Raw genomic sequence first — 115,343 nt, 5'->3', positions numbered from 1 at the left:
GGTACGAAGGCGTACCAGCCTTCGTACGCAGCAGGCGCAGGTCAGCGGCGAACTCCACGAGCGGCGAACCATCACGGACAAGCGTTTGTTCAACACGCGGCACGATCGACCATCCCCCGAGCAGTGCGACGCTGTTGTCAGCGTCATGGTGTCAGGCAGCCTGCCTCCCGGCGCCTGACAACCGCAACCGCATAGACAACCTTGCGTGGATGTCACGTCGGTGCCCGTCCACATTCGCCATGACGTTCTTGTTTCGAAAATGGGAGAACGGTTTTGACTGTTTCGCGATCGCGTTCGATCACCCGGTTCACGAGCCGTGTGGCGCTGGCCGCCGCCCTGGGGGCGGCCGCGCTTGTCAGCGGCCCCAGCATGGCTTCCGCAGCCGACGTCCAGCCCCTGTACTGGTCGAACAAGTGCGACGCCGGGAGGGCCTGCGTCTCCAAGGTGTCCGGTGACACCTGGAACATCGAGAAATGCGGGGTGAGTGGCCTCAACGACTATTTCGGCTGGGCCAAGTCACACGGAAACCCTTTCACGATCTACTTCGAGAACGGCAGCGTCGTCCATCTCTGGGCCTGGGACAACAAGTCGTTCCCGAACAACACTCGGGCAAGACAAGTGAACGTGGAGTGCTGAGGTTGACGACGTCGACACCAGCGCTGGTGTGATGGGGTGAACGCGCAGGTGTCCCGGACCGCGTAGTCCGGGACACCTGTCGGATGACGACCGGTGTGCGACGGGGACTCATTGCCTGCTTCGCTGAACCGCACCGGTGTGGATGTGTTCGAGCGCGTCGAGCATCACTGTGCGGGCGTGCCAGTCCAGCCAGGTGGCCACTTCGGTCGCGGCGTGCTCGAGCCGGGCGCACTGCAGTCTGGACGGCGCGAAGCCGCGTTCGGCGTGGTACGTGGTCAGCACCCCGAAGAATTTTCGCTCGTCGGACAGCAACGGGGTGCTTTGCGTCGCTTGGATGCCCGCGTCCAGCAGCGCGCATCGGATGTCGTCGGCGAGTCCGGGCGCCGCGGTCACATCGGGGACGACGGCCACGGCGGCCTTCTCCTCAGCGGTCGCCGGGTTCTCCGAACTGGCCAGGCGGTCGGCAAGGGCAGGCGACACGTTCAGGGTCAGTTCCAGGCGCAGTGCGTCATCGAGGCCGTCCGCCAACCGCACCGATGCCGCTGACGCCTGCATGTAACACGTGGCCGCTTCAAGCAACGAGTTCAGCACCGCACTGCGGTTGCCCCTGTGCTGTGGTTGCTGCGCGACGAACGACAACGACGGCGCGGGTCTTCTGGCACGGCCAGGGAACCAGACCTGTCCGTGCGGCGGATGCGCTTCGAGCAGCGCTCTGGCCAATGTGTACAACCGGATGTTGTGCCGCTGCGCGCTTTCCCGCAGCAGGCCGAACGTGGCCGCCGAATCGGGCAGCCGGTAGCGTTCCTGGACCACGCCCAAGGCTCTGGCCACCACCGGTCTGGTTCGCAACGCCTCACGCAGACCGTAGATCTCCTCCTGCAACCCGGTCGTGTCCACGGCTTCGGGCGGCTCGGCCGTCACCTCGCCGGGGCTTTCGCTGGCGGCGATCGCCAGTGGCAGGCTCTGGAAGAGCCGCAGGTCCTCGGCCGCGTGTGCCGCGCCAAGGACCCTGCGCACCTTGGGGCTCGACACGACGGTGAACAGGCGACGTCCCTGCGAGGTCAGCCGGGCGGTGTGTTCGACCAGGGTCCGGACGCCGCGCGCGCCGAGGACGTCGACCCTGGACAGGTCCACCACGACGTGCCGCGCCTCAGCCGGGAGCCGGGTCCTGAGGTAGTGGTCGAACGTCCGGCTGGTGTCCGTGTCGATGTCGCCGACGATCCGGACGACCAGCACGTCATCCGGGCACCATTCGGTCATCACTCGTAGCGATCCGGGGGAACGGGACATGGTTGACTGGCCTTCGCGGACCATGACGGCTCCTTGGCATCACATACTGACAAGGCCACGCTGCTGGACCTGAGACAATGCACACCATAAACCCGCGCCCGGCACCTCGCTACGCGAACCGGTTCCCGGGTAGACCGGTCGTCGTCCCGCATTTCGGAGCGGTCACCACGGCGGCCGGGAGCCGTGGCTCCCGGCCGCCGTGCCGATCACCTCAGCCGGTAGGCGTTGGTGATCGTCTGCGTCACCGCGTTACCCGCAGTGTCCTGCGCGGACAGCCGCAACGAGACGAACGGCGACTGGCCGAACAACGGCGCCCACACGAACGCGCGCCACTTCGCACCGTCCTTGAACACGACCTGGTTGTGCCAGGTGCGGCCACTGTCGAACGACGCGGACACAGTGACCCGCCGGACGTCACCGCTGATCCCGGCCGGGCGTTCGACCTCGATCGGGACCTCGGTCGGCAGCACCCGCCACGCGTCGTTGTCCTTGCCGAGGTTCGGCTTGGCCCGCAAAGCGATCAGCGGCAGGGTGGCCGTTTCGTCCACATGCGACGAGCGGAACCGCCACGACGTGCTGACCTCCTTGGACAGTTGCGCGGTGGAGTCCTCCTGCCGCTTGGCCTCCACGGTCAACGTGTAGTCGCCTTGCTCGGCGGGGACGCCGAAGGTGACCGGGCCGCCGTCCGGGAAGTGGTAGTGCGGCACCCTCGGAACGGAGCCGATCTCCTTGCCGTCACGCTCCAACCGGGTCCGCCCTGCCGCGGCCGCGTAGCTCGGGCCGTCGCCGTTCGACGCGAACATCGGGAGGATGACGCTGAGCTCGTCACCCTTGCGGACGGTCTGGGTCACGTACTTCAGCGACGGGCCCGCGACCGCGCGGTTCCAGTCCTCCCGGTACTGCCTGCCCGGCTGGTAACGCGCGGACGGCCGGTACTCGTTGATCTCGGCGTAGTTGCCGTTGCTGCTGCTACCGCCCACAAGCAGCTTCTTGAACCACACGAGATCGCCCGCGCTGTAGAACTCCTCCCGTGTCGCGGGGACCTGGGTGGCCGAGGTGAACCACCAGGTGTCGTTCACGTTCGTCTCGTTGGCATACGGCGAGGGCAACGTGTGCAGCTTGGCCCACTGTTTGTCGCCGCTGCTCGAGTACGTGGCATTGACCTTCGCCAGTTCGTGGTCACGCACCCGGTACTTGGACACGTCCGGCACCCGGCCCTTGTTCGGGAACCGCAGGTTGTACACGTACGGGCTGTTCTCCGTCCTGCCGTCCTTGTCCTGCTTGCCCATCTGGGTGATCAGCAGGAACGAGAAGTCCGGCACGTCCGTGGTGGTCTCCTTGACGTACGCGTAGGTGTCGTCGTTGAAGATCCGCGTCTGCCACCAGCCATGGGCCACTGATCCACCGCTGGTGACCTGTTCGGTGAAGTCGATCATGTCGCCGCTCGACCGCGCGTCGGGGCGGTCGGTGCGGACGGTCACGGGTTTGGCGCCGCGTGCGTCCAGCGAGACCTCGGTGTCCTTGTCCACAGCCACTCCCGGCGCGGCGACCAGCGACGGGTTGGTGAACTCCCCGTTGCGCACCTCGTCGATCTGCGTCATGAACATGTACCGGCCCTCCGGCAGCCGGATGACGCCACCGCCCTCGGTGATGCGGTAGCTCTCGCCGAGGCCGCTTTGAAGGTTGGTGACGAACAGCACGCCGGTCGCACCCTTGCCGTCGGGACCGTTGCCCTCACGCCCGGTCAGCTTGACGTTCACGTCGTACTGCCTGCGTTGCAGGTCGGCGCCGACCAGCGTGCGCACCGAGACTCCGTTCGCGGACGTGGCCACCAGCGTGCCGCCGTAACCCTCACGCGGCCGCTGGCCCTGGTCGAGCGTGGCCGTGACGGACGCACTGCCGCCCGCGGGCACGGTGACCTTGGACTTGTCGAGGGTGACCAGGCCGTCGGCCGCGGGTTTGCCCAGCGCATCCCGCATGTCCAGCTTCAGGTCGAGGTCGACCGGTGCCGACCCGGAGTTGCGGTACACCAGCTCGCGGGTGACCGGCTTGGATGCCGAGTCCCACGGCAAGGTGCCGAACGCGACTGTGCTGACGTTCGCGTCGACCGGCTGCGTGCTCACCCTCGCCACGTCGACGCGGCCCGCGCCCTGCTGGAACGGGGTCAGTCCGTCCGTCGGCTTCGCGGTGCCGGTGAGCGCGGCCTTCAACCGGTCGCCCGGCCAGTCCGGGTGCTGCTGGGCCAGCAGTGCCGCCGAGCCCGCGACGTGCGGCGTCGCCATCGAGGTGCCCGACATGGTCTGGTAGTGGTCGTCGACGGGGTTGTTCGCGGGGACACCGGCCGCCCGCGCGGCGACGATGCCGACACCGGGCGCGGTGATCTCCGGCTTGACGGCGTTGTCGTAGTTGCGTGGTCCGCGGCTGGAGAAGTACGCCAGTTTGTCGGTGCGGTCGACCGCACCCACAGTCAGCGCCGCGTCCGCGCTACCCGGGCTGCCGACGGTGTACGCACCGGCCTCGCCTTCGTTGCCCGCGGCGATCACGAACAGCACGCCTTTGTCCGCGCTGAGCCGGTTGACCGCTTCCTCGCCTGGGTCGACATCGGGGGTGTCCCCGCCGCCGAGGCTGAGGTTCACGACCTTCGCACCCTGCTCGACGGCCCATTCCATGCCGCTGACGATGCTGGAGAGGCTGCCGCTGCCGTCGGCGCTGAGCACCCTGCCCACCAGCAGCTGGGCATCCGGTGCCACGCCCTTGTACTTCCCACCGGACGCCGCACCGGACCCGAGGATGGTCGACGCGACGTGTGTGCCGTGACCGTGGCCGTCGACCGGGTCGTCGCCGCCGGTGAAGTCCTTGGCAGCGGCCACCTTGCCCGCGACGTCGGGGTGGGTGGCGTCGATGCCGGTGTCCAGCACCGCGACTTTGACGCCCTTGCCGGTGAACCCGTTCTGCCACGCCGTCGGCGCGCCGATCTGCGGCACGCTCTGGTCGAGGTTCGCGCGGACCTTGGCGTCCAGCCAGATCCGGCGCACGCCGCCCTGCGCGGCACGCGCCCCGGCCCCCTGTCCAACCACAGTGGACCAGAACTCGCCTGCTTTGTCCTTGTGCTCGACCACAGCGGTCGCGCCGATGCTGCGCAGTTCCCGGACCGGTGTGGTCGCGGGCAGCGCGGCGGCGGCGAACCGCGGGTCGCGCTGGACGATCAACGGCAGCGTCGGACGCGAGTCGTCGAAGCCGTCGGCGAGCAACTTGTCCACACGGAACAGTCGCTTGTCCAGCACTCCACTCAGGACGAGCGGAAGCGCGTCCGCGGGGTAGACCGACCAGCCGGACTTCTCGCGGATGCGGTGGAACCCTACCCGCTCGCGGCCCACGCCCGGCGTGATCGAAATGGCAGGAAGTTGTCCAGGTCGCTCGAGGGCGGCGACCTGGTCACCGGTGATCAGCGTGACGGTGCGGGACTGACCGGTCGGGTCATTGCCCACGTCACCGCCGGAATTCGTGGATGCTGGTGCCGCGGCGGCGGACTGTGCGGTCGCGACCCCGACCACGGTCACCATGAACAGACTGACAAGGCCACGTGCTCTTCGACGCACGGGTGTACCTCCAGATGTGCGAAGTCGGGAAAACGGGTGACAACGTTGTCAACAGAGGGCCTCGTAACACCTCTGAATGAAATGGTTCAGCTGAATTCGTTCGGAGAAATCCGAACGCTTCTTCCCGACCAACGCGACAGTAATGCACGGCTGACCAGGAGTAATCGACCGAGCGGACGAAGATCACGCAGCCGTTCGGTCTAGCGGACAACGCCAACGGCCCGCCAGGAGGTACACCTCCTGACGGGCCAGGCCCGGGCTTTCCGGATTGCGGGCTCGTCAGAACCGCACGGGGAACGACCTCGTGGCACCGCGGTAGTCGAGGACGCGGCTCTTCAGCATCCCCATCTGGTGGTTCTTGCCCGCCGTGATGGTCACGGTCGCGTCCTTCAGGTCACCCGGCACTTCCCAGTACAGATCACCGCCGATGAACTGGTGCTCGTGGTCGATGTCGCCGTCCCGCAGGCTGTCCGCGTCGAACCGCTCGGCCGGAATGCTCTTGCCGTCCGCGGTGGTGACCACGAAGCTCTTGGGGTCCAGCACGGTCCGCCAGGTGTTGCCGCCGGAAACCTTGGTGTCCAGTGTGAGGAAAGCTCGGTCCACTGCCGACGGGAGCAACATCTCGCGGTCCGGTTTCTCGATCGCGTAGCTGAGCCGGGCCTTGCTGACGTCGACGATGGTGGGATAGTCCCCGTCGAAATCCAACCGGCCCGATTCGTCGTACAGCGCGAACGGGAACGACAAGCGCTCGACGACATTCGTGGTGACGGAGGTGCTCCCGCTCTCGCTCTTCGCGTCGGGCCGGTAGAGCACAGCGGGAGCCGGGCCGACCAGTTCACCACTGACCAGCGACACCTGCTGCTTCAACGCACCGGTGCTGAGCTCGAGTGAGACGTCCTTGGCGCCCTTCGGAACCGACATCGCGAACGTGTTCTCGCCCCTGTCCAGCGCGTCTGGGTCGAACACCGTGCGCGACCCGTCAGCCAGCACGGCCACCGCACCGCAGACGGACGAACGCTCTGATGCCGGCTGTTCGGTGGAGCAGAACTTTCCGTCCAGGCTGACCTGCGCGACGATCAACCTCTGCCCCGGCGCCGCCTGGTTGTCCCCGTTGTCGGTGCTGACGAGCTGAGGAGCCGCCGTACCCAGCAACTGCAGTCGGCTGCCGAGTCCGGCCACAACGGTCTTCGAGTCCTTGAGGGCGGGGATGGTCGATGACAGTTTGATGATCTGGTTGGCCCGCATGGCAGGCGCGGTGATCGACTCCGTTGGCGTTGGCCCCGGTGTTTCACCGCATCCGGAGACGACGATCCCCATCGTCGTCAGGAAAGCCGCCACAAGCACGTGGCGACGCGGAAACCGCTGGTCCATCTGTGTTGTTCCCCCTTGAAACACACCACCGACGAGCATGATGCGGTCCACGGTAGGGCCGATCGCGGACCCCGGTGACGGGCGTTCACCCCACAAATGTGCGCCTGCCTTAGTTTCCCGGAATCGCCGGACGTGCGCGGCGGTTGTACGAGATCACCGAGACACTGGGAGACTCGATGTCATTCGCTGCTCTGCCCCGAGTCGCCTCATGGCGGCATCTGGCGGCCCGTGAGGGGTTCGAAGTCGCGTTCTTCACCGAGGAAGACCGTGGGTGCCGGGTCGAAGGAACCACCACGGCCACCGAGGACGGCGAGTCCTGGATCGTGGACTACGTCATCCACCTGGACGAGTCGTGGTCGACCAGGTGGGCGCGGGTCACCTGCCGCAGCGGCGGTGCCACCCTCGCCACGCGGATCGAGGCGGACGGCGACGGTCACTGGCTACACCGCACCGGCGTTCGACTTCAGCTGCCGCCTCGTCTACGACAAGCACGGCCTCGTCGTCGACTATCCCGGTATCGCCTCACGTGTCCGGTGAACGAGTGAGCGCTCGCTGACCGGCGTCGTACTCGGTCAACGCGACGCCGACCGCGGCGGCGACGGTCATCTCGAAGATCTCGTCCTGCGTGTGACCGGCCGCGGCGAGGGTTTCCATGTCGGCGTCGGTGACGCGGTAGGACGATGCACGGACCTTCAAGGTGTAGGACGACCACGGCTCGGTGAGCGAATCGCCCGTCGCCGCGGCCTTCCGGTCGGCCGGATCCGTGTGGCCCGGACCGTCGAGCACGGCGTGGCGGAGGTTCTCGACCAGGTCACCGCGGTCGACGGTCCGGGCGCCGCCTGCCAGCAGGAACCCGGGGAACCGGTAGCCGAACCGGTGCAGCGCACGAGTTCCGCTGTGCAGTTGACCTTCGCGCAGTTCGTAGCCGAAGGCGTTGGCCAGGCGGTTGACGACGTTCCACACCACCCGGACACGCAGCGCTTCCATGATCGCCCGGTCCGGCACGCCCCGACCGCGCAGACGACCGGGATCCGCGGCGCCGTCGGAGAGAGCGTCGAGGAAGTCCAGTACGGCGGTGAGTTCCGGTCGTGCGGATGCGGTGTCGTCCGGATCGATCTCGCCGGCGGCGGCGATCCGGGTCAGCTCGGCGTGCGTGTCGGCGCAGAACGGGCAGCGGTGGCGTTGGGCGGTGCGCATCGCCAGGTACTCGCGTTCGCCCGCCGTCCAGTACGACTCGCCGCGCATCGCGGTGGCGCTGAGGTCCAGCAGCGTCCGGGTGAGGAAGTCCGGCCGGTACACCAGCATCTTCACGATGTCCGGCGAGTCCACACGGGACATCTTCGATGTCGCGCCGAGGAAGAGCCGGGCGCGCAGCCGGTGGCCATTGTCGAGAATAGACAGTCTCATGTGGTCACCGCGCCGGGCTGTTGTCGACGCCGGGTACGTGGGCGACCGGCCGGACCTCGATCGAACCCGCCTCGGCCATCGGGCACAACGCGGCCAGTTCGAGCGCTTCGTCGAGATCACGGCACTCGAGGACGTAGTAGCCGCCGAGGTGCTCGTGGGTTTCCGTGAACGGGCCGTCCGTGACCAACGCTCGGCCGTCACGGACGCTGACCGTGGTGGCGGTGCTCTCGCCGGGCAACGGGTCTCCCGCCACCAGCGCGCCTCGGCGGCGCAGTTCGTCCGCGAACGCGTTCACCCTGGTCAGCGCGTCGGCGAAACCGGGGTCGTCGGGCGCGGGCCGGTCGCAGTTGTAGATCAGCAGCAGGTAGTGCACGTGTCCTCCAAGCTCAGGTCACGACAAGGACGGCCGGATCCCGCCGATCTCGACAGCGCTGACGATCAATTCGGCGGCACGGTCGATGTCCTCCTCGACGCTCCAGCGACCCAGCGACAACCGCAACGCGGCGAGGCTGCGGTCAGTGTCGAGCCCCATCGCCGTGAGCACTGATGACGGCTCGTGGGTGCCACTATGGCAGGCCGATCCGGTGGACGCGCAGATGCCAGGTTGGGCGGCGAGCAGCGCGTGCCCGAGGGTGCCGTCGATGCTGATGTTGAGGGTGTTCGGCAGCCGGGCGTCTGCCGGGCCGTTGAGCGTGACCCGGCCGGGCAGGGTCTGCCTCAGACGGTCGTGCAGCCGGTCACGCAGCCGACGGATTCGGTCCTGCCCGCCACCGTCCAGGTCGGCAGCGGCCAACTCGGCAGCGGCCCCCAGCGCGACGGCCATGGCGACAGGCTCAGTCCCGGCGCGCAGTCCACGTTCCTGCCCGCCGCCGTAGACCAGCGGTTCGAGCTGGACACCGGCACGCACATACAGCGCGGCGATCCCCTTGGGCGCGTACATCTTGTGCCCGACCACAGTCAGCAGGTCGACGCCGAGCTCAGTGACGTCCACCGGGATCTTGCCGACGGCTTGGGCGGCGTCGCAATGGAACAACACACCGCGGTCGCGGGCGATGCGGGCCAGCTCGCCGACGGGTTGCAACGCGCCGGTTTCGTTGTTCGCCAGCATGACCGAGACCAGCACAGTCCGGTCAGTCAGCGCCGCGGCGAGATCCGCCGGGTCGACCACACCATCCAGGCCCACCGGCAGATACGTGACCTCCGCGTGGTGCCAGCGCCGCAGGGCCTCGCAAGCCTGGAGGACGGCTGGGTGTTCGGCGCGTTGCGTGATCACGTGCGGCCGATCGGTTCCGCAGGCCAGGACCACGCCCCGAAGCGCGAGGTTGTCGGCCTCGGACCCGGATCCGGTGAACACGATCTCCTCGGCCGACGCACCGATCAGGGCAGCGACCTGCGCGCGGGCACAGTCCAAGGCGGCACGTGGTTGTGTGCCGTAGTGGTGAACGCTGGAGGGATTGCCGAATCCGTCACGGAGAAACGGCAGCATCGCGTCCACGACCGCCGGGTCGACGGGCGTGGTGGCGTTGTAGTCGAGGTAGATCGGCCCCTCGGCCATGCTTCCCTTCCTCAGAGCGCAGACTTCAACACGCAAGCTGGCCTGAACGCTGAATGCAGAACTTAGTGCAGGTCGATGCCCAACAGTGCACTGACCACCTCGCGCAGCTGATGAGGGGGCAGGCTGTCGTCGAACTTCTCCCGAGTAAGCCCATCGTCAACGGCCGCCTCGCTCAACAACATGGCGATCTCCAGCAATGTCGCCTCGTCGGCAGTGCCTGGCTGGAACGCCGAAATCAGCGGCTTCAGCGTTCCCGGATCGAGGTGGACCGCGTCGCGAACCACCTGGTTCAGCAACAACCGCTGGACATGCCGACCTGCCACGGCGGCAGACCCGTACAGAATCGAGCGCCGATCCCGGTTTCCGTTCGAGGTCATGGGGTCGAGGAGGAGTTCCAACAAAGCCCCGGCACCTGAAATCAGCATCTCCGGGTGTGGGAGAACCGTGGTGTCGCCATAGATCCGCCAGTAGGGCAACAACGCGTACAGATGTTCCCGCGCGTCCTGCGAATTCTGCACAAACGCGGACTTCCGCAACGAACGCCCTACGGCGGACTCGCTCGGCATCCGCACATCGTCGAAGATCACTCTGTCCGGCGCGATCGGAAGACCGTCCGGAGGCCACGGAAGCGACTCGTACACGCTCACCGGTTCACCATCTTCGACCCGGACCTGAAGCACTGCCGGATCGGTTGTGAAACTCCAGGCCACGCGGAGCACCTGCCAGAGGCGTACCCGGTCTTCGACATCGAGTTGGCTTTGCCAGAGCATCGCTTGCGCCCGCCATCGCGCGGCGACTGGTTCGCCCACGAGCTCCGCTGCGTCCACCGGGCCGTCGGACAACATGATCGCGAAACACACGAGGTTCGCCGTGTACGTGGCCACCCGTGCGGCGATCGGCGTACGGCGCGGCTCGTAACCCGAAGTCGACCAGGTTGGATGCGGGTAGCCCGCGTCCGGCAGCAGTTCGATCACCAACTGGCGGCACCGTTGGCGTTGCCGCAGGTCGAGCCGGTTCAGCAGACCGTGGCAGAAGTCCCAGAGCGGTGAACGGCGAGCGACAGTGATGAACGATGTGATCGCGTAGAAGAAGCCCACGTCGAAAACGGCGCCTGGTGGACGTCGGCGGTCGCGGTCCTCGGCCAGTTCCACCAGGGCAGCCACGATCTGGCGGGCCGCGAGGAATTCGCCGAAGGTCGCGTGCAGGAACTCGAAACTCCGTTCCTGGACGTCGGTGTCCCGGATGGCCTTGGACTCATGGATGAAGAAGAAGCGGCCGACGAGCAACTGCCCTGGCGTCAGCGCTCGCCGGAACGAGTCGGGCTGGCTGATCACGAGGTCGTCGGGCGCAAGCAGGTGCTTGATGTCGCCGTTCAGGTCTGCTTCCACGATCACGTCGGCACCACGGTTGAGAATGGCGATGGCCACGGCCGACAGCCGCCGCCACTCCGCCTCGATGTTTTGCGCTCGCTGTTCGGGGCCGTCCCGCTCGCCGCTCTTGGCGACCTCGCGGGCGATGAAGTCGGCGAACAGTTGCTCGTAGAGGTCGACTCTGCCAAGCGTGCCCGCTGTGTTCTGCAAAGCGTTGTCGCCTGCGTCGTAGAGGGCCAGCAACAGCAGCAAGAGGGGCTGGGTGGCCAATTCCATGCACTGAAACGCGGTCTCGCCCGGCAACGGCCGCAATCCGCGCTGGCGCAGGCTGTGCTCGTTGGCGGCGTTCCAGACGTCGAGCCACTCGTCGACCTGCTCTTCGGCGAACGGCTCCAGCCGGACGACCACAGTTGCCTGCGGACAACGCGCACGGTCAGCCACGACAGTCCGGCTCGTCACCATCACCGCGACCGGGCGACCGAGGTCGGCTTCCCGCTGCTGGAAGTCACTCAACGACTCCAGGTAGTCCGCCCGGTTGACGCCGGTCGCCTGCAGCAGCTCGTCGAAGCCGTCCATGATGATCACCGGCAGCGCCGGGCTGGCGCTCCTGACGAGGTCCGGCCATGTCACGGTCTCGCCAAGCACCTGGTACAGGGCCTGCTCGATTTGTTGCTGCACGGACGCGTCCGCCCGCACCTTGCGTAGCTCGACCCGGACCGGGAGGAACTGGTTCTGGGGAAGTTCGGCCGACAGGACCTCGGTCAGCAGCGACTTCCCGGAGCCGGGCTGTCCCAGCACCATGATCGGCTGTTCGACCGCCGCCGGGCTGGTGAGGTGCCCGAGCAGGAACCCGGGCACGTCCGGCACGGACGCCCTGTCCTCCCACCACGTCTCGGCTGCCGGATGATCGGCCGGTCCGGCCACGGCGACAAGACCGGTCGGCCTGATGTACGCGGTGCGCAGCGTGGGCAACGTGACGTGCCTGGGAGCGTCGGTCGTGCTGAGAATGGGCCGGTTCAGGCGGTTCTGGTACATCTCCCCCAGACCGTCCCGAACACCATCGGCCGTGACGTGGCGGGCGCGGGCCAGTTCGGCTCTCAGCGACGCGATCGCGTCGGCCAGGGCGGCGCGAGTGGCCTGGCCGTCCACCAATCCGTTCCACACGCCGAACTCCGGCGCCTGAACGGCCAGGGCCCGGTAGTTCTCCGCGTAACGGCGTACTGCGAGTTCGGGAACCTGCCCCGCCAGTCCCCAGATACCTTCCCTGGCGTCCGGATGTTCGAAGGCCCGCAGACCGTAGAGAAATCGGTGCAACCGATCGCCCACGGCGTCGTAATGGTCTCTGAGCGCCACCAGCGTGCTTTCGAACGGCTGGTGCGGCGTGGGCATCGGTGGCGATGTCTCCACCAGTGACGCCACCATCTCGGCGTAGCTCCGGGCAGGTGCTCCTCCGGTCGCCAACGCGACCTGTTCTTCCCTGGTGAGTTCGGCACGGGACAGGTCGACGCCGGGGCGATCGGCCACGACCTCGTCCAGCGCTTGGTAGAACGACGTCACGACGATGACCGCGTGCGCCGCGACCAGCCGTTGTGTCCGGTCGAAGCGGTTCAGTTCTTGGGTTCTCTCGCGGATTCCCCTGATCGCCGAACTGCCCCACATCGCTATTTCGTTGCGCAAAGCAAAGAAATCCACGTCTCCGACGGTCGCCACGGCTGTCGCGGCCACCGCTCCACCAGCCAGCTTGTTGATCCTGCCCACGGCGTTCGAGTCCCCGCCGAGCAGACGGACAGCGTCGATGAACGTCAGTCTCCGCTTTGCCACTCCAGGAAACATACTCGACCCGCTCAGGCCGTGTAGCCGCCCGCCACCCGGGTAGCCGGAAAGTATGGCTGACACGATCGTCGCTGGTTACGACGGTTCCACCGCCGCCGAGCGTGCCGTCATGTGGGCGGCTCGTGAAGCTGTTGCACAGGGACTGTCGCTCGCGCTTGTCGAGGGGGTGAGTGTCCCGGCGCTGCCGGAGGCGGCAGCGACACCGGCTGGCTGCACGTGGTGGTCGGCATAGACGGGTCGGACACCAGTTCCGCGGCCATCGACTTCGCGTTCGAGTTCGCCGACCGCCACGGGCATGACCTTGTTGCCGTGCACGCCTGGTCCGATCTGCCGCTGGACGCGCTGGCGCCGGTGCGGACGTGGGACTATGCCTGGCAGGACATCCATGACAGGGGTGCGCAGCTGTTCGCCGAGCACGTGGCCGGGCATCGGGGCAAGCACCCCGATGTCGTTGTCCGCCAAGTGATCTCGCCGGACCGCCCCGCGCATGCCCTGATCGAACACGCGCAGGACGCCGCCCTCCTTGTCGTCGGCAGCCATGGCCGGGGAGCGGTGAAACGGGCGCTGCTGGGCTCGGTCAGCCACAGCGTCGCCTACCACGCGCCTTGTCCCGTGGCGATCGTGCGTCCTCACGAGTGAGCCGTCAGCGACAGCTCCCAGAATTCCGCGTAGCGACCGCCTTGGCGCACCAGTTCGTCGTGGGTGCCCTGTTCCACGATGCGGCCACCGTCGAGGAAGACGACTTGGTCGGCACGTTGGACCGTATGCAACCGGTGCGCCACCATCACCACCGTACGGCCCGCCATCAGCCGTTCGATTCCATCGTGGACAGCTGCTTCGTTCACCGGGTCCAGTGCGGAGGTCACTTCGTCCAGCAGCACGATCGGCGCGTTCTTCAGCAGCGCTCGCGCGATGGACACCCGTTGGCGTTCGCCGCCGGACAGCAGCGCGCCGCCCTCGCCGACGTTCGTCGCCCACCCGTCGGGCAGGCGCGAGATCACCTCGTCGAGCCGCGCGGCGGCTGCCGCCGCCCGTACTTCGGCATCGGTGGCGTCCGGGCGGCCGAGGCGCACGTTCTCCTCGACGGTGCCGTCGAACAGGTAGACATCTTGGAAGACAACGGCGATTCGTTCCATCAGTACTTCGGTGCCTATTGAACGGACGTCCGCTCCGCCCACGCGAACGGAGCCCTCGTCTACGTCGTAGAACCGCGCGATGAGTTCCAACAATGTGCTCTTGCCTGAACCCGACGGCCCGACCACGGCCAGCCGCTGTCCATTGGGGACGGTCAACGACACGTCGTCGGTCACCGTGCGGTCGCCGTGCCGGAACGTGACGGCTTCGAACTCCACACCGTGTCCCCCGGGCAGGACGGGATCGGGCGCTTCCGGCAACGGCCGCGTGTGCAGCACCTCGTCCAGCCTCGCCAGTTCGGCTTGGGCACCGCGTAGTTTGCCGCCGATGTCCGCCAGGGACAGCAAAGGATCGGCGCACCGGGCCGCGAGGACGAGGATCGTCAGCACCTCGGCCACGCCGATGCCGCCGTTGAGCGCGAGATATCCGCCCAATGCCAACACAACGGTGAACATCGCCTGCACGGTGATCGTCAAGCCCACGACACCGGGTAGCGCCGACAGCACCGTGCGACGAGACGCGCGCTGGACGTCGCGCAACGAGTCGTCCAGCAACTGGAAACGTTCCGCCGTGCGGCCACCGGCTCGCAGCACGGGTTGCGCCTGGAGGTATTCGATCACGCGGTTGGTGGCGTCGTGGTCGCGTTCCGCCCGTTCCGTGTCCGTCGCGGCGATGGCACGACCGGTCCAGCGTTGGATAGCCGCCACGATCGGCACGGCCACCACCGCGGCCAGCCCCAACTGCCAGTTGAAGACGAGCAGGACGGCGATGATCGTCAACGGTGTCACGCTCGCGGATATGAACGGCGACAACAGGTGCGCGAGCACGCTCATCGCCCGCATGACGCCGCTGCTGGCCAGCACGGACACCTCGCCGACGCGGGCCGCGCTGTACCAGCCCATGGGCAGCCGGGCCAGGTGGTCACCGAGCCGGTGGTACATCCCGCTCAGCAAGGTGATTCCGACGCGGAAGCCGGACAGATCGCTGCGGTAGCGCAGAATCCCGTAGACCGCGAACACCGCTCCGAAGGCGACGAGCCACGGGACGGCGTCCGCCGGGTCACTCCCGAACAACGCACCCAGGATGGGCACCAGGAACGCGTACGACAACCCCTCGGCCACGGCGGTCGTGGTCATCAGCGCCACGGTGCGCCGAACCGGCTTGGCGTACTCGTTTCCCAGCACGCGTAACAGCATTCGAATCATCAGGTCCCGTTCCCTCCCCGCTGGGATCGCCAGAACTCGGCGAACTTGCCGTTGCGCGCCACCAGGTCACCGGGTGCGCCGTGTTCGGCGACCACTCCGTCCTCGAGCATCACGACGGTGTCGGCGTCGGCGACCGTTTCCATCCGGTGGGCGATCAGCAGGATCGTCCGATCGCCCTTGAGCGTCGCGAGTGCCCGGCGCACCGCCCGTTCGGTGTGCGGGTCGGCGAAGGCGGTCGCTTCGTCGAGTACCAGGACGGGTGTGTCGGCGAGCAGCGCACGGGCGATCGCGATCCGTTGCGCCTCCCCGCCCGACAGCTTGACGTCCTCGCCGATCACCGTGTCGTAGCCACGTGGCAGTTCCAGGATCCGGTCGTGGATGTCGGCCAGCCGAGCGGCACGGACCACATCGTCGGGCGAGGCGTCCGGCACTGCCAGCGCGATATTGTCCGTGACCGACGCACGCAGCAGCCGGACGTCCTGGAACACGAACGACACCAGCTCGTACAGCTGCCGGCTGCCGAGTTCGCGCAGGTCGGCGCCGCCGATGGCGACCGAGCCACTTGTCGGGTCGAAGAACCGGGGCAGCAGCTGGACGAGCGTGGACTTGCCGCTGCCCGACGGGCCGACGACCGCTGTGACCGTGCCCGGTTCCAGCACCAGGTCGATCCCACGCAGCACCTCGCGATCGGTTTCGTAGCCGAACCGGACGTCACGCAGTTCCACCCGGTGCCCTTGGGCTGTGCCCGGGCACGTGGGCTGCGGGAGTGGATCGACCGCGAGCACGTCCTTGATCCGGCCGACCGCGCGCCGGGCGGTCTGCATCTCGTCGAAGCCGTGGCCGAGCGCGGCGACGGGAGCGGTCAGGCCGAGGCCCAGCAGCAGGAACGGCAGCAGGTCGGCGGGAGCCATACCGCCTGACGTGACCAGTGCCGTACCGCCGATCAGCACGACCAGCAGCACGAACGGCGGCGACAGCGCCAGCTGCATCCCGGCGGCGATGCCCGACAGCCCACGCACCCAGCGCAGGAACGTCGTGACGAACTCGTCCACGGCCGTGCGGAATCTGCCGTGCGCGCGGCCTGCCCCGCCGAACGCCTTGACCACCGCGATGCCCTGGACGAACTCGACCACGGAGTTGGCGATCCGTGCCATGCCCGCGTCGAAGTCCTCCTGTTCACGCAGCCTGGCCGGAGTCATCATCAGCGGCACCAGTGCGACGGCAAGCACCACGGGGATGAGGGTGATCAGCGTGAGCCGCCAGTCGATGGTGAACAGGTACACCATCGACACCAGCGGCACCACGAACGCGGCGACCAGCTCGCCGGGCGTGTGAGCGATGAACGGGTGCACAGCGCTCACGTCCTCGCCGACGACCTTCGCCAGCTCGCCCGTCCGGCGCCGGGAGAACCACCCGATCGGCGCACGTCCCAACCGCGCGGCCAACTGCCTGCGCAACGACAGCTGCACCCGGTTGTCGAGCAGGTGCCCGATCCCGGACGACGCGGCCGTGGCGACGAGCCGGACGAACAGCCCCGCCGCGCCGAGGATCACGACAGTCCACACGTGGTCGTGATCGGCCGGACCGGGCGACAACAGCGTGCGCCCCAATTCGACCACCGCGAGCATCGGCGCCAACCCCGAGATGGCGCCGATGACCTGCAGGACGACGACAGCGGCGAACCCGCCAAGGTACGGGCGCAGCAGCCCGGTCACGGCTGCGCCAGCGCGCGGCGCAGAACGTCGCCGAGTTCGGCGAGTTGACGCTGGGACACCTCGGCGGACAGGATCGCCTGGGAACCGTGGAACGTCCCGGCCCACTGGTGCAGCTCGACCGCGACGCCCGCCTGCAACAGGCGCAACGCGTAGGTGATGTCGTCGTCGCGGTTCGGGCAGAACTCCGCGGCGGTGATGTGCGCGGGCGGCAGGTCGGACAGGTCGGTGGCCCGTGCCGGTGCGGCGTAGGCGGTAGGGGTCGCGCCCCCGAGGTAGTGCTGCCACGCCTGGGCGACCTTGCCGGTGGTGAGCCACGGCGTGTCGGTGAACTTCCGCGCCGACCAGGTTTGCTGACGGTCGTCGAGCCCCGCCTGGCTGAGCAGTTGGAAGCAGATCCGCGGGCCGTCCTCGTCACGGGCGCGCAGCGCGATTCCCGCGGCGATCCCGGCACCGGCGCTGTGCCCGCCGACCGCGATCCGGCTCGGGTCGATGTGCAGCTCGGCGGCGTTCTCCGCCGCCCAGACCAGTGTGGCGTACGCGTCGTCGAACGCGGCGGGGAACGGGTTCTCCGGTGCCAGGCGGTAGCCGACCGAGATCACCACCGCGCCGGACATGTCGGCGAGCCGGCCCGCCCACGGGTGCTCGGTGTCCACGTCACCCATCACCCACCCGCCGCCGTGCAACCAGATGATGGCGCCCTGCGCGTCGTGCGGGCGGTAGATGCGGACCGGCACCTCGGGATCGGCGGGCACCATGCGGTCCTCGACCACCATGTTCGACGTGTCCGGTGGCGGTATCGCGGCGGCCAGTTTGGCGAAGTTCTCGCGTTCGGCGACCGGGTCGGCCAGGTCGGCGCGCGGAAGCAGGCTGAGGAACGCTTCGAGTTCGGGATCCATGCCGACAATCCTGGATCCGCGGCGCGCCCGGTTCATCCGCCAGCCGTCGCGTGATCCATGCCGATAGTGCGCCGATCGTCGCTACGCTGCTGACATGGAGGTTCTGGTCGAACGGCTGTCGCATCTGGATTCGCTCGCCGCGGGCGCGATGCGGGTCGTGATGTTCTACGACACCCTGATGCGCAGGCGGGTGGACCTGGCCGCGCTGGCCAGGGCCTCGGCCGGTCTGGCCGAGTGCGTCGCGGGCATCCGGCTGCACGGCAGTGGACGCGTGATCCGCGTCAGCCCCGACGGCCGCCCGGTGTCCGGCCCGGAGTCGCCCGCGTCCGCCGCCGTGCCGATCGTCCTCGACGACGAGGAGATCGGCACGGTGTGGCTTGAGCGGCCAGGCGAGCCGACGCCGCTCGACGACCTGGTGCTGGACCGGCTGTCCATCGCAGCGGCCGCGGTCGTCGAACGCTACGGACCGGCCAGCACCACCATGGCCGACCCCGCACTGATCGAACTGGTGATCAGCTCGAGCAGCGACGAGGCGGCCCGCGCCCGCGCGCTGCGGCTGCTGGGATTCGGCGCCGACCTGCCGATCCGTGTGGTCGCTGTGCGCTCGGACCGTCCACTCGACCAGGTCGGCGGCCTGATCTGCCCGGCGCATCCGGTGAAAGCGGCGCCACTGGCCGACGTGGGCGTCGTGCTGGCCACCAAGGTGGACACGGCCCTGTTCCCCGCCGGAGTCCAGGCGGGCATCGGCTCCGTCGGTTGCCCCGAACGCTCGTGGCGGCAGGCCCGGACCGCACTTCGCTTCGCGACCGAGCGCCAGCCTGTCGTGCACCACGACAGCTTGGGGGCGCTTGCGTTGCTCGCCCAGATCCCCCAGGACGCCGCACGCGACAACACCGACGTCGCCGCCATCGCCCAACTGGCCGCCAACCCCGACGACATGGACACTTTGGACGCGTACTGCGCGTCCGGGTCGTTGCGGCGCGCGGCCGACGTCCTGCACCGGCACCACAGCAGCATCGCCCGCAGGCTTGAGCACATCGGCAAGGCGCTCGGCATCGACCTGACCGAACCGACCGGCCTGATCCGGGCACGGCTGGCCCTCACCACATGGCGGCTCATCGCCGACTGACCTCAGGTGAGCTACTTGTTGCCATGTCTTCGCCTTCGGTGCCGCGTGTGCTCGTGCTGTTCGATGTCGATCACACGTTGATCGAGACGCGGGGCGTGGGGCGTGAGATGTACGAGCGGGTGTTTCCTGTGGTGACCGGTGTTTCGTTTCGGGAGCTTGCCGCAGTGTCGGGTCGGACCGAATTGGATATCCTTCGGGAAACGTTGGAGCTGCACGGGATTGCCCCGACCAATCCGGCAGTGGGTGAGTTGGCGGCGGCGTTGGTGCAGGGCTACGAGGCCGCACGCGGTGAGTTGGCCGAGCGGGGCAGGGTGCTGCCTGGTGCGCGGGAGACGCTGGCGATGGTGGCGGCGAACGACGGCATCTACCAGGGCGTGTTGACTGGAAACCTTCGTGGTGTCGCGCGGACGAAACTTGAGGTCTTCGAACTGGACGGGTATCTCGATCTTGAGGCCAGTGCGTACGGGGACGATAACCCGCGACGGTCTGAGTTGGTGGCCATCGCGCAGCGACGTGCGACGGAGCGGACCGGTGTCGTGTTCGGCAATCAGCGCACGGTCTTGATCGGTGATACGCCCAAGGATGTCGAGGCTGCGCTGACGGCCGGCGTTCGGGTGATCGGTGTGGCGAGCGGGAAGAGCAGCATGGACGAGTTGCGGACCGCTGGAGCAACCCAGGTCTTGGCCGACCTTGCCGAACCGGCTGACGTCGTCCGCGCCATCACGGAGGCATAGCGGCAGCAAGGCCGAACGCTGGGACAACCCGAGCTGACAGCTCGGTTACTTGTCCGTAGCCGACTTGGCGTCAGGTGGGTACAGGCGTACGGCCTGTTCGCCAGTTGCGTGAATTCACCGTTATCGACCGAAGACTTGAACGTCGCCGGGCAAATTCCGCACAAGATCGGCCAATTGCCCGGCGACCGCACCAAGGTGCACCGGGACAGAACAGATCACCCAGCAAATGCCTGCTGACCAGGCAGATGCGCGTGTATGTGCTCCCGGTGGGAATCGGACTTACAACACCGACGTGCGGAACGTGGTCAGCACGGCGGCGTGATCCGACGACCAGGCGTTGCCCCGGTGGTGGGGGACGGCCGTCGGCTTGCCCTCCACCACGGTCTTCGACTCCGTCACGCCGATCAGCCCGGCGTAGTAGACGAAGTCGATGCGGTCCTGCGGCTCCGGCTCGCCCTTGTGCGAGTCGTGGCCGTAGCCGCCGGTGAAGATCGGGTAGATCGGCGACCAGGTGGTGCCGGGCGTGGTCACCGGGTTGCGGTTCGCCACGCGGAACGAGTCCCGCAGTCCGGCCTGGGTGGGCAGGACCGACGTCGGCCACGGCACTGTGTCGTAGCCGCAGCGACGGGTGCCGGGCGTCCAGTCCAGGTGCGAGGGGGCGTTGAAGTCACCGGTCAGCAACACCGGTGTGCGCCACGCCGCCGCCAGGTCCGGGCGCATCTCCTGCAGGACTGCCTTGATCTGGGGCGTACGGCCGGAGCGTTCTTCGTTGGCCAGCAACTGCTCCTGGGTCATCTTGCCGAAGCACGCGTCGTACGGGCCGTACGGGTTGTAGCCGAGGTGCACGTTCCACACCACGACTTCCTGGCGGTCGTCGAGACGCACCCGCACACGGGTCGCCACCGACAGCGGACCGGTGCCCGGCTCCTTGCGTTCGACGATCGGGTACCGGCTGATCACACCGATGTCGGTGCCCGCCTGGTGGTAGTCCCAGCCCAGGGCCTCGGCCAGCTCACGCGTGGACGCCGCCGACGTCTCCTGCAGACCGACGACGTCCACATCGGACGCCAGCAGGGTGCGCAGCTGCTTCTCCCTGCCGCCGTCGACCTGGCTGCCGCCGTGCCACAGGTTGAAGCTCATCGTCTTGAGCTCCGGCACCAGCGGCAGGCCCGGCGCCCGGACTTCGACGCTGATCGTGGCGGTGCTCGTCTCACCCCGCGTGTTGCGGGCCTCGACACGCACGCGGGACGGCCTCAGCACGTCGGTCAGCCGAGGCGTACCGGTCACGGCGCCGTCCGCGGACACCTGGACCCACTGCGGTCCGGCGGTCTTGCGGAAGGTGACGCCGTCGGTGTCGCCGCGCACGACGCCCCGGACGGTCGCCTGGTACGGCGTGAAGGCGCGCGCGTTGCGCAGGTCGAACGTGTCGGTGACGAAGTGCAGCGGCGCGTTGCTGGCGATCCGGAGCTTCACCGGCGCCGCGAGCCACTGGTAACCGTCCTGAGCCAGCGCGTAGACGATGTAGTTGCCCGGCTCAAGGCCGTCGGTCGGCAACGTCGCCGTGCCGCTGGCCGCGGTGACGTAGGTCCATTTCGTCGACGGCCCGACGTACTTCTCCTCCGCCGGGCCGTTGCCGGGGTCGGAGTAGAGGCCGAGCCAGTTCTTCGCGTGCGGCCGGGGCGTGCTGTAGGTCGCCGTGATCGGCTCCCCGACACGCAGTGCGGTCGACGCCAGTGCCAGCGTGCCGTCCGGTGCCGCCGTGGCTGGCGTGGTGATGCCTAACAGGACAAGTGCCGCTACCAGCACTGATATGAGCCAACGCATGCCGCGCAGCCTCAGGTGTGGTGATGACCGGATCGTGTACGGATCATGGCGCGCAGGTGGCATCCGGCCGACCACTCGGCCGTGAACCACGCCCAGGACTGTGCCGGGCTGGAACGCAGCTCCTTGAGCTGGGCGACGATCTCGTCCGCTGCTTCCTTCCAGTCCACCTCGGCGAGCAGGCCGTGGTCGGCGTAGCCGCCGCAGATGTGCTCCCGGGTGGTCAGTCAGCGTCACGGCTGGTCGAACCACTCCAGCGCGATGCGGGCGATCTCGGCCGGTTGGTCGAGCTGCATGAAGTGCCCGGCGTCCGGCACGACCTGGACCGACGAGCCTGGCGCGAGGCCGTTCTCGGCGCCCGCGAAGAACTCGGGCGGAATGCACCCGTCGTTTTCGCCCGCGAGCACGAGCAACGGAACCGTCGCAGGCGCTTCGGTTTTGGCGGCCAGTGCGGCCAGGTCCGGGTCGTGCAACGCCGTGTCGAAGTTGCCGCGGTAGATCCTCAGCGCGTTGCGGATCACCTGGGGGTCGCTGTAGAGCTTGTGCACGTTCGCCCGGTGTTCTCCGATGTCCAGACCGGGCGACCACGTGGCCCACAGGTAGTCGATCAGCGCCCGGTCGGCTTCGAGGATGCCCTCGGCCAGCCCCGGCAACTGGAACAGCCACATGTAGAACAACCGTTGCTGCTGCGCGGGATCACGGAGGATCGCGGGTACGGTCTTCGGCGGTGGCACGGCCATGGTCACCGCGCGCCGCACCCGCTCTGGCCAGACGGCCGCCAGCCGACCCACCACACCCGCGCCGATGTCGTGGCCGATCATGTCGACACCGCTGTCCGGTGACAACGCCGCAGCCACCGCGGCCCCGTCTGCGGCGAGCGTAATGCTGTCGGTATACGGCATCTGGTCGACGGTCGCCGGATGATGTCCGCGCAGGAACGGCGCGACCACTCGCCGCCCGGCGGCGACAAGGTGCTCGGCGAGCGGTCCGAATGTGGCCGGATGGTCGGGGAACCCGTGCCAGCACACGACAACAGGACCGTCACCGGCGGTGAGCGCGGGGAAGTCGAGGCGGTCGGTGCTGATCACGATCTCGTCGAAGTCCACTCCCCCAACTTAGCCGCGACGACGTGACGGTGGGGGCGGAAAGCCGCCAGCCATGAGCTTCGGAAGTTGGTGGACTTGGCCGGACCCGTTGATCGACACCCCGCCGAGGAGCCATGTCAGCACCCACCATGCCCGTCACGAGTTCTGGTTGGCTGGCGGTCGTTTCCGTGACCGTCGGCATCTTCGCCATCGTCACGACCGAGATCCTGCCCATCGGCCTGCTCACGTCCATCGGTGCCAACCTTTCCATTTCGAACGGGACCGCCGGACTGATGATGACCATGCCCGGACTGCTCGCCGCTGTGGCGTCACCGGTGGTCACGGTCGTCACCGCGCGCGTCGACCGTAGGCAGATGCTGCGGACGTTCATGCTGGTGCTGACAGTGGCCAACGTCATCGCCGCGGCCGCGCCGGGATACTGGGCCGTTCTGCTCTCCCGTGTCCTGGTGGGTGTGACCATCGGCGGATTCTGGTCGATCGCGGCCGGTCTGGCCGACCGGTTCGTCCCGCCGGGCTCGACCGCACGGGCGACCGCGGTGATCTTCGCCGCGGTGCCGCTCGGGTCCGTCCTGGGTGTCCCGGCGGGGACGTTCATCGGCGACATCGCCGGGTGGCGAACGGCTTTCGTCGTGATGGCGGCGTTGTCCGGCGCGGTGCTCGTGGCGATCACCATCGTGGTCCCCCGGTTGCCCGCCGAGCAGGCCACGCGAATCAGTGTGCTGCGTGACCTGGTGCGTCAGCGGAGCACGCGGGCCGCTCTGCTGGTGACGTTTCTGATCGTGCTGGCGCACTTCGGCACCTACACCTATGTCACGCCCTTTCTGGAGCAGGTGACGCACGTGTCGTCGGGAACTGTCACCGTGATCCTGCTGGTCTACGGCGCGGCGGGCATTGTCGGCAATTTCCTCGCCGGGACGCGCGTCGTCCGGTACCCGCGCGCGACGTTCGGGGTCAGCGCCGCCCTGTTGGGGGCGGCCACCGCGCTCCTCCCGGTCGTGGGGACGACACCAGTCGGGGCCGTCGCGCTGCTGGTCGTGTGGGGTTTGGCGTACGGCGCCGTGCCCGTGTGCTCGCAGACGTGGTTCGTGCGGTCCGCGCCGGGCACGCCGGAGGCGGCGTCGGTGCTGTTCACCTCGTCCTTCCAGGCCACGATCGGTTTCGGTGCCCTGATCGGCGGTGCGGTGGTGGACCGGAGCTCACCCTCGACGGTGATGCTGCTCGGCGGCCTGACGGCGCTGCTGGTCGTGGCGGTGTGCGTACGGCTAGGCCGCGGGACGACATGATGGTATGAATAGAACACGTTCTAGTTCTACGTCGGATTCGAGGTGCGTCGATGAGCGTCCCGACAGTCACCGACCTCCTCATGGCCCGCGCCGGCGACGAGCACACCGGCCTGCGGTTCGAGGACGAGACGCACTCATGGGCCGAGCACATCCGGATCTCGGCGCGGTACGCCGCCGCCCTGCGAACGGCGCTGAACTGGGACATACCGCCCCATGTGGGCATTCTGGCCGACAATGTGCCCGCTTTCTCGTTCCTGCTGGGCGGATGTGCGCTGTCCGGCGCTGTCCTGGTCGGACTGAACCCCACCCGGCGGGGCGAAGCGCTCGCCCGGGACATCCGGCTCGCGGACTGCCAACTCGTCCTCGCCGAGCGGAAACACCTGCCCCTGCTGGAAGGATCGGACCTCGGCGTGGCAGCCGTCCACGAGCTGGAGTCGTGGCGGATACCGCAAGAGGCACCACTGGAACCCGTTCCAGTCACGGCCGCCGATCTGCTGATGCTGATCTTCACGTCCGGCACCAGCGGCGACCCGAAAGCCGTCCGGTGCACGCACGGCAAGGTCGCGTTCCCCGGGCGGATGCTCGCCGAACGCTTCCGCCTGTCCGCGTCGGACACGGTCTACGTCTCGATGCCCATGTTCCACTCCAACGCCATCATGGCCGGGTGGGCCGTCGGCCTCGCGGCGGGCGCGAACATCGCGCTGCGCCGCAGGTTCTCCGCGTCCGGTTTCCTCCCCGACGTCCGGAAGTACGGTGTCACCTACGCCAACTACGTCGGCAAACCACTGTCCTACGTGGTGGCCACGCCACCACGTCCCGACGACGCGGACAACCCGCTACGCCTGGTGTACGGCAATGAGGGCGCCGGCGCGGATCTGATCGCGTTCCAGAAACGGTTCGGCTGCGCGGTCGTCGACGCGTTCGGGTCCACCGAAGGCGGAGTCGGCTTCGCCCGCACCGCGGACACCCCACCCCACTCGCTGGGCAAACCGGCCGACGACGTGGCGATCCTGCACCCGGAGACCGGCCACCCGTGCCCACCGGCCGAGTACGACGCCGACGGCCGCCTGGCCAACGCCGCCGAAGCCGTCGGCGAACTGGTCAACACGGCGGGCGCGGGCTGGTTCGCCGGGTACTACCGCGACCCCGAGGCCGACGCGCACCGGCTGCGCGACGGCCGGTACCACACCGGTGACCTGGCGTACACCGACAAGGACGGGTTCGTCTACTTCGCCGGGCGACTCGGCGACTGGCTCCGCGTCGACGGCGAGAACCTCGGCACCGCACCGATCGAACGGATCCTCCTGCGACACCCGGCGATCGCCGAAACCGCCGTCTACGCCGTGCCCGACCCGGTCACCGGGGACCAGGTGATGGCCGCGATCGTCACCCGCGGCACACCGCTCGACCCCGCCGAGTTCGGGCGTTTCCTGGCCGACCAGCCCGACCTGGGTCCCAAACAGGTGCCCAGGTACGTGCGCGTCGTGGCGGAACTGCCGCGGACGTCGACGTTCAAGGTCGTCAAGCGGCGCCTGGCGGCCGAGGGCATCGACTGCGACGACCCGGTCTGGGCGCGGTCCGGACAGGCCATCGGTTACGCCCTCATGCCCCGGAACAACGTTTGAGCAGAGCAGCGTAGATGGTCCCGCCCATCCAGAGTTTCCGTTGCTCGATCCGCAGTCCGACCTGCCCGCACACCCGCGCGAGGGTGTCGATGTCGACGACGAGCCAGGGAAACCAGGGGCCGACCTGCTCACCGAGCCGGAATCGCATCCGCCAGTCCCCGGGGTAGCGTCGCGTCGTCCACCCGCTCCCGTCGTCCAGCCCGGAAAGCCTGCGCCAATCGGCGCTGGTGAACACGATCGTGCCATCGGGTCCCAGCCAACCTGCCATGCGAGACAGAAATGCCGGAAGCGCCTCCACAGTGCCGCATATTCCGCCGGTCCCGCCAAGCGCGAGCACCACGTCCACATCAGCCGGTGGGACGTACTGGTTGACGTCCGCATGGACGACTTCCACGCCTGCCAGCGCGGCGAGCGCCACCGCGGCAGCGGACGTGTCGATTCCGTGTCCACGAACCCCGCGTTCCGCGAGGATCTCGAGATGACGGCCCGTGCTGCACCCGATGTCGAGGACGTATCCCTCTCGCACCCAGTCAAGGGCGTCGATGTCCGGCGGTGCCACGGCTCCGGGCTCGCGTCGCCACCACCCGACCGGTTGCGCGTTCGGCGGCAGGTCGGAGTGCTCGAGTTCCATGTAGAGGGTGCTCGCCGGATCCCCAAGCGCTTTGTCGAACAGGCTGGCGTCGCCCATCACAGGTTCTCCTCGGTGTCGATGACGAGTCGCGTCGCGGCCGGGTTGTACCGGGCGAGCAGGTACAGGAAGCGAGCCGCCGCGACCAGCCCGTCGGGCTCGATGCCCCGGTCCAGTGCCGCGAGGGCGAGCTCATCGCCGTCGACAGCCCAGGCGCTGGCGAACTGCTCACCAATCCGCTGTGGTGACAACGTTTCGAGGTCCCGGCCCGGGTGCCGCGCGAAGGTCAGTTCGTTCATGGTCCAGGCCGTCTCGACGACCCGACGGGCCCGTGCCCACGCCGGCGTTCCGCGCAAGGTGTCCATGGCCAGCTCATCCCCCATGGTGCCTGGGGTTGTGCGGAAGCTACGGACGAGGAACACAGCGAGCTGCTCGTCGAGGGTGAGTGTGCCGTGTTCCGCCGCCGTGAGCCATTGGCTGAGAAATCCCAGCCGGGACGGATCCGCGGGCAACTTGTAGAAGCCGCAGTGCTCGCCGTGGAGAACCGCCGCGGTCAATGGATTGTCGGCTGTCACGACACCACATCGCGTGGCGCATTCGCGCGCGATGGCGGCGAGGACCATGCCACGGTGGAAGTGGGGGTAATCCGCCGCGAAAAGCTGGAGCGCGCGCAGGATTCCCAGATCCGGCACGTGTGAGGAGTCATTCCCGGTGCCCAGAGCGCCCAGCTGCCACGCGTGCAGGAACGTCGTCCGGTTGACGGACAACGTGGGCCGCGTGGCCGGGGGCGCGTCGGCTGACCGCAGCTGCTCGAGCAACAACAAGGCATCATCCCGCTTGAGATCGACCCGGTGGTCTCGGCAGTGATCGCGCAGTGCCCGCAGGATCGACGGATCGAGCCCCATCTCGGCACCGATCGTGCACAGTGCGTCATAGGTGCGGAGTCCGAACGGTCTCGCGGCCATCGCGTCGATCAAGCCGGCTGCCGCTGCGGCTTCGCAGACACCGTCACGCACAGCACCGTCGAGGGTGGCTCGCATGGAGACGAGCGGTTCGGACAGTGGCCGGTAGTCCTCATCTTTCGTGCTGTGCAGCAGGGCTACCTCGTCATCGGCTGTCAGGGCGCCGCAACGGTAGTCGGCGTAGATCCGGCCGATGCCTTCCATACCGAAGACGTCCAGCTCCGCGGCGCGCAGCGCACCCATACTGGCCGCACCCAGCACCCGCACCCCCTGCTCCAGCAGGAACAGGATCTCCTTGTGCCGGACGGCCCCCACCTGGTGGAAGAAGCCGTCCACGATTCCGACCACATCACCGGCCGCCAGGGGAAGGCGAAGCAGGTCCCCCGCCGCGACCGGCGGCAGAACCACGACATCGGAGCCGCTCGCTTGCCTGGTGGCGTCCACCAGGCTGGGGCCGACGAACAAGTACCGGGCGACCACGCGATTCCCTTCCCTGGTCAGTGACGGACGTCGAAGACGGCGCCGGGGCACACGACGTGAGCAACGGGAATACCGATCTCAGGCCGGGTGAGATCGACATACAGGGGCGGGTGGCCCGTCACCCCGTGGATCACCCGTGCGACGTGTGTCAGCTCCGAGTCGGTGTCCAGCAGCCGCAGGAAATCGATGGAGTCGAAGGGCACCCGCGCACGGCCATCCCGCCGAGGCCCGATCCGCGATGAGCGACGCGTACCGTCGGACGTGGCCTGCCGGTAGACCGACTTGCCGATGTCGTCCCGTGCGCCCGCGATCGCCGTGGCTCGAGACTGCGCCGCTTCGGTGAGCGCGCGGGAGAGCGCGACCGCGCTGTCGAGGTGGGTTCCGCTCCCGGTGAACGCCCTGGGGAAGGCTTCACTCCAGATCTGTGCGGTGAACGTCGGAACCGGGAAGGCGCTGTGCGCGAAGGCGACTTCGACTTCGACACCGGCGGCCCGGAAGCGTTCCAGCAGCAACGCCGGTCCCGCGTCGACGATGCTCTCCAGCGCGACCGGCTGCAGCTGTGAGCCGTGCGCCGCCCTGGTCATCGTGTCCCGCTCGATGACTTCGTACATCCCGTGCAGCAACGCCTCGGCAAGGGTGTTCCCACTGGCCAGCCCGTTGCTGGTGGCTCGGAACAACGGCGGGTCCCAGCGCGGCGTGACACGGGCGTCCAGCCGGAGCAGTTCCATGGGCAGGAAGGATTCCCCCACGCCGTCGACACGCTGCGCACGCCGCCACCGCAGGCGGGTGTCCGGTGTGAGGCGGTGTCGCGGTGCCAGCACCAGATCCTCGACGGCGTAGCCGACGACCGGCTCCATCCGCTCGGCCGAGACCTCACTGGCGGCGACCGGCAGCGGATGCTCGGCGTGCCACAGCTCCACCGACTCCATCGCCGCGGACACCCGGGCCAATGCCGGGGTCAACCCCTTGCCCTGGGAGACGGACAAGGTCAACGCGTTGGGACGCACCGCCTGGAAGACCGGGATACCGATGTCGTCGAGCCAGGTCACGTCCGCGACCCGGGTGATTCCCATCCGGGACAGGCGTGGCCTGATCCATTCCCAGGTGGCCTCGGGCGCCCTGGTCCGGTGGGTGCCGTCCAGCACGACCTTGGTCGTGACCGCCGCGGCCATCTGCACCATTTCCTTTCCCCGTACCGCCGGTCAGGGGGCCACCGCGAACGGGGCCACCCGACCGGCCCGGACCAGCGGATCCGGTCTCAGTCCCCGCTCAACTCATCCGGTGGGACACCGTCGAAGTTCGTGACGAAGAACCACGAACTGGGCGCGGTCGCACGCTCCACACCGAACTCGCAGTCGAGATCCAGTTCGGCCTCCGACGGAACAACCAGCGTGCCCACAGTCACAGGCGACTCCTTTCGGTTCAGGACTTCCGTGTCGATTCGCACCGGCACCGCACCCAACTATCAGCGAGCCGCGTGGCGAGTTCACTGACAATGAGGCAATCCCGCAACCTTGTTGCCCGAAAGGTCAATCGTGAGTGTTCGGACGGGGTCAGCCGAGGGTTTTCGGGCGGCGTGACCGCTCGTCGAAGTCCCGTTTGCGCTGCGGGTAACCGGTCCGGAAGACCTCGTAGACGGGAATCCCGCGCTGGTTGCCGAACCGGATCGTGCCTTCCAGGCTGCCGATCTTGCGCCGTGTCCACTCGCCGTCGCCCGCGATGAGCATGACCGTGGCGACGATGGTGGCTGTGCCCGGTTCGTAGTAGGCCTCGACGCCGGAGCGTTGCAGCGCCCACTGTTCCAGGTATTCGAGGTCCTCGTCGCGGGCGCGCTGCACGGGCGCCGCCACGGCGTGGAACGGCCGCCTTCGCCCGCGTGACCGCCGGAACGACCTGATCACCACGAACACGACCACGGCGCCGATGACCAGGACCAGCACCAGTTCGACGCTCCAGATGTTCGCTTCCGGCGAGGTGGTCGCGGCGGTGGCATCAAGCCAGTTGTGCACGGTGGTGACGTTGGTGGCGAGGCCCTTCTGCGCGGAGCTGTCGCCGGTCGTCCCCGACCCGCTGAGGGTGCCGACCAGCTGCCACTGACCGTTGTCCTGGACGATGATCGGGCCGCCGGAGTCACCCTTGGCCGCCCGCTGCCTCGGGTCCTGCTCCGGCCACGTCAGCAGTTCGTTGCCGGAGGCCATGCTCGCGGGCGCGGCCAGGCGCAGAGGCAGCTGTTTGAGCGTCGTGGCGACCGCGCAGTCCTTCGCCTCGCACACCTGGCCCCAGCCGACCAGCATCGCCTCCTGCCCGCTGCGCGGCATCATCCGCGCCGCGACCTGGATCGGCGTCTTGTCCGACGCCCGGTCGAGCTCGACCAGGCCGATGTCGAGCCCTGGCGGTCCCTTGACCAGCCGGGAGGCGCCGCGGGCCTGCCCCTCGTACCGCACGGTCGAGCCGATGTACAGGCGGAAGTCGTCCGCCGGGCGCAGCGGGTTGTCCAGCCCTGGGTCGCTTTCGGCCTGGTCGGGCCGGTCGGTGACGATGCAGTGCCCGGCGGTCAGCACCCAGCGGGGCGAGATCAGGGCGCCGCTGCACGCCCCGCGGGAGTGCTCGACCACCACCGCCCACGGGTACTCCTGGGAGACCTCCTGGCCACCGACGATCGCCGACGCCGTCGCGGGGAAGATCCCGCTGACCGCGAGCACCGAAACGAGAACGGCCAGAGCACTCCTACCGACTGAACCCCACACGCCCGTCCCCCGCTCGAACCACGACATCCTCACCATGCCAGAGCGGGAAAACACCGACAAGCGCGGGGCGCGCGGATCAGCCGGGTGGCGGTCCGACGTACCGCGCCGACGGCCGGATGATCTTGCCGCCGCGGGCCTGTTCCAGCACGTTGGCGCACCAGCCGACCACCCGGCTGACCGCGAACGTCGGCGTGAACATGGTGCGCGGGATGCCGCACAGCTCCATCACCACGCCTGCGTAGAACTCGACGTTGGTGTGCAGTTCACGGCCCGGTTTCAGCTCGGCCAGGATCTCCACGACCCGCCGTTCGACCGTCGAGGCGAAGTCGATCAGGTCACCGCCCAGCCCGACGGCGATCTCCCTGAGCATCCGCGCCCGGGGGTCCTCGGTGCGGTACACCGCGTGCCCGAAGCCCATGATCTTCGCACCGGCCAGCACCTGCGCCCGGATCCAGTCGTCGATCCGGTCCGGCGTGCCGATCTCGTCGAGCGTGGCCAGCGCGCGATCCGGTGCGCCGCCGTGCAACGGCCCGGAGAACGTGCCGATCGCCGCGGCGATCGCGGACACCACGTCCGCCCCAGAGGACGCCACCACTCGCGCGGTGAACGTGGACGCGTTGAACCCGTGGTCGATGGTCGAGACCAGATACGGTTCCACCGCAGCGACGGCGGCGGGAGCGGGTTCGTCACCGCTGACCATGTGCAGCCAGTTCGCCGCCGCGGACAGGTCCGCACGCGGTTCGACCGGGTCCAGCCCGGCACGAAGACGGTGCAACGCCGCGAGAATCGTCGGCGTCACCGCACACACCATGAGCGCGTCCGCGCGGTGCCGCGCGGTGTCGACGTCGTACATCGCGGGCAGGCCGCGCTGTGCGCCCAGCAACGACAACGCGGTTCGCAAGCCTGCCAACGGGTTGAACCGCTCTCCCGCCGACGCGATGGCGGGCAGCACGGAGCGCAGTTCGTCCGGCAACGCCCGCAACGCCGCCACCTCGGCGGTGAACCGGGCGAGTTCGCCCTCGTCCGGCAACCGCCCTTCCACGAACAGGAACCAGACCTCCTCGAACGTCCTCGTGGTGGCCAGGTCGATCGCGGAGTACTGGCGGTAGTGGTAGAAGCCCTCCCTGCCGCGCACGTCACCGATCTCGGTGTCCGTCACCACCACATCGCGCAGGCCCGGCGGTGCCTCGATGACTGTCATCGCAACCTCCCTCTTCCCCCGTCACTCTCGGCGCGCCAATCAACTATTGTCAATGTTGATCCAGTCAATGTTCATCGGAAAGGCCCAGGTCATGACGGACGCGAGTGACGAGCGTTACCTGAACACGGCCGAGGTGGCCCGCCAGTTGGGCGTGAAGCCGGAAACCGTGTACGCCTACGTCAGCCGCGGCCAGCTGGCCAGCACCCGGACACCGGGCCGCAGGGGCAGTGTGTTCCGCCAGGAGGACGTGAACCGCCTCGCCGCACGCGGCCGGGGAGACCGCCCGGCGGGCCAGTCGACAAGCATCCGCACCGACCTGACCCTGTTGGAGAACAACGAGCTGTACTACCGGGGCCACCGCGTGACCGACCTCGCCCCCACGGTGGCGGCGGAATCGGTGGCGGGACTGCTGTGGACCGGCGAACTCGCCGAACAGCCGTTCCCGGCGCCCCCGGACATGGTGCGGCTGGCCAAGTCGTCGATCGGGGTGCTCCCGTCGTCCGCCCGGCTGACCGACCAGCTCCGGGTCGCGGTGGCGACGCTCGGGTGCGCGGACCCGATGCGGTTCGACTTGTCGACCTCCGCGATCGTGACAGCCGCGCGAACGTTGATCGGCACCCTGGTCGACGCGGTCGGCTCAGCGGACGGCGACAGCCTCGCCGAGCGGTTGTGGCCAGCCCTGAGCGCGACCGAGCCCAACCCGACGTTGTTGAACGCAGCACTGGTCCTGTTGGCGGACCACGATCTCGCGGTGTCCACAGTGGCCGCAAGAGTGGCCGCGAGCGCCCATGCGCACCTGTACGCGGTGATCTCCGCCGGTCTCGGCGCGGTCGACGGCCACTACCACGGAGCCGCCAGCAGCCTGGCCCACCGATTCCTGGCCGACGCGATGACCGATCCCGTTGCGGCGCTGTCCGAACGCCTGCGCACCGGCGGCAGCGTGCCCGGCTTCGGCCACCGCTTCTACGAGAACCGCGATCCCCGAGCCGACCTGCTGCTGGACATGCTGCGCGCAGTTCCCGCTGCCGACCGAGTAATGTCCACAGTGGACACAGTCGCGTCGGAGCTGCGCCGCCGCGATTTTCCCAACGTGGACTTGGCTTTGGCCGCCATGATGCACGCGTACGACATGCGCCCCGACGCGGGCGAAGCCGTCTTCGCGATCGCCAGGATGATCGGCTGGACAGCACACGCGGTGGAGGAATACCACGAACCAGGCCTACGCCTGCGAATGACCGGGGTGTACACCGGAATCCGCCCGTCATGATGTAACGTCGCGCGCCGTGACCTGGTTAGCCGACACACGAACCTCGTACGACACGGTCGCGGAGGACTACGCCGCCCTTGTGCGTGGCGCCATCACCAACGAACAGTACCTGCGCACAGCACTGGGTATGTTCGCCGAGAACGTGAAAGCCGCCGGTGGCGGGCTGGTGGCCGACATCGGCTGCGGGCCAGGTGAGGTCACCGCGTACCTCAACGAACTCGGGGTGGACGCGTTCGGCATCGACCTCTCCCCCGGCATGATCGACGTGGCGCGTCTGGCCCATCCCTCCCTGCGGTTCGAGGTGGGCTCGATGACCGACCTCGACCTGCCGGACGCCTCGGTCACCGGGGTGCTCGCGTGGCAGTCGCTGATCCACGTCCCGGACGACGAGATCCAGGTGGTGCTCAAGCACTTCCACCGCGTCCTGCGACCGGGTGGGCCTGTGCAGCTGCTGTTCCACGTCGGCGAGTCGACGCGGCTGAAGACCGAAGGCTACGGCGGCCACCCGATGAAGGTGCACGTCCACCGCCGCCAGCCGGACCAGGTGTGCGACTGGCTGCGTGACAGCGGCTTCGAGGTGGAGGCGTACACGATGCTCGACCCGGGCGAGAAACCACAGGCGTTCGTGTTCGCCCGCCGTGAGAACTGAGGTTCTGACGTCCGCGGCGGTGGAAGTACTCCTTCGGCTTCGGCCACAGCCGTCCCGCCAGGACTCGAACCTGGGCCACCCGCGCTTCAAACGGGTGCTCTGCCAACTGAGCTACAGGACGTGGTCAGGCACCGGCTCGGTGCCTGGCGCGCGCTCACGACGGGACTCGAACCCGCGATCGTCTCCTCGACAGGGAGCTGCCCTAGCCACTGGGCCACGTGAGCATCGGTTGTTCTTCAGCGCACCGGTGGAGGGACTCGAACCCCCTGACAAACGGCTTTGGAGGCCATTCCGCTTCCCCAGCTCACCGATTAGTTCAAGAAATGCACAACACAAAAAGAAAGCCGCCCTTGCCGGTTACCCGACGGGCGGCTCCTGCCATGACGTTGGCAACATCATGGAGAGACCGCGCAGGTCAGATGCCAAAAGAAGAGATCATCGCGATCGTCGGCAACGATCGCGGCGACTGCGAACCCCGTTGCCTTCATGACCGCTCCTTCTCCGTTTTGGACAGGTCAATCCTCACGCAGTCGACCGCCCGCGTCAAACATATTTCAATGCCCTCGTCCGCCGCACCGGAACGGAGCCGTGACCAGCGGAAGCACGGGACTGTCGGTGGGGGCCGGTAGCGTCTTGCCCTGTGAACGCCGGGGACAGGATTCAGGAACTCGCAGACCGGGTGACGGTGCTGCGTGACGCGTACTACCGGGGCTCGCCGTTGGTGGCGGACGCCGAGTACGACGCGATCGAGGACGAGCTGCGGACGCTGGTCGACGCCAACCCCGAGTTGGCGCCCGACCCGAACCCGCTGGAGCAGGTGGGCGCCCCGTCGGTGCTGCACGCGCCGATCCGGCATTCGCGGCCGATGCTGTCGTTGGAGAAGGCCACGAAGCCCGAGCAGGTCGTGGCGTTCTTCGACCGCTTCCCCGGCCAGCCGGTCGTGGTCATGCCGAAGCTGGACGGCCTGTCGCTGGCGTTGGTCTACGAGGACGGCCGGTTGAGCCGTGCGATCACTCGTGGCGACGGCACCACGGGCGACGACGTGACCATCCTGACCAAGGCGTTGGTCGACGGTGTGCCGTCGCGCATTCCCGCGCCGGGGAGGGTGGAGGTGCGTGGCGAGGCGGTGATGCTGCGGTCCACGTTCGCCGCGTACAACACCGCGCACCCGGACAAGCCGTTGATCAACCCGCGCAATGCCGCCGCGGGCACGCTGCGCGCGAAGGACCCGGCCACGGTCGCCGAGCGCCGTCTGCAGTTCTTCGGTTTCGACCTGGAGACGTCGGCGGACGGTGCCGCGGCGGACCTCGCCGAGGGACTGACCACGCTCGGGTTCACCGGGGCCGACATGCGCCACTGCCCGGATGCGGCCGCGGCGCAGGAGACGATCGAAGCCATCGAGCAGCAACGCAACGAGCTCGACTACGACCTGGACGGCGCCGTGCTGCGGTTGGCCGACCGCAGGGCGTTCGCGGCGGCCGGGACGAGATCGAATTCGCCTCGCGGCGCGTTGGCGTACAAGTTCGCCGCCGAGGAGAAGACCACGATCCTGTCCGACGTGTTGTGGGACGTGGGCAAGACGGGCAAGATCGCCCCGGTCGCCCACCTGGAGCCGGTGTTCGTCGGCGGCACGACCGTCACCCGCGCCACGCTGGCCAACCAGGAGGTCATCCGCGCCCGCGGCATCAAGATCGGTGACACCGTGCTTGTGCGCCGCGCGGGTGACGTGATCCCGTTCGTGGCCGGTGTGCTCGACGAGTCGAAACGGACCGGTGCCGAGCGCGACATCGTGCCGCCCGCTGTCTGCCCGTCGTGCGAGCAGCCGCTGACCGAGCAGGGCAACAGCCGGGAGCTGTTCTGCACCAACGTTTCCTGTCCCGCGCAGACCGTGCGGCGGCTGATCCACTGGGCGTCGCGGGCCGCGGCGGACATCGAGGCCATCGGTCCGATGTGGATCGAACGGCTCGCCGAGGCGGGGCACCTGGAGAACCCGTCGGACTTCTACCGCCTGACCAAGGAGACGCTGCTGGAGTTCGACCGCATCGGGGAGGTCTCGGCCACCCGCATGATCGAGTCGATCGACGCCAGCCGGGACGTGGGCCTGCGCCGCGCGGTGATCGGCCTGGCCATCCCGATGGCCTCCGAGGGCACGGCGACGCGGCTGTGCCGAGCGGGTTTCGGGTCGCTGGAAGAGGTCGCGGACGCCGGGGAGGAACGACTCGTCGCCGTGGAGGACATCGGGCCCAAGGTCGCCGCGTCGCTGACCGCGCACCTCACCCGCCTGCGGCCGGAGCTCGAGCGGCTGCGGGAGAACGGCGTCTCGCTGGACGTGCGTGAAGAGGACCTCCCGCCGGTCGTCGCGTCCGACGCGCCGCTGGCAGGCAAGACGGTCGTGATCACCGGAACGATCAGCGACCCGCGCACAGGCGAGAAGGTCCCCCGTCCCACTTTCCAGCGCCTGTGCGAGAAAGCGGGCGCCACCGCCGCGTCGTCGGTATCGGCCAACACCGACATGCTCATCACCGGCGCGGACGTCGGCGCAAGCAAGATCGCCAAGGCCGAGAAGCTCGAGGTGGCGGTCGTCGACCAGGGCGAGATCTGGCAGCAACTGATCGCGGCGGGCGTCACGTAGACACCTTGGCTCTCCCGCTTCGATCGTCGGCTATCGACCGTCGGCGTCGAGTCGGCTCAATGCGGTGCTCAGGAATGCGTCTCGGCGTTGCCCGAGAATGCCGGCGTCGAGATCTGTTCGGCCCTGGTCGTGGAGCGCCGGAACGCAGAACGCCATGTCGGCCAGGGTGCGGGACGCCGCCACGACGTCCCAGTACGCGACCTGGCCCGGCCGTCGGCCGGTAGCCCGTTGCCAGCCCTCCAGCACCTGCTCGGCGGCGGGTAGACCAAACATCAAGACCGCGTCGAAGCGCGCCCCGCCGAGGTCGATTCCGGGCGATCCGGCGCCGGCGCTGTCCCAATCGACAATGCCTGTGCAGCGGTCGCCGGACCACAGGGTGTTCCCGTACCACAGGTCACCGTGCACGAAGACCGTCGGACCGCCGGGCACGGGAAGCCGCTTCAGACGTTCCTCAGCAGCGGCCAGCAGCGCAGTGGTGCCCTTCTCCCGGCGTCGGGCCGCGAAGTCCACATCCGCCATCGGACTGGTCCGCAGCGGCAGAGCATTCCGAGGCGCCAGCGGGACCGACTGCAGTGCCGCCGCCGCGGCCCCCAAGCCCCGCAGCCGCCCGATGGAGGCGACCGATGGGATCCGGCTGTTGCCAGGCAGGACCGTGGTCAGCACTGCCAGAGCGCCTGCTGCGGCACCGTCGAGATCTGTGGCGATCAGCCGGGCCGCAGGCAACTGATGGTGGTCACCGGCAACTCGCAGTGCCGCCACCTCGGTGCCGAACCGCCGGCGATGCTCGGGATCAGCGGGGTCCCCGAGTCGCAGCACGGCCGCCTCGACCCGGTCGGCCGGTTCGAATCTCAACAACCACGGATTGGCTCCCTCTCGCAATCCTGTGACCGCGGCTACTCGGACGCCGCCTCCCACCGCGTCGGTCGCCCAGCGCAGGGCCTGCTCGGCCGGCTCTGGCATCGCAATCACACCCCTGTGTCGCGCCGGGATACCGAGGACCACGATGCCACGAGTACCACCCACAACGCCGCAAGCCGGGCCGTGAGATCGGCAGGCGGCCCGTCGAAGACCATGCGGAGGCCCAGTGCCGGGTCAGCCAGGTCGCGCGCACATCGGCCGAGCCGGCTTCGGCGGATCGCGTTGGCAGGGCCTCAGGTCCGCTACCTGTTCATGCGAGCGTGCATGTGAATGCTGTCGGCCAGGACAAGGACGGAGAACGTGCCTGAGACCGGCCAACCGGAGCGGTCCTGGCCTCCTCTGGTGTCCGTGACCGCTTGAGGTTTGGCGAGCTTGTCCTGCTCGGCCTCGCGGTACCCGTCAATGGCCCGGATTCGCTGGCGTTTCAGGTAATTCAGCATGTGGAGCAGAGTGCCGGGCCGACCGTGTGGGAACCTTCCGTAGACCTTGTGACGGCCGTTGGGGTGGGATTCATGGTGAATTTCCGGCTGCTGGGCGAGTTCGCGGTGGAGGCCGACGGCCGACCGGTGGATGTTGGGCCCTCCCGGCAGCGGGCTGTTCTGGTTGTGCTGGTGCTGGAGGTCAACCGGACGGTGTCGCCGGATCTGTTGGCCGACCGGGTGTGGGGTGAGCACCAGCCTCGCCGCCCCAAGGACGCGATCTACAGCTACCTGTCCCGGCTGCGAACCGCATTGTCCGATGTGGACGGTGTGGCGATTCGCCGGAGCGGCGGCGGGTACCTGCTCGCGGCCGATCCGATGACCGTGGACGTGTACCGGTTCCGCCACCTGGTGCGGCAGGCCGGCACGGCCGAGGACGACCGCGACGCGCTGGCGTTGCTCGACGAGGCAGTCGGGCTGTGGTGGGGCCGTCCGCTGGCTGGGCTGGATCTGGCGTGGCTCAGCGCGCTGCGTGCCGAGCTGGATCGCGAGCGGCTCGCCGCTGAGCTGGACCGCAACGACATCCGGCTGCGCGCAGGCCGGCACGCGCAGGTGGTCGCTGAGCTACCAGCCGCGGAGGCAGAGCGCAACGAGCGCCTGGCTGGACAGCTCATGCTGGCGCTGTACCGTTGCGGCCGTCCGGCCGACGCGCTGCGGCACTACGAACGGGTACGGTCCCGGCTCGCCGAGGAACTGGGCGTCGACCCGGGCCCGCAGCTACGGCACCTGCATCAGCAGATCCTGACCTCGGACCCAGAACTCGCCGCCGACGAGCCGACGAGCCGTCCGGCCGAGCCGACCGTTCCCAGGCAGCTCCCGACGGTGCCGGCCTCGTTCAGCGGCCGGGTCGCCGAGCTTGCCGCCCTGGACGGCCTGCTGGCCTCGAGCGGCTCGCCGATCTACGCGGTCGTCGGTGCGGGCGGCATGGGCAAGACCTGGCTGGCTCTGCGCTGGGCACACGACAACGCGGACCGGTTCCCCGACGGGCAGCTCTACGTCCACCTGCGCGGGTTCGACCCCCACGCGGCACCGGTGCCGCCGGCCACCGCGGTGCGCGGGTTCCTCGACGCGCTCGGGGTGCCGCCGGCCGCGATCCCGGCCGACTTCGATCCGCAGGCCGCGCTGTATCGCAGCCTCACCGCGCACCGCCGGATGCTGATCGTCCTCGACGACGCCCGCGACACCGCGCAGGTGACCCCGCTGCTGCCCGGCGGCGGATCATGCGCCGTGCTGATCACCAGCCGCAGCCAGCTCCCCTCGCTGGTCTCCGGCCACGGCGCCCGCTCCCTGCCCCTGCGCCTGCTCACCGAGGACGACGCGCGGGACCTGCTGCGATCGCGACTCGGCACGCGGCAGGTCGACGCCGAACCCGGGGCCGTACTGGAGATCGTGCGGGCCTGCGCCGGTCTGCCACTCGCGCTGGGCATCGTGGTCGCCCGCGCCGCGACCCAACTGGACCTGCCACTGACGGCCCTGGCGGCCGAACTGCGCGACAGCGAGGCCCGGTTGGATGCCCTCGACTCCGGCGAGCTACCGGCCAACCTGCGCGTTGTGTTCTCCACCTCCTACACGGCGCTGGACCCCGCCACCGCGCGCGCCTTCCGCCTGCTCGGCCTCGCACCCGGCCCGGACATCGACATCCCGGCGGCGGCCAACCTGCTCGAGGCACCCATCGCCGCAACCCAGGCGCTGCTGCGCCGGCTCACGACCACACACCTGCTCCAGGCACACCGGCCCGGCTGGTACCGCTTGCACGACCTCGTCCGGCTGTACGCCGGTGAGCTGACGCGCGCCACTGATGATCGGGCCGCGTTGACCCGCCTGTTCGACTACTACGTCTACGCGGCGTCCGTGGTCATGGACTGTTTCACGCCCCAGGAGCGCTACCGCCGACCCGCCGTCGGCGCGCCGGTACCGCACGCGCCGACGCTCAACGACCGGCCGGCTCGGGACTGGCTGGATGCCCAACGCCCGATGCTGCTGGCCGTCGCCGCATACGCCGCCACGCACGGCTGGCCCGACCACACCCGTCGGTTGTCGTCCATCCTGTTCCGCTACCTCGACGTCGATGCGCACTACCACGACGCGCTCGCCCTGCACACCAGCGCGGTCACCGTCACCGCACCCGATCCGCTGGCCCACGGCCATGCGCTCTACTTGCGCGGCCATACCCTCGCCCGGCTCGGCCGCGACGCCGAGGCGCACGACCACCACGAGCGCGCTCTGCGCAGCGCCCGCACCCATCATGACCACGTGCTGGAGATCCACGCGGCGACCGGTGTGGCCTACGCCCTGGACCGACAAGGAGACCAAGATGGGGCGATCCAGCACTTCGAGTACGCGCTGGCCCTCGCCCGCCGGAGCGGCCACAACTACAGCACGGCCGTCGTGCTGAACAATTTCGGAGAATGTCACCGGGACCGTGGCCGCCACGCTGCCGCCGTCGACTGCCTGCGGCAGAGCCTGGCGATCGCGCACGACCTCCACGACGCGGGCCTGATCGCGCACGTGCTGTACGGCCTCGGCCAGGTGTACGGCAGCCTCGAGCAGCACGACACCGCCGTCGACCACCTCCACCGCGCGCTCAAACTCACGCACAGCGGCCACAACCGCACGCTCGCGACACAGATCCACACCGAACTCGGCAGATCCGCCCTGGCCACACACGCCCCCAGCCGGGCGCTCAGCCACTTCCGCGACGCGCTGACCATCGCCCGCGAGATCGGCGCCCAGCTCCAACAAGCCCACGCCCACCACGGCCTCGCCCAGGCCCACCAGCACGTCGACCAACCCATCCAGGCCCGCCAGCACCTCGAGCAAGCCCTCACCCTCTACACCGAACTCAACGCCCCCGAAGCCGCCGCCATCCGCCAACACCTGACCGCCGACACCTGACCACGACTCCAGACGGCGCTGAAAACAATGAGGCTCGCGCTCTGTGGCATGAGCGGACGTTGGCGTCCGGACGGGTGTTGGGCTGGTTGCCGTGGCACCTGGGGGCTGTTGTCCCCCGTGAGAGCTACACGGGTTGTTGTTCCCAGCGGGATTCCATGGCTGGCCTGGCCTCCTAATCTCTGCGTCACACAAAGAGATCACCGCAGAGAGGACGAGGCAATGGTTCTGTCGAAGGAAGTCGGGCGGCTGCGCAGGTATCGGTTACCCGTGCTGCTGGTCACGTTCACCATCGTGATGCTGGCGAACGCGGTGATCATGCAGCTGGTGTCGCCGGTTGTGCTGCTCGCCCTGCCGTTGGGGATTGGCTGCGTCATCGCTGTTGTGGCCGGTTATCGCAAGCTGTCGCAGGTCGTGGAGCAGCGGGCGGATATCCCCGAACTCGCCGCGGTGCGGGTGTGGTCCCAGCTGCGGCGTGGGGCGTTGCTCGGGTCCGGGCTGTTCGTCCTGCTGATCCTGCTGATCGGGATGTTCGGCGGCTGGCAGGACATGTCGTGGGGCTCGGTCTGGGGCTGCCTCGGCACTGCCGGGTTGACGGCGAGCATCGCGGTCACCGAAGAGGTGCTGTTCCGCGGCGTGCTGTTCCGGATCATGGAGGAACGCACCGGAACGGTGATCGCGCTGATCCTGTCGTCACTGATCTTCGGTCTGACGCACTCGATCAACGCCGACGCGACGCTGTGGGGCGTGCTGTCGATCGCCCTGACGGGCGGGGTCCTGACGACCGCCGCCTATGTCGCGACCCGTTCGCTGTGGCTGTCGATCGGCCTGCACTTCGCCTGGAACTTCACCCAGGCCGGCGTCTTCGGCGTCGCGATCTCCGGCTCGGCCGAGGCGTCGCACGGGCTGCTGCGGACCACGCTGTCTGGTCCGGCCGTGCTGACCGGTGGCATCTTCGGACCCGAGGCGAGCCTGATCGCGCTGCTGGTCTGCGTTGTGCCCACCGTTGTCCTGCTGCGCCGCGCCGCCCGCACCGGGCAGATCCAGCGCCGGTTCAATGCCGTGGCCTGACCAGTACGCTCGCGCGATGCTCTTATGGTGGCAGAGACTGTCCGCGCCCACCAAGGATTGTGCGTTTGCGCTGGTTCTCACGGCTCTGGCGTTCGTACCGACCGTGGCGGCCGTCGGCCCTCAGCTCGGTGACCTGCCGAAACGCCCGGTTGACGCGCTCGCGCTTGTGCTGGTCGTCGCACAAGCTGCGCCGCTGGCGATCAGACGGCGCTGGCCGGCCGGCTGTCTGGCGGTCACCGGTATCGCCTTCGCACTGCATCAGTCGTTCGGCTACCCGGACACCATCGCCGGCATCGGGTTCTACCTGGCGCTCTTCACGGTCGGGGCGCACCAGGTCCGGTACCGCCGGGTCACAGCGGCGACAGCGATCGCGGGCTACACCGGGCTGGCGATCACGTTGCACCTGCTGGGTTCGCCCAGTCAGCTCCAAGTCTTCGTCGTTTTCTACCTGAGTCTGATGGTGATGTGGATGGCCGGGACCGCGATGCGCCGGTGGCGGGCCGAGGAGGCGGAGAACCGTCGACTGAGTGTCGAGGTGGCGACCGCCGGAGAGCGGGCCCGTATCGCCCGGGACCTGCACGATGTGGTGACCCACCACGTGACCGCGATGGTCGTCCAGGCGGACGCGGCGCAGTTCCTGCTCGACTCGGCGCCGGACCACGTGGAGAAAGGGCTCAACGCCATCAGCGACACGGGTCGCCGGGCGTTGACGGAACTGCGTCACCTGCTCGGCGTGCTCGAGGCGACGGGTGACTCGGCGAGGGCCGACCGGTCGCCGACCCTGGGCCGGGTCAGCGACCTCGTCGAGCACGCCCGGTTGTCCGGTCAGCCGGTCGACCTGAACAGGCGGGGCGACCAGCGGGAGCACCCCGTCGACATCGAACTGGCGGCGTACCGGGTGGTGCAGGAAGCGCTGACCAACGCGATGAAGTACGCGACGGGACACCTGACCCGGGTCGAGATCGACGATCACGACGACCGGATCGAGATCGAGGTGACGACGGACGGGACCTCCGCAGGCGCGCCTGCGGTCGGGTCGGGCGGGCGCGGCCTGAGTGGGCTGCGGGAGCGGGTACGGATGCTCGGTGGTGAACTGGTGGCCGCGGCCCGGCCAGAAGGCGGATTCCGGGTGCACGCTCTCATCCCGTCACGGAGGTAGGCATGACTGTCCGGGTTCTGGTGTGTGAGGACCAGGAACTGGTGCGCGCCGGGTACACCACGATCTTCTCGGCGCAACCGGACATGGAGGTCGTCGGCGAGGCCGCGGACGGCAGGCAGGCTCTCGAGGAGACGCTGCGGTTGCGCCCGGACGTCGTGGTGATGGACATTCGCATGCCCGTCCTCGACGGTATCGAGGCCACTCGCCGGCTGGCCGGGCCCGGCGTGGACAACCCGGCGAAAGTGTTGGTGGTCACCACTTTCAACGTCGACGAATACGTCTACGAGGCGCTCAAAGCCGGCGCCAGCGGGTTCCTGCTCAAGGACGCGCCACCGGCGGAACTGATCAAGGGCGTGCGTACTGTCGCCGCCGGGGAATCGCTGGTGGCCCCGGCGGTCACTCGTACCCTGATCGGTCATTTCGCCGAGCGCCTGCGACCCACCGACACCACCCACTCTGGCCGGGACCACGTCCGGCAGACCCTCGCTCGCCGGGAACTCGAAGTGCTCGAACAGATCGCCGCGGGCCTGTCGAACGCGGAGATCGCCGAGAAGCTGTGTATCACCACGGAAACCGTGAAGACCTACGTCTCCCGGATCCTGACCAAACTCGATCTGCGTGACCGCGTGCAGGCAGTTGTCCTTGCCTACCGGGTAGGACTGGTCGTCGCCGAGTGAAGCCACACACGTCGAGCCGACCGTGAACCGCGCCGATGAGCGTTTCGCGTCCACAGCGGACCAAGGACCCAACCGCTCAGCGACACCGTGCTGGACCGTGCCCGCCGCGAGCCCGAACGCCAAGCATCCAAAGATCCGTCCGCCATGACATCGGCGCTGCCGGGGGCGCGGTGGCAATGGCACCTGGTCCCAGCACCGCCGTCAAACTCATCGGCGGAACCGTTCCGGAGACGGGCGCAGGGTGCCATGCCCAAGATCCCTGCTTGGTGTTGCCTTGCGATGCAGGCTCGGACTGTGTTGATCAGTCGTGAGGTGACAGGCTCTCCTGACACTCATGAAAGATGTACTGGTCGATGTCCAGCGCTGCTCGAGCGGCCGCCAGCCAGGCGATCGCGTCCTGGTCAGCCAGAGTCCCTTCTGCTGTGGACTGTCGATATCGCGAACTTCCTGCACGATCGTCAAGCCCGCGGTGGCTTCACCACGGTCGGCCAGCCCAGCGAGGGCCTTCGCAAAAGGCATACCCCAGCCTGTGATCACACCCCCGAACTCCATGGGATGCTCGTCGCGGCGCCCGCCGGTCACCTCTCTGGCCCAAGTCGTGAACGCCCTCGGGGTTGCGTGCGGGTGCCGCTTGCTTCCCTTCGCGTGGGCCCAGTCAGGCTCAACGGCCAGCGCACTCGTGATCTCCTCAGGCGGCAACGAGTCGCTGACAACACGCAGGTAGATCCAGAACATCAGGTCACTTTCCCAGCTGTCAGACGTACATTCCTCCAACGCCAGGTCGATCCGGGTACATCGAGGCGCCGAGCGACCCGGCCGAAGCGTGCTCGTCAGGGACTGATGTCGTTACCAGTCCTTGGCTTTCACGTTGTACAGCGGCGTCTTCGTGTAGGTGGTGACCGCGTTGGAGGTGAGCTGGGGCGCGGCGATCTGGAGGTCGGTGAAGCTGTAGTGGGTGCTGTGGTCGAAGTGCAGGTCACGTTTCCAGGCGTGCTGCTTGGACCAGAACGCGCCCCACGTCGGGTCCAGCCGGGTGTCGAGGTGCGAGTGGTGGAAGACCTCCCCTGTACCCGGGTCCACCAGGTCGCCGTTGACAAGCATGAACGGTCGGTCCAGGCCGTGTCTGACCGCTTCGCCGTAGCCGTCGATGTCCCAGGCCATCGAGCCGTCGATGTTGAAGCCCGCGCCGAACCGGCGGTCGTGGTACATCGTCTCCGCGGCGGTGAAGCCGCCGTAGGAGTGGCCGTAGATGCCGACGCGGTCCAGGTCCAGTGAGCCGGTCAAGCCACGCGGCAGCGGGTCGTGTTCGGCGTCGGGGTTCGCGCCGCGTTCCAGTCTGGTGAGTTGGTCGAGCACGAACCGGCTGTCGGCGACCCGGGTGTCCAGCGCGAGCTTGCCTTGCGGGTCGTGCTGCTGGTCGACCGCACTCGGGATGACCCGGCCGTCGGGGAACTCCACCGCCGCTGCCTCGCCGGTGTGCGAGATCGACGCGACGACGTAGCCCCGGCTGGAGAGGTCGTCGGTCAGCGTCGCGTTGAGCTCCCGGGCGCCGCCGTAGCCGTGTGAGAACACCACCACGGGCCAGTCTTGCGAACGGTCGGCGGCGGCTCCGGTGCGCGCCTGCCGCAGCGAACCGGCCCAGTCGACCGTGCCGGTGGGCAGGTCGAGCAGGTCCGGACCGGACGCCAGCGCGTCGAGGCGAGGGGCCACGCCGTGGGTCATCCAGTCGGTGCGCTGCCCTCCGCGCTTGGCGGGGTAGGTGACGGTGACCATCAGCTCGCGCTTCCCGGCTGGTCGCCACGGGTCCTGGCGGGCGTTGTCCACCAGGTGCAGGTCGGTGGTGCCCACCGGGAAGGGCCCGCTGAGCGCGGGCGTGGTGATCCTCCCGCGCTTGACGGAGGCGCTGCTCCCTCGCTTGAGGGAGGGGGCGGTGACGGGTCGTCGAGGTCGGTTGCGGCCGCCGAGCGGCGCTACGCGTCGCCGTCCTCGGCCAGTTTCGCGGCCCATTCGCCGGACCAGCGGGCGAGTGGGCGCAGCGCCAGGTAGACGCCGTGGCCGAGTTCGGTCAGGGCATAGGTCGTGTCCGGCCCTTGCGCCACGAGCTGCGCGTCGAGGAGCTCGGTCAGCCGCTGCCGCAGCACGCTGGAGGACATGTTGTCGCAGCGCTGTTGCAGCGCACGGAAGCCGACGGGTCCGTGCTGAAGCTCCCAGATGATGCGCAGGTTCCAGCGGCGGCCGAACAGGTCCAGGGCGGCCATCAGCGGACGGCCGGTACTCGATCCTCGTACCGGCTGCCCTGGCCTGGGCATCGTCATCGTCTGTCCGCCCCTCTTGATGCTTCGGTATCCGACACAGTAGCCTCACCGGCGGCCGCTTCGATTTCCGAATCACACGGGCGGCTTGATACCCCTGCACCTCCACACGCACAAAGGAACCGAACATGCACAAGTTGGTTGTCCTGTATCCCGAGCCCGCCGATCCCGACCACTTCCGCGACTACTACGTGAACCACCACCTCCCGCTGGTCGCACTCATGCCCGGCCTGCTCGGATGGCACTACAGCTTCGACGTGGCAGCTATGCGGGGACAGTCTCCGTACTTCGCGGTCTTCCAAGCCGAGTTCGCTGACGCTGCGGCACTGGCCGCGGCGAGGTCGTCTCCGGAAGGCCAGCAGGTGGCCGCCGATGTCGCCAACTACGCCACCGGCGGTGTGGTCGTCATCGACTATCCGGTGCGGGACGTCACCGGCTGAGCCATCACTTCGCCGACACGATCGAACGCACTCACTTCGGCAGAGTCGGTTTTCCGACCGCGAGCGCGAACGTGGTGGAGGGGTTGGTTGCTCCGGCGGCGAGTCCACCGGCGAACCCGCCGGTCAGTCCGCCGGTCAGTCCGCCGGTCAGTCCGCCGGTCAGTCCATTGTGTCGACTGTGGCCTCCGCTCGATGTCGATCGAGGTTCTTGCCATCCAGCCTCGCAGGGACCGAGTTCGCACCGTCCATTTAGGGTGACCGCATGTCGCTGGTGGGAAGGGACGTCGAGCAGGCGCGGGTTCAGCGCCTGCTGGCGGATGCGCGCGACGAGCGCAGCGGGGCGTTGGGGCTGCGGGGCGCAGCGGGAATCGGGAAAACGGTCCTTCTCGACCGCGCTGTGTCGATCGCCGAAGCCGAGGGCATGCAGGTGGTCCGCGGGGCTGGGATCGAGTCCGACTCCGTGCTGGCGTACGGCGGCCTGCACCAACTCCTGTTCCCGCACTTGGATCGGTTGGACGCCCTGCCCGCTCCGCAGGCCACGGCGCTGCGGTGCGCTTTCGGCCTGGCCGAGGGAGACGAAGCCAACCGGTTCCTGATCTCCGCGGGCACTCTGTCGTTGCTCGCCGCCCTGGCCGAGGATTCCCCGCTGCTGTGCGTGGTCGACGACCTGCAATGGCTCGACCAGGGTTCCGTGGAGGCGCTGCTGTTCGCGGCCCGCCGCTTCGTGGCCGACCCGATCGCGGTGCTGTTCGCGGTGCGCGAGACGTCGATGCCGTTCGTGATCGCGGGCGTCGATGTCGTGGATCTGCCCGGCCTCGCCGCGCCCGAAGCCGCCCGGCTGCTCGACGACCACGCACCGGACCTCGCCGATCGGGTGCGGACCAGGGTTCTCGCCGAGTCCGGCGGCAATCCCCTTGCGATCATCGAGCTCGGGTTGTCGCGGCTCGCGGCCCGCGATGTCGACGAGTCCGACCCGGCCGAGCAGGTCGGCCCGCTGCCGGTGACCCGCCGCGTGCAGGAGGCGTTCCGCCACCAGATCGTGGAGCTTCCCGGCCCCACCCAGCGGGCGCTTCTGGTGGCGGCAGCCGACACGGCGGCGCCCCTTTCGACGATCCTGCACGTGATCGAATCCCTCGGTGGCGCCGCCGGCGACCTGGCGCCCGCCGAACGCGACCGGCTGGTCCGGATCGACAGCCGGATCGCGTTCCGCCACCCCCTGGTCCGGGCAGCCGCCTACCAGGACGCGCCGCTGCACCTGCGGATCGAGGTACACCGCGCGTACGCCGAGGCGCTGCGCGCGGACGCCGATGCCGACCGCCGGGCGTGGCACCTCGCCGCTGCCACCACCAAACCCGACGAGGCGGTGGCCGCCGAATTCGAAGGCGTGGCCGAGCGGGCCTGGCACCGAGGTGGCGCGATGGCGGTGTGCGCTGCCTACGAACGCGCAGGCCGGCTCAGTGCCGACCGGGAGCTGAAGGCCCGGCGCATCGTCCGGGCCAGCCAGGCCGCGTTCGACGCGGGCAAGGCCGACCGCGCCGCCCGGCTGGCGGCCGAAGCGCTCGCGCTCACCTCCGACACCGGCGTCCGGGCCGATGCCATCTACACCCGTGGTGCCGTGGAGTACGAACGCACCTCGCCGCGGGCCGACGCGGAGCTGACGCTCGAGGCCGCCGAGTTGGTGCGCGACACCGATCCGGAGCGCGCCGCGCTCACGCTCTACGAGGCCGTGCACGCCGCCCGGCACGGAGCGGCGCACGACCTGCTGCAGCGTGCGGCGGATCTGATGCGCGGGTTCACCCCGCCGAAGCACTGGGCACCGGTTGTCGCTGCCCTGCTCGGATGGGCGGAGCTCTTCGCCGGACGCCCGGAGCTGGCCGTCGGCCCGATGCGTGATCTCCACACCGCCACGCGCAACGGCGGGAACGACCTGATGCACCGCATCACCGCCGGGTTCGGCGGGCTCATGATCGCCGACGACGACGGCGTCATCGCCGGGACCGAGGACATGCTGGCCGAGGTGCGGGCTGCCGGGGCGTTGGGGTGGGTCCCGTACACCCTGAACGTGCTCGCCGTGGCGCGGCTGTTGCGCGGCGATTTCGCGGACGCCCGCGCGTGTGTGGCGGAAGGCGCGTCCGTGAGCGCCGAACTCGGGAACACGACCGAACTCCTGGCACACCGGTCGGTGGAGGTGTGGTTACACGCCGTGTCGGGTGACGAGCCACGCTGCCGGGCTCTTGCCGAGGAGGTGCTCCCGCGCGCCCGAGCCCGGCACCAGGTCAATGCCGAGATCGCGGACTGGGGTCTCGGGATGCTCGACCTCTCCGCCCGGCGGTTCGGGGACGCGGTCGACCGGCTCGAACGAGTGTCCCGGGGACCTGCCAGCCGCGACCTCCTGGTCCGGGCGGTGCCGGACCTGGTGGAAGCAGCCGTACGCGGCGGCGTGCCGGAACGCGCCCACGGACCACTGGCAGCGTTCCGGCACTGGGCTGAGCACGTCGACCGCCCGGTCGCCACCGGGCTCGTCCTGCGGTGCCGGGCCTTGCTGGCCGACGAGGGCGACGCCGACGCGCTGTACGCCGAGGCGTTGCGGCTCCAGGAGCGGCACGGCGGCCCCTACGAGCGCGCCCGCACCCAGCTGGTCTACGGCGAGTGGCTGCGGCGCCAGCGCCGCCGTACCGAGGCCCGCGCTCATCTCGCGGCGGCGGTGTCCGCGTTCGAGCGCCTCGGCGCGCAGCTCTGGGCCGAGCGTGCGCGCGGCGAACTGGCCGCCTTCGGCGAGCGGGGCGACGAGCCCCGGCGCAGCGGCCCGCTGACCCTGTTGACCTCGCAGGAGCTGCAGGTCGTACGGCTGGCCGCCACCGGTCACACGAACAAGGAGATCGCCGCACAGCTCTTCCTCAGCCCTCGGACCGTCGGCCACCACCTCTACAAGGCGTACCCGAAACTCGGCGTCACCGGTCGCACCGAGCTGGTCCACCTCGTCTGACGGCCGACGCCGGTCGACGGTTCCCCGGACACCAGTCACGATGACTGATTCGTCGGCGGTGAGCCTCGCCTAGCGTTTCCGGCATCGAGACAGCGGCCGCCGGCCGTACGACGAGGAGACGACAATGACGCAGTACTTCCTGAGCCTTCCGCACGACTCCGCCGAGGAGCCGACGATGGAGAGCATGGACCCGGCGGAGTTGCAGGAGATCATGGCCTCGGTCGGTGCGTTCAACACCGCCCTTGAGGAGGCGGGCGCGTTCGTGACCGCCGGCGGCCTGCAGCCACCGTCGAGCGCGACCACGGTGGACTACTCCGGTGACAGCCCCGTACTCACACCGGGCCCGTTCACGGAGGCCAAGGAGTACCTCGGCGGCTTCTGGATCATCGAGGCCGAGAACGACGACGTCGCGATCGAATGGACCAAGCAGGCCTCGCGTGCGCTGCGAAGCAGGGTCGAGGTCCGCGCACTGCAGGAAGCACCGCAGGACTGAGGGCTAGTTCGGCACCGTCGAGGAGACGGCTTGATCCTGCTGGAGGCGCAGGTGCAGCCAGCAGGAAAGCCGGTCGTCGGGGTGGCCGAGGAGGTCGACCCCGAACAGGTCGTGCACGCGCCGAAGGCGGTACTTCAACGTGTTGGGGTGGACGTTGAGCTGTCGCGCCGCGTCGCCGACGTTGCCCGCGGCGTCGAGCCACGCGGTGACCGACGCGGCGTAGTGGGTGCGGCGGGTGCGGTCGTGCTCCAGCATCGCCTCGATTCCCGGATGCCGCAGGCCCTGGTGGCCGGCCAACGAGTCGGCGACGTGGTTGAGCAGGACGCTCGCGTGGACGTCGCCGAGGACGGCGACCGCTCGGCCGGACGGGTCGGCGGTGGTCACGCGCAGGATGGCGTCCGCTTCGGCGCGCAGCGCGGGCACTTCCGCGGGGTCACCGGTGGTCCGGCTCTGCGCGCACCGCACGGGACCGTCCAGGCCGCGGCAGAGGGCGGCGACGGCCTGCTCGGCGAGCCGGCGTGCGGTGGTCGGCGGGTCGTTGAACAGCAGGACGTATGCGGTGCGGTTGATCGTCGCGGTCGCCGCTTCGGCGGACACCGCAGCCCAATGCCGGGCCGCGGCTGTGTCCAGCCGGGCGTCCAGGACCGACGAGCCTGCCTGCGCGAAGGCGAGCAGCGTCAACCGCGGTGGGTCGGGCATGCCGAGGCGGACGCGCGCTTGACTCGCCGTGCCCTCGCCGACCAGGAGGCCGCGTAGCGCGTCCGCACGGTCCTGCCGGTCCAGCTCCGCGGCGCCCCATTGGCGCAGCAGGTGCGTGGCGGCCAGCCTGGCGCCGTCGAGCAGGGCGGACTCGCCCGTGGCGTCCATCGGCGTGGCGCCCTCGATCGCCCAGATCGTGCCCAGTGGCCGCTCCCCCGCCCGGATCGCGACAGCCACGCGGGGCAGTTCGTCCGGACCGAGGACCGGCAGCCGCACCACCCCCGCCGCCGACAGGACCTGCCGGTACTGCTGCGGCTGCTCGGGCTGGTCGGGGACGCGGCGGTCCAGGATGCCCTGGCGGCGCAGGTCGTCGATGCGCTGGTCGGGGATCGACGAGTACGCGAGCACGCGGTTGTCGAGGTCCTCGATGGAGACCGAGCCGCCGATCACCGCCGCCATGGCGTCCGCGAGGGCGTACAACTCCTCGCTGGTACCGCCGACGTTTGGCGATTCCCACATCCGCACCGGCGAAGTATAGGCGGTTTCGCCAACGACGAGGCCTTCCTCCCGCTCCAGAATGGCAGCACCCCGGGGGACGGAAGGAGGCCACTGTGCCGACCGGCTTGTCGTTTCGCCACCAGATGCTCAGGCGCAAACCAGTCGACGCGTTCACCGACGCCGAGCCCCAGGGCACCACCCTGCGCCGCACGATGGGCACGTTCCAGCTCACGATGATCGGGATCGGCGGCACGATCGGCACCGGCATCTTCTTCACGCTCAACGCGACCGTGCCCAAGGCCGGGCCCGCGGTGATCCTGTCGTTCGTCCTCGGTGCCATCACGGCAGCGTTGACCGCGCTGTGCTACGCCGAACTCGCCTCCGCCGTCCCCGTTTCCGGGTCGTCGTACTCCTACGCCTACGCGACGCTCGGTGAGCTCGCCGCGGTCGCCGTGGGCTGGTGCCTGCTGCTGGAGTACGCCGTTTCCGGCGGGGTCATCGCGGTCACCTGGGGCCAGTACCTCAACGAACTGACCGAGCGACTGTTCGGTGCACAGATGCCCGCGGCCATCTCCGCACCGCCCGGCGCGGGCGGTTACGTCAACCTGCCCGCCGTGATCCTCGTCGGGCTGTGCTGTCTGCTGCTGGTCCGGGGCGCCAGGGAGTCCGCGCTGGTCAACACGATCATGGTGCTGCTCAAGCTCGGGATCCTCGCGCTGTTCGTGGTGATCGGGGCGACCGGGTTCGACTCGGACAACCTGCACCCGTTCGCGCCGATGGGGTTCGCGGGTGTCGGCGCGGCGGCGGCCACCGTCTTCTACTCGTTCATCGGCTTGGACGCGGTGTCCACGGCCGGTGAGGAGGTGCGCGACCCGCGCCGGACGCTGCCGCTGGCCATCATGTTCGCGTTACTGGTGATCACCGCGGTGTACGTGCTGGTCGCGTTGGTCGGCGTCGGCGCGCAGCCGTGGACGCAGTTCGAGGGCCAGCAGGCCGGGTTGTCCGCGATCCTGGCGAAGGTCACCTCCGGGGGCTGGGCGGGCCCCGTGTTCTCGGCCGGTGTGGTGATCTCGGTCGTCAGCGTGATCCTGATCGTGCTGTACGGCCAGACGCGCATCCTGTACTCGATGGGCCGGGACGGGATCATCCCGCCGGTCTTCAGCCGGATCTCGCCCCGCAGCGGCACGCCGGTGGCGGGCACTGTCCTGGTGGGCGGATTCGTCGCACTCATCGCCGCGGTCGTCCCGCTGGAACAGCTGGCGAACCTGACCAGCATGGGAGCGCTGGTGGCGTTCGCGGTGGTCTCCCTCGGCGTGATCATCCTGCGGCGCCGGGAGCCGAACCTGCGACGCGGGTTCTCGGTACCCGGCTACCCGGTGGTGCCGCTGCTGTCGATCGGGTGCTGCGCCTATCTGATCTACCAGCTCCCCGCTGACACGTACCTGTTGTTCGGCGGCTGGTTGCTGCTGGCGGTTGCCGTGTACGTGCTCTACAGCCGCCATCACTCGCGGCTTGGTGCTTGATGAGAAAGGGAACGCCCACCATGAAGGTCATGGCGGCTGTCCTGACCGGGACACTCGTGTTGTCCGTGCCCGCGGCCTACGCGGCGCCGAAACCCGAACTGGACGTGATCATCCACAGCGGCAAGGTGTTCGACGGCAGCGGCGCGCCCGGCCGGTTCACCGATGTCGGTATCAAGGACGGCCGTGTCCACCGGCTCGGCGACCTCAGCCGTGTCACCGCACGCAGCCGCTACGACGCCACCGGCCAGTACGTCACACCGGGTTTCATCGACGTGCACGCGCACACGGAGACCGGTGCGCCGTTGGCGGCCGCGAAGAGCTCGCTCACCCAGGGCGTCACCACGGAGACGCTCGGCCCGGACGGCAGCGGCACGTACGAGATCGACAAGCAGCTCAAGCAGTTGGACAGGGCCGAGAAGGGCATCAACGTCGCCCCGTACGTCGGGTTCAACTCGGTGTGGGAAGCCACGATGGGCGAACTCGACACCCGCCCGACCGCGGCGCAGTCCACGCAGATGCGCGCGCGGATCGAGGACGGTATGCGCCAAGGCGCGTGGGGCGTGTCCGGCGGACTCGGCTACACGCCCGCGTCCTACGCTCGCACGAACGAAGTCGTCGACGTGGTGCGCGGCGCACGGTCGTGGCGCGCGTTCTTCTCGGACCACATGCGGGACGAGACGAACCTCGTGGTCGAGTCGACCAAAGAGGACATCGCGATCGGCCGGGCCGCGGGCCTGATGCCCGAGATCACGCACATGAAGGTCGCCGGTCCGCGCAACTGGGGCAAGTCGAGAACCATGCTCGACCTGCTCGACGAGACGCGAGCGGCGGGCACGCACGCGGGCGGCGACGTCTACCCGTACACGGCCGCGGCGACCGGGCTGGCCTTCTACGTGCCGTCCTGGGCCCAGGATGGTGGTACGACAGCGATGCTCGCGCGTTTCGCCGACCCGGCGCTGCGGCCGCGGATCGACAAGGAGATCACCGCGTTCGTGATCGACGACGTCGGCACGCCGGACAAGGTCTCGCTGCCGGAACTGGGCAACAAGACGATCGCGCAGTTCATGGCCGAGTACGGTGACGTGACGATCGGCGAGGCGATCATGCGGCTTCTCGCCGCGCACAACGGGAACATCCTCGCCGTCATGCACATCGGCTCCGAGGACGACCTCGCCAACTTCATCACCGACCCGTTCGTCGCGTTCTCGTCCGACGGCGGCGTGACCGAGTCGGCGCAGACGCACCCCCGGCACTACGGCAGCTATCCGCGCGTGCTCGGCCGGTACGTCCGTGAACGCGGTCTGCTGTCGTGGGAGGAAGCGATCCGCAAGATGACCGGCCTGCCCGCGACCATGATCGGCATGGTGGACCGAGGTTACCTGGCCGAGGGCATGGCCGCGGACGTGACGGTGTTCGACCCGAAGACCATCGCGGACAAGGCCACGTTCGAGCAGCCCAAGCAGTACTCCGTCGGCGTGCGTTGGGTTTTCGTCAACGGCAGGCTCGCGCTGGCCGACGGCGAGCCGACCCGCGCCGCAGCCGGGTACGCGCTGCGGCGGTCGTCGGGCATGCCCACACGCCCGCAGAACGTCGGCAGGCATCTCAAGGCGGGTGTGGCCGGAGTGGTGCGTCCGGTGGACGGGCACGGCGCTGTCCTGGTCGCCGCTTTGCGTCAGCGCGACGGTGCCCTGTCGGCCTCGGGCACAGTCACGGTCGTCGGTCCGATGGGCGTGCTGACGTCCACCAGGCTCGGCAGGCTGCAAACCGCCGACGGGTGGTTCACCGTGACCGGGATCGGCCGGCTCGCCAACGGCTCCGAGCGCGCGTTCACCCTGACCGTCGACGAGCACGATCCGTTGGCCAGACCAGGTCAGCGGCGGGCGACAGTCCAGCTCGACGGGACGACCGTGATCTACGGCGGCCTGGTATGACGGTGGAGGAGGCCACCCGTCGGGCCGGGGTGATCGTGCGGGAGTTGCGCACCGTCGACGAATGCGTCGCGGCCGAGAAAATGCTCGCCGACGTGTGGGGTGCGCCCCGGGACGCGCCGCCGATCCCGGCCGACCTGCTGATGAGCTTTCTGCACAGCGGTGGGTGCGTCCTGGGCGCGTTCGCGGGCAGCCTTCCCATCGGCCTGACGGTGGGGCTGGCGGGAGCGCCTGGGTCCGACAGTCTGTACTCGTTGATCGCGGCCGTCTCGGCCGAGTACGCCGGGCGCGGCATCGGGCTTGCGCTCAAACGAACCCAGCGGCTGTGGGCGCTCGAACGCGGCGCGTCGACCATGGTGTGGACGTTCGATCCGCTGGTGCGGCGCAACGCGCATTTCAACCTCAACCGGCTCGGCGCCCGGGCCACCGACTTCCGGAAGGACTTCTACCCACCCATGCGTGATCTGGTGAACCGGGACGATCACACCGACCGTCTCGTCGCGACCTGGCACCTGGCCGAGCCCGCTCCCCTGGCCTGGAGCGGTGAAGCGGGGCCGCGCGTGCTCGACCACGACCACGACGGCGATCCCGTTGTCGCCGGGGAGCCGACCGGACCTGTTGTGCTGGCGTGGATCCCGCCGGACATCGAGGCCGTGCGCCGGTCCGATCCCGCCAAGGCGAAACGGTGGCGGCTGGCGTCGCGGGAGGTGCTGGACCGCAGTTGGGCCGCCGGTTACCGACCGGCCGGGATCACCGCCGACGGCTGCTACGCGTTGGTGCGCGCATGAGCGGCGTGCGAGTCGAACTGCGTACCGTGCGCATGCCGCTTGTTCGTCCTTTCCGGACTTCTCGCGCGGTCGAAACGGCACGGGAACTGGTGCTGCTGCGGTGGATCGGGCCGGACAGCGAGGGTTGGAGCGAATGCGCCGCCGACCCGGAACCGATCTTCTTCGGTGAGTACCTCGACGGCGCGAAGCACGTCATCGAGCACGTTCTGCTGCCGCTGTTGTCCTCGGACGGTCCGATCACGGCCGCGTACGCACACGAGGCGATGCGGCAGGTCCCGGGCAACGTACTCGCGAAAGCGGCTGTGGAGACGGCGATCCTGGACGCGGAACTGCGTGGCCGGGGCATGCCGCTGCTGGACTACCTCGGCGGCGTGCGCAAGCCGATTCCCGTCGGGGTCTCGGTCGGGATCGCGACCGACATCGCCGAGCTGCTGGAGTGGGTCGCCGGCTATCTCGACGACGGCTACCGCCGGGTCAAGCTGAAGATCCGGCCCGGCTGGGACCTGGAGCCGGTGGCGGCGGTGCGCCGCGCGTTCGGGGACGACCTGCTGCTGCAGGTCGACGCGAACCAGGCATACGGCACCGGCGACACACACGTGCTGCGCGCGTTGGACGAGTTCGGGCTGCTGTTGCTGGAACAGCCTTTCCCGGCGAACGAACTGGTCGCACACGCCCGGCTGGTCAAGCAGATCAACACCCCGGTCTGCCTCGACGAGTCGATCACCGGGCTGGCGGCCACGGCCACCGCCCTCGCGCTGGGCGCCGCCGACGTCATCAACATCAAACCTGCCAGGGTCGGTGGCTACCTGGAAGCCAGGGCGATCCACGACCTGTGCCGGGCGCACGGCGTCCCGGTGTTCTGCGGCGGTGTCCTCGAGACAGGGGTGGGCAGGGCGGCCAACCTCGCCCTCGCCGCGTTGCCCAACTTCACCCTGCCCGCCGACATCTCGGCCACCAGCCGCTACTACACCAACGACATCACCCAACCGTTCGAACTCGTCGACGGCCACATCGAGATCCCGGCAGGTCCGGGCTGCGGCGCGGTCGTCGACGAGGGTGCCCTCGAGTCGGTCACCACAGATGTGCGGACAATGGAACTCAGGGAGGACAAATGAATCGGAGAATGTGGCGTGGCGTTCTGGCCCTGGCCCTCGGCATGGCGGTCGTCGTGCCGACGACAGCGGCCGCCATGCCGGGCAAGGACCTCGGGAAACGGATGGATGAGGCGCTGGAACGGGCCGCGTCGCAGTTCGGGGACGCCGGTGTGCAGGCCGTGGCGATCCACAACGGCCGGGTCGTGTGGTCCGGCAAGCGGGGCAAGGCGATCAACGACCCGGCCAAGCGGGTCACGTCTCAGACGATGTTCACGTACGCCAGTCTCAGCAAGCTGATCCTCACGACGTTCGTGCTGCACCAGGTCGAGAAGGGCGTGCTCGACCTCGACAAGCCGATCTCGGCCTACGTCGGTGACGAGGTCGCCGGGTCGCGGGTGGTCACCGTCCGCATGCTGCTCACGCACACCGGCGGATACCCCGAGCTGTACGGGGACCCGGCGACGGCGTCGCTGTTCCCACCGGGTGACCAGTACAAGCCTGACCGGCCGTACACCTTCAAGGCGCTCAACGCGGGCATCCGCCAACCAGTCGACCCCGGCAAGAAGTTCGAGTACTCCAACACCGGTTACATCATCCTTGGCCACGTGCTGGCCAAGACCGCGGGCGGCGACGAGGCGCTCGTGCGTGCCCACCGGAACTTCCTCCGGCGCGCGGGTACCCCGCAGGTGCCGATGACCGATGACATCGTCACCATGGAGCGCACGCAACGAGCCCTCAACCGCTTCGCCCACGGCTACACGCGGCGGGAGGACGGAACGCTGGAGGACTACTTCACGGCGTACGGCGCGACGGGCATCCCGACGGACCTGTACGGGCTTCCGTTCACCGACGGCGCGTTCGCCGGTACCGCCACAGGCGCGGGCCTGGTGCTCGACGCGGTGTTCGCGCGTGGGACTCTGCTGCGGCCTGAGACGGTGCAGATGATGGTCAAGCCCTCGCCGCAGTCGGGCGACACCCCGTACGGCATGGGGACCTCGCAGAGGACAGTGGCGACCCGCACCTGGCAGGGCCACGGCGGCACGTACGGCGGGTTCACCTCGATGGCAGCGACCGACCGTGCCCGCGGCCTCACGATCGCCGTCACCACCAACCACCACAGGCTCGACAAGCACCCGGCGACGGTGATCTGGGAGGAGTTGGCCAAGACCGCCTCCACCAGGAGGTAGCAGGCACCGCTCCTGCCGCCGTCGGATCCGCCCCGGCGGCGGCAGGAGCGGGCTCGGCTCAGCCCCAGGTCAGCGGGTCCAGGTGCAGGTAGAACTCCTGACGGCTCTGGTCCAGCGCGATGCCGTAGTCCCGCGCGAAGGCCTCGTCGGCCGTGCTCGCCTCGTCCTCGTCGGACCAGGTTTCCCGTGAGTTGGCCAGCAGCAGTGAGATGTCCGCGTAACGGTCGGCTTTGCCGAGCCGCCCGAGGTCGATGAAACCCGCGAACGCGAGCGTGTCCGGGTCCAGGATGACGTTGGGCAGGCAGAGGTCGCCGTGGCAGACCACGGTGTCCGCGGTTTCCTGGGCGAGGCGCAGGTCGAGCTGGGTGGCGAGGCGTCCGAGCAGTTCGCCCGGCGGTGTGCCGATCTGCTCTTCCGGCAGGAAGTCCGGGTTGACCGCGCCGCGTTCGACCACGTCCTGCGCCAGGGTGAACATCTTCGCCAGGTCCCGCGTGAACGGGCATTTCCCTGCGGGCACGGCGTGCAGTGCCCGTGCGGCTTCGGCGATGGCGGGCCACGCCTTGCGGAGTTCCTCAGCGGACAGTCCGTCGGCGGGTACACCCGGCACGGCGCTGGTCACCAGGCAGGCACCTTCGTCGCCGGTGATCCAGTCGAGTACCGAGGGGCCGGGGATCCCGGTGGTGCCCAACCAGTCGGCCCGGTCCCGCTCCTGCGCCAGGACGCTCTCGTCGGCGGCCGGTACGCATTTGGCGTACCGCGAGCCGTCGGCGCTGCGGAACACGAACGCGCCGGACTCCCCACTGGTAACGGGCTCCCATTCAGGTGGCGCTAGCACGATGATCATCCTAGCCAGTCGACACCGGACACGTCCCTGTGCCGTGAAGGCCACCTTACCGGCATGTGACGCCCCATAAACGGCCCTCGTGGCACTGGGTGGAACTCGGGCCAAGGTTGGCGGAAACGCCGCCGTGGAGACCGGCTCTGTGGCCGGTAAGGCTGTGTTCTCCCCCGGCGGATACCCGAACCTGCCCTGAAACCCGTGCGTCAAACGGGCAGCGAGTTCGTTGGTGGATCTGAGCCACTCTTCGTGGTCGAAGGTCACGGTCACACCTTGCCCCAGACACGGTCGATCACAAGTTCGTGGAGTGCGCCGACGAGCTCCGCCGGGTCGCCGGAACGCGCGAGTTCGACAAGCAGATCGGACACGAGATAAGCCGCCTCACGGACCTCGCACGCCGCGCGGAGCTCATCGTGCGGGATGCCCGTCGCCCCAGTGATGACGTCGACGGCGGTTGCCATGTGCTCGCCGCTGAACCGGGCGAGGAAGTACCAGTCGTCGATCGGTTCGCCGAAGCGCGCCCATTCGAAGTCCAGCAAGGCGGTCACGGTGCCCTGGTGTGCCATCCAGTTGCCCCAGTGGCAGTCCGCGTGCACCGGGACGTCGGTCCGCGCGAGCGGCGGTGCACCTCGCGCGATCGCCATCAGTCCGCCGACCACCTCGCGCCGCAATACGCCATGCCCGGACACGCGGTCGATTTCGGCGAACAACGCGGCTTGACCAATGAAACCACCATGGTCGAGCGCCTCGGACAGGATATGCCGCACGTCGTCCGGCGGTGTCCACTTGTGCAACATGGTGAGGCGTTCGACTGCCTGCTCGGTCAGGTGACGCGCGGTCGTCGCGTCCACTCCGGGCAGCCACATCCCGGGAGTGGTTCCCGGGACACGGGGGTAGCACGCGTACCGGACCTGCCCGTGTTGCCCACTGGCCAGCAGCGGCGCTGCCAGACCGGTGGGCAGGTGGTGCGCGAGGGCGATCTCCCGGTCCAGCCGGGAGTGCCCGGCCGCGAGGATCTTCACCACGACGTCCGGTCCGAGATAGACCTGGTGTGATTTGCCCGGTGCGGCGACCATCGGCCCGGGGTCACGGCCAAGGACCGATTCGACGATGCTGCGCGCAAGATCCGTCACAGTTCATTGTAGGCGCCAACCGCGTCCGTTCGACATGGCGTGCCATAACCGCGCGTACGCACCATCAGAAGCCAAAAGCGCCTGGTGTGTCCCTGTCTCGACGACACGGCCGTCGTCGAGGACCACGATCTGGTCCGCGTCCACCACGTTGTTCAACCGGTGCGCGATGAGCAACACCGTGCTGCGCTGCGACAGTTGACGAATGGAGCGCTGCACATAGCGTTCGTTCTCCGGGTCAAGCGCTGCCGTCGCTTCGTCGAGCAACACGATCGGTGCTTGTTTGAGCAAGGCACGAGCGATCGATACGCGTTGGCGTTCGCCGCCGGACAAGGATGTTCCGCCTTCGCCGACCCGGGTGTTCCAGCCGTCCGGGAGGCGGGCGACGATCTCGTCCACTCCCGCGAGCCGGGCCGCTTCCGCCAGGTCCGTGTCGGTGGCGTCCGGCCTGCCGAGGCGGATGTTGGCCGCCATCGTGTCGTCGAACAGGTAGACGTCCTGGGACACCACGGCGAGCTGGCCGGTCAGGTCCTCGGTGCGCAGGTCACGCACGTCGGCGCCGCCGACCCGCACGGTGCCCCGCTGGGTGTCCCAGAACCGGCTGATCAGGCGGATCACGGTCGTCTTGCCGGACCCGGACGGCCCCACCAGCGCGGTGACCGAGCCCGGTGGCACGGTGAGCGAGAACGAGCGCAGGACCGGGGTTTCCGGGCGGTAGCCGAAGGTGACGTCGTCGAGTTCGATCCGGCCCGGTCGGTCGAGCGGAGCCGACACCTGCGGCTGCGGCATCGGCTCCGCCCGCAGCACATCGGTGAGCCGACGCAGGTCGCCGCCCGCGATGCGAAGGGCGCCCGCGTACTCACTGACGTCCGCGAGCGGCCCCGCGAAGCGGAACACCAGCGCGATCAGTGCGACCGCGGCGGCCGGTGCGACAGCACCGTTGAGCGCGAGCCACAGCAAGACGAGCATGAGCACCGTCACCGTGAGCTGGACCGTGAGCCCGCCGACGCTCAGCCCCACAACGCCATGGATCAAGGTGCGACGGCGGACCCGCCGCTGCTCCTCGATCGCGTCCTCCAACGGCCGATAACCGTGGATGCTCCGGCCGAACGCACGCAATACCCGTTGGTTACGCGCGAACTCGACAACCCGGGCGCCCGCTTCGGCGTCCACGGCGTGGTTACGCGCCTCGCCACGGGCCAGACTCGTTGCGGCGAAACGGAACGCAACGGCCAGTACCGGCATGGACAGCGCGGCGACGAGGCCGAGACGCCAGTCGTACCAGCACAGCGCGACCATTACGGTGGCGGGAGCGGCGACGCTGACCACCAGCGGGGACAGCAAGTGGGCGAAGATCCCTGTGACCATCACCGTGCCGTCGGTCGCCACCCGGGTCAGGCGTCCTGTGCGGTCCGAGTCGAACCAGCCGAGCGGCAGGCTCACCAGGTGATCACCGAGGCGTTCGTGCATCGACGACATCGTCTCCAGCGCCGCCGCGGAACCTCGTCTGGTTTGCGCGTACCGGACGATGGCCGCCACCGCGGTCACGATCGCCAGTGCCGTCAGGGACGACCCCACCGGCCGTCCGGACACGAGATCCGCCACCACCGGCACGAGCAACGCCGATGCGAGTCCACTGAGCACACCGAAGAGGACAGTCCAGGCCAGGTAGCCGGTCAGGATGTGCGCCCGGCCCGGCCCGAGCAACAACCGCAGGTCGGTGATCACGCCGCGACCTCCGCCGCGCTCACTCGCGGGCCGTGGGTGTGGATCTCGCCGAAGGCGCGCCGGCGCAGACCCGTGCCACTGTTGCGGTAGCCGCCGTCCATCGCGACGAGTGGTTGTGCGTCTACCGTGACGCGTTCGGTTTCCTGTGCTTGGTACTGCGACGTCACGAGTAACTCCCCGTCATCAGGCTCGACCACATGCGCGCGTAGTGCCCGTCTGTGGTGAGCAGTTCGGTGTGGGTGCCGGTCTCGACGACCCGGCCGTGGTCGAGGACGACGATCCGGTCGACGCCGGTGATCGTCGTCAGGCGGTGGGCGATCACCAGCACCGTTCGGCCGATGGCCAGGTGTGACAGGGCGTCCTGGATCGCCGCCTCCGATTCCGGGTCGGCGAACGCCGTCGCCTCGTCGAGGACGAGGATGGGCGTGTCGGCCAGCAGTGCCCGTGCGATGCTGATCCGTTGCGCCTCACCGCCGGACAGCTGGACGTCCTGCCCGACAACGGAGTCGTAGCCGTTCGGCAGGGCGGTGACCCGGTCGTGGATCTGCGCGGCACGGCACGCGTCCTCGATCTCGGCGGCTGTCGCGTCCGGACGGCCGAGCGCGACGTTGTCCCGGACCGACCCGCGCACCAGCCGCACGTCCTGTAGCACGAACCCGACGTGGCGGTAGAGCGTGGCCGGGTCGATGTGCCGGACGTCGACGCCGCCGACGCGGATCGCGCCCCCGGTGACGTCGTGGAACCTGGGCAGCAGCGTCGCCAGTGTCGATTTCCCCGAGCCCGACGGGCCCACCAGCGCCGTGACCGTCCCCGGTTCGCACGTGAAGCTCACGCCGTGCAGGACGTCATCCGTGCCGTCGTAAGCGAACCGGACGTCGTCGTAGTCGACTCGGCTGTCCGCCGGGTGTTGTGGCGCGGCGGGTGCCGTGAGCGGGGCTTCGTCGAGCAGTCCACGGATCCGCGACGCGGCGGCCACGGCGGTCCGTTTGTTCAACGCGCCGAAGCCGAGCGGCTCGATCGCGACCGGGATGACGCACGCCAGCAGCACCCCGGCCAACGCCTCGCCCGGACTGACCCACCCCGCACCCACGAACCACACTCCGCCCGCGACCGTGACCAACCCGACCACAGGCGCGGAAACGACCAGCCCGGCCAGTGCCTCGATCCGGCTCATCGGCTGCACCCACGCGGCGAAGAAGTCCGTGTACTCGGTGGCGGCCCGCCGGTACGCGGCGTGTGCTTTACGAGCCCTGCCAAAGGTTTTGACCACGGCGATGCCCGAGATGAACTCGACGACGGCACTGCTCAGGCGCGTGTTGCTCTCGTCGAGCTTGCGCAGGACTTCGCTGGAGCCGCGTTCCATCCAGGCGAAGGCGGCCGCGTACACCGGGATCGTCGCCACCGCGAGCAGGGCCAGGCGCCAGTCCAGGACCACGAGGGAGGCCAGCGCGCCCAGCGGTGTGACGATCGCGGCGGTGGTCTCGACCGCGTGGTGGGCCACCAGCTGGTGCAGGGCGTCGACGTCGGACATCGCGGTCTTGCGCAGCCCTCCGGAGGAGTTGCGGCTGAACCAGCCGAGCGGCACCCGGCCGAGGTTGGCGATCATCCGGCGGCGCAGGGTCGCTTGCAGGTGGACGTCCGCGACGTGCGTGATCGTCAGTGCCGCGCTCATGAACCCGGCCCGCAGCACCAGGCCGAGCACGATCAGGACCGCCACCGTGGCCGCGCTGTCGCGGTCCGTCGGTGTCGCCAGCAGGGCGTCCGCCAACTCGACGAGCCCCACGTACGGGGCCAGTCCGGCCAGCGCCCCCAGGGCGCTGAGCACGCATGCCAGCCGGATGCGGCCGATCACGGGACGCAACAAGTCGTGAACCATGTCCACGACTCTCGCGTGGCTCAGCCGTCGGCGTCTTGAACGATTGTTCCCCCGTCGACGTCGGCGCCGGTGAAGTCGGCTCCGCGCCAGTCGCGGTACAGCGACGCGGGTGTGTAGCCCGACAGTTCCTTGAGGTCACGGGTCAAATGCGACTGGTCGGCGTACCCGAACCGGGCCGCGACGTCCGCGGGCGCCGTCCCGGCCATGATGGCGTCGATCGCCGGGGACAGCCGCACGATCATCGACGCGCGTTTGGGCGTGACGCCGATCTGGGCGGTGAACCGCGCCCACAGCCGTTTGCGGCTCCACCCCGCCTCGTCGGCGAGGTCGCTGATCCGGCGGCGTCCGCCGCCTGCCACGAGTTCGCGCCAGACGAAAGCCACTTCCCTGTCCACGGAACGGTTCGCGTGCAGCTTCTCGGCGAGTGCCGCCTTCAGCACCTCGAACCGGGCGTCCCACTGGTCCGCGGCTGCCAGCGCGGCCCGCAGCCGGTGCGCGTCGGCGCCCCACAGGTCCTCGAAGCTGACGACTGTCCCGGCCAGGTCGGCGATCGCCCCGTCGAGGATCGAGTGCGCGGCGGGCGGGGAGAGGTGGATGTCCACACAGGCCAGATCGCGGCCGGACACCTGAGCCGAGTTGACACCGATGCCGCTGGCGATGCCGACCGTCACCGGGCGCGCTTGGTCGACGCGCATCTCGCCGTCGAGCAACACCACGATGGTCACGCCCGGCTCCGGCAGCACCCGCATGTCCAGGCCCTGCCCGGCGCGGTCGTGGTAGCCGACGAGCTCCACGCCGTCGTACGCGGGACGGTGCGCCGGGACGGCGATCTGCCAACCCGGCCCTTGCTCAGCCCGCAACGCCATGGTCCCAACCTATCCGAGCGCGCCACAGACCCGGCGCATCGCGCGCCAGCCGCGCTCACGCGCCCTGGGGTCGTGGTGCAGCTGGATCACCTGGTTGGTGCCGACGGCGATGCCGTTGAGCTCGAAGGCGATCTGCTCGGTGTCGGTGTCCCCGGGCAGGTCCCCGGCGTCCACGGCGGCACGGACCTGGGCTTCCAGGAACCTCAGCCAACGGCGACCAGCCTTGGCCACGGCGTCGTGCACCTGCCCTGGGCGCCCGTCGAACTCGCTGGCCGCGGCGGTCAGGAAGCAGCCGCCGGGCGAGACGTTGCCGTCGTCGAGGTAGTCCAGCCAGGCCGCGCAGAGCCGCAGCAGCCGGTCGAGCCCCGGTGGCATGCCCGTGACCCGGTCGATCACCTCGTGCTGGAACACGTCGACCGCGGCGGCGAAGGTCGCCAGTTGGAGGGTCTCCTTGGTGCCGAAGTGACCGATCACGCCCGCCTTGCTCATGCCGAGGTCGTCGGCCAGGCGGCCGATGGTGATGCCTTCCAGGCCGTCGCTGGCGGCGAGCAGCCGGGCCCGGTCGACGATCTTGTCACGGGTGGCGAGGGTGTCCTGGGCGGATCGGCGTGGGCTCACGGTTCGCAGTCTACCCCACTTACCTTACGAACGATCGTTCGCTATATTCGCCACCGAACCGGCTCCGAGCCGAAGACAACGCGAGAGGACACACGATGCGGATTCGCAGCCTGGGGTGGGCGGGACTGGAGATCGAAGCGGACGGCCGGAAGGCGATCATCGACGCGGTGGCCGACATGGCCGGGCTTGAGAAGTACGTCGGTCCCCCGCTGACTCCCCTGCTCACCCCGCAAGGCCCGGTGGACCTGGCCTTGGTGACCCACCTGCACGACGACCACACCGACCCCGTCACCCTCGCCACCGCACTGGCCGAAGGCGGACTGTTCCTGCGACCGGCCCCGATGACAGGCGGGCCGCTGGAAGTGGCGGGCACCGCGATGGCCGAGGCGGGGCTGGCCAAGCAGAACCTGGTCGGCCGAGTGGTCGAGCCGTGGGACACAGTGGACCGCGGACCGTTCCGGGCCACCGCGGTGCCCGCCGTCGACGGGTTCGGCGAAACCCAGGTGTCCTGGGTGCTGGAGGCCGACGGCGTGCGGATCTTCCACGGCGGTGACACGGTCTTCCACGGCTTCTGGTGGCACATCGCGATGCGCTGCGGGCCGTTCGACGCCGTCTTCCTGCCGACGAACGGTGCCGTCTGCACGTTCCCGCACCGCAAACCCGCCAGCCCGCTGCCCGCGGACCTGACGCCGCAGCAGGCCGCCGTCGCCGCCCACATCCTCGGCGCCCGGCTGGCCGTGCCGATCCACTACGACGCGATCCAGGCTGAGGGCGTCTACGAGCAGGTCGACGATCCCGCCGGGACGTTCGTGGCCGAGGCCGGGCGACTGGGCGTGACCACCCGGGTACTGGCTCCGGGTGAGGTCCTCGAACTGACACCCGCACCGGTGTGACCCTGCGTACCGGGGCAGAATCGCTTGATGGACATCGTGCTCGTCGCTGGTTTGTGGCTGGACGGATCGGTTTGGGACGATGTTGCGCGGGAGTTGGTGGCGCTGGGGCACCAACCGGTCGTGGTGACATTGCCCGGTCAAGGTGACGGGTCGGCGGACGCGACACTCGGCGACCAGGTGGCCGCGGCGGTCGCCGCTGTCGACTCGGCCGAGGGAAACCCGTTGGTCGTAGGGCATTCCGCGGCGTGCAGCCTGGTGTGGCTGGCCGCCGACGCGCGACCGGGCACAGTGGCCAAGGTCGCGCTCGTCGGCGGCTTTCCCGGCCCGGACGGCAAGCCCTACTTCGGTTTCCTCGAACCGTCCGACGGTGTTCTGCCCTTCCCCGGCTGGGAAGCGTTCGACGGCCCGGATTCCGCCGACCTCGACGACGAAGCCCGCCACCGCTTCGCCGCCACCGCCATCCCGGTCCCCGAGCAGGTCGTGACGGGCATCGTCCGGCTGACGGACGAGCGGCGCTTCGACGTCCCGGTGACCGTCGTGTGCCCGGAGTTCACGCCCGCGCAGGCGCGGGAGTGGATCGACGGGGGTGAGGTGCCCGAGTTGGCCAAGGCCAAGCACGTCGAGTTCGTCGACATCGACTCCGGGCACTGGCCGATGATCACCAGGCCCGCCGACCTAGCCCGGATCCTGGCCGCTATGGCCGAATGAGCTCACCCGGGCACTGAGCACCCACAGCGGGCAGTGTGCCGTCGATGAGATACGCGTTGCTGTGCTTGCGAAGGCAGGTGTTGTTCAGCAGGGTCGCGGCGTGACCGTCGCCGTGCCAGACAACGTGTGCCTTCGGGAACTGGGCGGCGACACGTGCCGCGCCGAGGTAGTTGGTGTTGTTGTCGAGCTGACCGATGGCCACGAGGACGGGCGGCGCGTGCGGCGCTGACAGTGGACGTGGCGGGTAGGCCGGTTCGCCGGAGATGCCGACGCAGCGCCCGAGTTCGAAACGTCCCTCGATCCAGCCGTAGCGCGGGGCGACGGCCTTCAGTCGACGCTCGATACCCAGGAACTCCTCGTATGTCGGGAGTTTCGGCATGAAGTCGTGGCACAGTGTCGCGCTCTGCACGTGACCGGTCGGCCCGTTGGGCGGAAACCGCAGCACGGTGCGGAAGTCGCTGGCGTCTCCCGCGCGTGCCTTCGCGATCGCCCGTGCCAGGGCGGGCCAACTCGGCGGGCTCATACCGACGAGCGCACCGGCGAACAAGTCCCCAGCCGGGATCGGGGCGCGCGCGACGATGTCGTCCCAGACTTTCGCGGCGTCCTGGCCATGCAGCGCGCAGGACGGTGTGCGGTCGCACCAGTCGCGGAACCGCAGCAATTGCCCTTCCTGCACGAGTGCGTAGTTGGTCAGCCAGTCGGTCAAACGAACCTGGGTGTGGTCGGCGACCCCGTCGAGGTACATGCTGTGCAGCCGTTCACCGAACAGTTCCGCGTAGGCCTGCCCGTAGGTGGTGCCATAGGAATTACCGAAATAACGCAGCTTCTTCTCCCCGACGGCCGCGCGGATCGCGTCGAGGTCGTGCGCGATCTGCCACGAGTTCAGGCCCGCGAACGCCGGACCGGCGGCTTGCTTGCACCCGGCGTCGTAGGCGGCGTTCTCCCTGGCCTGTGCCTGCCAGCCCGCCTTGTCCTGGTGACGGACCAGGCCGACGACCGACGCCGCCGGTCGTGGGCAGTCAAGAGGCTTCCGGCCGAGTCCGCGCGGGTCGAACACGACCACGTCCAGGCGTGCGGTCAGGCCGTCCAGCCAGCTCTGGATCTGCGGTGGACGTGGTCCGACGATGCTGCTCGTGCTGTTGCCCGCGCCGAGATTGGCGATCACCGTGCCGACCCGGCGAGCCGGGTCCTTCGCGGGCACGCGCACCACGTCGATGCCGGTTCTGGGTCCACGCGGGTCCGCCCAGTCCACCGGGACAGTCATGACCGCGCACTGGGTACCGTTGCCGCAGTCGCGCCAGCCCAAGGTGGCTGGTGGTGCCTGCGCCGACGCCACTATCGCGATCGCCGCGCCGCAGAGTGCGACCAGCCTCCGGCTTGCCATCCGGGAAGATCCTTCCTAGTCTGCGATCACAGAAATCCACCTGCTCATCACCAGGCTGGCACCACGAGCGCGGCGGCACATCTGCCGCACGGCATACTCGAACGGGTGAAGAGTGAGCATTGTCGCCAGGTGGCAGGCGATTCCGCCGGTGTGGCAGGACGCGCTGACCGCGACCGGTGTCTTCGTCTTCCTGCTCGGGTTACCCGCGTCGGACATCCTCGCCGGGATGGACCGCCGGGCTGCGGCGCTGGGTCCGGCCGTCGTGGTGTGGACACTCGCGACCTGTGTCCCGTTGGTCTGGCGCCGTCGGGCCCCGCTGACCTCGGTCGTGGTCACCGGTGCGGTGACGCTCGGCGCGCTGTCGAGCGGAACGGTCGTTTCCCCGTGGGCCGTGATGTTGGCGGCCTTCTCCGCCGCGTACCACCTGCGTCGTCATCGGATAGTGCTCGGTGTCGGTGCCACGACGTGGATGCTCGCGGTTGCCGCGTTGTCGGGCGAGCCGATGGCGCCTTCCGATGTTCTCACCTCTGCGGGGCTTGCCGCGCTGCCGATCAGCTTGGGGTACGCGCTCCGGCTGCAGGCCGACCGGGCACGCGCGACACGGTTGCTTGCCGAGGCGGAGGCGGAAAGAGCGCAGGCGTACGAGCGGAACCGGGTGGCGCGGGACGTGCACGACCTCGTAGGCCACCAGTTGAGCGCGATCAGGCTGCGGGCGTTGGGCAGCCGCAAGGCCGGTGCGGGCGCCGACCAGGCGTTGGAGGCGATCGCCGACCTGGCGAGCGAGGCGCTTGGCCAGGTCCGTTCCCTGGTGCGCGTGCTGCGCGAAGACGACCAGCCCGGACTGTCCCACCTGGACACCTTGGCGGCGAGAACACAGGGCGTGCTGCCCGTGGAGATCGCACTGGATCTCGGTGGTACGAGCCCGTCCCCGCAGGTTCAAGCGGTCGCGTACCGGGTTGTCGAGGAGGCGTTGAGCAATGTCGCGCGGCACGCGTCCGCACACCGGGCCGAGGTTCGGATCAGCGCCACGGGAAACGCTCTTGTGATCACAGTGGACGATGACGGACCAGGTGGACCGAAAACACCAAGGGAGGGGAACGGGTTGCGCGGTATGCGTGAGCGAGCGGCACGCCTCGGTGGAACCGTGAGTGCGGGGCCGCACGGCCCACGCGGATGGCGGGTGCGGGCGACGATCCCGCTGGGGGAATCGTGATCCGGGTCCTCATCGCCGACGACCAGGAAGCGGCAAGGGACGGCATGCGGCTGCTGTTGTCGGGCGAGCCGGACATCGAGGTGATCGGCGCCGCCGCGGACGGTGCCGAACTGGTCGCGCTCGCCCACAGGCGGCACCCGGACGTGGTGCTCACCGACATCCGCATGCCCGGGATGGACGGCATCGGCGCCATCAGGCAGTTGACCGGGCCGCGACCGGAACTCGCCGTGGTCGCGGTGACCACGTTCGACCTGGACGAATACCTGTTCGGGGCGCTGCGATCCGGCGCCGTGGGATTCGTGCTGAAGGACAGCGCACCGGAGATGTTCGTCGACGCGGTACGGCTCGCCGCCCGTGGACAGGGCCTGATCGACCCGCAGGTGACCCGGCGCCTGGTGACCCGCTTCGCGCAGACCTCACCACGACCGGCGCCACCGGAACTGGACTCGCTCACGCCGCGTGAGATCGAGGTGCTGCGCGGTCTCGCGCGAGGCCTGTCGAACGCCGAGATCGCCGGCGAACTCGGGATCGCCGCGGGCACCGCGAAGGTGCACGTCGAACGGATCCTGGCCAAGCTCGGCGTTTCGACCAGAGTGCAGGCCGTGATCCACGCGCACAGATACGGCCTGGTCACCTGGACGGACTGACGCGCACGAGTGAATGTCATGTGCGCCGTGTCCGCACTTCCCAGTGACATCAGCGTTCACCGAGCAATTCTCGGACTTCCACCGTCTACAGCAGACGCGATCTCGGCCGCGGAGAGCGCTGTGCCGCGCTCGTACTCGGCGGTGAACTCCCGTTCTCCCAGCGCGGACCGGATCCGTGCCGTGATCCGGTCGACGTCCACGCGTTCGGCCGGCGGAAGCGGTGCTCCAGCCGCTTGCCGGGCCGAGCCCGCCGCACCGAGCAGGCGTGCCGCCACCGTGACATCACCGGACAGCGACAGGGCACCCGCGATGCCTTCCACCGCAAGCGCCACCGCCCTCGGGTCGCCGGTCTTCCCCGCCGCGTCGAAGCCCGCACGATGCAGGTCGAGCGCGGCTTGGGCGTCGCCGCGTGACTCCGCGATGAACCCGCGTTCGGCGTACACGAGCGCGATTCCCGGGCCCCAGTCGATTTCGTGGTACCAGTCCAGCCAGCCGTCCAGGTGCGCTTCGGCTTCGTCCACCCGGCCCTGCCTGCGGGCCGCGAGTGCCAGTCCGATCTCGGCGAACTGTTCCCCGAACCGGTCGGACTGCTCGGCCGCCAGCCGCCGGGCGCGCTCGTGGAACTCCTCGGCGCGCGGATAGTCGCCGGACAGCAACGCGATCCGTCCCACCTGGGCGAGCTTGTACGACACGTCCCGCCACAGCCCCAGATCCTCGGCGATCCGCAGCCCGTCACGGTGCAGGCGCGCGGCTCGCGGGTAGTCGCCGGTGATCTGGGCGACCTCGCCGAGCACGCCCATCGCCTGCATCCGGCCCCAGCTGTCGCCCAGTTCGCCGAACAGCGCCACGGCCCGTCCGGCGTCGTCGGCCGCTGTGGCCATGTCGCTGCGAGCCAACGCGTTCCACGCACGGGTGGTCAAGGTCGCCGCGGTGCCCCACCGGTCGGCGTGCCCGTGGAACACCGCGAGGATCCGGCGCGCGGCCTGATCGCCCGATTCGGGGTCGCCGAACCCGATCCGGGCGAAGCCGAGGTACCACTCCGCCGTCGCCCGCCGGACCGGGTCGTCGATCCGTTGGCAGATTTCGGTTTCCGGGAACGGACCGATGTCGTCCCGCGCCATGATCCCGGCACCGGCCCGCCACACCTCGGCCATCGCCCGGTCCGCGTCGGGTGCGGGGCCGTCGATGCCGAGCGCGAGGTCCAGCGCCCGCCGGGCCGCGCCCCACCGGCCACGCAGGTAGCGGTACCACGCGGTGGCGTTGGCCAGTCTCAGCGCGACGGCCGCGTTTCCCTGTCGCACAGCACCGTCCAGCGCCGCGTGCAGGTTGCCGGTCTCGGCGTCCAACAGGCGCAACCACCGGCGCTGCCCGTGCCCGAGCAGGTGCGGCCGCGCCTGCTCGGCGAACGCCGTGAAGTGCTCGAAATGGGCCTGCTGCACCCGGTCGAACTCGCCGGACTCCACCAGCCGCTCCATCGCGTACGCGGCGACCGACTCCAGCAGCCGGTAGCGGGGCCCGTCCGCGCTGTCCCGGCCGTCGGGCACCACGAGCGACCGGTCGACGAGCCTGGCCAGCAGATCCAGGACGTCGTCACCCGCGCACACCGCCTCGACAGCCGCCAGCGTGCTGCCACCGGCAAAGATGGCCAAGCGGCGCAACAACATCCGCTCGTCCTCCGTCAGCAGCTCCCAGCTCCAGTCGATCATCGCGCGCAGCGTTTGCTGGCGCCGCGGCACACCCCGCCGCCCGGCCGCCAGCACGCGGAACCGGTCGCCGAGCCGGTCGGCGAGCTGCCGTACCCCCAGCGAACGGACTCTGGTCGCGGCCAGCTCCAACGCCAGCGGGATGCCGTCGAGCCGGGCGCAGACCGCGGCGACGGCCTCCGCGTTGTCCTCATCGAGCACGAACCCGGGCGCGGCCGCCGCCGCCCTGGTCACGAACAACTCGACCGCACGGTCCTGGTCGAGCGGCGGCACCACCCACAGCTGTTCCCCGTTGATGCCGAGCGGCTGCCTGCTCGTCGCCAGGATCCGCGACTCAGGCCCGGCCTTCAGCAGGGTCACGGCCAGATCGGCGACCTGGTCGACGACCTGTTCGCAGTTGTCGAGCACCAGCAGGGTCCGTTTCTGCCGCAACGCGCCCGCCAGGCGTTCGACCAGCGGTTCGGTCCCGGCGCCGTCCCGGACGCCCAGCGCGGTGGCGATCACCTCGGCCGGACCGGCGACCGCGTCCAGTTCGGCCAGCCACACGCCATCCGGGAACGACTTCGTCAACTCCGCCGCGGTCCGGAGGGCCAGCCGGGTCTTGCCGACCCCGCCTGGCCCGGTGAGCGTGACCATCCGTGCCGTCTCGACCAGGCTGCTGACCTCGGCCACCGCGGCGTCCCGGCCGATCAGCGCCGACAGGGGCGCGGGCAGGTTCCCACTCGGCCGGGCGGCGGACGTGACCGGCGCGGACGGCGCGGTCAGGTGCGGGTCCTGCCGGAGAATCGCCTGGTGCAGGGCGGTCAACTCGTGGCTGGGGTCCATGCCCAGCTCGTCGGCCAGGCGGGTGCGTACGTCGGCGAAGCTCGCCAACGCCTCCCCTGCACGACCGGCCCCGAACAACGCACGCATGTGCGCCGCGCGCAGCCGTTCGCGCAGCGGGTGCTCCTCGATCAGGTCCGCCAGTTCCCCGGCCAACAGGCTGTGCTCCCCCAACGCCAGCCTGGCCTGTGCCTGCTCCTCCAAGGCGACGAGCCGCAGTTCGGTGAGCCGGGCGATGGCAGGCCGAGCGAACTGCTCGTCGGCGAAGTCGGCGAACGCGGCCCCACGCCATAAAGCCAACGCCTCGGCCAGCACCGCGGCCCGGCCGCGTGGATCCGGCACTGCCCTCGCGCGCGTGACCAGATCGGCGAACTGCCGGGCGTCGGTCTCGGCACTCAACAGGTAGCCGGGTGCGCGGTGGACGACGAGCGTGCGCGCGTCCGGTTCGGCCTCGGCGAGGGCGCGGCGCAGCTGGGACACCTTGCTGCGCAGCACACCGCCCGGTTTGCCCGGCGGATCCGCGCCCCAGAGGTCCTCCACCAGGCGATCCGCGGGGACTGGGCGGCCGTCGCCGACCAGCAGCGCGGCCAGCAGGGCGCGCACTTTCAACTCGGGCACCCGCACCGGCCTGCCGTCAGCGGTCCATACCTCCAACGGACCGAGCACCCCGAAACGCATGGAGATCAAGGTAACCCACCCGAACAAGCCGAAACCGGCACCGCAACAAGACCACAACCGAACCGGAACCCACCCCCGGCACCGTTGAGCCCATGTCCACCAACGAGGCCGCGCAGCCCGGCCTGCGGGCGGGGCCGCGGGAGTGGCTCGGCCTCGCTGTGCTCACGCTGCCCCTGCTGGTGCTGGCCCTCGACGTCAGCGTGCTGTTCCTCGCCGCGCCGCACCTGGGCACAGACCTGCGGCCGACCAGTACCGAACTGCTGTGGATCCTGGACGTCTACGGTTTCCTGATCGCGGGTTTCCTGGTCACCATGGGCACGGTCGGTGACCGGATCGGGCGGCGGAAACTGCTGGTCATCGGCGCGATCGCGTTCGCACTGGCGTCGGCGCTGGCGGCCTACTCGACGTCACCGGTGATGCTGATCATCGCCCGCGCGGCCCTCGGTGTGGCGGGGGCGACACTGATGCCGTCCACGCTTGCCCTGATCAGCACCATGTTCCAGGACCCGAGGCAACGCGGGTTCGCGATCGGCATCTGGATGACGACGTTCTCGGCGGGGATCTCGATCGGCCCGATCGTCGGCGGGGCGTTGCTGGAGAGCTTCTGGTGGGGGTCGGTGTTCCTGATCGCCGTGCCGGTGATGGCGCTGCTGGTGATCGTGGCCCCGATGCTGCTGCCGGAGTCCCGCGACCCGGACGCGGGGAAGCTGGACCTGTTGAGCGTCCTGTTGTCGTTGGTGACGATCCTGTCGATCATCTACGGCCTGAAGGAGATCGCAGCGGGCCACAGTGGATGGTTGCCGTACGCGGCAGTGGTAATCGGTGCCGTGGTCGGCGTGGCGTTCACCCGTAGGCAGATGCGGCTCGCCAACCCGATGATCGACCTGCGGCTGTTCAAGACCCGTGCCTTCTCGGCGGCGTTGGCGTTGCTGTTGCTGGGAATCACGGCCATCAACGGCGTGAACTTCCTCTTCCCGCAGTTCCTGCAGTCGGTGCTGGGTCTGTCACCGATGACAGCAGGGCTGTGGATGATTCCCCTCGCACTGGCGGCGGTGGTCGGCTCCCTCACCGCGCCCCTGCTGGCCCGCAGGATCCGGCCCGCCTTCGTCATCGCGGGCGGAGCGGTGATCTCAGTGGTCGGCTTCCTGCTGATCACCCAGGTCGACGCGGTGTCCGGAGCAGGACTCCTGATGGTGGCAGGCGTGGTGACCATCACCGGCCTGAGCCCGATGGGCGTACTGACAACCGACATGGTGATCGGCACAGCACCAGCCGAGAAGGCAGGCGCGGCGGCGGCGTTGTCGGAAACCAGCGGCGAACTGGGCGTGGGCCTCGGCGTGGCGGTGATGGGAACAGTGGCGACGGCCATCTACCGCGCGGAGATGACCGAGCACCCGACGCAGGCGGCAAGGGAAGGCCTCAACGGCGCGGTCGCGGCGGCCAAGGACCTCCCACTCGACCAGGCGACAGCCCTGCTCGAACCGGCACGGGAGGCGTTCACCACCGGCCTGAACGTCGTGGGCCTGGTCGGCGCCATGCTCCTGGTAGCACTCGCGGTGCTGTCGGCAAGTCTTCTCCGGCACCTTCCCCCGGTGGGTGCGGAGAACGGGACGGCGGAGGACTCGCAGGCCATGATCCGCTGATTGGCCGACCAGTCCGACGCCAACGGATGCCTCGCCGGGCACCCCAGTCCCCGGCGAGGCATCTCATCACCACAGGGCACGGATCAGGGCGAGGGACTCCGCCGGGCTCGCGGCTCGCCGAGTGACATCGCAGAGCGCGCGCCTGACCTTGCCGGTCTGCTCGGGGTCCTGGCTTTCCACCAAGCCGAACACCGACTCGGCGAACGCGCAGTCCGGCTCGTCGGGGTCGTCGAACGACAGCAAGGACACCGAACCGGCAAGGCCGGTGTGCGCCACGACCTGGATGGTGACGTTCGGCAGCTCTGCCACCTCGGCCAGCCTGGCCAACTGCTCGCGATCAACCCCTTGCCGCAACACGGATTCGTGGATCAACGCGTGGAATTCCAACCGTGGCTCGGCGGTGAGACGTTCCTGCTGCCGCCTGCGGAACGCGACTGTGTTCCGGTTCGCGGTGGTCATGCCCGCGTATGCCTCCGTCTGCAGGAGCGTGGGAATCCGGCCGAGCTGGAACTCGATCTTGCGACTGGCCTCGTCCTCCATCCGGGCGCACCGAACGTCCTCACCATCGAACTCCCACCACCACGGCCGCTTCGAAGCCAGCTCCCACTGTTCGACATAGGGCCCGTAATCGCAACTGGGCACCCCGTAGGCGTCCAGCAGGATGACGAGTTCGTGGTAGGTGGGCAACTGACGGCGTTCGAGCCTGCCGAGCTTCTTGGTTTCAATGTGCGCCCGCTCACCCGCTTCCGCCTGGGTCAGCCTGTTCTGCTCGCGCAGCTTCTTGAGCATCCGTTGCAGCTTGCGGGCGTGGTAGTTCAGTATCGGACGAGCAGAGCTGGATGACGGCATGATGTCGTGCTTCATTTCTCTTGTGGACAGTGATAAACCAGTTCTCCTGCTGACAACTTCGGGTGGTCCACGGATGGGCTGTACTCGCGTTGCCGCGCTATCCATCGAGTTGTCGACAACTGAGCGGTCGTTCATAGGGTGTTCTTGAACAGTTGGGCAGCCCAGCGACGGACGCACCCACGCCGCCGATGCCGCCCAGACCCGCGTGACGTGCCTGGCCGGTTCACTGCGCACATGACTCGGCGCACCCCCAGACACTCTCCACATGTCGAATGAGGCGGCTCGACCATCGCCGCAGCCAACACCAGCGAGCCACACAACACGAAGAAATGGCCAGTCCTCCGGGCGACACCTGCGCAATGCTCGTCGTCAGACACCAAGTGCTCTGTGCCGTCCACGCCCGTCAACCGCAGCAGCCGAAGACGAACCAACGGTGAACGCACATACTGCATCGCCGCCGCCAAGTGGATACCTCCCTGAGAAGACTGCACGGACGATGTGGTCATCGCCGCGACCATGGATCACCAACAGCGCGTGGTGGGGTCATCTCGGCTCATTTGACGGTCGTACGCGGACGCTCAGTCCGCTGGCGAGTCACGGGGAGACGTGCTGGTGTTGAGGACCAAGACGGCGGCGCCCGGTCAGCCGTTACTCTGGGTACCGCACCTGCGACACGTGAAGACCACGGACGGAGCGAGATGTCGACGCGCGACGGGACGGCCCGAGGTGGCCCATCCGCGCCTCAGACCGCGTTGAAAGCCTTGCTGAAAGACAAACACCTCAGGAGCTATCGTCGGTTCAGGCACGCATACCAAGAGGCGGCTCGAACGCTGGACAGGAGTGCGGCGGGCACGTATCCCAGCGAAGCGACGTACAAGCGGTGGTTGACCGGCCAGGTGAAGGTACTACCTCGCGAAGAACACTGCGCGGTACTGGAAGCGATGTTTCCCGGATGGACGACCGCCGACTTGCTCAAACCGCGCGCCCCACAGCGCGATAACTCTCCGATGACCGTGTCGAAACGTGTATCGATCAACCAATCCGCATCGCCTGAAAGCGCCTCGAAAGGCAACGCGACCGAGTACGCCACTTCCCTTATTCGCAACTTCGGTCTTCGTTACGCACCGTGCCTCAAAGAGGCAGTGTCCACTCTCGAACTTTTCATCGAGCTCGACTCGTCCAGAGAATCAACCTCCATACGCGACAAACCCTCCGAAGATGCGTCCAACGCAGCAGCACTCGAATGGCTTGTAGGACGAACAGATGCCGACGCGTACGAGCCGGAGCCGAGTGGTGCCGCGCTGCGCGACGACGAAGTTCAGGAGATTATCACAACAACCGCAGCGTTCGATCAGCTCGATCGCCGTGTGGGCGGTGGCTTCAGCCGAAACCTTGCGGTTGAATATCTACAAGATCGAGTCATACCAAGGGCGCACCGTTCATGCAGGCCAGACCTTCGCAGAGAATTTTTTCAGGCAGCCTCGGTCCTCTGCGAGCTGATTGGCTACATGGCATTCGACACAGAAAGACATAGCCTTGCGCAAGGGTATTTCATTCAGGCGCTGCGCTTTGCGAAGGAAGCAGGGAATTCCGCCTATGGCGCATACGTTCTCGCAAGCCTGAGTAACCAAGCCATGTACGTCAACAACACTCCACAGGCGCTACGCATGGCGCGGGCAGCAAGAGAAGGATACAAAGGATCGCTGGTCCCGGCCGTACCGACAGAAGCAGCCTTTCTCGAAGCGACAGCGCACTCCATCATGGGCGACAAGTCCAGTTGCATGCGGTCGTTGCGCGAAGCGGAGAATTCTTTCAACCGAACCGAGAGCGAACCGCCTTACTGGGCGACCCATTGGAGCTCCGGCATTTTCGCCAGCTTCATGGGTGGTTGCTGGCTGAACCTCGGAGACGCACGCACGGCGCGTCCATACCTGGAGTCCGCTTGGCAAGAACTGGATAACCAGACACGGAGGACAGTTTTTTCAGCTGGCCAGCTAACTAGATTGAACCTACTGGAAGGAAACTTGGAAGAGGCCGCATCCTACGCCGTACAGGCAGCCCACGCGGCCAGGAATGCCAAGTCGCAACGCTCCATCAAAGTAATCCGAGAGCTCGAGAACGCACTCGAAGTGCACAAGTCGCATTCGTGTGTACGAGATTTCACCGAACTAGCCGCAATGGCTCTCAAAAACTGAGGTACGTGTGCAATTCGCCGACCACAGCAAGATCAGCGGTGACCGTACGCTGTTCGAACGGGATCTCCAAGTCGAGGGTTCACCGGAGGAGGAGTTCAACCCGGGCATCGCAGGCAAACTACCTCGCAAGAACGTGGCGAGTGGTGCGTTGATCCGTGACACGCGAGGCCGGATCCTGTTCGTCGTACCCACCTACAAGCCCTTCCTCGAGATCCCCGGCGGCCTGACCGAGGACGACGAATCACCACTGGCCGCGTGCCGGCGCGAGGTCGACGAGGAACTCGGCATACGAATCGAGGTCACCAAGCTGCTGCTTATCGACTGGATGCCTACACAGGGAGTCTGGCGTGACAGCGTCCAACTGATCTTCGACGGCGGAGTCCTGACCGACGAACAAGTCGACACCATCCGCCTCGGGCACGGCGAAATTGGCAACGTCGAGTTCCTGTCACCGGAAGAGTGCGCACCTCACCTGCGGCCATCGATGGCCAGACGAGTAAAGCTCGCACACGACGCACTCTCGAACGACATGCCGGTCTACGCGGAATTCGGCAGACAGGTATGACAACTGATTGGCGGCCGGATGCCTGGCAGTGACCTCTGACCATGCCGACCGCGCCGTTGCCCGTTTCGAAGCCGCGCCCGACGAGCAACGGAATCTCGGCTCTGAGCGAATGGCGCGGCTGCAGCAGGTGCGTGCCCGTCTTGCACTCGGCCAGTTGGAGGGGGCCTCCGACGCCTTGGCGCCTGTGCTCGATATCGCACCGGCCGTATCACTGATCGACCTGAACCGGGACAACAAGGCATACGAGTGGACGGACATCGCCACGGTTCGACTGGGAACGCGTTGACATGTCGGAATGACGGTGACACCCGTGCCGTGCTGGATGCCGCCGCCACCACCATCGGCCTGGATGCCCGCAGCGCCGAGGAGATCCGCCTTGGCGAGAACGCGATCTACCGCCTGCCTGGCAAAGGGTCGCCCGTATCGCGCGAACTGGACAAGAAGCGGCCGTGCGCAAGGAAATCGGTGTAGCACGCTGGCTGGAGGACCGCCACGTCTCGGCCGTCCGGATCGTGCGTGACATCGACCAGCCGGTGATCGTCGGCGGACGACCCGTTTCGTTCTGGCATGAACTGCCCGAGCATCGGCACGGTGCGACGACCGACGTCGCCATCGCGATACGAGAGCTGCACACGCTCCTACCACCGGACTTCGCACTGCCTGACCTCGCGCCATTCGTGCGCTTGCGCGAACGAATCGACGCGTCCACGACCGTCGCTGAGGAGGATCGTGCTTGGATGCGGCAGAAGGTCACGGAGCTCGAGACCGCATACGCGGAACTGCCACCTGGACTCCCGCGTTCGGTGGTACACGGCGACGCGTGGAGTGGCAACGTCATCCGCACGGTCAACGGAGACGTCGTGCTCCTCGACTTCGAACGCTGCTCGATCGGGCGAATTCATCCGCTAGACGGTGGACGCACAGCGTGTCTCCCTGCGGCCTCGACGGCGGCGAGTTGAGCTCCGCACGCGTTCCGGATCTCGAATTCGAGTTGGTGATCCGTCCGGCCCCGGCCTGTTCCCCACTCGTCTGCAAGATCGAATATCCGGCCGAGTGGAAGGTCGACGACACCGTCGGCGTAGCTGGACCGGGTGACGATCTCATAGACCTTGTCGAGAACCCAGCGCTCAGTGGCGCGGTTGTCGGCGTGCATGCGGGCCAGTTCGGTGAACGCCACCGTCGCCGCGGCCACCTCCGGATCCGGGATCGGTTCAGCGCAGTCGGCCAGCGCAGCGGGCAGTATGTCGTGTACCTCGTGTGAGTCTGTGCCACTGAGACCGGCCAAAGTCCTGAGGCTGTCCCCGTCATGGCCCTGGACGATCCAGTGCGCGGCCCAGAGCGGGAGTCGTTCGGCAGGAATGATGTCCAGCGCCACCCAGGCGGCGACCAGCTTCGGCGAGGGGACCTCGTCGGACTCGGGTGTCGGCCAATCGCGCATGACTGCATGATGCCTTGCTGGTTCGGCCGGACCAGCGCAACCTCAGCATGGCCCTACCAGCCCGAATCGGACATAACGCGTGTACCCCGCTTGATCACGTCACAGCATGTGAGCGCGTACGTTGTGGATATGGCAGAACGGCGTGCACGCAAGACGAACGAGGGTGTGGTCACCCGGGTGGAACAGCTCACCCCGCACATGACGCGGGTCGTGCTCGGCGGCGAGGGCCTGGCGGGGCTCCCGGCCGACCAGTTCACCGACCACTACATCAAGATCCTCTTCCCCCAGCCGGGGGTGAGTTATCCCGAGCCGTTCGACGTCGGTGTCATCCGGGAGACGATGCCGCGGGAGGCCTGGCCGATGGTGCGGACGTACACCATCCGGCGCTGGCTGCCGGAGGTTCCGGAGATGTGGGTCGACTTCGTGGTCCACGGGGACAGCGGCGTGGCGGGCCCGTGGGCGGCCCAGGCCAAGCCCGGTGACGTCGTCCGCTTCAACGGTCCCGGTGGCGGCTACGCGCCGGACGCGCAGGCGGACTGGCATCTGCTGGCGGGTGACGAGAGCGCGCTGCCCGCCATCGGGGCGGCGCTGGAGGGCATGCCCTCCGGCGCGGTGGTCAAGGCGTTCATCGAGGTCGCCGACGAGGATGAGGTTCAGAAGCTCGACACGCCCGCCGAGGCGGAGATCACCTGGTTGCCCCGGGGTGGCGAGGGCGTGGGCCGGAAACTCGTCGACGCGGTGCGCGGCATGGAATTCCCGGCAGGCACGGTGCAGGCGTTCGTGCACGGCGAGGCGACCTTCGTGAAGGAACTGCGGCGCTACCTGCGGGTCGAGCAGGAAGTCCCGATGTCGCAGCTGTCGATCTCGGGTTACTGGCGGCTCGGCATGAACGAGGACGGCTGGCAGTCCAGCAAGACCGAGTGGAACAAGCAGATCGAGGCCGAACAGGGTTCCTGACTCCGACTTGCGCCGCTCACCTGCCGCGGACCAGGCTACCGGGGTGTCGGTCGACCTCGTCCTGCTGTCGCGGGTGTCCTACCGCGGCCAGGAGATCACCGGGCCGCGGATGCGCAATCTGCTCGCCCTGCTGGCCACGGACCTGCGCACCGGTTGCAGCGCGGCGCACCTCGTGCGGGAGCTCTGGTGGGACGAGCGGCCCGCGAACCCGTCGAAAGCGTTGCAGATCCTGGTCTCCCGGGCGCGTTCCCAGCTGGGGCCGGGCCTGATCACCAGCACGGCCAACGGCTATCGCCTGTCGCTCGCCGAAAGCCAGGTGGACGCGGCCGCTGTCCTGCTGGCCGGGTCGACGAGCGCGCAACTGCTGCGCGACGGGGATCACGCGGCCGCGCTCGACCAGGCCGAGGCTGGTCTCGCGCACTGGGCGGACGCGGAGCCGGACGAGCCCGAACCGTCCGATCCGCTGTCGGCGCTGCGTGTGGAGCGCACAGTCGTCTACCGGTCGTTGGTGCGGACGCGTGCGCTGGCCCTGTCACGGCTGGGCGCGTACGCGGATGCCGTCGACCCGCTTGCCGAGGTGTTCCGCGACCGGCCTCAGGACGAAGAGGTGCTCCTGGAGTTGCTGCGCTGCGAGGCGTCGACGGGAGGCTCATCGGTCGCGCTCACGCGGTACGACGCCTACCGGCGGGCGTTGCGGGACGAACTGGGCACGGATCCTGGCCATGCGCTGCAGGAGATGTACCAGCGGTTGCTCGACGGGTCCGCGCCAGTTGTCCGGTCTGGTGTCCCGCATGAGCCGAACACCTTGCTCGGGCGCGACGACGACATCGCCGCGGTGACGAAGATGACGCGTTCGTCGCGGGTCACGTCCATCGTGGGCACCGGTGGCCTCGGTAAGACGCGGCTCGCGTACACCGTCAGCCGTCAAGCGGAACAGCACACTGTGCACCTCGTGCCGTTGGCGGGCATCACGTCCGACGACGGCGTCGTCGGGGCCGTGGCGTCGGCGTTGGGTGTCGGTGACGTCCAACTCTCCCCCGTCGCCGGGATCGTCGGTGCGCTGGACCGTGGTCCGGTGCTGTTGGTGCTGGACAACTGCGAGCAGGTGGTACGCGGTGTGGCGGACCTCGTCCAGACCCTGATCTCGATGACGAGGGACCTGCGGGTGCTCACGACCAGCCGGGCACCGCTGGGCCTGTCGTCGGAGTCGGTGTACCTGTTGCCCGAGTTGAGCGTTCCGGCCAGTGTGGAGCTGTTCACCCACCGTGCCAAGGCGTCCCGGCCCGCCGTGGAGCTGCCTGTCGACGTGGTGCGGGACATCTGCCGGGCGTTGGAGGGTCTGCCGCTGGCCATCGAACTGGCGGCGGCACGGGTGCGGGTCATGTCGGTGCGGGACATCGCCGCTCGGTTGACCGATCGGTTCGCCCTGTTGCGTGGTGGGGCACGGGACGCGCCGGAACGGCACCGCGCGCTGCACGCCGTGATCGACTGGAGCTGGAACCTGCTCGACGCACAGGGCCAGGCGGCGATGCGGACGTTGTCGATCTTCCCGGGTGGTTTCACCGCCGAGGCCGCCGCCCACGTGCTCGGCACCGACGACGCGTGGGACATCCTCACGCAGCTCACCGACCAGTCCCTGCTCAAGGTCACCGACACCCCGTCCGGGGCCCGGTCGCACATGCTGGAGACGGTCCGCGAGTTCAGCGCCGCGCAGCGGGACGCCGCCCAGGCCGAGGAGGTGATCTCGCGGCTGCTGGCGTGGGCAGGCGATTTCGGTGTGGCGCACTACGGCTCCGTGTTCGGCGACGACCCGATTCCGGCCGCCCGGCTGATTCGGGCCGAAGTGGACAATCTGGTACTCGCCCTGCGGCACGGGCTCGACCGCGACGACGGGATGAGTGTCGCGGCCATCGCGGCGGCTCTCGCCTGCCTGTGGCTGATGGAGTCGAACTTCGCGCGGTTGACGGGACTGACCGAGCAGACCGGTCGGCTGTTGTCGCACCTGCGGCCGGATTCCGGGCACGTCGAGGCGCTCCGGACGACCGCTGTTCTGTCCACGATGAACACTTACTTCGCACACGGTCCCCGTGCGACACGGTCTCTCGCCGTGCTGCGCCGCCTGCCGCTCGGCCCACCCGACACCATCATGCGTGCCGCGCACCACATACTGCTGGCGTCGACACCCTTGTCCGCACGGGACAGTCATGTGCCGATCGTGGCGTACATCGCCAGCGCGGCCGAGTCCTTCCAACGCCACAACAACAGCGACCTGCCCGGTGCGCTGGCCGCTGCCGAACGGATGCTGACGGTGGCGGCGACGCTGAGCAGCCCGCTGCTGAAGGCCTTCGCGCACTCGCGGATCGGCGAGTTGTACCTGGAGACCGACCGGGGCGATCTGGCGCGCAGGCACCTGGCCGCCACGATGCCGATCATCTCCGAACTCGGCGCCGCGTCGAACATGCTGCGGGTGCGGTGGGCCCTGGCCATGGCGAACCTGCAGGCCGGTGATCTGGACCAGGCCGAACGCTGGGTGGACGAAGCGGTCCAGCCCGGCGACGACGCGATCGCCCTCGGCCTGCGGGCGGAGGTCATGCTCGGTCGTGGCCAGATCGAGGCGGGTCTGCGCGCGTGGCGCCGGGTGACCGAGCAACTGCGGCCCCAGGAGGATCTGGTGATCGGCATCGACCAGACCGCGCGGGAGTGGTGGACGCTGGAGGCGCAGTCCGTCACCGTCGTCGCCCACGCCCGGCACGGCCGTCTCGACCTGGTGCGTGATCTCGCCGAGCCGTTGCCGTCCGTGCTCGTGGACGCCATGACCACTCGTCCGTCCACAGTGCACTTCCCGGTGTACGGGACGGTGTTGCTGGCCATCGCGGCGGCGGACATCGCCGACGGACACCCGGCAGCCGGGCTGGTCGCGTTGGCCGAGCGGTTCCGGTTCGCCCGGGGATACCAGCCGACGATGTCCCCCGCGCTGGCCCGGGACATGGCCGAACAAGCGGATCGAGCGGCGTACGCCGACGCACGGTCGGAGTACGCCGCTCTGGATGCCGACGGGCTGCTCGCCGCGGCCTTGGCGGCGCTGCGGAACAGGACTAAGCGGCAGGATCGCGCCTGAACAGCGCCCGCGCCCAGAGATAGCCGCCCAGCGCCATCACCAGGCACCAGATGACCGCCAGTATCCCGTTGTTCCCGACCGGTGTGCCGATCAGCAGGCCCCGCAGCGTCTCGATGATCGGCGTGAACGGCTGGTTGTCGGTGAACCAGCGCACCCCGGCGGGCATCGAGCCGGTCGGCGCGAACGCGCTGCTGATGAACGGCAGGAACACCAAGGGGAACGTGGCGAAGCTCGCGCCTTCGACGGTCTTGGCGGCCAGTCCGAACGCGACGGTCAGCCACGCGGTGCCGAACGCCATCAGCACCACCAGCCCGGCCACCCCGAGCCACTCGGCGAACCCGGCTTCAGGACTGAAACCCATGAGCAGCAGCACACCGATGACCAGCGCGACACACACCACCGTTCTGATCACGCTGCCCACCACGTGCCCGGTCAGCACGGCGGCACGGCTGATGGCCATCGTGCGGAACCGCGCGATGATGCCTTCGGACATGTCGTTGGCCACGCCGACAGCAGTGGACGCGACGCTGTACCCCATCGTCAGCACGAGGCCGCCGGGTCCGATGTAGTCGACGTACTGGCCGCCCGCGCTGAACGCGCCGCCGAGGATGTACACGAACACCAGGATCAGGATGATCGGCACGAGCAACGACCCGAACAGGGTCGACGGGTTGCGCAACGTGTGCCGCAGGTTGCGGCCGAGCATGATCCCCGAGTCGTTCAGGGCATGTGCGAAAGTCACCCCGGAAAACGTCACCGGGCCACCTCCTCGACGGGACGGCCGGTGAGAGCCAGGAAGACGTCGTCGAGGTCCGGCGTGTGCACCGACAGGGCGTCGATCTCGATCGCGGCGGCGTCCAGCCGGTCGAGCAGGTCACGCAATGCCCGGACGTCACCGGCGCCCGGCACTTCCAGGGCGAGTGCGTCCTCGTGCACGCGGGCCGCGCCGAGCACCGACCGCGCGGCCCGCAGGCGTGCGCTGTCGGCGAACTGCAGCCGGATGTGCCCACCGGGCACGCGGCGTTTGAGCTCGGCCGCAGTGCCGTCCGCGACGATCCTGCCTTGGTCGAGCACCACGATCCGGTCGGCGAGCCGGTCGGCCTCCTCCAGGTACTGGGTGGTCAGGAAGATCGTCACGCCCCCGACCGCGAGTTCGCGGATGCGGTCCCACATCGCCCGGCGGCTGCGGGGATCCAGGCCGGTGGTCGGCTCGTCCAGGAAGATCACCTTCGGGCTGCCGACCAGCGTCATCGCCAGGTCGAGCCGTCGCCGCATCCCGCCGGAGTACGTGCTCGCCGGTTTTCCGGCCGCGTCGGCCAGGTCGAACTGGTCGAGCAGTCCGGCGACGCGCCGGTCGCGGTGCCGCCGGTCCAGCCGCAGCAGCCCGGCCATCATGGCCAGGTTCTCCGCGCCGGTCAGCAGGTTGTCCACCGCGGAGAACTGGCCGGTCACGCCGATGGCCGCGCGTACCGCGTCCGGTCGCGTGGCCAGGTCGTGCCCCGCGACGCTGACCGTCCCGCTGTCCGGGCGGATCAATGTGGACAGAATGCGTACGGTCGTCGTCTTGCCCGCGCCGTTCGGGCCGAGCATCGAGAAAATCGTCCCCTCGGCGATGTCCAGGTCGATCCCGTCGAGCACAACCTTGTCGCCGAACGACTTCCGCAGCCCAGCAGCCGCGATCATCGCCCCTCCTCTCGTCGTCACACCGGCGAGAGTTCCCGTGCCGGGATTTGCGGTGGTTTCATGCCGGTTTCGCCGCGCTGGGTAGGCTGTCCGGTATGAAACCGGAGCACGAGCCGCACACGTGTGACGCGTCTCTTGCCCGCGCGTTCGACTTCCTCGGCAAGCGGTGGAACGGCGTGCTGCTGGGCACCCTCGTCGGCCGACCGGCGACTTTCTCCGAGCTCAAACGCGCGATCGTCGGGATCAGCGATTCGATGCTGTCGGATCGGCTCGGCGAACTCCGCGGTGCCGGTCTCGTTCTGCGGACGGTCGACGAAGGCCCGCCGGTCGCCGTGACCTACCAGCTCACCTCCGCCGGCCTCGCCCTGGTCCCGGCGCTGCGCGAACTGGCCTCCTGGGCAGCCGACAACCTGCCCGCCTGACCTCTTGCACCCAGTGGGCCTGCTGATACGCTGTCCCAGGCACTCGTTTTTTCGAAGTAGCTAACCAGATGACGTAGCTCACCCAATGACGACGGGGGCACATCACATGCGTATCGGTTTCTGCCTTCCGCAGATCGGTGCGGTTGCCGAGCAGGCCACGGAACTCGCCCGGTTCTCGCGCGAAGCGGAAGCACTGGGCGCCGCCAGCCTCTGGGTCGGCGACCGCCTGCTCTCCCCGGTCGACCCCCAGATCGGCTATCCACCCGGTGTCGGCACCACCCTGCCCGAGCAGTTCCACCGGATCCTCGACCCGTTCGCCGCCCTCACCGTCGCGGCCACCGCCACCGAGCACGTCCGGCTGGGTACCCACGTGCTCAACGCACCCTGGTACCCGCCCGCCATCCTCGCGCGGTCCCTCACCACGATCGACCTGGTCAGCCGGGGACGGCTGATCGCGGGTCTCGGCGCGGGCTGGATGCCCGAGGAGTTCGAGGCCGTCGGCGTCAAGATGGCGGAGCGCGGCCGCCGCCTCGATGAAAGCCTGCTGGCGCTGGAGCAGCTGTGGACCAAGGACGTGGCCGAGTTCCACGGCGAGTACTGGACGGTGCCTGCCACGAACGCCGCGCTCAAACCCGCCCAGCGGCCGCGACCACCGGTCTACATCGGCGGCTGGGCTCCGGCCGCGTTGCGCCGGGTCGCCGAACACGGTGACGGCTGGCTGCCGGCGACGCGTCCGACCGGCGACGTCGATCCGGCCGTGTTCACCGGTCCGTTCACCGAGATCCAGCGGATCGCCGAACAACAGGGCCGCGACCCGGCCGAGGTGGACATGATCCTGCGCGTCAACTCCGAACCCGGCACGACCGTCGACGACTTCGTCGCAGCCATCCGGCAGATCAGGGAGAAGACGGAGATCCAGCACGTCGTCGTGGACACGCTGTTCATCGCCAAGGACGTCGACCACGTGCTGGAGATGGTCGGCTCGGTGCTCGAACGCGCCTGACGGGTTTACCCGGTCCGGTGGCGGGAAGGCCAAGGAGAGGCTGTTCCCGCACCGGACGGAGGCGTGACATGAAAGCGGTGACCTGGCACGGCAGGCGAGATGTCCGAGTGGACACCGTGCCGGATCCGGTGATCAAAGAACCCACCGATGTGATCATCCGAGTCACCTCCAGCGGTATCTGCGGCTCCGACCTGCACCTGTACGAGGTGATGGGTCCGTTCATGGGCGAAGGCGACATCCTCGGCCACGAACCCATGGGCATCGTGGAGGAGGTCGGCGCCGACGTCACCGCCGTCAAGGCGGGCGATCGCGTGGTGGTGCCGTTCAACATCTCGTGCGGAACCTGTTTCATGTGTGAACAAGGCCTGCAGTCCCAATGCGAGACGACGCAGGTCAAGGAACACGGCATGGGCGCGGCGCTGTTCGGCTACACCAAGCTGTACGGGCAGGTCCCCGGCGGCCAGGCCGAGTATCTGCGGGTGCCGTTCGGCAACACACTGCCCATCAAGGTGCCGGAAGGACCGGCTGACGACCGGTTCGTGTACCTGTCCGACGTCCTGCCGACCGCATGGCAGGCGGTGCATTACGCCGCCGTGCCGAAGGACGGGAGTCTGGTAGTACTCGGGTTGGGCCCGATCGGGGACATGGCCACGCGTGTCGCCCGCCACCACGGGATCCGCCAGGTGATCGGCGTCGATCTGGTGCCGGAGCGGTTGCGCCGCGCGCAGGACAACGGGATCGAAACGGTCGACCTGTCCCAACACCAGAACGACATCATCGAAGTCGTGCGGGGCATGACCAGCGGACGCGGCCCGGACGCGGTGATCGACGCGGTGGGCATGGAGGCGCACGGCTCGCCCGTGGCCAAGGTCGCCCAGCAGGTCACCGGTCTGCTGCCGGACGCGGTCGCGGCAAAGCTCATGCAGAAGGCAGGCGTGGACCGGCTCAGCGCGCTGCAACTGGCGATCGGTATGGTCCGGCGCGGCGGCACCATCTCACTGTCCGGTGTGTACGGTGGAATGGCCGACCCGATGCCCATGTTGACCCTGTTCGACAAGCAGATCCAGCTCAGGATGGGCCAGGCCAACGTGTGGCGCTGGGTGCCCGACATTCTGCCACTGCTCACCGACGACGACCCGCTCGGCGTCGACACGTTCGCCACCCACCACCTGCCGCTGTCCGACGCGCCGTCGGCGTATGGAACCTTCCAGCGCAAAGAGTCCGGCATGGTGAAAGTCCTGTTGCGACCGTAATGGAAGGAGGCTCCACAGTGCTGCGAGTGACATCCGAGGCAGGACTCGCGATCAAGACCCTCACCGACCGCAACCAGGCCCCAGCCGATGGCGGCCTGCGCATCGAGACGCTGTCCGAGGAACACGACACCTCCCGGTTCACCGTCTCGCTGGCCGTGGCGCCTGACGAGCAGGACCTGGTCGTCCGCGAGGAGACCACCGGCGCCAGGGTGATGCTCGACTCGTTGACCGCCGAGTACCTGGCCGATTTCGTGCTGGACGTGGACGACACCGTCGAAGGGACGGCTCAGTTCCGGCTCAAGCCGGACTCATGACAGGTTCTCGGCAGCCCAGCGGGCGAGGGAAACCCGGGTGCTCAACCCGAGTTTGGCGTAGCTGTTGCGCAGGTGCGTCTCCACGGTTCGTCCACTGAGGAACAACCGGGCCGCGATGTCCGCGTTGGACAGGCCTTCGCCGAGCAGGCGCACGACGTCGGCTTCCCGTCTGGTCAGGATCCCGTCACGACGACCCGGCCGCAGTCTCAGGCCCAGTGACCGGGCTTGCTGGCGGGCGCGGTTGGCCCAGTGGGCCGCGCCCGCCCCGGTCAGCACGTCGACGATCTCCGGCAGGCGGTCACTCGCCCCGGTCAGCTCCGAGTGTTCGAGCGCGACCTGGGCCGCGAGCACTTTGGCACCCATGGCGTCGAACAGGGCGACGGCGCTGGCCAGTCGCGACGCGTCACCGGTGCGCAACCCGTCGAGCCGGTCGCCGAACGCGGCCATCAGCGGCGGCTGGAACTCGAAGACACGCAGAGCGGCGGCCTGTTTCGCGGCGGGACCGGGATCGCCGGTGTTCAACCCGGCCAGACCGGCGAAAAGGCCGCGCATGGTCACGGCGAACACGTCGCTGTAGGTCCTGGACTCGTCCGACGGGACCTGCGGGGGCGGTTCGTCGAGGTACAGCGCGATCGCCGTCGCGGCAAGGGCGGTCACGTCGATCAACGTCTGGTCCGGCGCGCGGTACAAGCTGTGCGCTTCTTCCAGCGCCGCGGCTGCTTCGCTGAGCTCGCCGCGCTCGGCCAGCAGGAACGCGCGCATCGCATGGATCCGCACCAGGCAACGTGGTGCCCCCGTTTTCCTGGCCGCGACGACACCGGTGTCGACTTCGGCGAGCGCGCCGTCGTAGTCACCCGCGAGGTACAACGCCCCCGACAACGAGTAGTGCTCGAAACAGGCCAGCGAGGGCAGTTCGACGAGAGCGCCCGCCCGCACCGCTTCGCGTGCGCTGTCGACCGCACCGGCGATGTCGCCGTTCAACAGACGCAGAATGCTTGCGTACAACAAGAAGTACTGCAGGTAGAACGGCGACTCGATGTCCGGGTCGCGTGCCGCGTCGAGCGCGACCTCCGCCTGCTCGATCGCCTTTCCGAACTGCTGGTCCATCACGTGCAGGATGGCCTGGCCGAAATGGGTGACGGCACGCGCCGCGACCGGGTGCGTCACCCCGGCCGTCTCGGCCAACTGGGCACTCAACTCCTTCGTGTCGTCGAGCGTGCCGAACCGCATGGTGTAGATGAACTTCTGGATCGCGATCTCGGCCGATTCGAGGCTCACGCCCCGCACGTCGGCGAGCCGGTCACCGCCCGCAGGCACCTCCTGCCGCTCGGCCTCCAGCATGGTGAGCCGGAACCGCAGCAGCGCCAACGATTCCGTCGCACCGTGCCGCTCGGCCAGCCGGACACCCCGAGTCCACGCCGCCGAGGCCGCGTCCGGGTCGCCGAGGCTCATGTGCGCACGGCCGAGTCCTTCCAGCAACCGCGCCGCCCGCTCGGGTTCGGCCAGGTCCATTGCCACGTCGAAATAGCGGATCGCCTCATCGAACGCCCGCACCGCCAGCGCCCGCTCCCCCGCCTCCGCCATCACGGTCACCGCACGCGTGGGATCAGCGACGTCGCCCGCTTCGCGGTAGTGCGGGGCGAGCGCCAGCACATCGTCAGGGTCGATCCGCTCGATGGCCGCGAGCACGGTGGCGTGCAGCTGACGCCGTTCACCGATGGTCATCTCGGCGTACGCGACCTCGGCGTACAACGGGTGCGCCACCTGGTAGGCCATCGTGCGGCCGAGTGCGCGCTCGGCGATCAGCCCGTCGACGATCAGATTCCGCAGCGCCTGCGGGTTGCGGGACAACGACCGCACGACCTCGTCCGTGGTGGCCTCGCCAGCGACCGCGATGATCTCCATGAGCTCCCGCTCGTCGGCACCGAGCTGCCGCAACCGCCCCAGAACGACGTCCCGCACGATGGTCGGCACAGCGGTGTCCGTCGTGATCCCGCCTTGGACGAGCGCGGTGACGAACAACGGCACGCCTTTCGCGCGGCGGGTCACGTCACGCAGGAACATGGGCTCAGGCGCGGAGCCCAACAACGTGTGCGCGATCTCAGCGACATCGGTGTCCGCGAGCGGAGCAAGCTCCAGCTCGGTCCCGGTCCGGCGCACAGTCGTGGCCAGGTCGCCCAGTACGGGATCGGCCTCACCGGGCCGGTACGCCGCGAGGATCAGCACGCCCTCGGTGTTGCGGCCGAGGTAGTGGACCAGCTCGACGGTTCCCCGGTCGGCCCAGTGCAGGTCGTCGACGAAGAACACCGCGGGCGCGAACCGCTCGACCAACCGGGCGACCGCCTCGAACATGTGGGTCCGGTCCAACGCGCTGGTCCCGGTCGGCGCGGAGGCAGGCAGCCTGGGGTCGCCCAGCAGCGTGCCGAGGTGAGCGAGCCCGTCGAACTCGCTCACCTGGGACATCAACGGCCGGACAGCGGCGACGATCGGGGCGTACGCGAGCCCGGCGTGCAACGGGTGGGCCTGCCCGCGCAGCACAGTGATTCCCTGGGCAGCAGCCAGGTCGAGCGCGTGCTGCGCCAACGCCGACTTGCCGATACCCGCCTCACCACGCAGCAAGATCGTTCCACTGGGCCGCTCCAGCGCCCGCGCGAGCACGGCGACCTCCCGATCGCGCCCGATGACCTGGGGTTTCATCAACACCCGAGTCTACTCAGGCATCGCCCGGGCACGAACTGGCGGCCTGCTGCGTCAACCCGGCCCGCTCCCGCCACGCACGCAGCAGCCTCCCGCTGAACGGCAGGCTGAGAGGTCGCCGCGCCATGTCAGGCACCCTCCATGAGTTGCGGTACGACCACGAGCTGGTGATCAGGCTCCGCTAGCTCCTCGAACGGAACAATGCGACAGCCGAGCATCTGCCGGACGAGTCCCACTGCCCGAACCCAACGCACTAGCGGGTCGTCGAATCCGATGGTCCGGTCCTCGACGGCAACCGGCTGTCTCGTGCCGGAGGCGTACACCAGTCCACGGACCCCGATGATCGGGTACTCACGAACCCGGATGACCGCGCCGCCGTCCTTTCGGAGCTTTGGACACAGCCGCATCGAGGTGCTCACGCACGCCCGGCAGACAGGTGGTTCGACGTTGCCCATGCCTTCTGGCCAGTTGGGCCAGTCCTCGCGATAGTCGGGGAGCAGCCACAGCATGCCGTCGTCTGTCCGGTCAGCCGGTTCGCTGCACACTTGGCACAGCAAACGGCGCATGGCGCGTCGTTGCCGCAGGGAGTGGACGTTTCCGAATTCCGGTCGTCCTTCTCTTGGTCGTGAAAGCGTTCGTTGCCAGAGCACCCCATAGGTGTCACGGTCGGCGGCGATCTCGTCGGCGTAGCCGATGCCGTAACCGTGCCGCTCGACAATCGGCATCGGCAGGTTGTTCTCGCTGCTCCATAGGGTGGTGTACGGCACGATCAGGCGTTGATTCGATGACAGTGGGTCAGTTGCCAGGTTGGTACCGGACGGCATGGTTGGTGTCTCCAGGAATGAGTGCCTTGGCGAAAGCCTGGTCGAAGAGCGGCCGACTCGGAACGACCGACCGGCGGTGCGGTGACGTACTGGTGGCGTACTGACTAGCGTTTACGCTGGGTACGGCGCTGCTACCGAGGGATCGTGATGTCGATGGCCACCGTGAATCGATGGACGGGTGTCGAGGTGCACGCACTTCGGCAAGCACTCCGTCTCAGTGTTCGGGACTTCGCGTCCCGTCTCGGTGTCGACCGCCGCTCTGTCAACAAGTGGGACGCACGTGGTTCGAGCATCGTGCTGCTGCCACTGACGCAGTCGATCATGGACACCTGCCTGGCCCAGACTTCGGACGAGGTGAGGACGCGGTTCAACCAGATCATGGCGGCCAGGCAGGCCGAGGGACGCGTAGCGGGTATTCCTGCCGCGAGGAACTCGGCCGACACCGCCGCAGGAGACCCGATGAACCGCAGAACTCTGATCAAATTCGGTCTCGCCAGCACCGTCGCGGGCAGCAGTGCTCACGGCCAGGTTGGCACGAGTGATGTGGGGCGCATCAAACGGACGACGGCCCGTTTGCACGGTTTGGATCAACAGCATGGGGGCGAGACCATCTGGCAGGCGGCGTTGTCATCCGTGAACGAGGCCTACCGGCTGCTCGAACACGGCAGCTACGGCTCGGAAACCGAGACGCAACTGCTGCGTGCCACTGCCCGGCTACAAGTCTGTGCTGGCTGGCTCTGCTTCGACGCTGGTCGTCACGAGCAGGCGCGCACCAGCTACATGGGAGCGTTGATGTTGGCCCGGCCGACAGGTGACGCCGAAGTCGAAACACGGGCGCTGGCGAACCTCGCGTTCCAGAGCAACCTGCTGAGGCAACCGCGGGAAGCGTTGCGGTTTGCCCACGCGGCCGAAGACGCTGCTGCCAGGTTCGCGCGGGAGTTCCCGCGCGTCGCGGCCATTCCACAGCTACGGCTGGCCACTGCCAATTCCTTGACCGGCGACGCCCGAGAGGCAGACCGGGCGATCACATTGGCCCGTAGGGCTCTCGACGATGAGCGCGCCCACAACGCTGCCGAGTGGTGCACGTTCCTGAGCCCGCTTGAAATTGACGCCGTCGAGGCGACCTGCGCTGTCAAGCTGGGTGATCCGACCCGAGCTGAACGTCTCCTGGAGCGCGCCGTGGAGAGTTACAGCGACCGACACGCGCGAAACCGTGCGTTGTACCGAGTGCGGTTGGCACACGCCCGGTTGGAAAGACGGATAGTTGACGGTGCGGCTGAGGCGGCGGAAGCGGCTTTGGACGACCTCGAGTGCGAACTCGACAGCTGGCGTGTCAGCGTTGAGCTGGAGGAGGTTGCTCGGCGCTTGGCCGAGAACGACAAGGTGGCTGGTGTGGCTGCCTTCTTGCACCGCTACGCAGCCATGGACAACTGACCTGTGCCCACGTTTCGATCCAAAGGTGCTTCGATGACTGACGCCTCAACACAGTTGATCACCCGTCGGCATGACGGCAGCGGCATGCATGTGCTGCGGGAAGCGTTGTTGTCGGTGTACCGGGAGGTGTACGCCGACAAGCTGGAGATCCCGTTCTTCACCGTTGATCGGTTCTGGGAGCGGCTGGAGGCGTACGCGTCGCGAGACGGCTTCTTGCTCGTCACCGGTCAGCTGAAGGACGAACTGGTCGGGTACACCTTGGGCTACACACTGCCGCCTGGTGCCCGTTGGTGGCATGGGTTTCGTGGTGACGTCGACCCGCAACTGCTTGAAGAAGACGGCAAGCGGACGTTCGCTGTCAACGAGTTGATGGTGGTGCCTGCCCAGCGGCGACTGGGCTATGCCCGTGCGTTGCACGATGCCTCCTTGGCCGGACGCCCTGAGCAACGGGCGACGCTTCTGGTCCGGCCCGACAACATTCCGGCCAGGACGGCCTATCTCAAGTGGGGCTGGGACAAGTTCGGCGACTTGCAGCCTTTTGATGATGCGCCGATGTACGAGGCTTTGATGCGGACGATTAAGAAATAGAATCTCGCGCCGACCCGAGTGGCGAAAATTTCCCGAGTGGTGGGAGTCGCGGTATGACCGAGCGCGTGTTGTACGTCATCACCTGTGCGACACCAGCGGCGAGGGATGTCGGCAAGCTGGTTGACCTCGCGCAAGGACGTGGCTGGACGGTGTGCGTTGTCGCTACACCACGAGCGTTGAGGTTCATTGATCGAGCCGCACTGGAACAGCAGACCGGCTATCCGGTGCGGTCGGATTACAAGGAGCCTGGGACACCGGATGTCCTGCCGCCTGCCACAGCCATGATCGTAGGCGGCGCCAGTTTCAACACGATCAACAAGTGGGCGGCCGGTATCGCCGACACCCTGGCGCTCGGGCTGATCACCGAGGGGATCGGGCTTGGGCTGCCGTTGGTCGCCCTGCCTTTCCTGAACTCCGCGCAGGCCGCACATCCCGCGTTCGGGCGCAGCGTCAAGGAACTACACGATGTGGGCGTGCGGGTGCTTCTTGGCTCCGAGGGGTACGAGCCGCATATCCCCCATCAAGGCTCGAAGCACTTGCCGAACTATCCATGGGAGTTGGCGCTGGACGCAGTTGAAGTCGGAACCTCGGACGAGAACTGACGAAGCGGGCGCGCAGGCCAAGGCTTCCTACGGCAACGCGTGCGTGGCGAAGAAGTCCTTCCACACCAACGAGCTGATGTCCGGGCCGAGCGGGTCGACGAAATCGGCCTTGCCGCCCTTGGGCCACTTGTGACCGAGGCCCTCGATCAGGTACTTCTCGATCAACGGTGTGCCGCCGCCGCGCGCCGAGTACGTGGTCTTCACGTACGGCCGGTCGCCGTCGTTGACCACACGCGCTGTGGTGTCGGGCACGTCGTCCACGTCGCCGTCCAGCGCCCCGTCGACGACGAGGTCGTCCAGAGCCGCGAAGTGCGTCACGAGCCGTGCGGCGAACAGCGGCGGGACGGTGGCGTCCGCGTCGCCCTGGATCACGCTGACCGGCACCTGTCGTGCCCGGGAACTCAGTTGCGCGTAGGCCTGCTGCGCGGTCACCACCGGCGAGATGTTCTCCGGCCCCGCGGTCAGGACCTTGTCACAGGCGTACTCGCAGCCCGCGAAGATCGCGGCCGACGCGAACATGTCCGGGTACGTGACCGCCAGGATCGATGTCATCGCCGCGCCCGACGACGCGCCGATCACGTGCACGCGTTTGCGGTCCGCGTCGAACTCGTGCACCACCTTGTTGACCATCCCGGTCAGCAGCGACGGCTCGCCCTGGCCGCGCACCTGGTTCTCCGGCTTCTGGAAGTTCCAGCAACCGAGCAGGTTGCGCAGCGGGCTCTGCGACGACGACGACGGGTAGACGACGATGAACCGTTACCTGAAGCTGAGTGAACCTGAGTCCATTGTGCTCAGGCAGCCGACGTGTCACCGCGCCGACGTTGACCCGAAGGGCCTTCCCGTGGCGGTACCCGCTGCGCCGCAAGCGGTCGTCTTACGTGGGTTTCCATCGGGCTGTCACGGCGCAACTCGCCGCCATCACCGCCGGTGATCACGCTGACCAGGCCAGCGAGGTTTCGGGCGGCGTTGAGATCGCGGTCCAGCGCGAATCCACACTGGTCGCAGGCGAACGTGCGTTCGGACAGGCGCAGCTTGGCTTTCACCGCGCCGCAAGCCGAACACGTCTTGGAGCTGGGATACCACCGGTCGGCGATGTGCAGGTGCACCCCGGACCAGGCGGCCTTGTACTCGATCTGCCGACGCAACTCGGCCATGCCGACCCCGGCGACGTGCCGGGCCAGCCGCCGATTCTTGGTCATGCCGGACACATGGAGGTCTTCCATGACGATCGCGCCGAACGTGCGCACCAGGCGGGTCGACAGCTTGTGCAACCCGTCACGGCGAGCGTTCGCGACCGCCGTGTGCAGGCGGCCGATGCGGGCCTGGGTCCTGCGCCACCGCCCCGACGATGCGGTTTTGGTGCGCCGGTCAGGGCCGTGACGGCGGGCGGCTTGGCGTTGCAGGCGGCGCAGTTCCCGCTGGGCGATCTCCAGGTGCTTCGGGTTGGCGATCACCTCGCCAGTGGACAGCATGGCCAGGGACTTCACACCCAGGTCCACGCCCACCGCCGTCTGCGGCCGTGTCGGGGCCGGATCGACGCGGGTGATCTCCACCGAGAACGACACGAACCAGCGGCCACGCCGGTGCGACACGGTGGCCGAGCGGATGCGGGCGGTGTCGTGCTCGACGTGCCGGGCCAGCTTCCGCATCGACTCGTGCGTGCGCACCAATCCGATCCGGGGCAGCTTCACGTGCCTGCGGTCGGTGTCGGACAGGCCGAACGCGCCGGTTGTGAACCGGCACGACAGAACCGCGCGCTTGCCCTTGAACCGGGGAAACCGGATCTTCGGGCCGCGTCGCTTGCTGGTGCGGGAGCCGTCCCAGTTCTTCAGTGCGGTAGCGAGGTTGGCCAGACCCGACGAATAGACTTCCTTCGAGTTCTCGCCCCACCACGGGGCGACCTCGTCCTTGGCCCGGTTCCAGTCCTTGCGCAGGCTGTAGGCCGACCAGGACACCGAGGGGGTGAGCTGGTCCTCGGGGATGTCATAGGACTTCTCCGCGGCGCGTTGGCCCAGGTTGGCCGCGACCCGCGCCAGGCCCCAGTTGAAGGCGAAACGCTGGCCGCCGCAATGTGACCGCAACTCGGCGTCCTGGGCTGGTGTCGGGTCCAGCGCGAACTGATACGCCTGAAGGATCGTACTCACCCGGCGGCCTCGCCGGCGTCGTGTTTGGTCGCAGTGACCGCCCGCATGGCTCGGTTACGTGCGCCGCGCCGCCCGTACAGGTGGGCACACATCGACGTCAGCACCTCCACCATGTCCCGCACGAGATCGTCGGTGGTCTCCGAGGTGTCGACCACCACGATCCGGCGTCCGGTCGCGGCAAGTGCCGCTTGCAGGTGCTCGACACCGAACCGGGCTACCCGGTCCCGGTGCTCCACCACGATCGTCTGGACCTCGGCGTCACGCAGCAGCCGGATCAGCTTGGCGCGTCGCCCGTTCACCCCCGACCCGACCTCGGACACGACCTCGTCCACGCGGATGCCCTGCGTGGCGCACCACGCGGTCACCCGACCAGCCTGCGCTTCCAGGTCGGTGCGCTGGTCATGCGAGGACACCCGGACATACGCGACAGTGCGGCCTGCCGAGACCTCGGGCGGCTCAACCACGATCGTCCCGGACGGCAACCGGCGAGCGGGCACAGGCATCCGGTCCTCCCGGAACCACCGATACGCCGTCTGGGGATGCACCCCGAACGACCGCGCCCATTCAGCCAGCTTCACACGCTCATTAAAACACACGTTCGATCACACATGCTCACAAACCACTAGACGGCTCCGAACCCCTCGCGGTCCGCGATCTCCGAGAACCGGCTGGTGTCCTCCATCGAGTTGAAGGTGTAGCCGGTCATCCGGCAGCCGTGGATCGCCAGCAGCACCGGCATCCCGGGCCGGTACGCCGACGGCAGGTGCACCTGGTACTCGACCAGTCCGGCCTGGTTGGCGAACGACCCCCTGATGTCCCGGCCCGCCGCCGCGGCCTGGCCGACCATGACGGGTAACAAACCCAGCGCCATGAGCAGGGCCACGGCAGCCGTACGAAACCTCATGCGTTTCTCCCCTCGGTCCAATTGAATACTGACGTCGCACGCGGACTGTCGCCATCGGTCACCGGCCCAAGCGTGGTATGCCGTTTCTGTGACCGATCACAGTCGCACCGGATCACCGCCACCCCTCAGGATTGGCGGCAGGGTGTTGTACCAATGGCTTCTCACCGAACGACGGCGCATCGCGCGGCGACTCGTCGAACTCTTCGGTCGCGAGATCGACGCGTACGGCCGGTTGTCCGACGCCGAGTTGATCGACAACATCTCGCTGGCCACCGAGGAGAACCTGCGCGCGATCGCCGAGTCGCTGCGGGACCGGCGGATCCCGCCGACCGAAGTGCTCGTCGGCCCGATCACCGCGTCGGCCGCGCGCCGCGCCGGGGAGGGCATACCGCTCGACGCGGTGATGGCCGCCTACAACCTCGGCATGCTCGAGGTCTGGCGTGAGATGGTCGCGCACGCCGACTCCGGCGACATGGCCGACGTGCTGGCGTTCACCGAACTGGTGCTCGGCTACCTGCAACGGGCCACGACCGCCGTCGCCGCGGCCTACCTGGAGGAACGCCGACGCATCGAGAGCGACGAGCAACAACGGCGGCATACGCTCATCTCCGCGTTGTTGCGCGGCGAGCCGTACGACGACCCCGCCGGGCGGGCCGGTTTCCCCATGCCGTCGCGGTTCCTGGTGTTGCGGGTACGCATGGGCGCGCACGAGGACGAGGCACAACCCGGCATGGCAGCGGCGATGGCCGCGCAGCGCAAGGTCTACCGAGCGTCTCAGCGGCTCGGGCCGTCCGTGCTGTCCCTGCTCGACACCACCGGCGGCATCGTGCTCGTACCCGCCGACGAGCCGGTTGACGGCACCGCGCTGGCCGAGGCGTTGCACGAGGCGACCGACGTGGAAACCACGGTCGCCGGGGTGCTCGCCGAACCGGCCGAGGTCGCCGAGGCCGCCCGGCAGGCCCAGGAGGTGCTCGACCTCGCGGAGGTGTTCGGCCGCAGGCCCGGGTTCCACCGGCTGTCGGACCTGCTGCTGGAGTACCAGCTCACCAGGCCGAGCCCGGCCCGCGCCGAGTTGGCCGCCTTGCTCGCCCCGCTCGACGCGCACCCCGACGTGCTGTCCACTTTGTCGCTTTACCTCCGGCTTGGCCTCAACCGCCGCAGGACGGCGTCCCAACTGCACGTCCACCCGAACACCGTCGACTACCGGCTGCGCCGGACCGTGTCGCTGACCGGTCTGGACCCCGCCGACCCCACGGACCTGCAGAAGATCGGCGCCGCGCTGGTGATCAGGGCATCTTCTCAGTCCCTTCGGACGTAGCCGCCGACGACGGTGCTTTGCCACGCTCAGCACATGAAAGTTCTCGCAACGTTGACCGCAGGCCTGTTGGTGGCTTTGGCGGTGCAGGGCACTTCGACGGCCGAGGTGGCCAAGCCTCTGGGAGTCGAGAAGCCGCGGCTCGCGCCCGCGGCGAAGAACGTCAAGCTGCGCAGCACGCTTCCGGAGACCGAGCGGGCGATTGCGATCGCGTTCGCCGAGTACGGCCGCAAGGACGTCGCGTTCGTCAGCGGCGAGTTCGGCCTCAAGACCTTCGACGTGACCGACGTCGACAAGCCGAAACTGCTCGACCACCTGACCAAGCAGGAGATGGCGCTGCCCGGCGACGACCCGTCGCAGCGCTTCTGGGAAAACGAGGACATGAACGTCGACCCGGTGCGCAAGATCGCGTTCCTGGCGCGTGAGGTGAACTCGTTCGGCCGCGCCCTGCCGGGTGACCGGCCGACGGGCAACTACATCGTGTCCGCGGTCAACCCGGCCGACCTGAAGATCCTCACGTTCCACCGGCAGAACACCGGTCACACGAGCACGTGCATCAACAACTGCCAGTACCTGTGGACGGCCGGGCGTGACCGGTCGACGGCCAACGAGGGCCGGATCTTCGTCACCGACATCCGCGACCCGGCCAACCCGAAGGAATCGCCGCTGGGCCTCGACACCCGCGGCATCGGCAAGATCACGCACGACGTGCAGGTCGACGCCCAGGGCATCGCCTGGGTGGCCGGTGACAACGCCACCCGCGGCTACTGGACCGAAGGCTGGCACCGTGACCCGCTGACCGGGAAGTTCCGCAAGGCGACGGCACTCGACCCCATCCCGTACGCGGGCGGTGGCGTGCCGCAGATCGACATGCCGACGCGCTTCACGCACAACTCGTTCCGACCCGTCGGCCGGACCCTGCTGGACGGCCCGAGGCCGACGCGGGAAAACCCGCCGGGCAGCCTGCTGCTGCACACCGAGGAGGCGTACTCCTCGACGTGCAAGGACCAGGGCCGCTTCGTCATCTCCTCGCTGAAGGGCACCGAGAACGGCGAGGGCTGGGCCGAGACGCCGAAGGAGATGAAGACCGTCGGCGTGTGGAGCCCGGACGACAAGGAAGGCACCATCCCCGGCGACGTGACGTGCTCCGCGCACTACTTCGACGTGCAGAAGCGGATCGTGGCCTACTCCTGGTACGAGCAGGGCACCCGCTTCCTGGACATCTCCAACCCGGCGAAGCCGATCCAGATCGCGTACTGGCGGCCGGACACGGCGGTCTCCTGGGCGCCGTACTGGCACAAGGGCAACACCTTCGTCGCGGACCTGTCCCGCGGCGTGGAGATCGTGTCGCTGACCAAGGGCGCATACGACGCCCAGGACAGCGGGACCAACGTCCAACTCGTCACCAACGGCCCGGTCAAGGCGCAGGTCGGACCGGGCGGCGGGCGTGAGCGTCTGCCGCTGGTGCCCCACCCGGACTACGGCTACGCGTGTCCGATGGTCGCCGCACGCGGTGGCGACTGCGGGCCCGGCAGCACCAGCTGCTGCTAAAGCCTTGTGAGTGTTCAGTCCGGTTCTAGGCTAACCGGACTGAACACTCACGAGGTTTTCCCATCTGGGAGACTTGGTGTCCATGACGGTTGCGTTGATCACCGGGGCGGGCGGCGGGCTCGGGCGTGCGATGGCGTTGCGGTTGGCCAGTGACGGCTACGCGATCGCCGCGCTGGACATCGACCCGGACAGCGTCGCCGAGACCGTCGCCGAAGTCTCTCAGGCAGGTGGAACGGCTGCGCCGTTCGTCGCGGACCTGCGGGACGCCCAGTCCATTGAGGACACATTCGTCGCCGTCGGCTCACGGCTCGGCCCGATCGAAGTGCTTGTCAACAACGCGGCCATCTTCCCCAAGCGCCCGTTCGACTCGGTGCCGTTGGCGGAGTACGACGAAGTGCACGCGGTGAACCAGCGATCGTACTGGTACACATCGCAACTGGCCGCGCGGCAGATGCCAGAGACGGGTGGCCGGATCGTCAACATCGCGTCCATGACGATGCACGGCGGCTGGTCCGAACTGGCGGCGTACGTCGCCACCAAGGGCGCCGTCGCCGCGCTCACCAAGGCACTCGCCCGGGAACTGGGGCCACGCGAGATCCGGGTCAACTGCGTGTCGCCGGGGGCGTTTCCGACCGCTGGTGAGGCCATTCACCCGGATCCCGTGGCTTACAACGCTTTCGTACTGGAGAACCAGGCCCTTGCCCGTCGTGGAACTCCGGCCGAGCTTGCCGCCGTGGTGTCGTTTCTCGTCGGGCCTGATTCGTCGTTCGTGACCGGCCAGACGATCGAGGTCAACGGCGGCTGGTTCATGGCTTGACAGCACGGCCACGGCGCTCGACGACGGCGAGTGCCGGTCGCCCCACTCGCCGCAGGTATCACCGCTGGATGGTGCCGCACGGTCGGTCAGCGATCAGAATTGCGGATCTTGCTCAACGGCAGGGCAGTCCGCTTCTGCCGACGAGCGTGCGAACTCTCGTGGTGTCGGCTTGAAGCATGGCGGCCGCGCTCCGGCTCCGCCTGCACTGTGCCGAGCCGGGCGGCTATTTGACGACGTGGAAGTGCGGGTGAGCGTTCCATGCGGCCATCGCCGGGGCGTCGAGATGGACGCAGTCCTCAATGCGGATGCAGCGACCTGCCTTCTCCAGATGGCCAAGTAGGCCCGCAGAGGGGAGAGCATGAAACTCGACGAACACCCAGCCCTCGGTCCGCAGCGCGACACGTTCGGCCATCCGGCCCAGGGCGGGTCGGCCAGCGAGGTCGCTGATGAAGATGTGCAGTCCGATGGCGCAACGCATCACCACGCCGGATGCCCGATCGAGAATCCGCAACTCCGCCCAACCAGTCTCACTGTCCGGTGCGTCCAGAGAGTAGCCATAGGGCAGACTTTCGGTGGAGTACCAGCCGAACGGATCAGGGGCATTACCGATCAGCCCTTCGGCGATCATCTCCTCCACCACGACAGGCTCGACCTGCGCAGCGGTGCGAGGGCTCAACACTGTCAACGCCGTTCCACCCATGGCGAAGAGTAGACGACATCCGACAGAGCCGCTGCCACTGGATATCGAACTCGATCCCGCCGGAAAGACCACGGCGCAACAGACGTCCGCCGACGACGAACGTGCTGTTCCATGCGCGAAGGGCGCGCTGGCCGGTGCCTGCGGTGGTACCGTCCACAACGTGGCCATCGGCGCTCGAACTATTCGCGATTTGCTGCGCCCCCTTAGCCTCCCCACTAAACCTGTACCCCTGTTGGTTTCGGTCGACGAGGGCGTGGATGGTTCATTCACCCAGCCACTGCACAGGTTGCTGTTGTCAGCGGACCACGCGGAGCGACTACCCCCGCCGCACCGCCCGAGGTCTTCCCCACTGCCGACAACCGTTGACGACCTCGCCGCGGTGATGAAACCCGTCGCGCTCCCGGCCGATCGCCTGCTCGGAGTGTTGGTGAACACCTGCACCCGGGACTTGGCCTACCAGTTGCCGTTCGGGCCATGGAACGCTGAGACTGCACGGCCTGTGCTGCACCAGGTCATGAATGCGCTGGGACCGGACTCGTACTGGCGGAGCAACAACGACTTCTCATACGCCGAAGCATGGAGCGCTGACGGTCAGCCCGACGCATATGCCTCAGATCCGGTGACCGGGCATTGCTTCAATCGTGCGCTCGTCGGCTCCGGCAACGGCGTCGTCGTGACGTTCCTGGCTGTCGCCGACGACTGACAAACGCGGATAACTCGGTCGCTGTGAAGAACCTCCGAGTTACGTACCGCCCGCTCATGCCGCAGACGACACAGTTGTCTCTCGATCAGCCGACGTTCTGGTGCGCTGGTCAGTACGTCACAGGCAAAGGCGGCATGGGAAGGCCGTGCCTCCGACGCGGACTTGGGCGAACTCCTCCAATTCAGCTCGCTGGCCGCAGAACTTGATGTACTCGCCGGTCCACCGGTTGCCTCGTGCGGGAGTACCGCCGATGGTGCGACAGGTAGCCCGATGAAGCATCAGGTAGTTCGGCGCGGGTCGGCGGGCTGTGTTGAGCACGAACAGGTCGGGATGAGCGGCCAACCACCGCTCATAGCCAGCGTCGTCTTCCTGGAACTGCTTCACCCTGCCATCCCTCCTACCCCTGACGAGCATGCACGCACATGCCGATGATGCAGTGCGCACGCCTGGTCTTGAACGAACTATGGAGCTGGTTGACCTTCCTGCTGGACGAGTGCGGCGATCACGCCGTTGATGACGCTTTGGGAGAACTCACTGTCGCCGTCCGGAGTGACGATGGTGATCAGCGATAGGTCTGTGGCCACGACTATGACCGGGTATGGATCGAAGGGCAGACCTCGGGCATATGGGTCATGCTGAACCAGTGCCTCGAACCGCGGAGCCTGGCATGGCTGGTAGAGCAGAGCGAAAGGACCGACGGCCGAGCCCGGTATCTCGTAGCCATGGTCGTCCCAATCCGAGAGCATCCGCTCGTCCTTGGCGACGAGGACCTCGCCACACGTCTCGGGAATATCTGACCGGGCGTCCTGCCACGTGACGAACGGCGTCTGCGCCGGATCGCCTGCCGATATCCGCATGTCGGGCCACACACGTCCCCATTGCTCAAGAAACCGGCCGATGGCGGGTCCGGCGCGTCCTGCGGTGAGCAGGACGGTGTCGACGCCGGTGATCATGATGGACTCCGTCCCGGTAGCGACCTCGGCTTGCGGGACGCCCGCGACGTCTGGTCGTGTGGTCGCAGCAGCAGGCCAGTGCGCTGACTCTCGAACATCCTGTCATGCCGCTGATCGGTTATGTCCATTCGATCAGCGGCAACGCGCTCTTCTGCCGAGGCGCGGAAGTCGGTAGCTGGTGGGCGTGTTATTGGCCATGGTCGGCTGTGCCGTGCTTGTGGAGCAGGAGTTGGGGGTTGAGGGCAGCTTGTACGAGACACTCCCATTGTGCCCTGCGTTTCTCTGACAACAGAATGACGCGTAACGGCAGCGGCCGGAGCGCGATTCTAAGGCGAGAGTCCAGGGAGGAATCTTGCCGCGAGCCACGTTCGAGCTGGTCATCGACGACGCCGACCCGATGGAGACGAGCCGGGCCAGCGAGTCGCTGCTGGCTGAACTCGACGCACTCGACTTCAGCGGCCTCGACCGGGCGGACGAACCGGCGGTGGGCGGGACCCGCTCGGGCACCGTCGCCGCGGTCGGCACGCTGGTCGGGCTGTTCTCCTCTCCCCTCGTGCTCAAGGCCGCCGTCGACGTGGTGAAGTCGTGGCTCACCCGCCAGGAACGGGGCGCGGTAACCATCACCTGCGGCGACGACACGCTGACGGTGGCCAATCCGTCCAAGGCCGACCAGGAGGCGCTGGTCGCCGCGTTCGTGAAGAAGCACACCGGGCAGTAGCGATGGCTCGCCGCTGCCTGATCATCGCCAACCAGCACTACCAGGACCCCGCCTTCGACGAGCTGCCCGGGGCGGCCGAGGACGCGGCAGCGCTGGCCGGTGTGCTGACCAGGCCGGAGATCGGTGACTTCGAGGTCGACGTGCTGTCCGACGCGGCAGCGCCCGCGATCCGCCGCGCGATCGAGTCGTTCTTCCGGCAGGCCGACCGCGGCGACCTGCTGTGGCTGCACCTGTCCTGCCACGGCATGAAGAACCGCGACAACCGGCTCTTCCTCGTCGCGACGGACACCGAGAAGGACTACCTCGCCTCCACCGGGATCGACTGCACGTTCCTGGGCGACCAGGTGGAGGGCAGCCGCTGCAACCAGGTCGTGGTGTTCCTGGACTGCTGCTACAGCGGCGCGTTCAACCGCGGCTTCCGGACGAGGGCGGGGCAGGAGACCGTCGACGTGGGCGAGGCGCTCGGCGGGCGTGGCCGGGTGGTGATCACCGCGTCGAACGCGTTGCAGTTCAGCCACGAGTCCGTCGTGACCAGTCGCAGCGCGGCCGAACCGTCCATCTTCACCCAGTCCATCGTGGATGGTCTCGGCACCGGCGCGGCGGATCTGGACAACGACGGCCGCATCAGCATCGACGAGCTCTACGAGTACGTGCACCAGCGCGTGCGTGAACGGCTGCCCAACCAGACTCCGACGCTGAGCGTGTCCAGTGCCGAGGGGACCTTGTACGTCGCCAGGAGCTCCCGGTACGTGGCGTCGGGGTTGCCGCCCGAGATCGCCCAGGGACTGCACAGCCCCTTGTCGTGGCAACGGATCGGCGTCATCCACGAGCTGGAGAACCTGCTGGGCAGCAGGCACGAGGCTGTGCGCAAGGCGGCGCGGGGCGCGTTGGCCCGGCTGATCGCCGACCAGGACTCGACGGTCGCGGCGCAGGCCAGGCGGATGTGGTACTCCCGCGGGCTCGGCGAACCGCCGGCAGTCCGGCCGGACACGCTGGCGCCCGGCGGAAACCTGACCTACATCGCGGGCATCGACTTCGGCACGACGAACTCCTCGGTGGCGGTGTTCGACAACGGCGAGTGCCGGATCGTGCCTAACTCCGTCGGGGAACGGTTCACGCCCAGCGTCGCGGCGCTGACCGCGTCGGGTGAGTGGCTCGTGGGTGAACCAGCCAAACGCCAGGCGGTGACGAACGCGGCGCGGACGTTCTCGTCGACCAAGCTCAAGCTGGGCACGGACTGGGTGGCGTACGTCAACGACCGCCGGTTCACCGCCGAGGACATCGCCGCCGTGATCCTCCGCAAGCTCAAGGCAGACGCGGAGAACTACCTGCAGGGCACCATCACCGACGTGGTGCTGACCGTGCCTGCCTACTTCGATCTCGGACAACGCCAGGCGACGGTCGGCGCGGCCGAGCGAGCGGGCCTGAACGTCATGCGAGTGGTCGCCGAACCGACCGCCGCCGCGATGGCGTACGGGATGACGCCGCGCCAGGAACACGTCGTGCTGGTCTTCGACCTCGGCGGCGGCACCTTCGACGTGTCGCTGCTGGAGATCTCCGACTACTCCGACCAGCCGGACGAGTCGGAGATCGGCGTCGTCGAGGTCAAGGCGACCAGCGGCGACAACCACCTCGGCGGGGACACCTGGGACGAACGGATCGTCGACTGGCTCGTCCAGCGGTTCACCACGGCGCACGGGGTGAACCTGCGCACCGACGCGGCCGCGATGCGCCGTGTCCGCGAGGCCGCCGAGAACGCGAAGATCGAACTCTCGTCGACGCGGCTCACGTCGATCACCCTGCCGTACATCGCGCCCGGCGCCGACCGTGATCCGTTGTCCCTGCACGAATCGCTGTCCCGCGACCGGTTCCAGGCGATGACAGCCGACCTGGTCGAGCGCGCCGAACGCCCGATCTTCGCCGTGCTCAAGGACGCCGAGGTCAAGATCGAGGACGTCGACGACGTCGTCCTCGTCGGCGGTGCGACGCGGATGCCCGCGATCGGTGACCTGGTGCAGCGGCTGACCGGGAAGCCGCCCCGGCGCGGCCTGATCCCGGACGGCGTCGCTGTCGGCGCCGCCATCCAGGGATCGATACTGCACGGGCTGACCAAGAACGTCCTGCTGCTGGACGTCACGCCGCTCTCGCTCGGGATCGAGACCACCGGGGGCATCTTCACCAAGCTGATCGAGCGCAACACCACGATCCCGACGAAGCGGTCGGAGATCTTCGGCACCGCTGTCGAAGGCCAGACCACCGTGCGGGTCGCGGTCCACCAAGGAGAGCAGGAACTCGCCCGGCACAACCCCAAAATGGCGGTACTGGAGCTGACGGGGATCCTGCCGGACAACGCGGGTGCACCGCGGATCGAGGTGACGATCGACGTCGACGCCAACGGCATCGCGCACGTCACGGCGAAAGATCTCGGGTCGGGCAAGGAAACCGCCGTCACCATAACCGCTGACACCGTGCGAGCGGCCGCGGCCGTCCCGTCCGACCCGAACCTGGTGGTGAAACACGTGTCACCACCAGGATCTCAGCCAGTCGACCTCCGGAAACTCATGCAGTCCAACCAGGACAGCACATGAGCCTGTGGGGTGTCAGGGGCTGTACCGGAGCATCAACGGCCGGTCACCATGACGTCCGGCCGTGCTGCCGACCGCCCAGATGTTCGGCACTATCGTGCCGCCGACCGCCAGCAACTGTCCACTTCGGATGTCCGGCATCTCGTCGGCATCCCAGGACGTACGACGGTCACCGTCGTACCGCAGACGCATCGCCAACGGCCGCGAGGAAGCGGTGGTCCCGACCACCAGCGGAGTTCCGTACTCGGTCGTCACGCCGGTCAACCACCCCGCCACCGCGGGGACGTCTTCCTTGGTGAGTCGTCCCGTCGCCGAATCGACGTGGTAGATGAGCGGATTGCGCAGCCGGGGCGAGGCTCCGACCGGCGCCGTCCAGCCGACGAGCCTTGTGGCGGCGACGTCGTAGCTCGTCACATGTTCTTCGTAGCCGGGCCGGGGCGGCGGTGTGGGGAGCACGGACCAGGACCTCCCGTCGAAGCGCAACGCGATGACTCTGCCGCCATGACGACGGTCGTGGTCGATGCCGTACACGAACACGCCATCGCTGGTCACCAACGCACCAGTCAGTTCGCTGGAGTCGTCAACCAGACCACGTGGCACAGGTGCGGCACGCCACCGCGCGCCATCCCACTTGAGCACCACACCGCGTTTCCCGGTCGCGTTCTGTTCCGCGCCGACCGCCCACGCCGTCTCCTCCGCGACAGGGTCGGTTTCGATGGCACGCACAACCGCGTGACCTGGAACGGGTACGCGCAGCCACTTGCCGTCCGTCCAGCGCAATGCGCCCTTCTCCCCCGCGGCCCACACGTGCCGCAGGCTGTGCACACGTCCCACGTCGGGTACGTCGACGGGCGCCCACTGGTCGGCGAACTCGCCGATGCTGTGGATCGCGTACGTCGTCCCGTCGCGCCGTACGCCGAACGCCCACGCGTTCGCCGAACCCATGGGAATCGTGGCCACGGCAGTGAGCGCGCCATCGGAACCGACATCACTTCGAACCTGCCACCCGGATGTCCCGGCCCACGCGGAGGTCGCGGTGCTCACCAGGCACGCGACCACCCCCAGGACCAGGACTCGGTTTCTTCGGGTCAACACTCCTCCGATCCTCGACCTCGATCAGTGAGCACCAGTCTGTTCGTTCGGAGGCAAACGGTCCAGCATTCCGTGGGAACCTATTCCACCGGCGCCGCGAACTGCGCCGAGTACAGCCGGTGGTACGCGCCCTGCCGCTCCAGCAACTGCTCGTGCGAGCCCTGCTCGACGATCCGGCCCGACTCCATCACCAGGATCAGGTCCGCGTCGCGGATCGTGGACAGCCGGTGGGCGATCACGAAGCTCGTCCGTGACGACCGCAGCGCCGCCATGGCGTGCTGCACCAACGATTCCGTCCGCGTGTCGACCGAGCTGGTCGCCTCGTCGAGGATCAGCAGCGACGGGCTGGCCAGGAACGCACGCGCGATCGTGAGCAGCTGCTTCTCGCCCGCCGACACGTTCGTGCCTTCGTCGTCGATGACTGTGTCGTATCCGTCCGGCAGGGTCCGGACGAAGCGGTCGACGTACGTGGCACGGGCCGCCGCGAGGATCTCCTCCTCGGTCGCCCCTGGCTTGCCGTAGGCGATGTTGTCCCTGATCGTGCCGCCGAACAGCCACGTGTCCTGGAGGACCATGCCGGTCTGGGCACGCAGGTCTTCGCGATTCAGGTGCGTGATGTCCACGCCGTCGAGCGTGATCCGGCCCGCGTCGAGTTCGTAGAACCGCATGATCAGGTTGACGAGCGTTGTCTTGCCCGCTCCTGTCGGTCCGACGATGGCCACTGTCTGGCCTGGTTCGGCCACCAGTGACAGGTTCTCGATCAGCGGCTGGTCCTCCTTGTAGGAGAACGACACCTTCTCGAACTCCACGCGCCCCCGTCGCTCAGCGGGCAGCGACGCGTCCGCCGGGTCGGGCTCCTGCTCCTCGGCGTCGAGCAGTTCGAACACCCGCTCGGCCGAGGCGACACCGGACTGCAGCAGGTTCGCCATCGACGCGATCTGGGTGATCGGCTGCGTGAACTGCCGCGAGTACTGGATGAACGCCGTGACCTCGCCGAGTGTCATCGTGCCGGAGGTGATCCGGATACCACCGACGACCGCGATGACCACGTAGCTCAGGTTCGACAGGAACATCATCGACGGCATGATCAGGCCGGAGACGAACTGCGCACCGGACGCCGCCTGGTAGAGCTCCTCGTTGCGGCGCCGGAACTCCTCCTCCGACTCCTGCTGCCTGCCGAACGCCTTCACCAGCTGGTGCCCGGTGAACGACTCCTCGATGTGCGCGTTGAGCGCGCCGGTGTGCTTCCACTGGGCGATGAACAGCTTCTGCGACCGTTTGCCGATCGCTCTCGTCAGCAGCATGGACGCCGGGATGACCAGCAGCGCGATCAACGCCAGCACGGGCGAGATCGTGAACATCATGATGACCACGCCGATGACGGTCAGCACGGACGTCAGCAACTGGCTCATCGTCTGCTGGAGCGTGGTGGAGATGTTGTCGATGTCGTTGGTGACACGGGAAAGCAGCTCACCGCGAGGCTGTTGGTCGAAGTACCGCAACGGGAGCCGGTGCAGTTTGGCCTCGACGTCCTCGCGCAACCGGTAGACCACGCGCTGCACCAGGTCGTTGAGCAGCCTGCCCTGTGCCCAGGCGAACAGCGACGACGTCAGGTACAGCCCGAGGACCCACGCCAGCACGCCGCCGAGTGCGCCGAAGTCGATCCCGGCGCCGGGGACACCGCGCATCCTGGCGATGACACCGTTGAAGATGATGTCCGTGGCGTGCCCGAGGACTTTCGGTCCGGCGACGCTGAAGCCCACGGCGAGAACGCCGAGCGCGACGACGACAGCGAGGCTGACGCGCTCCGGCCGCATCCGGCGCACCAGTCGTTTCGCCGAGCCGCCGAAGTCGTCGGGTTTGCTGGGTGGGCCCTGCATGGCGCCGAAGCGCGCGCCGAAGCCGCCGCCGCCCGCGGCAGGCTTGGTCTTCGTCGTGGTGGGAGTGCTCATGCTGCCTGCTCCGGGGTGAGCTGGGACTCGACGATCTCGAGGTAGGTGGGACAGCCGGCCATCAGTTCGCGGTGCGTGCCGGAGCCGACCACTTCACCGTTCTCCAGCACGATGATCTGGTCCGCGTCGAGCACAGTGGACACTCGCTGGGCGACGACGATCACCGCGGCCTGCTCGGTCCGCGGCCGCAACGCCGCGCGCAGTGCCGCGTCGGTCGCGAGGTCCAGCGCGGAGAACGCGTCGTCGAACAGGTAGATCTGCGGTTCACGGACGAGCGCCCGTGCGATCGACAGCCGTTGCCGCTGGCCGCCGGAGACGTTGGTGCCGCCCTGGGCGATGGTCGCGTCGAGCCCGCCCATCTCCTCGACGAACCCCCGTCCCTGCGCGATCTCCAGCGCCTCCCACAGCTGGTCGTCGGTCGCGTCGGGGTTGCCGTACCGCAGGTTGGACCGCACGGTTCCGGTGAACAGGTACGCCTGCTGCGGCACGAGACCGATCCGGCCGCGCAGCACCTCGGGATCCAACTCGCGCACGTCCGTGCCGTTCACCGTGATCCGACCGGCGGTCACGTCGATGAACCTCGGGATCAGGTTGACCAGCGTGGTCTTCCCCGACCCGGTGCTGCCGATGATGGCGGTCGTCCTGCCCGCCTCGGCGCGCAACGAGATGTCCCGCAGGACCGGCTCGGCGGCGCCGGGATACCGGAACTCGGCCCGGTCGAACACGACCTCGGCCCGCGCGGGCAGCTCGGTGACCGGTGCCGTGGGCGGTCGCACCGACGACTCGGTGTCGATCACCTCCAGGATCCGCTCGGCGCAGACGGCGGCACGCGGGATCATGATCGAGATGAAGGTGGCCATCATGACCGCGGCGAGGATCTGAATCAGGTAGGACAGGAACGCGGTGAGCGCGCCGACCTGCATCTCACCGGAGTCGACGCGGTACGCGCCGAACCACAGCACCGCGACGCTGGAGACGTTGAGGATCAGCATCACGGTCGGGAACATCATCGCCTGCAGCCGTCCGACCCGCCGCGCGGTGTCGGTGAGCTGGTCGTTCGCGTCGGCGAAGCGCCGGGTCTCGGCCTTCTCGCGGACGAACGCCCGCACGACGCGGATACCGGTCAACTGCTCGCGCAGGACTCGGTTGACCTGGTCGATGCGGTCCTGCATGAGCCGGAACTGCGGCACCATCCGGGAGACGATCAGGCCGATCGAGATGACCAGCACGGGCACGCACACCAGCAACAGCCACGACAGCCCGAGGTCCTCCCGCAGCGCCATCACGATACCGGCGACGCACATGATCGGCGCGGTGACGAACATCGTGGCCATCATGACGACGAGGATCTGGACCTGCTGCACGTCATTGGTGGTGCGGGTGATCAACGACGGCGCGCCGAACGTGGCGACCTCACGGGCGGAGAACTCGCCGACGCGGTGGAAGATGCCCGCGCGGACGTCGCGCCCGAACGCCATCGCCATCCGCGCGCCGTAGCGGACCGCCGCGATCGAGCAGGCGATCTGCACCAGCGAGACGGCGAGCATCCAGCCGCCCACCATCAGGATGTAGTCGTTGTCCCCGCGCGCGACACCGTTGTCGATGATGTCCGCGTTCAGGCTGGGCAGGAACAGGGACGCGATCGTGCCGACGAGCTGCAGCACGAGTACGATTGTCAGCTCTCTGCGGTAGGGCCGCAGGTAGGTGACCAGCAAACGGTTCAGCACCGGATCCCCCATGCAAGATACGAGCCGTGTCTAATAGTGCCGAAAGCTAGAGTACGCGGATAAGATACGCAACGTATTTCAGGGGGCCCTGGTGACGGAGACCACCCGAACGCGCCGCCGCGGCCCGGAGCTCGAACAGGCCATTTTGGACGCTGCCTGGGCCGAGCTGAGGGATGTCGGCTACCCAGCTCTAACCATAGAGGCCGTGGCAAAACGAGCAGGGACAAGCAAACCGGTCATTTACCGCAGATGGCCCAGCCGCGCGGCCCTGGTCGTCGCCGCGTGGGCGACGCGGCGGCCGATCAGCGAGGAAACACCCGACCTCGGCACGTTGCGCGCCGACCTGCTGTGGCTGTTCACCAGGATCGCGATGCGGATGGACGCGATGATGAGCCAGACCATCGCCGGTGTGATGGCCGAGGCGTTCAAGCACCCCGAAGTGCAGACTTTCCTACGCGAACGGATGGACTCCGCGCCGCTGTCGAAGTCCTTGTGGACCATCGTCGACAACGCGGTCGCCCGCGGCGAACTGTCCCCCGTCGTCATCCCGCGCCGCGTGCTGCAACTGCCGCTCAACCTGCTCCGCTCCGAGGCGATCATGTGCGGCACACCGCTGTCCGATGAGGTACTGGGCTCGATCGTGGACGACGTCTACATCCCCATCCTGAAGGGCCTGTCGCTGAGCCAGTGACCCACCTCGTCCCAGGTGCGCTCGTCCCCGACCCTGACTCTCAGGTGAGTTGATGACGGCGGCGACCAAGACCAAGCTGGGTTGACACGTCTGGGCATATGCCTAGACTCGAAGTGGCAGCAACTGGTGTTCATATAGCCGCCAAATCGACTCAACCAGAGCTGGGACAGACGTGGGGGACGGCTGGGGGCCGGCTACTGGCCACAACGAACACACAAGGGGGAAGTTCGTGCAGAGGGGAATGCGGTACCAACTACTTGGGCCACTGACCGTCAGCCACGAAAACCGGCCGATCCGGCTGGGCGGGCCCCGGCAGCAGATCCTGCTCGCCATGCTCCTGCTGGAAGCCAATCAAGTGATGGACCTCGACCGGCTGATCGACGCCATTTGGAGCGAGCAGCCGCCGACGTCAGCCAAGACCCAGATCCGGATATGCGTTTCCGAGATCCGCCGACGATTCCTGGAAGCGGGCTGCGGCGAAAGCATCGAGACGCATTCGTCAGGATATCTGCTGCGCGTCGAGAACGAGGCGCTCGACCTGCGGCAGTTCAAACAATTCGTCGCGCGCGGACGGCAGGCGGCGAGGGACGGTCACGACGAGGAGGCGATGCGGCTGCTGAAGGCGGCACTGGCGTTGTGGCGCGGACCGATGTTCTCCGGACTGAACAGCACCCTGCTCGACGCCGCCGCGGTCAGGTTCGACGAAGAGCGGCAAGTGGTGATCGAGGAGTACGTCGACCTCTGCCTCGCGTTGGGCATGCACCGCGAGATCGTGGGCGAACTGGCCGGATACGTCGCGGACGCGCCGTTCCAGGAGAACCTGTGCGCCCAGTACATGTGGACGTTGCACCGTTGCGGGCGGAAGGCCGAGGCGCTGGAGTTCTTCCGCTACGTGCGCAGGAGGTTCGCCGACGAACTGGGCATCGAGCCGAGCAGGAACCTGCGGCGGGCCGAAACGCGGATCCTCACCGACGAGTCCGGCGGGGAACCGGTGAGCTCGATCACCTACGTGCGCACGCCGGACCGCCACGTCGGCGTGGAGGACCGGCTGTCCCGGCTGGAACAGGAACTGGAGCAACTCAGGTCCGAATACTCGCAGCTCGTCGGCCGGTCGAGGGCACAGGCAGGCGGCGAGCGCGCACTGTCCCACAGCCGCCAGCCGATATTTCACCGATACCCGACCGGTATCGCCGAACGCGACCATTGAGGGTGTCCGACACTTCAACGTCGAAAGAACCACCAATGGCGGCAAGCGATTTTGACAGCCACCTTCGGAAAACGGTGGCATGGCATTTCGATCCGACCACCGGATCGCCCTTCTGGCTGAGGAAACGGGATGAACTGGGGTTCGACCCGAACGAGATCGACACCGTCGCCGACCTGACCGGGTTTCCCGACGTCAGCGACGAACTCCGGTCCGTTCCGGTGCAGGACCTCGTCCCGAGGGGCATGGCGGGCACGGTCTTTCGCGTCTACGAATCCGGTGGTACCACAGGGAGTCCGAAACGAATCGTGGACGCCCGGTACCGCAGGGCGATGCTCGCCTGGGCCCGCGACCGGTTGCTGGACCTCGGGGTGCCCGCGAACGGCAACTGGTTGCACATCGCCCCGACCGGCCCGCACGTCGCGGGTACCGACGTGGCGACCCACGCGGCCATGGGCGGCGGTTTCTTCCACACCGTCGACTTCGACCCGCGCTGGGTCAAGCGGCTCGTGGCCGCGGGCAAGCGGGACGTCGTGGGCCAGTACGTCCAGCACCTCGTCGATCAGGCGGAAACCGTCATGGCGACTCAGGACATCGACGTCCTGAACGCGACACCCGCCCTGCTGGAAGCGATCTGCGCGCGACCGCGACTGGTCGAGACCGTCAACGCGAAGGTGACCGCGATCCTGTGGGCGGGGATGTCCGCCAGCGCGGAAACCCTGCGGGTGCTGGACGAGTACTTCTTCCCCGAGGTCGCGATCGCCGGTGTGTACGGCAACAGCCTGATGGGTGTGGCGCCGCAACGCCCGCGTCTCGCCGACGACGCGCATCGGTGTGTCTTCGAGCCCTTTCCGGAAACGACGCGTATCGATCTGGTGGACGAGGACGGGAAGATCGTCGACTACGGCGAACGCGGCCGGGTCCGGCTGCACCTGATCTCCCCCGAGATGTTCCTGCCCAACGTCATGGAACGAGACAGCGCCGTGCGGGTGGCGCCGACCACGGCGGGCGGAGTGGACGGCCTCGCCGACGTCCAGCCCTACCAGGCACCCGGCGACGCCGAGATCATCGAAGGTGTCTACTGATGGCACCGCAGGCGATCAACCCGATCCTCGGCGGCAGGGAGACGGTCAGCTCGGACCGCGTGTTGCTCACCAGCGTCCGTGGGCAGCCGCTCGCCGACGTCGGTCTTGTCCCCCGGCTGCTCGCCCAGGTCGCGGTCGACGGCCTCCGCCGCGGCGGCGACGGATCGCCACCGGACCCGGCGATCTTCGAAACCGCCGCACAGCTCTTCGCGCACGAAACAGTCGCGGGCGAAACCTACGACGCGTACGCGCACAACGTCATGCTGAGTACCGGGTTGACCGCGTCATCGGTCAGCCAGGCAACCGCGGACATCGTCACTCAGCTGAGCGAGTTGCGCGCGGTCACCATGGCCGAGTTGCCGAGTGCCGGTTTCACCTCCGGGTTCGGCACCCGTTGGGTGCCCCGTGGCGAGGTGTTCACGTGTCTGCTTGCCAGCAACCACCCCGCCCCCAACGCATCGTGGGTGCAGGCCCTCTTCCACGGATACCGGGTACTGGTCCGGCCAGGCGGCAGGGATCCGTTCACACCGCACCGCCTGCTCGGTGCGTTGCTCGCCGCGGGCTTGCCGCCGGACTCGGCGGCGTTCGTGCCGTGCGGGCACGCCGTCGGCGAATACCTCGTCGACGTGGCCGACCGGGCACTGGTGTACGGCGGCGAACAGGCAGTCGCGCGCTGGCGTGGCCAGGAGTCGGTGGCCGTGCGCGGGCCTGGCCGGGCCAAGGCCCTGCTCGACGTCGACCCCACCGATGAGGTCCTCGACCACCTGGCGTTCACGGCATCGTTCGACGGCGGCGCGCGATGCACGAACCTGTCCGCGGTGTTCACCAGCCGGCCCGTCGCCGAGGTCGCCGACGGGCTGGCCGAACGGTTGACCAAGATCCCGGCACTGCCCGCGACCGATCCGGAAGCGGTGCTGCTGACGCTCGATCGGACTCGCGCGGACCTGCTCGGCGGTCAGCTCAGCCGGATGCGGGGCGACGGGCTGCACGACCACAGTGGACAGCTCGACGATCGCGACACGGTCGTGGAAGTCGGCGACGGCTCGTGTGTCGTCCGCCCATCGATCCTCTCCACGGATCGGGCGGACGACTCC

At 68.3% G+C, this 115,343-nt stretch carries 103 protein-coding genes and 2 tRNA genes (2 of these 105 cut by a window edge); 52 read left to right on the top strand and 53 right to left on the bottom strand.

The window, feature by feature from the left end:
• Positions 1 to 58 carry the start of an nSTAND1 domain-containing NTPase gene (locus ALI144C_RS06695; RefSeq protein ID WP_202818865.1) on the bottom strand. Its footprint begins 2,759 nt before the window's first position, so only the first 58 of its 2,817 coding nucleotides appear in the window; its start codon is at positions 56 to 58; the stop codon falls past the left edge of the window.
• A 260-nt stretch (positions 59 to 318) separates the two neighbouring features.
• Here ALI144C_RS06695 and ALI144C_RS06690 point away from each other — a divergent pair, with 260 nt between their 5' ends.
• Entirely contained in the window at positions 319 to 636 is a 318-nt protein-coding gene (locus ALI144C_RS06690; RefSeq protein WP_076986121.1) for a hypothetical protein, read from the top strand.
• 108 nt (positions 637 to 744) lie between these two features.
• Here the strand turns inward: ALI144C_RS06690 and ALI144C_RS06685 are convergent, their stop codons facing one another.
• The 3 genes from ALI144C_RS06685 to ALI144C_RS06675 all read right to left on the bottom strand — a co-directional run bounded on the left by ALI144C_RS06685 (position 745) and on the right by ALI144C_RS06675 (position 6,896).
• Positions 745 to 1,950: an STAS domain-containing protein gene (locus ALI144C_RS06685; protein ID WP_083752784.1), complete on the bottom strand. Its 1,206-nt coding sequence runs from the start codon at positions 1,948 to 1,950 to the stop codon at positions 745 to 747.
• A 182-nt stretch (positions 1,951 to 2,132) separates the two neighbouring features.
• Complete coding sequence (locus tag ALI144C_RS06680) at positions 2,133 to 5,525, bottom strand: S8 family peptidase (RefSeq protein ID WP_143230461.1); 3,393 nt, start codon at positions 5,523 to 5,525, stop codon at positions 2,133 to 2,135.
• Between the two features lie 279 nt (positions 5,526 to 5,804).
• Positions 5,805 to 6,896, bottom strand: coding sequence for a hypothetical protein (locus ALI144C_RS06675; protein ID WP_143230460.1), 1,092 nt, complete (start codon positions 6,894 to 6,896; stop codon positions 5,805 to 5,807).
• 176 nt (positions 6,897 to 7,072) lie between these two features.
• Between ALI144C_RS06675 and ALI144C_RS06670 the strand changes: the two genes are divergently transcribed.
• Positions 7,073 to 7,441: a putative glycolipid-binding domain-containing protein gene (locus ALI144C_RS06670; RefSeq protein WP_237774015.1), complete on the top strand. Its 369-nt coding sequence runs from the start codon at positions 7,073 to 7,075 to the stop codon at positions 7,439 to 7,441.
• Here ALI144C_RS06670 and ALI144C_RS06665 read toward each other — a convergent pair.
• The 4 genes from ALI144C_RS06665 to ALI144C_RS06650 all read right to left on the bottom strand — a co-directional run bounded on the left by ALI144C_RS06665 (position 7,419) and on the right by ALI144C_RS06650 (position 13,049).
• Entirely contained in the window at positions 7,419 to 8,303 is an 885-nt protein-coding gene (locus tag ALI144C_RS06665; RefSeq protein ID WP_076986116.1) for a hypothetical protein, read from the bottom strand. The genes ALI144C_RS06670 and ALI144C_RS06665 overlap by 23 nt on opposite strands.
• Positions 8,304 to 8,307: 4 nt before the next feature.
• On the bottom strand, positions 8,308 to 8,676 hold the full coding sequence (locus ALI144C_RS06660) for a YciI family protein (protein ID WP_076986115.1): 369 nt from the start codon (positions 8,674 to 8,676) through the stop codon (positions 8,308 to 8,310).
• An 18-nt stretch (positions 8,677 to 8,694) separates the two neighbouring features.
• A complete protein-coding gene (locus tag ALI144C_RS06655) occupies positions 8,695 to 9,858 on the bottom strand; it encodes a cysteine desulfurase family protein (protein ID WP_076986114.1) in 1,164 nt (387 codons plus the stop codon).
• Between the two features lie 62 nt (positions 9,859 to 9,920).
• Positions 9,921 to 13,049, bottom strand: coding sequence for an NACHT domain-containing protein (locus ALI144C_RS06650; protein WP_076986113.1), 3,129 nt, complete (start codon positions 13,047 to 13,049; stop codon positions 9,921 to 9,923).
• 64 nt (positions 13,050 to 13,113) lie between these two features.
• Here ALI144C_RS06650 and ALI144C_RS06645 point away from each other — a divergent pair, with 64 nt between their 5' ends.
• Together ALI144C_RS06645 and ALI144C_RS06640 are read left to right on the top strand one after the other, a co-directional pair.
• Positions 13,114 to 13,293: a universal stress protein gene (locus ALI144C_RS06645; RefSeq protein ID WP_076986112.1), complete on the top strand. Its 180-nt coding sequence runs from the start codon at positions 13,114 to 13,116 to the stop codon at positions 13,291 to 13,293.
• Entirely contained in the window at positions 13,281 to 13,700 is a 420-nt protein-coding gene (locus ALI144C_RS06640) for a universal stress protein (RefSeq protein ID WP_168211190.1), read from the top strand. Before ALI144C_RS06645 ends, ALI144C_RS06640 begins: the two co-directional genes overlap by 13 nt.
• On the opposite strand, the gene ALI144C_RS06635 is transcribed toward ALI144C_RS06640, so the two are convergent.
• The 3 genes from ALI144C_RS06635 to ALI144C_RS06625 are packed head-to-tail and all read right to left on the bottom strand — an operon-like array spanning position 13,691 to position 18,011.
• Positions 13,691 to 15,400, bottom strand: a complete 1,710-nt coding sequence (locus ALI144C_RS06635; RefSeq protein WP_076986110.1) for an ABC transporter ATP-binding protein — start codon at positions 15,398 to 15,400, stop codon at positions 13,691 to 13,693. The two genes, ALI144C_RS06640 and ALI144C_RS06635, sit on opposite strands and share 10 nt — an antisense overlap.
• Positions 15,400 to 17,115 (bottom strand): ABC transporter ATP-binding protein, encoded by a 1,716-nt coding sequence (locus tag ALI144C_RS06630; protein ID WP_076986109.1) that lies wholly within the window; start codon positions 17,113 to 17,115, stop codon positions 15,400 to 15,402. Before ALI144C_RS06630 ends, ALI144C_RS06635 begins: the two co-directional genes overlap by 1 nt.
• A complete protein-coding gene (locus ALI144C_RS06625; protein WP_143230458.1) occupies positions 17,112 to 18,011 on the bottom strand; it encodes an alpha/beta hydrolase in 900 nt (299 codons plus the stop codon). Before ALI144C_RS06625 ends, ALI144C_RS06630 begins: the two co-directional genes overlap by 4 nt.
• 94 nt (positions 18,012 to 18,105) lie before the next feature.
• Between ALI144C_RS06625 and ALI144C_RS06620 the strand changes: the two genes are divergently transcribed.
• A complete protein-coding gene (locus tag ALI144C_RS06620; RefSeq protein WP_076986107.1) occupies positions 18,106 to 19,140 on the top strand; it encodes a helix-turn-helix domain-containing protein in 1,035 nt (344 codons plus the stop codon).
• A 47-nt stretch (positions 19,141 to 19,187) separates the two neighbouring features.
• Entirely contained in the window at positions 19,188 to 19,874 is a 687-nt protein-coding gene (locus ALI144C_RS06615; protein ID WP_237774014.1) for an HAD family hydrolase, read from the top strand.
• Positions 19,875 to 20,153: 279 nt separating this feature from the next.
• Here the strand turns inward: ALI144C_RS06615 and ALI144C_RS06610 are convergent, their stop codons facing one another.
• From ALI144C_RS06610 to ALI144C_RS06605, 3 genes are read right to left on the bottom strand one after another with little or no spacing between them, the layout of a single operon-like run.
• Positions 20,154 to 21,698, bottom strand: a complete 1,545-nt coding sequence (locus ALI144C_RS06610; RefSeq protein WP_076986105.1) for an endonuclease/exonuclease/phosphatase family protein — start codon at positions 21,696 to 21,698, stop codon at positions 20,154 to 20,156.
• A gap of 11 nt (positions 21,699 to 21,709) precedes the next feature.
• Positions 21,710 to 21,877, bottom strand: a complete 168-nt coding sequence (locus ALI144C_RS55310) for a hypothetical protein (RefSeq protein ID WP_441297537.1) — start codon at positions 21,875 to 21,877, stop codon at positions 21,710 to 21,712.
• Between the two features lie 51 nt (positions 21,878 to 21,928).
• Entirely contained in the window at positions 21,929 to 22,801 is an 873-nt protein-coding gene (locus tag ALI144C_RS06605; protein WP_076986104.1) for an alpha/beta fold hydrolase, read from the bottom strand.
• A 113-nt stretch (positions 22,802 to 22,914) separates the two neighbouring features.
• Here ALI144C_RS06605 and ALI144C_RS06600 point away from each other — a divergent pair, with 113 nt between their 5' ends.
• Together ALI144C_RS06600 and ALI144C_RS06595 are read left to right on the top strand one after the other, a co-directional pair.
• The gene (locus ALI144C_RS06600) at positions 22,915 to 24,084 is read left to right on the top strand and encodes an MFS transporter (RefSeq protein WP_143230457.1); all 1,170 of its coding nucleotides are present in this window, start codon (positions 22,915 to 22,917) and stop codon (positions 24,082 to 24,084) included.
• A gap of 50 nt (positions 24,085 to 24,134) precedes the next feature.
• Positions 24,135 to 25,709, top strand: coding sequence for a long-chain-fatty-acid--CoA ligase (locus ALI144C_RS06595; RefSeq protein WP_076986102.1), 1,575 nt, complete (start codon positions 24,135 to 24,137; stop codon positions 25,707 to 25,709).
• Here ALI144C_RS06595 and ALI144C_RS06590 read toward each other — a convergent pair.
• The 6 genes from ALI144C_RS06590 to ALI144C_RS06560 form a co-directional block, all read right to left on the bottom strand.
• Positions 25,687 to 26,397, bottom strand: a complete 711-nt coding sequence (locus ALI144C_RS06590; RefSeq protein WP_076986101.1) for a class I SAM-dependent methyltransferase — start codon at positions 26,395 to 26,397, stop codon at positions 25,687 to 25,689. The two genes, ALI144C_RS06595 and ALI144C_RS06590, sit on opposite strands and share 23 nt — an antisense overlap.
• On the bottom strand, positions 26,397 to 27,779 hold the full coding sequence (locus ALI144C_RS06585; RefSeq protein WP_076986100.1) for a TfuA-like protein: 1,383 nt from the start codon (positions 27,777 to 27,779) through the stop codon (positions 26,397 to 26,399). The genes ALI144C_RS06590 and ALI144C_RS06585 overlap by 1 nt, the downstream gene beginning before the upstream one ends.
• 17 nt (positions 27,780 to 27,796) lie before the next feature.
• Complete coding sequence (locus ALI144C_RS06580; protein WP_083752781.1) at positions 27,797 to 28,960, bottom strand: YcaO-like family protein; 1,164 nt, start codon at positions 28,958 to 28,960, stop codon at positions 27,797 to 27,799.
• A gap of 77 nt (positions 28,961 to 29,037) precedes the next feature.
• Complete coding sequence (locus ALI144C_RS55305) at positions 29,038 to 29,184, bottom strand: hypothetical protein (protein ID WP_168211188.1); 147 nt, start codon at positions 29,182 to 29,184, stop codon at positions 29,038 to 29,040.
• Between the two features lie 148 nt (positions 29,185 to 29,332).
• Positions 29,333 to 30,553 (bottom strand): S1 family peptidase, encoded by a 1,221-nt coding sequence (locus ALI144C_RS58645; RefSeq protein ID WP_168211187.1) that lies wholly within the window; start codon positions 30,551 to 30,553, stop codon positions 29,333 to 29,335.
• Between the two features lie 49 nt (positions 30,554 to 30,602).
• Positions 30,603 to 31,727 (bottom strand): citrate/2-methylcitrate synthase, encoded by a 1,125-nt coding sequence (locus tag ALI144C_RS06560; protein WP_076986098.1) that lies wholly within the window; start codon positions 31,725 to 31,727, stop codon positions 30,603 to 30,605.
• A gap of 91 nt (positions 31,728 to 31,818) precedes the next feature.
• On the opposite strand from ALI144C_RS06560, the gene ALI144C_RS06555 reads away from it, so the two are divergent.
• Together ALI144C_RS06555 and ALI144C_RS06550 are read left to right on the top strand one after the other, a co-directional pair.
• The gene (locus ALI144C_RS06555; protein ID WP_076986156.1) at positions 31,819 to 32,994 is read left to right on the top strand and encodes a citrate synthase; all 1,176 of its coding nucleotides are present in this window, start codon (positions 31,819 to 31,821) and stop codon (positions 32,992 to 32,994) included.
• Between the two features lie 16 nt (positions 32,995 to 33,010).
• The gene (locus tag ALI144C_RS06550) at positions 33,011 to 33,643 is read left to right on the top strand and encodes a class I SAM-dependent methyltransferase (RefSeq protein ID WP_076986097.1); all 633 of its coding nucleotides are present in this window, start codon (positions 33,011 to 33,013) and stop codon (positions 33,641 to 33,643) included.
• 49 nt (positions 33,644 to 33,692) lie between these two features.
• Here ALI144C_RS06550 and ALI144C_RS06545 read toward each other — a convergent pair.
• Both ALI144C_RS06545 and ALI144C_RS06540 read right to left on the bottom strand, forming a co-directional pair.
• A tRNA-Phe gene (locus tag ALI144C_RS06545) sits at positions 33,693 to 33,764 on the bottom strand.
• 30 nt (positions 33,765 to 33,794) lie between these two features.
• A tRNA-Asp gene (locus ALI144C_RS06540) sits at positions 33,795 to 33,867 on the bottom strand.
• Between the two features lie 416 nt (positions 33,868 to 34,283).
• Between ALI144C_RS06540 and ligA the strand changes: the two genes are divergently transcribed.
• Positions 34,284 to 36,275, top strand: coding sequence for an NAD-dependent DNA ligase LigA (gene ligA, locus ALI144C_RS06535; RefSeq protein WP_076986096.1), 1,992 nt, complete (start codon positions 34,284 to 34,286; stop codon positions 36,273 to 36,275).
• Between the two features lie 30 nt (positions 36,276 to 36,305).
• On the opposite strand, the gene ALI144C_RS06530 is transcribed toward ligA, so the two are convergent.
• Positions 36,306 to 37,235 (bottom strand): phosphotransferase family protein, encoded by a 930-nt coding sequence (locus ALI144C_RS06530; RefSeq protein WP_076986095.1) that lies wholly within the window; start codon positions 37,233 to 37,235, stop codon positions 36,306 to 36,308.
• A 200-nt stretch (positions 37,236 to 37,435) separates the two neighbouring features.
• Positions 37,436 to 37,633, bottom strand: coding sequence for a hypothetical protein (locus ALI144C_RS06525; protein WP_076986094.1), 198 nt, complete (start codon positions 37,631 to 37,633; stop codon positions 37,436 to 37,438).
• 72 nt (positions 37,634 to 37,705) lie between these two features.
• Between ALI144C_RS06525 and ALI144C_RS06520 the strand changes: the two genes are divergently transcribed.
• From ALI144C_RS06520 to ALI144C_RS06505, 4 genes are all read left to right on the top strand, one after another.
• Complete coding sequence (locus tag ALI144C_RS06520) at positions 37,706 to 40,567, top strand: AfsR/SARP family transcriptional regulator (RefSeq protein ID WP_076986093.1); 2,862 nt, start codon at positions 37,706 to 37,708, stop codon at positions 40,565 to 40,567.
• 219 nt (positions 40,568 to 40,786) lie between these two features.
• Positions 40,787 to 41,635, top strand: coding sequence for a CPBP family intramembrane glutamic endopeptidase (locus ALI144C_RS06515; protein WP_076986092.1), 849 nt, complete (start codon positions 40,787 to 40,789; stop codon positions 41,633 to 41,635).
• A gap of 16 nt (positions 41,636 to 41,651) precedes the next feature.
• Positions 41,652 to 42,794: a sensor histidine kinase gene (locus tag ALI144C_RS06510; RefSeq protein WP_083752790.1), complete on the top strand. Its 1,143-nt coding sequence runs from the start codon at positions 41,652 to 41,654 to the stop codon at positions 42,792 to 42,794.
• Positions 42,795 to 42,796: 2 nt separating this feature from the next.
• Complete coding sequence (locus ALI144C_RS06505; protein ID WP_076986090.1) at positions 42,797 to 43,471, top strand: response regulator; 675 nt, start codon at positions 42,797 to 42,799, stop codon at positions 43,469 to 43,471.
• Between the two features lie 207 nt (positions 43,472 to 43,678).
• Here the strand turns inward: ALI144C_RS06505 and ALI144C_RS06500 are convergent, their stop codons facing one another.
• From ALI144C_RS06500 to ALI144C_RS06490, 3 genes are all read right to left on the bottom strand, one after another.
• Positions 43,679 to 44,206 carry a DUF4279 domain-containing protein gene (locus ALI144C_RS06500; RefSeq protein WP_076986089.1) on the bottom strand — a complete coding sequence of 176 codons (528 nt, stop codon included), beginning with the start codon at positions 44,204 to 44,206 and terminating at the stop codon, positions 43,679 to 43,681.
• 111 nt (positions 44,207 to 44,317) lie between these two features.
• A complete protein-coding gene (locus tag ALI144C_RS06495) occupies positions 44,318 to 45,478 on the bottom strand; it encodes an alpha/beta hydrolase family protein (RefSeq protein WP_083752778.1) in 1,161 nt (386 codons plus the stop codon).
• Positions 45,442 to 45,786: a winged helix-turn-helix transcriptional regulator gene (locus ALI144C_RS06490; protein WP_076986088.1), complete on the bottom strand. Its 345-nt coding sequence runs from the start codon at positions 45,784 to 45,786 to the stop codon at positions 45,442 to 45,444. The genes ALI144C_RS06495 and ALI144C_RS06490 overlap by 37 nt, the downstream gene beginning before the upstream one ends.
• Positions 45,787 to 45,911: 125 nt before the next feature.
• Here ALI144C_RS06490 and ALI144C_RS06485 point away from each other — a divergent pair, with 125 nt between their 5' ends.
• The 3 genes from ALI144C_RS06485 (at position 45,912) to ALI144C_RS06475 (ending at position 49,702) form a co-directional block, all read left to right on the top strand.
• The gene (locus ALI144C_RS06485; protein ID WP_076986087.1) at positions 45,912 to 46,223 is read left to right on the top strand and encodes an EthD family reductase; all 312 of its coding nucleotides are present in this window, start codon (positions 45,912 to 45,914) and stop codon (positions 46,221 to 46,223) included.
• A 262-nt stretch (positions 46,224 to 46,485) separates the two neighbouring features.
• A complete protein-coding gene (locus ALI144C_RS06480; protein WP_076986086.1) occupies positions 46,486 to 49,209 on the top strand; it encodes a helix-turn-helix transcriptional regulator in 2,724 nt (907 codons plus the stop codon).
• 124 nt (positions 49,210 to 49,333) lie between these two features.
• Positions 49,334 to 49,702, top strand: a complete 369-nt coding sequence (locus ALI144C_RS06475; RefSeq protein WP_076986085.1) for a YciI family protein — start codon at positions 49,334 to 49,336, stop codon at positions 49,700 to 49,702.
• A 3-nt stretch (positions 49,703 to 49,705) separates the two neighbouring features.
• Here ALI144C_RS06475 and ALI144C_RS06470 read toward each other — a convergent pair whose 3' ends face one another.
• Positions 49,706 to 50,920 carry a PucR family transcriptional regulator gene (locus ALI144C_RS06470; protein ID WP_076986084.1) on the bottom strand — a complete coding sequence of 405 codons (1,215 nt, stop codon included), beginning with the start codon at positions 50,918 to 50,920 and terminating at the stop codon, positions 49,706 to 49,708.
• A gap of 92 nt (positions 50,921 to 51,012) precedes the next feature.
• Between ALI144C_RS06470 and ALI144C_RS06465 the strand changes: the two genes are divergently transcribed.
• The 5 genes from ALI144C_RS06465 to ALI144C_RS06445 are packed head-to-tail and all read left to right on the top strand — an operon-like array spanning position 51,013 to position 57,419.
• The gene (locus tag ALI144C_RS06465; RefSeq protein WP_330359570.1) at positions 51,013 to 52,422 is read left to right on the top strand and encodes an APC family permease; all 1,410 of its coding nucleotides are present in this window, start codon (positions 51,013 to 51,015) and stop codon (positions 52,420 to 52,422) included.
• 29 nt (positions 52,423 to 52,451) lie between these two features.
• Positions 52,452 to 54,353, top strand: coding sequence for an N-acyl-D-amino-acid deacylase family protein (locus ALI144C_RS06460; RefSeq protein WP_168211186.1), 1,902 nt, complete (start codon positions 52,452 to 52,454; stop codon positions 54,351 to 54,353).
• Complete coding sequence (locus ALI144C_RS06455) at positions 54,350 to 55,138, top strand: hypothetical protein (protein WP_076986082.1); 789 nt, start codon at positions 54,350 to 54,352, stop codon at positions 55,136 to 55,138. The genes ALI144C_RS06460 and ALI144C_RS06455 overlap by 4 nt, the downstream gene beginning before the upstream one ends.
• Complete coding sequence (gene menC / locus ALI144C_RS06450; protein ID WP_076986081.1) at positions 55,135 to 56,253, top strand: o-succinylbenzoate synthase; 1,119 nt, start codon at positions 55,135 to 55,137, stop codon at positions 56,251 to 56,253. Before ALI144C_RS06455 ends, menC begins: the two co-directional genes overlap by 4 nt.
• Positions 56,250 to 57,419 (top strand): serine hydrolase domain-containing protein, encoded by a 1,170-nt coding sequence (locus tag ALI144C_RS06445; protein ID WP_083752777.1) that lies wholly within the window; start codon positions 56,250 to 56,252, stop codon positions 57,417 to 57,419. The genes menC and ALI144C_RS06445 overlap by 4 nt, the downstream gene beginning before the upstream one ends.
• A gap of 58 nt (positions 57,420 to 57,477) precedes the next feature.
• Here ALI144C_RS06445 and ALI144C_RS06440 read toward each other — a convergent pair whose 3' ends face one another.
• The 7 genes from ALI144C_RS06440 to ALI144C_RS06415 form a co-directional block, all read right to left on the bottom strand.
• Positions 57,478 to 58,254 (bottom strand): APH(3'') family aminoglycoside O-phosphotransferase, encoded by a 777-nt coding sequence (locus ALI144C_RS06440; protein ID WP_441297536.1) that lies wholly within the window; start codon positions 58,252 to 58,254, stop codon positions 57,478 to 57,480.
• A 269-nt stretch (positions 58,255 to 58,523) separates the two neighbouring features.
• On the bottom strand, positions 58,524 to 59,390 hold the full coding sequence (locus ALI144C_RS06435) for a phosphotransferase family protein (protein ID WP_143230454.1): 867 nt from the start codon (positions 59,388 to 59,390) through the stop codon (positions 58,524 to 58,526).
• Positions 59,391 to 59,393: 3 nt separating this feature from the next.
• Complete coding sequence (locus tag ALI144C_RS06430) at positions 59,394 to 61,115, bottom strand: ABC transporter ATP-binding protein (RefSeq protein ID WP_076986077.1); 1,722 nt, start codon at positions 61,113 to 61,115, stop codon at positions 59,394 to 59,396.
• Positions 61,112 to 61,282 carry a hypothetical protein gene (locus ALI144C_RS56250; RefSeq protein ID WP_193441156.1) on the bottom strand — a complete coding sequence of 57 codons (171 nt, stop codon included), beginning with the start codon at positions 61,280 to 61,282 and terminating at the stop codon, positions 61,112 to 61,114. Before ALI144C_RS56250 ends, ALI144C_RS06430 begins: the two co-directional genes overlap by 4 nt.
• Entirely contained in the window at positions 61,279 to 62,991 is a 1,713-nt protein-coding gene (locus ALI144C_RS06425) for an ABC transporter ATP-binding protein (RefSeq protein WP_076986076.1), read from the bottom strand. The genes ALI144C_RS56250 and ALI144C_RS06425 overlap by 4 nt, the downstream gene beginning before the upstream one ends.
• A 20-nt stretch (positions 62,992 to 63,011) precedes the next feature.
• Positions 63,012 to 63,857: a helix-turn-helix domain-containing protein gene (locus ALI144C_RS06420; RefSeq protein ID WP_076986075.1), complete on the bottom strand. Its 846-nt coding sequence runs from the start codon at positions 63,855 to 63,857 to the stop codon at positions 63,012 to 63,014.
• Positions 63,858 to 63,866: 9 nt separating this feature from the next.
• A complete protein-coding gene (locus ALI144C_RS06415; RefSeq protein ID WP_076986074.1) occupies positions 63,867 to 64,475 on the bottom strand; it encodes a TetR/AcrR family transcriptional regulator in 609 nt (202 codons plus the stop codon).
• Between the two features lie 95 nt (positions 64,476 to 64,570).
• On the opposite strand from ALI144C_RS06415, the gene ALI144C_RS06410 reads away from it, so the two are divergent.
• Both ALI144C_RS06410 and ALI144C_RS06405 read left to right on the top strand, forming a co-directional pair.
• On the top strand, positions 64,571 to 65,368 hold the full coding sequence (locus ALI144C_RS06410) for an MBL fold metallo-hydrolase (protein ID WP_076986073.1): 798 nt from the start codon (positions 64,571 to 64,573) through the stop codon (positions 65,366 to 65,368).
• Positions 65,369 to 65,395: 27 nt separating this feature from the next.
• On the top strand, positions 65,396 to 66,076 hold the full coding sequence (locus tag ALI144C_RS06405) for an alpha/beta fold hydrolase (protein WP_076986072.1): 681 nt from the start codon (positions 65,396 to 65,398) through the stop codon (positions 66,074 to 66,076).
• Here the strand turns inward: ALI144C_RS06405 and ALI144C_RS06400 are convergent.
• Positions 66,063 to 67,460: an alpha/beta fold hydrolase gene (locus tag ALI144C_RS06400; protein WP_076986071.1), complete on the bottom strand. Its 1,398-nt coding sequence runs from the start codon at positions 67,458 to 67,460 to the stop codon at positions 66,063 to 66,065. The two genes, ALI144C_RS06405 and ALI144C_RS06400, sit on opposite strands and share 14 nt — an antisense overlap.
• Positions 67,461 to 67,572: 112 nt before the next feature.
• On the opposite strand from ALI144C_RS06400, the gene ALI144C_RS06395 reads away from it, so the two are divergent.
• A complete protein-coding gene (locus tag ALI144C_RS06395) occupies positions 67,573 to 68,673 on the top strand; it encodes a sensor histidine kinase (RefSeq protein WP_076986070.1) in 1,101 nt (366 codons plus the stop codon).
• On the top strand, positions 68,670 to 69,320 hold the full coding sequence (locus ALI144C_RS06390) for a response regulator (protein ID WP_083752789.1): 651 nt from the start codon (positions 68,670 to 68,672) through the stop codon (positions 69,318 to 69,320). Before ALI144C_RS06395 ends, ALI144C_RS06390 begins: the two co-directional genes overlap by 4 nt.
• A 56-nt stretch (positions 69,321 to 69,376) precedes the next feature.
• Here the strand turns inward: ALI144C_RS06390 and ALI144C_RS06385 are convergent, their stop codons facing one another.
• Positions 69,377 to 72,523 carry a BTAD domain-containing putative transcriptional regulator gene (locus tag ALI144C_RS06385; protein WP_076986068.1) on the bottom strand — a complete coding sequence of 1,049 codons (3,147 nt, stop codon included), beginning with the start codon at positions 72,521 to 72,523 and terminating at the stop codon, positions 69,377 to 69,379.
• A 92-nt stretch (positions 72,524 to 72,615) separates the two neighbouring features.
• On the opposite strand from ALI144C_RS06385, the gene ALI144C_RS06380 reads away from it, so the two are divergent.
• A complete protein-coding gene (locus ALI144C_RS06380) occupies positions 72,616 to 74,166 on the top strand; it encodes an MFS transporter (protein ID WP_076986067.1) in 1,551 nt (516 codons plus the stop codon).
• A 66-nt stretch (positions 74,167 to 74,232) separates the two neighbouring features.
• Here ALI144C_RS06380 and ALI144C_RS06375 read toward each other — a convergent pair whose 3' ends face one another.
• Entirely contained in the window at positions 74,233 to 75,030 is a 798-nt protein-coding gene (locus ALI144C_RS06375; protein WP_168211185.1) for a helix-turn-helix domain-containing protein, read from the bottom strand.
• Positions 75,031 to 75,899: 869 nt separating this feature from the next.
• On the opposite strand from ALI144C_RS06375, the gene ALI144C_RS54130 reads away from it, so the two are divergent.
• The 5 genes from ALI144C_RS54130 to ALI144C_RS06365 are packed head-to-tail and all read left to right on the top strand — an operon-like array spanning position 75,900 to position 78,734.
• A complete protein-coding gene (locus ALI144C_RS54130; protein ID WP_143230453.1) occupies positions 75,900 to 77,210 on the top strand; it encodes a hypothetical protein in 1,311 nt (436 codons plus the stop codon).
• A gap of 7 nt (positions 77,211 to 77,217) precedes the next feature.
• Positions 77,218 to 77,775 carry an NUDIX domain-containing protein gene (locus tag ALI144C_RS06370; RefSeq protein ID WP_083752775.1) on the top strand — a complete coding sequence of 186 codons (558 nt, stop codon included), beginning with the start codon at positions 77,218 to 77,220 and terminating at the stop codon, positions 77,773 to 77,775.
• Between the two features lie 7 nt (positions 77,776 to 77,782).
• On the top strand, positions 77,783 to 78,061 hold the full coding sequence (locus ALI144C_RS54125; RefSeq protein WP_168211184.1) for a hypothetical protein: 279 nt from the start codon (positions 77,783 to 77,785) through the stop codon (positions 78,059 to 78,061).
• Positions 78,062 to 78,090: 29 nt separating this feature from the next.
• Complete coding sequence (locus ALI144C_RS55300) at positions 78,091 to 78,246, top strand: hypothetical protein (protein ID WP_168211183.1); 156 nt, start codon at positions 78,091 to 78,093, stop codon at positions 78,244 to 78,246.
• Positions 78,225 to 78,734 (top strand): phosphotransferase, encoded by a 510-nt coding sequence (locus ALI144C_RS06365; RefSeq protein ID WP_076986066.1) that lies wholly within the window; start codon positions 78,225 to 78,227, stop codon positions 78,732 to 78,734. The genes ALI144C_RS55300 and ALI144C_RS06365 overlap by 22 nt, the downstream gene beginning before the upstream one ends.
• On the opposite strand, the gene ALI144C_RS06360 is transcribed toward ALI144C_RS06365, so the two are convergent.
• Positions 78,674 to 79,213: a hypothetical protein gene (locus ALI144C_RS06360; protein ID WP_076986065.1), complete on the bottom strand. Its 540-nt coding sequence runs from the start codon at positions 79,211 to 79,213 to the stop codon at positions 78,674 to 78,676. The two genes, ALI144C_RS06365 and ALI144C_RS06360, sit on opposite strands and share 61 nt — an antisense overlap.
• A 129-nt stretch (positions 79,214 to 79,342) precedes the next feature.
• Here ALI144C_RS06360 and ALI144C_RS06355 point away from each other — a divergent pair, with 129 nt between their 5' ends.
• Both ALI144C_RS06355 and ALI144C_RS06350 read left to right on the top strand, forming a co-directional pair.
• Positions 79,343 to 80,170 carry a siderophore-interacting protein gene (locus ALI144C_RS06355; RefSeq protein ID WP_076986064.1) on the top strand — a complete coding sequence of 276 codons (828 nt, stop codon included), beginning with the start codon at positions 79,343 to 79,345 and terminating at the stop codon, positions 80,168 to 80,170.
• Between the two features lie 43 nt (positions 80,171 to 80,213).
• Positions 80,214 to 83,288 carry an ATP-binding protein gene (locus tag ALI144C_RS06350; RefSeq protein ID WP_076986063.1) on the top strand — a complete coding sequence of 1,025 codons (3,075 nt, stop codon included), beginning with the start codon at positions 80,214 to 80,216 and terminating at the stop codon, positions 83,286 to 83,288.
• On the opposite strand, the gene ALI144C_RS06345 is transcribed toward ALI144C_RS06350, so the two are convergent.
• Entirely contained in the window at positions 83,266 to 84,030 is a 765-nt protein-coding gene (locus tag ALI144C_RS06345) for an ABC transporter permease (RefSeq protein WP_330359569.1), read from the bottom strand. The two genes, ALI144C_RS06350 and ALI144C_RS06345, sit on opposite strands and share 23 nt — an antisense overlap.
• 11 nt (positions 84,031 to 84,041) lie before the next feature.
• Positions 84,042 to 84,971, bottom strand: coding sequence for an ATP-binding cassette domain-containing protein (locus ALI144C_RS06340; protein ID WP_143230451.1), 930 nt, complete (start codon positions 84,969 to 84,971; stop codon positions 84,042 to 84,044).
• A gap of 95 nt (positions 84,972 to 85,066) precedes the next feature.
• On the opposite strand from ALI144C_RS06340, the gene ALI144C_RS06335 reads away from it, so the two are divergent.
• The 4 genes from ALI144C_RS06335 (at position 85,067) to ALI144C_RS06320 (ending at position 87,963) form a co-directional block, all read left to right on the top strand.
• Entirely contained in the window at positions 85,067 to 85,393 is a 327-nt protein-coding gene (locus ALI144C_RS06335; protein WP_076986061.1) for a winged helix-turn-helix transcriptional regulator, read from the top strand.
• 106 nt (positions 85,394 to 85,499) lie between these two features.
• Positions 85,500 to 86,396: a TIGR03619 family F420-dependent LLM class oxidoreductase gene (locus ALI144C_RS06330; RefSeq protein ID WP_076986060.1), complete on the top strand. Its 897-nt coding sequence runs from the start codon at positions 85,500 to 85,502 to the stop codon at positions 86,394 to 86,396.
• Between the two features lie 68 nt (positions 86,397 to 86,464).
• Positions 86,465 to 87,649: a zinc-dependent alcohol dehydrogenase gene (locus tag ALI144C_RS06325; RefSeq protein ID WP_076986059.1), complete on the top strand. Its 1,185-nt coding sequence runs from the start codon at positions 86,465 to 86,467 to the stop codon at positions 87,647 to 87,649.
• A gap of 17 nt (positions 87,650 to 87,666) precedes the next feature.
• Positions 87,667 to 87,963 carry a hypothetical protein gene (locus ALI144C_RS06320; protein WP_076986151.1) on the top strand — a complete coding sequence of 99 codons (297 nt, stop codon included), beginning with the start codon at positions 87,667 to 87,669 and terminating at the stop codon, positions 87,961 to 87,963.
• Here ALI144C_RS06320 and ALI144C_RS06315 read toward each other — a convergent pair.
• Positions 87,958 to 90,660 carry an ATP-binding protein gene (locus ALI144C_RS06315; protein ID WP_237774018.1) on the bottom strand — a complete coding sequence of 901 codons (2,703 nt, stop codon included), beginning with the start codon at positions 90,658 to 90,660 and terminating at the stop codon, positions 87,958 to 87,960. The genes ALI144C_RS06320 and ALI144C_RS06315 overlap by 6 nt on opposite strands.
• Before the next feature lie 128 nt (positions 90,661 to 90,788).
• Entirely contained in the window at positions 90,789 to 91,427 is a 639-nt protein-coding gene (locus ALI144C_RS06310) for a hypothetical protein (protein ID WP_193441155.1), read from the bottom strand.
• A 210-nt stretch (positions 91,428 to 91,637) separates the two neighbouring features.
• Here ALI144C_RS06310 and ALI144C_RS06305 point away from each other — a divergent pair, with 210 nt between their 5' ends.
• From ALI144C_RS06305 to ALI144C_RS06295, 3 genes are read left to right on the top strand one after another with little or no spacing between them, the layout of a single operon-like run.
• A complete protein-coding gene (locus tag ALI144C_RS06305) occupies positions 91,638 to 92,918 on the top strand; it encodes a helix-turn-helix domain-containing protein (RefSeq protein WP_143230449.1) in 1,281 nt (426 codons plus the stop codon).
• A gap of 33 nt (positions 92,919 to 92,951) precedes the next feature.
• Positions 92,952 to 93,506 carry a GNAT family N-acetyltransferase gene (locus ALI144C_RS06300; RefSeq protein WP_083752772.1) on the top strand — a complete coding sequence of 185 codons (555 nt, stop codon included), beginning with the start codon at positions 92,952 to 92,954 and terminating at the stop codon, positions 93,504 to 93,506.
• 53 nt (positions 93,507 to 93,559) lie between these two features.
• Positions 93,560 to 94,108: a flavoprotein gene (locus ALI144C_RS06295; RefSeq protein WP_076986056.1), complete on the top strand. Its 549-nt coding sequence runs from the start codon at positions 93,560 to 93,562 to the stop codon at positions 94,106 to 94,108.
• Between the two features lie 27 nt (positions 94,109 to 94,135).
• Here the strand turns inward: ALI144C_RS06295 and ALI144C_RS06290 are convergent, their stop codons facing one another.
• The 4 genes from ALI144C_RS06290 to ALI144C_RS06275 are packed head-to-tail and all read right to left on the bottom strand — an operon-like array spanning position 94,136 to position 97,156.
• Positions 94,136 to 94,858 (bottom strand): extracellular catalytic domain type 1 short-chain-length polyhydroxyalkanoate depolymerase, encoded by a 723-nt coding sequence (locus ALI144C_RS06290; RefSeq protein ID WP_083752771.1) that lies wholly within the window; start codon positions 94,856 to 94,858, stop codon positions 94,136 to 94,138.
• 41 nt (positions 94,859 to 94,899) lie between these two features.
• The gene (gene tnpB / locus ALI144C_RS06285; protein ID WP_202818864.1) at positions 94,900 to 96,252 is read right to left on the bottom strand and encodes an IS607 family element RNA-guided endonuclease TnpB; all 1,353 of its coding nucleotides are present in this window, start codon (positions 96,250 to 96,252) and stop codon (positions 94,900 to 94,902) included.
• The gene (locus ALI144C_RS06280) at positions 96,249 to 96,830 is read right to left on the bottom strand and encodes an IS607 family transposase (RefSeq protein ID WP_076986054.1); all 582 of its coding nucleotides are present in this window, start codon (positions 96,828 to 96,830) and stop codon (positions 96,249 to 96,251) included. Before ALI144C_RS06280 ends, tnpB begins: the two co-directional genes overlap by 4 nt.
• 44 nt (positions 96,831 to 96,874) lie before the next feature.
• Entirely contained in the window at positions 96,875 to 97,156 is a 282-nt protein-coding gene (locus ALI144C_RS06275; protein WP_143230448.1) for a hypothetical protein, read from the bottom strand.
• A gap of 142 nt (positions 97,157 to 97,298) precedes the next feature.
• Here ALI144C_RS06275 and ALI144C_RS06270 point away from each other — a divergent pair, with 142 nt between their 5' ends.
• The 3 genes from ALI144C_RS06270 (at position 97,299) to ALI144C_RS06260 (ending at position 100,839) form a co-directional block, all read left to right on the top strand.
• Positions 97,299 to 98,474, top strand: a complete 1,176-nt coding sequence (locus ALI144C_RS06270) for a PucR family transcriptional regulator (RefSeq protein WP_083752770.1) — start codon at positions 97,299 to 97,301, stop codon at positions 98,472 to 98,474.
• A gap of 33 nt (positions 98,475 to 98,507) precedes the next feature.
• Positions 98,508 to 100,022, top strand: a complete 1,515-nt coding sequence (locus tag ALI144C_RS06265) for a hypothetical protein (protein WP_076986051.1) — start codon at positions 98,508 to 98,510, stop codon at positions 100,020 to 100,022.
• Positions 100,023 to 100,104: 82 nt separating this feature from the next.
• Entirely contained in the window at positions 100,105 to 100,839 is a 735-nt protein-coding gene (locus tag ALI144C_RS06260; protein ID WP_076986050.1) for an SDR family NAD(P)-dependent oxidoreductase, read from the top strand.
• A gap of 223 nt (positions 100,840 to 101,062) precedes the next feature.
• Here ALI144C_RS06260 and ALI144C_RS06255 read toward each other — a convergent pair whose 3' ends face one another.
• Positions 101,063 to 101,476 carry a hypothetical protein gene (locus ALI144C_RS06255; RefSeq protein WP_143230447.1) on the bottom strand — a complete coding sequence of 138 codons (414 nt, stop codon included), beginning with the start codon at positions 101,474 to 101,476 and terminating at the stop codon, positions 101,063 to 101,065.
• 61 nt (positions 101,477 to 101,537) lie between these two features.
• Between ALI144C_RS06255 and ALI144C_RS54120 the strand changes: the two genes are divergently transcribed.
• Positions 101,538 to 102,242, top strand: coding sequence for a hypothetical protein (locus ALI144C_RS54120; protein ID WP_143230446.1), 705 nt, complete (start codon positions 101,538 to 101,540; stop codon positions 102,240 to 102,242).
• 117 nt (positions 102,243 to 102,359) lie between these two features.
• Here ALI144C_RS54120 and ALI144C_RS06245 read toward each other — a convergent pair whose 3' ends face one another.
• Positions 102,360 to 102,626, bottom strand: coding sequence for a hypothetical protein (locus tag ALI144C_RS06245; RefSeq protein WP_076986148.1), 267 nt, complete (start codon positions 102,624 to 102,626; stop codon positions 102,360 to 102,362).
• Between the two features lie 77 nt (positions 102,627 to 102,703).
• Complete coding sequence (locus ALI144C_RS06240) at positions 102,704 to 103,195, bottom strand: hypothetical protein (RefSeq protein WP_076986047.1); 492 nt, start codon at positions 103,193 to 103,195, stop codon at positions 102,704 to 102,706.
• Positions 103,196 to 103,547: 352 nt separating this feature from the next.
• Between ALI144C_RS06240 and ALI144C_RS06235 the strand changes: the two genes are divergently transcribed.
• A complete protein-coding gene (locus ALI144C_RS06235; protein ID WP_076986046.1) occupies positions 103,548 to 103,913 on the top strand; it encodes a hypothetical protein in 366 nt (121 codons plus the stop codon).
• Between the two features lie 2 nt (positions 103,914 to 103,915).
• Positions 103,916 to 106,501 carry a caspase, EACC1-associated type gene (locus ALI144C_RS58915; protein WP_076986045.1) on the top strand — a complete coding sequence of 862 codons (2,586 nt, stop codon included), beginning with the start codon at positions 103,916 to 103,918 and terminating at the stop codon, positions 106,499 to 106,501.
• Between the two features lie 12 nt (positions 106,502 to 106,513).
• On the opposite strand, the gene ALI144C_RS06225 is transcribed toward ALI144C_RS58915, so the two are convergent.
• The 3 genes from ALI144C_RS06225 to ALI144C_RS06215 all read right to left on the bottom strand — a co-directional run bounded on the left by ALI144C_RS06225 (position 106,514) and on the right by ALI144C_RS06215 (position 111,269).
• On the bottom strand, positions 106,514 to 107,593 hold the full coding sequence (locus ALI144C_RS06225; protein ID WP_143230445.1) for a hypothetical protein: 1,080 nt from the start codon (positions 107,591 to 107,593) through the stop codon (positions 106,514 to 106,516).
• Between the two features lie 77 nt (positions 107,594 to 107,670).
• A complete protein-coding gene (locus tag ALI144C_RS06220) occupies positions 107,671 to 109,542 on the bottom strand; it encodes an ABC transporter ATP-binding protein (protein ID WP_076986043.1) in 1,872 nt (623 codons plus the stop codon).
• On the bottom strand, positions 109,539 to 111,269 hold the full coding sequence (locus tag ALI144C_RS06215; protein ID WP_076986147.1) for an ABC transporter ATP-binding protein: 1,731 nt from the start codon (positions 111,267 to 111,269) through the stop codon (positions 109,539 to 109,541). The genes ALI144C_RS06220 and ALI144C_RS06215 overlap by 4 nt, the downstream gene beginning before the upstream one ends.
• Positions 111,270 to 111,360: 91 nt before the next feature.
• On the opposite strand from ALI144C_RS06215, the gene ALI144C_RS06210 reads away from it, so the two are divergent.
• The 4 genes from ALI144C_RS06210 to ALI144C_RS06195 form a co-directional block, all read left to right on the top strand.
• Positions 111,361 to 111,960 (top strand): TetR/AcrR family transcriptional regulator, encoded by a 600-nt coding sequence (locus ALI144C_RS06210; protein ID WP_076986042.1) that lies wholly within the window; start codon positions 111,361 to 111,363, stop codon positions 111,958 to 111,960.
• Between the two features lie 229 nt (positions 111,961 to 112,189).
• Positions 112,190 to 113,167: an AfsR/SARP family transcriptional regulator gene (locus ALI144C_RS06205; RefSeq protein ID WP_143230444.1), complete on the top strand. Its 978-nt coding sequence runs from the start codon at positions 112,190 to 112,192 to the stop codon at positions 113,165 to 113,167.
• A 74-nt stretch (positions 113,168 to 113,241) separates the two neighbouring features.
• Complete coding sequence (locus tag ALI144C_RS06200) at positions 113,242 to 114,249, top strand: phenazine biosynthesis protein (RefSeq protein WP_202818862.1); 1,008 nt, start codon at positions 113,242 to 113,244, stop codon at positions 114,247 to 114,249.
• Positions 114,249 to 115,343: the 5' portion of an aldehyde dehydrogenase family protein gene (locus ALI144C_RS06195; RefSeq protein WP_076986039.1), read on the top strand. It continues 270 nt past the right edge of the window; only the first 1,095 of its 1,365 coding nucleotides appear in the window; its start codon is at positions 114,249 to 114,251; its stop codon lies off the right edge, out of view. Before ALI144C_RS06200 ends, ALI144C_RS06195 begins: the two co-directional genes overlap by 1 nt.

The organism is Actinosynnema sp. ALI-1.44, assembly GCF_001984155.1.
In the GTDB taxonomy this organism is placed as follows: domain Bacteria; phylum Actinomycetota; class Actinomycetes; order Mycobacteriales; family Pseudonocardiaceae; genus Kibdelosporangium.
This window is presented reverse-complemented; position numbering and strand designations above follow the sequence as displayed.

Bases quoted from the DNA above. Each gene is read 5' to 3' on its own strand.
- ALI144C_RS06405 (WP_076986072.1), top strand. From the start codon at position 65,396: ATGGACATCGTGCTCGTCGCTGGTTTGTGGCTGGACGGATCGGTTTGG.
- ALI144C_RS06485 (WP_076986087.1), top strand. From the start codon at position 45,912: ATGCACAAGTTGGTTGTCCTGTATCCCGAGCCCGCCGATCCCGACCAC.
- ALI144C_RS06420 (WP_076986075.1), bottom strand. From the start codon at position 63,857: ATGGCGTTGCGGGCTGAGCAAGGGCCGGGTTGGCAGATCGCCGTCCCG.
- ALI144C_RS06335 (WP_076986061.1), top strand. From the start codon at position 85,067: ATGAAACCGGAGCACGAGCCGCACACGTGTGACGCGTCTCTTGCCCGC.
- ALI144C_RS06685 (WP_083752784.1), bottom strand. From the start codon at position 1,950: ATGGTCCGCGAAGGCCAGTCAACCATGTCCCGTTCCCCCGGATCGCTA.
- ALI144C_RS58915 (WP_076986045.1), top strand. From the start codon at position 103,916: ATGGCTCGCCGCTGCCTGATCATCGCCAACCAGCACTACCAGGACCCC.
- ALI144C_RS06325 (WP_076986059.1), top strand. From the start codon at position 86,465: ATGAAAGCGGTGACCTGGCACGGCAGGCGAGATGTCCGAGTGGACACC.
- ALI144C_RS06220 (WP_076986043.1), bottom strand. From the start codon at position 109,542: ATGAGCACTCCCACCACGACGAAGACCAAGCCTGCCGCGGGCGGCGGC.
- ALI144C_RS06555 (WP_076986156.1), top strand. From the start codon at position 31,819: ATGACGGACGCGAGTGACGAGCGTTACCTGAACACGGCCGAGGTGGCC.
- ALI144C_RS06275 (WP_143230448.1), bottom strand. From the start codon at position 97,156: ATGAGGTTTCGTACGGCTGCCGTGGCCCTGCTCATGGCGCTGGGTTTG.
- ALI144C_RS06635 (WP_076986110.1), bottom strand. From the start codon at position 15,400: ATGATTCGAATGCTGTTACGCGTGCTGGGAAACGAGTACGCCAAGCCG.
- ALI144C_RS06580 (WP_083752781.1), bottom strand. From the start codon at position 28,960: ATGGTGCAGATGGCCGCGGCGGTCACGACCAAGGTCGTGCTGGACGGC.
- ALI144C_RS06500 (WP_076986089.1), bottom strand. From the start codon at position 44,206: ATGTTCTGGATCTACCTGCGTGTTGTCAGCGACTCGTTGCCGCCTGAG.
- ALI144C_RS06305 (WP_143230449.1), top strand. From the start codon at position 91,638: ATGGCCACCGTGAATCGATGGACGGGTGTCGAGGTGCACGCACTTCGG.
- ALI144C_RS06655 (WP_076986114.1), bottom strand. From the start codon at position 9,858: ATGGCCGAGGGGCCGATCTACCTCGACTACAACGCCACCACGCCCGTC.
- ALI144C_RS06530 (WP_076986095.1), bottom strand. From the start codon at position 37,235: ATGCCAGAGCCGGCCGAGCAGGCCCTGCGCTGGGCGACCGACGCGGTG.
- ALI144C_RS54120 (WP_143230446.1), top strand. From the start codon at position 101,538: ATGGCGAAGAGTAGACGACATCCGACAGAGCCGCTGCCACTGGATATC.
- ALI144C_RS06380 (WP_076986067.1), top strand. From the start codon at position 72,616: ATGTCCACCAACGAGGCCGCGCAGCCCGGCCTGCGGGCGGGGCCGCGG.
- ALI144C_RS06445 (WP_083752777.1), top strand. From the start codon at position 56,250: ATGAATCGGAGAATGTGGCGTGGCGTTCTGGCCCTGGCCCTCGGCATG.
- ALI144C_RS06610 (WP_076986105.1), bottom strand. From the start codon at position 21,698: ATGCGTTGGCTCATATCAGTGCTGGTAGCGGCACTTGTCCTGTTAGGC.
- ALI144C_RS06240 (WP_076986047.1), bottom strand. From the start codon at position 103,195: ATGATCACCGGCGTCGACACCGTCCTGCTCACCGCAGGACGCGCCGGA.
- ALI144C_RS06675 (WP_143230460.1), bottom strand. From the start codon at position 6,896: ATGGACCAGCGGTTTCCGCGTCGCCACGTGCTTGTGGCGGCTTTCCTG.
- ALI144C_RS06295 (WP_076986056.1), top strand. From the start codon at position 93,560: ATGACCGAGCGCGTGTTGTACGTCATCACCTGTGCGACACCAGCGGCG.
- ALI144C_RS06265 (WP_076986051.1), top strand. From the start codon at position 98,508: ATGAAAGTTCTCGCAACGTTGACCGCAGGCCTGTTGGTGGCTTTGGCG.
- ALI144C_RS06315 (WP_237774018.1), bottom strand. From the start codon at position 90,660: ATGAAACCCCAGGTCATCGGGCGCGATCGGGAGGTCGCCGTGCTCGCG.
- ALI144C_RS06480 (WP_076986086.1), top strand. From the start codon at position 46,486: ATGTCGCTGGTGGGAAGGGACGTCGAGCAGGCGCGGGTTCAGCGCCTG.
- ALI144C_RS06620 (WP_076986107.1), top strand. From the start codon at position 18,106: ATGGAGGTTCTGGTCGAACGGCTGTCGCATCTGGATTCGCTCGCCGCG.
- ALI144C_RS06515 (WP_076986092.1), top strand. From the start codon at position 40,787: ATGGTTCTGTCGAAGGAAGTCGGGCGGCTGCGCAGGTATCGGTTACCC.
- ALI144C_RS58645 (WP_168211187.1), bottom strand. From the start codon at position 30,553: ATGTCGTGGTTCGAGCGGGGGACGGGCGTGTGGGGTTCAGTCGGTAGG.
- ALI144C_RS06525 (WP_076986094.1), bottom strand. From the start codon at position 37,633: ATGCTGAATTACCTGAAACGCCAGCGAATCCGGGCCATTGACGGGTAC.
- ALI144C_RS06505 (WP_076986090.1), top strand. From the start codon at position 42,797: ATGACTGTCCGGGTTCTGGTGTGTGAGGACCAGGAACTGGTGCGCGCC.
- ALI144C_RS06600 (WP_143230457.1), top strand. From the start codon at position 22,915: ATGTCAGCACCCACCATGCCCGTCACGAGTTCTGGTTGGCTGGCGGTC.
- ALI144C_RS06490 (WP_076986088.1), bottom strand. From the start codon at position 45,786: ATGACGATGCCCAGGCCAGGGCAGCCGGTACGAGGATCGAGTACCGGC.
- ALI144C_RS06425 (WP_076986076.1), bottom strand. From the start codon at position 62,991: ATGGTTCACGACTTGTTGCGTCCCGTGATCGGCCGCATCCGGCTGGCA.
- ALI144C_RS06455 (WP_076986082.1), top strand. From the start codon at position 54,350: ATGACGGTGGAGGAGGCCACCCGTCGGGCCGGGGTGATCGTGCGGGAG.
- ALI144C_RS06400 (WP_076986071.1), bottom strand. From the start codon at position 67,460: ATGGCAAGCCGGAGGCTGGTCGCACTCTGCGGCGCGGCGATCGCGATA.
- ALI144C_RS06510 (WP_083752790.1), top strand. From the start codon at position 41,652: ATGCTCTTATGGTGGCAGAGACTGTCCGCGCCCACCAAGGATTGTGCG.
- ALI144C_RS06665 (WP_076986116.1), bottom strand. From the start codon at position 8,303: ATGAGACTGTCTATTCTCGACAATGGCCACCGGCTGCGCGCCCGGCTC.
- ALI144C_RS06475 (WP_076986085.1), top strand. From the start codon at position 49,334: ATGACGCAGTACTTCCTGAGCCTTCCGCACGACTCCGCCGAGGAGCCG.
- ALI144C_RS06330 (WP_076986060.1), top strand. From the start codon at position 85,500: ATGCGTATCGGTTTCTGCCTTCCGCAGATCGGTGCGGTTGCCGAGCAG.
- ALI144C_RS06645 (WP_076986112.1), top strand. From the start codon at position 13,114: ATGGCTGACACGATCGTCGCTGGTTACGACGGTTCCACCGCCGCCGAG.
- ALI144C_RS06560 (WP_076986098.1), bottom strand. From the start codon at position 31,727: ATGACAGTCATCGAGGCACCGCCGGGCCTGCGCGATGTGGTGGTGACG.
- ALI144C_RS06355 (WP_076986064.1), top strand. From the start codon at position 79,343: ATGGCAGAACGGCGTGCACGCAAGACGAACGAGGGTGTGGTCACCCGG.
- ALI144C_RS06360 (WP_076986065.1), bottom strand. From the start codon at position 79,213: ATGCGCGATTGGCCGACACCCGAGTCCGACGAGGTCCCCTCGCCGAAG.
- ALI144C_RS06385 (WP_076986068.1), bottom strand. From the start codon at position 72,523: ATGCGTTTCGGGGTGCTCGGTCCGTTGGAGGTATGGACCGCTGACGGC.
- ALI144C_RS06495 (WP_083752778.1), bottom strand. From the start codon at position 45,478: ATGGGCCGCGAAACTGGCCGAGGACGGCGACGCGTAGCGCCGCTCGGC.
- ALI144C_RS06260 (WP_076986050.1), top strand. From the start codon at position 100,105: ATGACGGTTGCGTTGATCACCGGGGCGGGCGGCGGGCTCGGGCGTGCG.
- ALI144C_RS06375 (WP_168211185.1), bottom strand. From the start codon at position 75,030: ATGAAGCACGACATCATGCCGTCATCCAGCTCTGCTCGTCCGATACTG.
- menC (WP_076986081.1), top strand. From the start codon at position 55,135: ATGAGCGGCGTGCGAGTCGAACTGCGTACCGTGCGCATGCCGCTTGTT.
- ALI144C_RS06300 (WP_083752772.1), top strand. From the start codon at position 92,952: ATGACTGACGCCTCAACACAGTTGATCACCCGTCGGCATGACGGCAGC.
- ALI144C_RS06460 (WP_168211186.1), top strand. From the start codon at position 52,452: ATGGCGGCTGTCCTGACCGGGACACTCGTGTTGTCCGTGCCCGCGGCC.
- ALI144C_RS06595 (WP_076986102.1), top strand. From the start codon at position 24,135: ATGAGCGTCCCGACAGTCACCGACCTCCTCATGGCCCGCGCCGGCGAC.
- ALI144C_RS06520 (WP_076986093.1), top strand. From the start codon at position 37,706: ATGGTGAATTTCCGGCTGCTGGGCGAGTTCGCGGTGGAGGCCGACGGC.
- ALI144C_RS06470 (WP_076986084.1), bottom strand. From the start codon at position 50,920: ATGTGGGAATCGCCAAACGTCGGCGGTACCAGCGAGGAGTTGTACGCC.
- ALI144C_RS06625 (WP_143230458.1), bottom strand. From the start codon at position 18,011: ATGGATCCCGAACTCGAAGCGTTCCTCAGCCTGCTTCCGCGCGCCGAC.
- ALI144C_RS06410 (WP_076986073.1), top strand. From the start codon at position 64,571: ATGCGGATTCGCAGCCTGGGGTGGGCGGGACTGGAGATCGAAGCGGAC.
- ALI144C_RS06590 (WP_076986101.1), bottom strand. From the start codon at position 26,397: ATGGGCGACGCCAGCCTGTTCGACAAAGCGCTTGGGGATCCGGCGAGC.
- ALI144C_RS06340 (WP_143230451.1), bottom strand. From the start codon at position 84,971: ATGATCGCGGCTGCTGGGCTGCGGAAGTCGTTCGGCGACAAGGTTGTG.
- ALI144C_RS06670 (WP_237774015.1), top strand. From the start codon at position 7,073: ATGTCATTCGCTGCTCTGCCCCGAGTCGCCTCATGGCGGCATCTGGCG.